This is a genomic window from Mycobacterium sp. ITM-2016-00316, from assembly GCF_002968335.2.
GTDB lineage: Bacteria > Actinomycetota > Actinomycetes > Mycobacteriales > Mycobacteriaceae > Mycobacterium.
The window spans coordinates 1,024,924-1,137,260 of sequence record NZ_CP134398.1 but is presented as its reverse complement, the minus strand read 5'-3'; the positions used below and the strand labels follow the sequence as shown (position 1 = coordinate 1,137,260).

Genomic DNA, 112,337 nt, shown 5'->3' with positions numbered 1-112,337 from the left:
AGTATCGTCCGTAAACGCGGCCGTGTCCACCCCAGAATGTCCATTTCCGCCCGGCGTGTGGCCGCGGTGAATCGCTTCTGGACGAATCCGATCAGATTCGCGGGATCAGCTCGCGCTGCGCAGATTCGACTCGGCGAGATCGAGCATGTCGCGCCAGAACCGCGACCGGTCCGAACGGATACCCGCTACTGCGGCCGCACGCCAGTGCTCGATATGGGGCCGGAAGGAACGATGCTCGTCGAGCAGATCCGCGGTGGCCGCGACCAGCTCGCCGTCGATGTGGTCGTCGACGCCCAGCGCGCGCCACACCCGCGACATCTTGCGCAGGTTTCGACGATGCTCGCGCAGCGCCGACAGCAGCCACCGCACCGAGGTCCGGGAGTCGTCATCGAGCCATTCGGCGTCGCAACAGCCGTTCAACAGGGCGCTCTGCGCCTTGACCGAATCGTCGATGGTGCGCAGCGAGTCCAGGATCTGCGCCCGCAGTTGCGGGTTGTCGACCGGGGCGACGGTCACCGGGGAGCCGACCGCAGCGGGATTCCGACGACGATGCGTGCGGCATTGTGACCCGCAACCCGAGCCACCGCAGCCGTCGCGGGGGCCTCGCTGAACAATCCGGCAACCGATTCCGGCAGCTTGGCATGCATGATGGCCACCCGGCCCGTGCGGTCGGCCCCGACACCGACCTCCAACGAGGACCTCTCCGCGGCGCGGCGCGCCAGGTCGACGGCAGACCGATCGCCGGTCGTCCGCTCCAGGACGTAGGGCACCCCCTCCTCCTCGATCCCGGCCAGCACCTCGACCTCGATGGCCGATTGCGCGGCGCTGATCACCAAGATGGCGGGCTTCTCAGGCTGACCACCCTCAAGCATCGACCGAGATCCTGTCCGGAGCCCCGTGGGTCGCGGCATACGCGGCGACCAGGCCCGAGGCGACCGCGTTTCGCGGCCCTTCGGTACCTCGCACGTTCCCTGTGCCACAGACGATTCCATAGGGAGCCACAGCATCCGCGATGAGGTCGGGAATCTCGAAATCCAGTGCACATCCCCCCAGCAGCACGACGAATCCGATCCGGCGCAGATCACCGTGCGGCGCGATACCGCGCAGCGCCCGCAGCGCGTTCACGACGAACACGCGCTCCTTGGCCGTGCGGCGCACCGCGCGGATCCGGTCCAGCGAATGCCGGGTCGGGATCGGATTCATCCCCGTTGCCGTCAGCGTCACCACGCGCGCAAACGCGTTGGGCGACAATGGCTTCTCGAAGAACTGAACGGTACCGTTCTCCAGCCTCACATGAAAGAAGCTCTCCGCCTTGCCGAGCGGGAACTGTTTGATTTCCTCGGCCAGTTCGAGGTTGTCCAGACCCAACTCGGCATCGATCAGTTTGGTCACCAGGTCTCCGGCACCGGCCAGATGCACCGCCTGGGTGGCGCCGTCGCTGTCGATCACCGCGGCGTCGGTGGAGCCGCCGCCCATGTCCAGCACGACGAGTGGCTTGTCGGTGCCCGGCGTGGTGAGCGCACCGAGCACCGCCATCTCGGCCTCCACCCCTCCCACCACCGCGGCGATCCGCCCGCAACCGGCGTCGGCGAGCGCGGCCGCCACCGCGTAGGCCACCGCCTGCATACCGCTCTCCTTGGTGCGCACCATGGCCGCCAGCGCGACGGCGTTCTCCAGGGCGACCTCGCCGGCCACACCACCGCGAACCTCCTGCGGCACCAGGGTGTCGATGGCCAGCAGGTCCTGGATGTGCACATCGGCCAACGCATGCTTGGACAGATCGGCCATGCTCTGGCGGACGTTGGAGATCATGCCGCCGGTGTTGGTCCCGGACTCCCCCAGCACATCGCGCAGTGGGCTGACCCTTTCCACCTCGGCCATGATCTCCGCTGCGCCACGCGAGACGTCGATGCTCCCGCGTTTGGCGGCACCGATGAACTCCAGGGACCCGGCCGGAATCGTCCGGTCCTCGACATCACCGGAGGGCGTGCGGATCACGACGGCCGAACGATTACCGGTCAACGCCCGCGCCACCGGGGAGACCACCCGGGTCTGATCGGGGTCGAGCTCGAAAATGGTCGCCAGGCCATAGGCATTGGACAAGGTACGAATCGACTGACCCGGTCCGGCCACCTCCACCGCCGCCAACATGCCCACCGGCACCGCGTCGACCCGCGACACCTCGTCGATGATCGGGATCGGACGGTTCAGCCGGTTGGCCACCAGCACCGCATCGTCGTTACCCAGAATCGCGGCGGTGACATCGACCCCGCGTTCCACCGCGGCGTTGAGGGTGCTCGCGGTGAGGTCGAAGTCGACACCCCGTGGTACCACCACGATCACGCGATCCCCGGGCTCCGTCTCGGGAAGGGCCCCGAAGTCGACGATGGTGCCGACGCCGAGCCCCCGGCCTCCCGGCGTGCGGGGATCGTGGCCGATCATGGTCGACTCGGTGATGATCGTCTCGGTGATGGTCTCCATCGCCAATCCACTGATCACCGGTGTTGCCTCGTTGAGCAGGATCACATCCAGGTCGGCCAGCCGGATCCCGGCGTCCTGGGCGGCGCGGGTCACCGCCGTGACCACACCGTCGACGTTCTTGACGGTGCCCTTGATCCCGGTCGTCCGGGTCAGGGCGACGCCGACGTAGCGCACCGACCCGTCCCGGTCGATGAGGGCGACGCTGGCCTCGGTCGTGGAGTTGCCGATATCGACCCCGACCACCGTCACACTCACCGATCGAACCCCTTTCCTTGTCCTGCTCGGAGATTGTCCGGCGCCAAGTTCAGACGGCGGCGGCAGAGAACCTGGCGACCACCTCGACGGGCTTGGCACCCTTGCGGATCTGTTCGGTCTCCTTGAGGTGCAACAGCGCCGCCTTGGCCTGCCACCGCGGCCGCGCCATCTGGTCATTCAGCGTCGGAACCGGCTCCGGGGACTCCCCTTTCGCGTACTGGGCGGCGTTGGCGCCGATATTGCGATAGGTCTCCAACGTCAGCAGCGGACACTGCGGAAACAGTTCCAGGCTCGACAGCCTCGGCAGGTCCCGCTGGTGGATCATCGAGGTGCCACGGGACAGGATCCCGATTCCGATACCCGACCCCGACAGCTTGGCCGCGGTGTGCGCCAACACCGCCAGGTCGGCACTGTGGGTGACTCGGATACAGCGAGCAGCGACCTCCTGCTCCTCGATGCCCGCCAAGATCTGACGCACCACCTCCGCGTGCGGGATGTCCACGATGGTCTGGCTGAAGAAGTCGGCGAAGGCCGGTGAGATGGCCAGCACCACCTCATCGCTGCGCGTGCCGCGCTGCGCCGGACCGATCTCCTCGAAGGTCAGCGTGCGCGGCGCGTCGTTCAATGTGGGCGACATGGTCATTCCACCTCCTGTTCCGGGTTCGATGCGCTGGTGACGTGGCGCAGCCGTTTCATCTCTTCCCAGCGCGCGCCCGACGGCCGGTAACCGGTGTTGGGCCCGTTGTAGTCATTGGCATCGTTGACCGCCGACAACGGCTCCAGATCACGGGTCATGATCGCCGATGTCTGCAAGAGGTCGCCCGAAACACGTTGCCGCAGAACGGTCAACAGGTTGGACGCGACATCGGAGAATCCGGTGGCCTCCAGCGCCTTGACCAGGTCGAGTCCGGTCACATTGCGGTCCATCACCTGCTGGGCGCCCTTGAGATCCTCCAGTACATCCCGCGGGATGCACTCCCGGCTCCCGTTGGCATAGACGGCCGCATCGATCTCGGCATCGCTGATGGGTGGCAGGTCGAGGTGCGCGAAGACTGCCTGCAGGGCCTTGGCCGCCCGGGTTCGTACCGCCAGGATCTCGGACTCCTTGACATGGCGCAGGCCGCCGTCGATCTGCAGATCCCGCTGGATCGTGTTGAAGTCGTCGAAATCGTCGCTGTCCACGTTGGACCCGGCGAACATGTTGTCGTAGTTGGGAACCGCGGAGTAGCCCGAACAGACGAAGTCGGTACCGGGCATCATCTGTGGCATCAACCGCGCGGTGCGCCGCATGGCCGAGTGGGAGAAGGACTGGTCGTTGCCGGAGGCACACTCCAGGTCCACCGCCGAAGCGATCAGGTTCTCCGCCGCCACCGCACGGATGCCTGCCGGCACCGCACCGGGTACACCGATGCACGAGATCGAGCCGTTCTGCAGGCCCTGCACACCGGCACCCTTGGCGATCAATATGCAACGAATCTCCAAGTACAGCATCGACTTACCTTGCGCATTGCCCATCTGCACCTCTGATCCGGTGCCCGAGGTGAAGCGCATCTTGATTCCGCGCGACGCGTAGGCAGACGCCAGGAACGCCTTGGAGTACGGGGTGTCGTCACCGTCGACGAACACCGGTTCGGTGCCGTACACCGAGATGGTCTCGGCGTAGCCGGTGATCCCGCGCATACCCAGATCGAGCTCGGTGGCCTCCTCCAGTGCGCACTGGGTCAGCGGTCCGCCGGTACCGACCTGGCTGCCGATCTGCTGGGCCATCGCCACCAACGGTGCGTAACGCACCACGCCCAATGTGGTCTCGACTTCCGCGAATCCACGGATCGATGCCTCGGCTGCCTCACAGACCACCTGCACCGGGTTGTCCCGTGCACTCGTGCAGTGTGCCTGGTTGGCCGGGGTGCGCCGGGCCCGCATCTTCTGCATCGCCATCATGATCTCGACGATGTTCATCGTCTTGGCCACCTCGAGCAGCTTGGCCGCGGTCAGCCCCTTGGTGACCGCAATGACCTGGGCCCGAGTCACCTTGGGATCCACCATCATTGTCGCGATCTCGGCGGCATCGATGGCCATCGATGCCACGGTGGTATCCACATCGATCGCCTTGTCCGCGATGAACTGGTCGATGAAGTCGAAGTCGGCGCGGGCGATACCGTCCATCTCTACGATGACACCGTTCTCGACGCGGACGCTCGGCGCCGGGTCGTATGCGCTGTCCATCGCGACCATGCCGACTTCCGGCCACTCCTCGACGAAACCGTCGAGGTTGACCGGACGATCCTCCAGCAACATCGTGCGATGTGAATGGCGGACACCGTCCTTGCCCATCGCAGGATTCTGCGGAACTGCCGATGCTGTCACTGGTCCGATCTCCTATTCGCCGGCCGCGAGCACATCGCGGCGTTCATAGACATCAGCCGCTTCCCGCACCAATTGCGCGAGATGTTCGGCCCGGTATTGAGTCGACAATTCGTCGGCGATGGCGTCCAATTCTGCTTTGGTGGACGCGTTGGGGCGCAGTGCGTTGTAGATCTCCAGGACACGTTCATCCGAGATCACGGTCATCTCCGCGGCGCGACGAAGGTTGGCCCCGATCTGGGTCCGGCCGGACTTCTCGGCGATCTGGGCCTGCAACCTGAGCGCCTCAGGGGTGATGCGCAGATCGGCCGCCTCCACGTCCCCGGCCATCACCGCATCCATGGTGATGGCGTCGATCGACTTTCCGGTCGGAGTGAACAGCAGGTCCCTGCGATGCACGCTCAGCGGGTAGTCCACCGCCGGGTCGAGATTCGGTTCCGTCATGCACTGCTCCAGAGATTCGGGGCGGGCACAGCCCGCCCGGGATGTCATCCGCGTGACGGGGCGCCGTCACGTGTTCACATTGTGGCGGTCGTCACGTTGCACCGAGGTTGCACGCTCCGCGGCGGCGTCACAGCACGTCGGCGCCGCCGAACGCGGTCACACACGCCCGCCGTGCACCACCTCAACCCCTCGGAACTGGCCGTTGATCGCCGATTCGGCTGCCGGTCGGGCAGGTTCACGGACGTCGATGTGGTCACCCGCAGCATCCGGTGCACCTAGCCGTCTGGCCAGTTTTCGGCCTGCCCCGCCGGAAAGGCAGGTAGTCCCGGCCGTGCCCGGTGACTACCGTCAGACGGTGATGAGCACCGCCACCGATGTCCTGGAGGAGCTGTCCCGCATGGGCGGCTACTTCGCGCTGCCCCCGGTTGCACCCGGTGCGATGCGGTACCCCCACCTGGCGACCCCGGAGGTGGTGACCCGGTTCGTCGAAGCCACCCGAACGGCCATCGCCACATCGGTACGGGTCCCCGTCGACACCGTCGAGGCCCGGGTGGCCGCGTCGTCGTTCCAACTCGGGGTGGCCGCCCGACTGCTGTCGCCGATGATCGCGGGAGCGCTGTGCCGTCAGGCGATCCCGGTGCTCACTCCGGACAAGGTGTTCTTCAGCGCCCAGAATCACGCGCCGGTGTTCTCCGTGGGAGATATCGGAATTCGGGCTGTGCGCGATACCGAATCCGCGGCACGCGGAATTGCGGCGTCATTACCGACATTGTTCGACCCGCTGAACCTGACCCTGCGGGGCGTTGCGGCGTTGTCCCCGCTGGTCAGCACCGGCAACTTGGCATCTGCAGCAAACGGCGCGGTGACCGTCCTGGCGCTGACGCACCCCGAGCACGAGCGCGCCGGGCGCGCACTGGTCGCGGCGCTGCTGGCCGACACGCCACTGACCGATGCGGGCCGGCTGGACCGCGACAACTTCACCAGGCACAGTTGCTGCCTCTTCTACAAAGTGCCCGGCGCGGGGCTCTGTGGCGACTGCGTGATCTCCCGGTAGCGCCGGTCACACCACCCCGCCCGGTGACTGGTCGGTCATATTGCAACCTCGGTGCAACGGTGCCGGAGCTACCATTCGCCCGCCATATGGCAGGACGGAGTCAACCATGAGTTTGTCACCAACCGGATACGCCCAGACGCCAACCTTCAGGCCTCGCCCCGAGATTGCCCGGATACCCCAAATTGACTACCAGCAGCCATTTTTGGGATATCCGTCCAGTCTCCGCACCACGATCGTCGCCAACGACGAACTTCTCCGCCACGGACTCGTGCACGTGGTCTCGCATATCGAGAGAATCCGGTTCGTCGGCGACCTGCGCTACGGCGAAGGGCTCGCCGAGCGCGTCCGGGAGCTGCGCCCGGAACTACTCGTGCTCGGAATGGACCGCACGTTGGTGTTGTCGGATTTGCTGGCGGAACTGGACGTCACGCCGCGGGTGGTCGTCGTGATGGACAGCCAAGACGAGGGGGCCAACACGTTGGACCTGCTGCGCGCCGGCGCCGACGCCCTGGTGGATCGGCGTTCGACGGCCACCGAATTGCGCACGACGTTCAATCGCGTCATCAACGGCCAATCCGCGCTCGACAGTCACAGCGTCAACGCCGTGATCGCCGAACTGCGATGTCCCCGTAAGGATTTTCGCGACGATCTCGTTGCGGTGCTCACCGCCCGCGAACGCGAGGTCCTCGACCTGCTCATCGAGGGCCTCGACAACCGGACGATCGCCGCCCAGTTGTTCGTCTCGGAAGCCACCGTCAAGTTTCACCTGCAGAACATCATGAAGAAGCTCGGAGTGCACAAACGCGCGGCGCTGATCTCGGTCGCGCTGCGCGGCCAGAGCCGGCAGATGCACCCGTGACGACGGTGCCCGCGACCGCACTGTATGACGTGATCCGCCGTCGGCGCGATGTCCGCGCGGAGTTCACCGGAGCGGCCGTCGACGACGCGGTGCTGACCCGGATACTGCAGGCCGCCCATACCGCGCCCAGCGTCGGAATGAGCCAGCCGTGGGACTTCGTGATCATCGAGAACCCACTGACCAAGGCGGCGTTCCACGCCCATGTGCTGGGTGAGCGGCAACGCTTCCACGACAGCCTGCCGCCCGAGCGAGCCGGGACGTTCGACCGGATCAAGATCGAGGGGATCCGCGAGTCCACCGTCAGCATCGTGGTCACCTACGATGACGCGCGCGGCGGGACCGCGGTGCTCGGCAGACATGCCAGCCCGGATGCCGGTCTGTACTCGGTGTGCCTGGCGATCGAGAACCTCTGGCTGGCCGCCACTGCCGAAGGACTCGGCGTCGGATGGGTGTCCTTCTTTCGCGAGGAGTACCTGCGTGGGCTCCTCGGCATCCCGGATCCCGTCCGGCCGATCGCGTGGCTGTGCCTCGGACCGGTGACCGCCCTACAGCAGATCCCCGACCTGGAACGGCATGGTTGGCAAGACCGCCGACCGCTGTCGAAGGTCGTCCACCGCGAGCTCTACGGAAGCAGGTCATGACCGCAGACCACGGAAAGCACCGAACGCACTCTCCCCCAAAGCCTGTCGATCTGCCACCGGCCGTTTCCGTCGATCTGGCAGTGCGCGGTCAGCGGGTCACCATTGCCGGTGCGACACCGCGAGCGATGGCCACCGCAGCGGCCATGCTCGATGCCGGTGCGATCGTGACGGTCATCAGCGAGCAACCCACCGCCTACCTGTGCGACCTGGCGGCCCGCGGGTTGGCCACCGTCGCCCACCGCGGAATTCAGTCCGGGGACTTCGACTCGGTCACCTTGGTTTTCGCTCTCACAGGTGACCACACGCAGAATCGCAGGATCGCCGAGGAAGCCCAGCGGCGCGCGGTGCTGTGTTCGGTGGACCCCGATCCGCCGAGTCCGAAGAATGGTCACCGCGCCGGTGGACGCGTCATCTTGGTCGGCGGCGGGCCCGGTGACCCGCGCCTGCTCACCATCGCCGGCCGCGACGCGATCGTGGGCGCAGATGTCGTCGTCACCGACCGTCTCGCCCCCGTCGGAGTGCTGCGCCGGCTGGCACCGTACGCCGACATCATCGATGTCTCCAAGATTCCCGGCGGCCGCCGCACCGAGCAGAGCGAGATCAACTGCGCCTTGATCTCTCGCGCCCAGGCCGGGCAGGTCGTGGTGCGGCTCAAGGGCGGTGACGGATTCGTGTTCGGCCGCGGCGGCGAGGAGCTGGACTGCTGCGTGCGGGCCGGTGTGCCCGTGGAGGTGATCCCCGGCGTCAGCTCCGCGATAGCGGCTCCGGCATCCGCGCTGATCCCGGTCACCCATCGGGGTCTCACCCAGGGATTCACCGTGGTGTCTGGCCACGTCCCACCCGGGCATCCGGAATGCACCATCGACTACGCGGCGCTGGCGCGCGCCAACACCACGCTGGTGTTGATGATGGCGGTCGCCAACCTCGCGGCCATCACCCGGACGCTCGTCGACGCCGGACTGCATCCGGACACCCCGGCCGCCGTCGTTGCGGACGGCAGCCTGTCCAGCCAACTCGAAATCCGCGGCACGGTAAGCACTATCGCCGGCCTGGCGCGAGACGCCGGTATCGGACCGCCGGCCACGACGGTGATCGGCGCGGTCGCGGGCTTCGTGCCCGGCACCTCCACACTCCGGCAGGCGCAACGATCGAGCGTCTGATGCGACTGCTCGGTTCGGCACGCACACCCGGGCGCCGGATCTGGGTGATCCGCCATGGCGAGTCCACCTGGAACGCAAGGGGCCTCATGCAGCGACAGATCGCTCACCCGCCGTTGACGGCAAAAGGTATCGAGCAGGCCTACGCCGCCGGCTTTTCCTTGCGGCACCGCGACATCGGCCAGATCGTGACCTCGGATGCGGTGCGGACCCGCCAGACCGCCGCGGCAATGGCCACCGTCCTGGAGGTACCGGTCATCGTCGACCCCCGGTTGCGCGAGCGCGACTGGCTCGCCACCCCCGGGCCCGCCCCGATCGGCTCCCGCACACCGCAAAGGCTCGAGGATCCCAGGCCGCGGGTGGCCGAGGCGCTCACCGCACTGGCCGGCCTCGGGGCTGACTCAGCCGTGGTGACGCACGGCGATATCGTGTGCGCGCTGCTGGATATGTTGGCCGCCCGTACCGCCGAGACCGCGCACTGGGGCGACGGCATGTCGGTTCCCAACGGCGCGGTGGTGCCGATGCCGATGGCGCACCTGCGGGGCGCTGGTGGAGGCTCTCAGCCCTGAACCGCGGCGACGACGCTCACCGGGACGCCCACCCAGTCCGCCGCCGCCCTCAGAGTGATCATGCGATATGGCTGCTGCCAAAGGATTTCGCTGTCAACCACGATCGCCGCCGGGACGCCACAGCACATCCCCTCCCGGATTCTCGACCCTGGCCAGAATGAAGAGCAGATCCGAGAGCCTGTTCAGATAGCGCAACGCGCACTCGTTGACCGGAGCGGACCCGGCCAGAATCCACCCGCTACGCTCGGCGCGCCGAGCCACCGTGCGGGCCTGATGCAGGTACGCCGACGCCGTGCTGCCTCCCGGCAGGATGAAGCTGGCGAGCTTGGGCAGGTCCGCATTGAATTCGTCGCACCACGATTCCAGGCGACTCACCTGCTCGTCGGTGACCCGCAGCGGAGGGTACTCCGGGTCGTCGACGATGGGGGTGCACAGATCCGCACCCACATCGAACAGATCGTTCTGGATGTGTTGCAGTACTGTGCGCGTGCGCTCGCTTGCGCCGCCGCAGGCGATGGCGACCCCGATGACGGCGTTCGTCTCGTCACAGTCGGCGTAGGCGCCGACACGCGCATCGGCCTTGGGCACTCGTGACATGTCGCCGAGCGCGGTGGTGCCGGCATCACCGGTTCTGGTGTAGATGCGTGTCAAATGCACTGCCATTGTCTGCAATCCACCCGTCTAGATGAGTGCGAGCGCCAAGCCGGCGGCGGCAGCGGAGCCGAGAAGCGGTCCGACGATCGGCACCCAGGCGTAACCCCACCCGGCGTCGGCTTTGCCCTTGATCGGCAGGATCGCGTAGGCCAGCCGGGGGCCCAGGTCGCGGGCCGGGTTGATCGCATAGCCGGTCGGGCCACCGAGACCGAATCCGATCGCCATGATCACGAAGGTCACCGCCCCGTACCCCAGGCCGCTGTTGATGTCCGGGTTGGTCATGATCCAGAAGATCAGCACGAACGTCGCGATGACCTCGGTGACGAGGTTCCACGGGATCCCACGGATGGCCGGGGAAGTGCAGAAGATGCCGCGGGTCCCGCTGTTGTCGTCGTTGTTGTCGTACTGGAGTTTGAAGGCGGCCCAACCGAGTACCGCGCCGATGAATCCACCGGACAGCTGCGCGGCCCAGTAGACCGGCACCGTCGACCATGCGATGTCACCCGACATGGCGACCGCGAGGGTGACCGCGGGATTGATGTGCGCACCGGAGGGGCTGGCAATGCTGGCCGCGGTGAACACCGCGAAGCCCCAGCCGAGCACGATGACCACCCAATCACCGCCACCACCGTGCGAGAACGAGTTCTTCAGCACGACGGCCGCGACCGCCCCGTTTCCGATGAGGCAGAGAATCGCCGTCCCGATGAACTCCCAGACGAAGATGTCGATGTTCGACACTGGCCGCGATCCTCCTGACGTGTGCACTGCACCGATACTGACAACTGAAGTCTGCGGCGCCGGCGGCCGATCTTGTGATCACTATTGCTGCGTCCCAACCGCTTTACTGTCCATTGGGCTGTGCTTTTGGCTAGGGTCCGGCGGCCACCCCGACGAATCGCCGCGACGCACGGCTTCGAGGCATTAACATCGCGCCTGCACTCGGGGCCACTGCAGACGTGGCCGAAGCACACGCCGCTGCATCCAGCCGAAAGGGTCCTCCATGACATCGCTCCCCCTGACCAAGGCGCAGGCCATCGTCGATGCCGCGATCGTCAAGGCCGGTGAGATCGGCCAGCCGATGAACATCGCCGTGGTCGACGACGGCGGGCATCTGGTGGCGTTCGCCCGAATGGACGGGGCGATCAAGGCCAGCATCGATATCTCGACACGCAAGGCGCGGACGTCGATCCTGATGAACGCACCCACGAGCGCATTGATGGGGCTGGTCCAGCCCGGCGCCGAACTCTATGGCCTAGAACAACTCTCCGGAGGGTTGGTCATCTTCGGCGGCGGACTGCTGCTGGAGCAGGACGGCGTGGTGGTCGGCGCCATCGGGGTCAGTGCAGGCAGCGTCGAGCAGGATATCGCGGTGGCCGAGGCGGGCGTCGCGGCGCTGTAGCCGGCACCCGCCCGGCTTTCATCGATGCAGCTGGGGCAACAACCGGCGCACCACCGCGGCCGACGATCCGGCGACCTGCTCGGCGAAGGCGGCGAAGTCCTGCAGTGCGTCGCTTCCGGCCAGATCGGACAGCGCCCGCACGATCAACCACGGCACCGAGAAACGCTCGCACACCTGCGCGACCGCACCACCTTCCATCTCGATGGCACGACCGCCGTGTTCGCGGTAGAGACGCTGCCTGGTCACCTCGCAGTGCAGGTACTGGTCCCCGGTGAGCACCAACCCGTACACCAGCCGTGCGGCCCCCGGTAATGCGAATCCGGAGAAGGTCAACCGCACGCGCTCCATCAACACCGGGTCCACCGAGTACCCGAGTTCTGCGGTGGGATTGATCGACTCGACATGGCCGGCCTGATACACCGACAGCCTCTCACCGGCGATCGTGCCCGCGTCGATCTGCACCACCCGGTCGGCGATCACGATGTCACCGATCGCCAGTCCCGGATCCAAGCCGCCCGCGACGCCGGAGAACAACACCGACGAGCAGCCGAAGCGGTCCACCAACAACGAGGTGACCAGCGCGGCGTTCACCTTTCCCATACCTGCTCCGACAAGCACCACCGGTACATCGTCGATCAGCCCGCAGGCGAACTCGGTGCCGGCGATCTGGACCCGGCGCTCGACGTCGAGCTGATCGAGAAGATGCGTCAGCTCTTGGGGTATCGCGCAGATGACACCGATCGGCACGTGTCAGGAAACGTCCACCCAGTCCAGCGTGCGCTGGACGGCCTTCTGCCAGCCGGCATAACCGGAGCTGCGCTGTTCCTCCGACCATTGCGGGCTCCAGCGCTGACCTTCCTGCCAGTTGGCACGCAGGTCGTCCGGGTTCGCCCAGAAGCCGACGGCCAGCCCGGCCGCATACGCCGCACCCAGCGCCGTGGTCTCGGCGACGACCGGCTTCACCACGTCCACGCCGATCACATCGGCCTGGATCTGCATACACAGGCTGTTCGCCGTGATACCGCCGTCGACCTTCAGAACCTCAAGGTGCACACCGGAATCGGCCTCCATCGCGTCCACCACGTCACGGCTCTGGTAGCAGATCGCCTCCAGCGTCGCCCGCGCCACGTGGGCATTGGTGTTGAAACGGCTCAACCCGACGATCGCGCCACGGGCATCCGAACGCCAGTACGGCGCGAACAGCCCGGAGAATGCGGGCACGAAGTAGACCCCGCCGTTGTCCTCGACCTGCTTGGCCAGCGACTCGCTCTGCGCGGCACCACTGATGATGCCCAGCTGATCTCGCAACCACTGCACCGCCGAGCCCGTCACCGCGATGGAACCCTCCAGCGCATACACCGGTTTCGCGTCCCCGAACTGGTAACACACCGTCGTCAACAGGCCGTTGGTGGACCGGACGATCTTCTCACCGGTGTTCAGCAGCAGGAAATTACCTGTGCCGTAAGTGTTCTTGGCTTCGCCCGCCTTCAGACACACCTGGCCCACCATCGCGGCCTGCTGATCACCCAGAATCCCCGTCACCGGGACCTCGCCGCCCATGGGGCCGGCGCTCAGCGTCACCCCGTAAGGCTCCGGTGAGGACGACGGCCGGATCTCCGGCAGCATCTGGCGCGGAATTCCGAAGAACGACAACAACTCATCGTCCCAGTCCAGGGTTTCCAGATTCATCAGCATGGTGCGGCTGGCATTGGTGACATCGGTGACGTGCACCCCGCCGCGTGTCCCGCCGGTCAGATTCCACACCACCCAGCTGTCGCTGTTGCCGAAGATCGCGTCACCGCTCTCCGCGGCTTCGCGCACCCCGGCGACGTTCTCCAGGATCCACTGGATCTTTCCGCCGGAGAAGTAGGTGGCGGGCGGCAGGCCGGCCTTGCGCCGGATCACATCACCGCGCCCGTCCCGGTCCAGCGCCGTGGCGATCCGGTCGGTGCGGGTGTCCTGCCAGACGATTGCGTTGTAGTACGGACGCCCGGTCTTGCGGTTCCACACCAGGGTGGTCTCACGCTGATTGGTGATTCCCAGCGCGGCAAGGTCTTCGGGCTGCAGGTTGGTGTTGTTCAGCACGGAGGTCAGCACCGAGGCGGTGCGTTCCCAGATCTCCACCGGGTTGTGCTCCACCCAGCCGGGCTGCGGCATGATCTGTTCGTGTTCGAGCTGGTGACGGCCCACTTCGGCACCGGCATGATCGAAGATCATGGCTCGGGTGCTGGTGGTGCCCTGGTCGATGGCTGCGACGAAATCGGGCAACGCTGCTCCTGACGTCGAAAGGGTGGTAGCGGGTGGGTTCTACGGTAGCTGGGCGGACCGCATCGATGTGGCATGCGCCGGGACCACCCGGGCCAGCGATACGAAACGCAAACCTTCTGATTCCTCGAGGCTGAAACCGGTACCGCGGCCGGGTTCCACATCGATCACCAATTGACTGTGCTCCCACACCGGCACCTGTGGGCCAGAGACCCACACCGGAACGCCGTATGGCTGGCGATCCGACACGACGTCGAGCATGCCGAGCAGGACATCGCTGTCCTCGATCGAGAATTCGCCGACGGGGTGACACATGAGCGTGGCGCTCACACCGAAGCCGCCGGACTGGCGAAACATCAACGCGCCGTTCCGGTTCTGAAGATGTACCACCAGCCCTGCAGCAGCCCGGGTGATCAACACCCGGGCTGCCGGGGAGTCCATCAGAGTCGCCCGCTCTTGGCGCACGCGCTCATCAGAAGAATCCCTGCGCGTTGTCGCTGTAGCTGACGAGCAGGTTCTTGGTCTGCTGGTAGTGATCCAGCATCATCTTGTGGTTCTCGCGTCCGATCCCGGACTGCTTGTACCCACCGAACGCGGCGTGCGCCGGATACTGGTGGTAGCAGTTCGTCCACACCCGGCCGGCCTTGATGTCACGCCCGGCGCGGTAGGCGGTGTTGCCGTTGCGCGACCACACCCCGGCACCCAGGCCGTACAGGGTGTCGTTGGCGATGCTGATGGCCTCGTCGTAGTCGGAGAACGAGGTCACCGCGACCACCGGACCGAAGATCTCCTCCTGGAACACCCGCATCTTGTTGTGGCCGGTGAAGATCGTCGGTGCGACGTAGAAGCCGCCGTTCAGATCGCCGCCGAGCTCTGCACGCTCACCGCCGGTGACCACCTGGGCGCCCTCGTTCTTGCCGATCTCGATGTAGGACAGGATCTTCTCCAACTGATCGTTGGAGGCCTGCGCGCCGATCATCGTCTCGGTGTCCAGCGGGTCGCCCTGGCGGACGGCCTTGGTGCGGATCGCGGCCATCGCCAGGAACTCGTCGTAGATATCGGCCTGCACCAGGCTGCGCGACGGGCAGGTGCACACCTCGCCCTGGTTGAGGGCGAACATGGTGAAGCCCTCGAGCGCCTTGTCCTGGTAGGCGTCGTTGGCGGCCAGCACATCGTTGAAGAAGATGTTCGGGCTCTTGCCACCGAGTTCCAGGGTCACCGGGATCAGGTTCTGCGAGGCGTACTGCATGATCAGCCGGCCGGTGGTGGTCTCACCGGTGAAGGCGATCTTGGCGATCCGGTTGCTGGAGGCCAGCGGCTTGCCGGCCTCGACGCCGAAGCCGTTGACCACGTTGAGCACGCCCGCGGGCAGCAGGTCGCCGATCAGCGACACCAGGTACAGGATCGAGGCCGGGGTCTGCTCGGCCGGTTTGAGCACCACCGCATTGCCCGCGGCCAGCGCCGGTGCCAGCTTCCACACCGCCATCAGGATCGGGAAGTTCCACGGGATGATCTGACCGACGACCCCGAGCGGCTCGTGGAAGTGGTAGGCGACGGTGTCCTCGTCGACCTCCGAGAGCGAACCCTCCTGCGCACGAATGCATCCGGCGAAGTACCGGAAGTGGTCGACGGCCAGCGGGATGTCGGCGTTCAGCGTTTCGCGGATCGGCTTGCCGTTGTCCCAGGACTCGGCGAGCGCAATGGACTCGAGGTTCTCCTCGATGCGGTCGGCGATCTTGTTCAGGATCAGCGCACGCTCGGCGGCCGAGGTCTTGCCCCAGGCCGGTGCGGCGGCGTGCGCGGCGTCCAGCGCCAGCTCGATATCGGACTCGTCGGATCGGGCGATCTCACAGAACACCTGCCCGGTGATCGGGGTGGGGTTCTCGAAGTAGCGACCGGCGGTCGGTGCGACCCACTGCCCGCCGATGAAGTTGTCATATCGCGCGTCGAACGACATCAGGGCGCCGTCGGCGCCCGGACGTGCATAAACAGTCATGGCTTCTCCTGCGTTGTGACACCGAGGTGTGTCGGTCGTCACTCAACTTAGGCGCGCAGGGGTTGCATCACGGTTGCAACGCGCACTTACGTCACCACGGCCTGCAGCACCTGCCCGCCGACGGCCTCCAGCCGGGTCAGGCCCGGCTCCTCGATCGGATAGTGCCCGCAGTTCTCCAGCAGTTCCACGCGCGTCGGGCCGGCGATCCGCTCGAGAAACCGCACGCTGAGTTCCGGGGGCGTCCAGGTGTCGGCCGCGGGCGCCACGAGGGTGACCGGTGCGCCGCGATAGCGCTCCGGCGGGGTGTGTTCGTAGTTCAGCCAGCTCGACAGGAAACCCAGCGGCACACTGACCCCGCCACCGCGCGGGTCGGAAGCGCACAGCCTCGACAGGCCCGGATCTCGGCTCATCGCCGACATGTCAGCGAGCAGGCGGATGGGCACGCGCACCGAGCCGAGCACCGACCCGGCGGCCCGCAGGATCGGCCCCGTGAGCGCACCCGCGATCTTGATCCGGGATACCGCCGCCAGCGCGGCCGGATCGGTCAGATCGAGCAGGCAGGTCGCCAGCACCGCATCGGCGGCACCGGTGCGATGCGCCGCCTCGTAGGCCATCATCCCGCCCATGCTCGCGCCGAACAGGATGATCGGCCGGTCGTCGCGGGCCCGTTCGGCGGCGATGATGTCGCACAGCAGGTCGATCCAATCGGCGTAGCGCACCCGGCCCGGGTCGGGTTCGTCCGTGTACCCGTACAGCGGCATATCCGGCGCCAGGATCTCCACGCCGATGCCGTCCCGGTTGCCGGCGACCAGACCGGCCAGTGGCCACAGGGCCCCGGAGTACCCGCCGCCGCCGTGCACCAGGATCCCGCGGGCTTTCGCCGTGTTCGGGTCACCGCCGCGCGCGATGTGCACCCGGCGCCCGCGCCAGTCCATCCAGGTCTGCCGTGGCGCGGCGATGCGGCCTCGACGGTCGGCGGGCAGGAACGCGGCATAGCGATCGATGTCCATGTATCGATCGTCGGCTGCCGCGGGGCGGCTGACAACTCGCTTACGACGGCACCGTCGACGCAGGTCAGTGGCACAAAGGCGGGTACTGCTCAGCTTTTGCGATCAGCCGAGTTCGGAATCGAGGCCGGCCAGGTGACCGCGGGCCCCGGCACGAGCGACCGGATCGGTTTCGGCGTGGTCGTGCAGCAGCGTCCACCCGCGCCGGTCATCGCGGCCGTCGGGCAGTTCCAGCCAGCGCCGCAGCAGGCCGAGATCCGCGCCGGCCAGGACCGCACCGCGCAGACTGGTCATCAGTTCGGTACGCAGCCGCCCGATCGCCGGGGACACCGACTGCGGGAGCAGCGCACCGGAGTACGCCGTGAGCGCGGCCGAGACGTCACCGGCCGCCAATGCATCGAGCACGTCGCCCATATCGCTGGTCACCGGACCGAGCAACCGGTACGGCCGCGACGCGATGTAGCTGTTCCCGATCACCCGGCGCAATCGGGACATCTCGGCGCGGATGGTCACCACGTCGAGGTCCTTGTCATCGAGCAGCATCGCCAGATGGTCGGCGCTCAGTCCCTCCGGGTGACGGATCAGCAGCACCAGGATGTCGGCATGCCTGCCGGTCAGCGTGGCGGAACCGGAGCCGGCCTGCCATTTCGGCCGGTCGGCACCGAGCACGGACAGCCGGGGAGCGGCGCTCGCCACAGGCTCCGGGCGGCTGGGCGCGGGGGTGGTCAGGCGCAGCAGCGCGAGCTGATTCTCCACCGCGACGGCGGTGGCCCGCACCAGCGCCAGGGTCTCCGGCGCGGCGACACGGGGTCCGCCGGTGAGGTCGATGGCGCCCAGCAGCGCCCCGGTGCTCGGGTCGTGCACGGGTACCGCGGTGCAGTTCCAGGGATGCACGATGCGGGAGTAATGCTCGGATCCGCGGATCTGCACCTCCCGGTCCAGAGCGAGGGCGGTGCCGGGCGCGTTCGTCCCCGCGATGTTCTCGCTCCAGTCGGTGCCGGGTACGAAGTTCATCGCCTCGGCCTTGCGGATGGCCAGCCGGTCGCCCTCGACCCAGAGCAGGGTGCCGTCGGCGGCGGTGATGGCGACGACGACGCCCGCATCCACGGCGTCTTCGACGAGCAGGCGACGGATGAGCGGCAGCGTCGGCGCCAGCGGATGGGTCTTGCGCAGTTCGTCGAGCGCGTTCACGGCCTCCGCCGTGCGGCCCATGCTGTCGGGGTCGACGCCGGTGGCCAGACTGCGCTGCCAACTCTCGGCGACGACCCTGCGCAGCGGCACCGAATCGAGATAGGACGCGTCGACCTCACCGGCGACGAAGAGGTCATGGACGGCGCGCACCTGCGCCGGCGGCACGCGGCCGCCGGTTGTCCTCAGATCGCCACCAAGCTCACACTCCCCGCGCACAGCCGAAGAGCCGACACCAGCGCATCACACCAGGATAGTTGACGGTTGACAGTCTGAATCGAATTCGACCTCCTGGGGGCGCTACGCCTTGACTGTGCGGTCCCGCCGGTCTCTCCCCCCGAAGCGGGACCGCACAGCGTCATGGGTGCCCGACGCCGGTCAGCGACCCCAGGCGCTGGCGGCGCGGCGGTCGGTCGCCGAGACATCGTCGGCCCCGTCGCGTACCGCGTTGCCCAGCCGGAACAGGATGTCGTTGAGGGCGGCAGCCGACTGGTTCCAGCGCAGCTGTTCGGTGCGGTAGGCCTCGGCGGCCTCGGCGGTCCAGGTCTGCTGCAGCGGCGCGATCTGTGCCCGCAACTCCTCCAGCGCCGCATTGAACCGGGCCGAGGTGCTGTGGATCTCCTGGCGCACCGTGTACTCGATCTCGTCGAAGTTGTACGTCAACATCATGTCCATGTGCCTGTCTCCTGGTGTCCGCAGCTCGTGTGTCTCTACAGCTGATTGCTGACGGCGCCGATACGGTGCGAGTGGCCGTCGGCGGCCTCGCGCAGCGTGCGTTCGTTGAGCAGAATGGTCTCCGCGATGCGCTCCAACGCGTGGTGCAGCGCCATCGACTCGGCATTCCAACGGTCCACGACCTCCCGGAAGCGGACAGCCGCCGCGCCACCCCACACCGACGCCGGCACACTGCACATGCGTCCGATGAAGGTGCCGAGCATCGCCCGGATCTCCTGATTGCGGGCATCGATCTGACCGGAGACCGAGTGCATCAGCTCCAGGTCGGTGTTGAGTGCGGGCATGGTGGTCCTCCCCCGGTGAATGACTTCCCTTGCGGAAATGCTGTTGTGAATAGGACGCAGCGGCGCCCGATTCGGTTCCGTGTGCTTCGAATTCATTTCACGGTGTCGCGTGTGCCGACCGGATGGCCTCATCGCAGTACTGCCGGATCTCGGCCCCGGAGGATGGCTGTTGGCATCCGATCGCGATCCGCACGTGTCCGTCGAGAAAGACCGCCCAGGCGATCTTCCGGTCCGTGCGCGTCTCGACATAGCTGAGCACGGCACGCCCACCCTGGTGGTCGTCGGCGCGCAATCCGGTGAACACCCCCGGCGGCTGCAGTGCCAGCGCAGCCTCCAGGACCTCGGCGGTGCGAGCCGTATCCGGCACGGCCACCGATTGCGTGAGCAGGATGGCGGCGGCTTCCTCGGTCGGCGAAAATGCTTGTACGCGTCGCGAACCCGCGCCGTCGGTGATCCGGCGGACCACCCATCCGGCAGGGATCTTCACCGTGACGCGGCCCTCGGTGAGCAGCGTCATGGGCCGCTCGGCGGGCTCGCCCGTCCGGGGCAGACCGACCAGCATCCCGACGGCCAGCAGCAGGCCCACCGACACCGCCCACCCCGACATGCGCCGGCGCGGCTCCGGCCCGCACAGTGGGCGTTCCCCGAACACGGCGACCACCGCGGCGTCGTCGACGATCTGCACATCGTGGCCGTGCAGCATCTCGGCGAGGGCGGCCGCGATTTCCGCCGCGCCGGCCACGCCCACCGGCGCGTCGATCACCACCGGTCCTGCTCCTAGGACGCCGTGCGCGACGGTTTCGGCGACCCGGGCCGTCGCACCCAGGCGTGGTGTCACCGCGATGGGCAGGGCCGGGCCACGGCAGATCACGAACTCCGGTGCGATCTCGACGACACTCGCGGCCGGTGATCGCAGCGTGTCGTGCCGGCGCAGGATGACCGGCTCCTCGCAGTGCTCACCCGCGGCGCGCCGGATGCGATTCACCCGGGCCTCGCTCCACCAGCCGGGACACACGAGCAGCAGTCCGTCGGCCGGTTCTCCGGCTGCCGCGGCGATGACCCGCGCCCACAGCTCGTCGAGGGCGACCGGCCGTTCACCGACGAGCACATGCTCGTCGTCGATGGCATCGATTGCCGCAGAGATGATTTCAGTCGGCACCGGGTTCGGACCGCTGACCGTGCCCGGTCCGATGACCAGTACCGTGGCGCTCACGGTTCGGGGGTCCACGCGATCTGCACCCGCTCGTCGGCGTGCCCCCTGCGAGTGAGCAGGGCCCGCCCCGGGGGCAGCGGTGTGGGCCGCGCGAGGCCGAGCAGGGCGCCCTCGTCCGCGCCCGCGCTCATCAGCAGCCCGGCGCAGCCGAGCTCACGCATGGTCGCGGGCACCGGGTTGAACATCGCCCGCGCCGCACCGCCGGCGCGGCGCGCGATGACCACGTGCAGTCCGATGTCACGGGCGTGCGGGAGGAACTCCAGCAGCGGTGCCAGTGGGTCCGTTCCGGCGCCCGAGATCAACTCGTAGTCGTCGACGATCACATACATTTCCGGACCCGACCACCACGACCGGTCGCGCAGTTGCTGCGGGGTGGCCGAGGCGCCGGGCAGCCGCCCACGCAGCTCATCGGTCAGCCCGGCGAGGTGTGTCTGCAGCATCCCGGTGGACATCAGGTAACCGGCCAGGTACCCGGTGTCCACCACACCGAGCTGTGTCCTGCGCACATCGACGAGATGGATCTGCACCTGTAGCGGCGTGCAGGTACGGGTCAGTTGGGTGCACACCGTCCGCAGCGCCGCGGTCTTACCGCAACCGCTGTCGCCCAGCACGATCAGATGAGCGGTCTCGGCGAAATCGACGGCCATGGGTCTCAATTCGGATTCTCCGATGCCGATGGTGACGTTCGTCGGACCCGCGTTGCGGGCGGGCACCGATTGGCGCTCCACCAGGGCGGGCAACAGCCGGACCGGGACCGCCGAGCGGCCGGCGTAACGCATGCGCAGCTCCTGCGCGATGGCCTCGATGGTGTCCGGTCGAGACTGCGCGATGACGCAGACCCGGCCCTCTCGGGTGAGTCCGGTACCCGGCGGACTGTCGATGAGATGGCGGGCAGCCTTGCGGTCCATCTCGGATTCCGCGGGCTCACCCAGGCGCAATTCGATCCGGGTGCCGAGTTGGTCCTTGAGCGCGGGCCGCAGCTCTGCCCAGCGGGAGGCCGTGACGACGACGTGGATTCCGTGGGCGAGACCCTGGGCGGCCATGGCGGTGATGGCCTCCACCAGGGCGTCGTCGCTCTCTCGGAGTGCACCCCACCCGTCCACCACCAGGAACACCTCGCCGTAACCATCGGGGGCCGCGGCACGACCGGCGTCCGCCCGGCGTCGGATCAGCGCCTGCAGCTGTGCCACGGTCCGCCGCACCAACTCGCCGTCGCCAGGCCCTGCGATGACGCCGGTGTGCGGAAGGTGCTGTAGCGCAGCCAATGTGCCGCCACCGAAGTCCAGGCAGTAGAACTGGACATCGGCGGGGCTGTGCGTGGCAGCCAGCGCCAGCAGCAGCGTGCACAACGAGGTGGACTTACCGGATCGCGTCGCACCCACCACCGCGACGTGCCCTCCGGCCCCGTTCAGATCTGCGGTGAGCAGGTCGCGACGCTGCGCGAAGGCGTTGTCCACCAGACCGATCGGCGCGGTCAGGCGGATGCCGTGGTGCCGGGTGAGCAGTTCTTCCACAGTCGGACACGCGGGCAGCGCGGGCAGCCACAGCGTGTGCGCCGGACTGCCCCGGCCGGCCAGCCGGTGCAGCGCGGTCTCCAGCACCGTTGCGCCGGCGTCGAGGGGCACCGCAGCCTGGCCGGCAGCGTCATCGGACGCTGCGGTGAACCGGCGTGGACGCAGGTTTGGTGCGGCCCGGGAATCATCCCGGCCGGACACATACGCCGTCCGCAACCGCACCAACCGGCCGTCGGTGGTCTTCAGATAGGCCGCACCCGGCGCGGCCGGCAGCTCGTAGGCGTCGGGCACTCCGAGAACCGCCCGGGATTCGCCGGCCGAGAACGTCTTCAGGCACACTCGGTAGGACAGGTGGGTCTCCAGGCCGCGCAGTCTGCCCTCATCGAGGCGCTGGCTGGCCAGCAACAGGTGCATCCCCAGTGACCTACCCAGCCGACCGATCGCCACGAACAGCTCGGCGAGCTCGGGGCGCTGGCTGAGCAACTCGGAGAACTCGTCGATGACGATGAACAGGGCGGGTAGCGCGGGCAGATCGGAGCGGGACGACCGCGCCCTGCGATACTCGGCGATGTTGGCGAGATTGCCTGCCGATCGCAGCACCTGCTGCCGGCGATTCATCTCACCGGAGAGCGCATCGTGCATCCTGCTGACCAGGTATGCCTCGTCGTCCAGATTGGTGATGACCGCCGACACGTGGACGAGCTTCTCGAAGCCGAGAAACGTCGCGCCGCCCTTGAAATCGATGAGGGCGAGATTGAGATCGTCGGGCGAATGCGCAGCCACCAAACCGAGGATCAGGGTGCGCAGGAACTCGGACTTTCCCGATCCGGTGGCCCCGACGCACAGCCCGTGCGGGCCCATCCCACCCTCGGCGGCCTCCTTGATGTCCAGGAGCACCGGTTCGCCCCGAGTATCCACGCCGTCACCGATACCGATGGGCACCCGCAGCCGGTCCGGATTTGCACGGGGACGCCACAGCACGGCCGGATCGAGATCCGCCGCGGCAGCGACGCCGATCAGATTCGTCCATGTCGTCCGGGCCGCTCGGGCATCCGGTCCGGTGCGCCACCGGGCCAGCCGGCGCGCACACATTTCCGCCTGAGCGGGCGACAGACCGTCCACGTGGTCGAGGCCGGCGAGTTCGATGACGGTGTCACCGCCTCCGTTGAGATCGAGCACCGTGACATCGGGGCCGGTCTGGGTCGGCATGCCCTCGTCCAGGATCGCCACGGCGCGGGTAGGCCCGCCCGCGCCCGCGCGCACCCGATGGTGTGGCAGCCATTTCAGCCAGTCCCACTGCGGACCAACGGGTCCCGTCACGCAAACATCCTCCGGGCTGTGCAATACCGCAAGTTGGCAGACGATGGCACGCACCAGGGCTCGCGCTGCGGCCGGCTCACCGTCGAAACCGATGTGTCCGGTGACGTCGAGCGTGACGGGCAGGTCCGGCACCACGGATCGGCCGGCGAGGAGTTCCTCCAGCGCGGCCGTGGTCACCGGGTCCGGTTCGGCAACCGGGTCGGCCGGGCCGGCGATCAGCGGCGTCACCAGCGGTCCGGCGCCCAGACCGACCCGGATCCGGCAGAAGTCCGGGTCAGCGGGCCTGCGCTCCCACATTCGCCGGCCGCCGGCCAGCGTCCACAGCACCGTGGGGTCGGGATGTCTCCAATGCGCCGAAACATGCTGTCGGCGTGCGGTTTCGCGGGTCACCGCCGCCACAGTGTCCAGGTAACGCAGGTAGTCCCGCCGACCGGCGTTCAATTCGGCTGTCCGCCCGCGCGCGGTGTGCGCCAGTGTGCCGAGCACCGAAAGCACCATCATGACCGGGAAGATCAGGTACATCGGGTTGCGCGGAGCCGCCCCACCCGGCCCGCTCGATGCGTTCAGGTACAGCACCACCATGCCGCCGACCGCGACGAGCATCAGCACCGGCAACAGGCGCGCCAACGGACTCGCGGGCTCCGCGGCGGGTACCTCCGGTGGTCGCCGCAGCGGCACCTCCGTGTCCGGCACGGGCGGAGCGGGCAGACGCTTCTCCCTCAGGAACTCCATTCCTGTTTCGACGCAGCGCGCGCCCCGCCGGTTCCCCCGAATTTTGATGCGCGGTGGATGCTCGGCGCCCGGCTACCGTGACATCGGGGAGTGTTCGGGGGGATGGGCGATGGATGATCCGTTGTGCCGGGTGTCGATTCAGGATGCCCGGCGGCCGCACGTGGTCGACCTCGTGCTGCCACGGCATGCCGAACTGGGCCTGCTGCTGCCCGATATCGTCGGCCTCGTCGCCGGCGACGAGGCGTCGGATGCCGCGCCGCAGGGTTGGCGACTGGACCGTCTGTGCGGTGGTCACTGTGATGAGTCGATGACCCTGCACGAGAGCGGAGTATCCGACGGCGACGTCATGGTGCTCTCTGTCGTCGGCGCCCCGGCACCCGGCCCGCTACCCGAAGATGCCTTCCGCACCGTGGCAGGGGGCGAGCCGGGTCCCGAATCCGGCCCCGCGGTCTGCGCCGGGTTCTGGACGTGCGCCGGTCTGGCCGCGGTGATCGTGCTCGGTTACTCGGGCATCCACGGTGGCGCGCCGATGGCGGCCGCGGGGACCGCCTCGATCAGCGCCGCGGTGTGCCTGATCGCCGCCTGGCGATGGGACGCCATGCGCTCGACCCTGCACGGTCTGTCGATTGGTTTCGTCTGCGTAGCAGGGTTTCTGGCGGTACCCGCTGGCGGCGGCGCGCCGGGGGTGACACTCGGCGCGGCCGCCGGCTGTGTCGCGACGCTGTGGTTGCTGCGCGCCGCGCGCGTCGATGTCTGGTTGCTCACCGCTGCGGCCACCGCGTCCGCGGCCGTGGCGGCGGTGGCAGCGTTCTCGCTCGTGGTGCCCGTGGACTTGGCGGCATCGGGTGCCGTGCTCGGCACGCTGGCCCTGGGATTACTCAGCGCGGCCGGCCGGATTGCGCTGGCGCTCAACGGTCTTCGTCCTCCCTTTCCCGGCGACGGTATCGGCGCCGCACCGGTGTCCGCCGCGGCCGCGGTCGGTGGCCGCGCAGTCTTCGCCGGGCTGGTCACCGGAGGCGCCGCGACGGCCGCGCTGGCCGCCGGCGCGATCGCCACCGGCTGCCTGCGCGCCGCCTCGTGGCTGCCCGGATTCGCGCTGGCCGCGGTGCTGGCGGCCCTGCTGCTGCTGCGGACCCGGTGCTACGCCGACCCGCGGTGCCGCACCGCCCTGGGGTGGTGCGGCCTCATCTGCGCCGCGACAGCGGTCGCGCTGGCGACGGTATCGGCACCGCGGTACGCAGGCCCGGCCGTGGTGCTGACCGTGGCGCTCGCGGGCTGGTGCCGGGCAGGCCGGGGCACGCGCGCGTCGTCATGGGCACGCGGCGGCGATGTGGCCGAATACATCCTGCTTGCCGGGGTGGTGCCGCTGGCATGTTGGGTCGCCGATGTGTACGAGTTGGTGCGATCGATGAGTGTCGGATGACCGGCCGGACTGCGCCGATGATCGCGACCGTGCTGCTGACGGTCGCGCCGGTCCTCGGTGCGATCCCTGCCGCCGCCGTCGGTCCGCCACCGATCGAGGATCGGTTGTTGCCGCCTGCCGGACCGGCCGCTTCGCGTTATCCCACAGAACAATTCGCGACCTGCGCCACCGCACCGGCGGTGGTGGCCGGCCCGCAACGGGACAGGCCCGAACTGCGCACCGCGTGGGTTCGCACCCGCGGCGCCGGGCAGCTGGTGGCGGTCATCGACACCGGCGTGGCGCGGCACCGGCTGCTACCGCATCTGGTGCCGGGTGGGGATTATGTCGCCGACGGTGACGGCACCGCAGACTGTGACGGCCACGGCACCATCGTCGCCGGGATCATCGGTGCGGCTCCCGACCCGGCCGGCGGGTTCAGCGGTATCGCCCCGGATGCCGCCATTCTGGCAATCCGGCAGTCCAGCATCAAATTCCGCGCCTCCGGGCACGCCGGCGGCGGGGACGGTGTCGGCGATGTCGAATCGCTCGCGGCGGCGGTGCGGGCCGCCGCCGACCAGGGTGCGACGGTCATCAACATCTCGTCGGTGGCCTGCCTCGCGGTCGCCGACGCGCTCGATGACCGCGCGTTGGGTGCGGCCCTGGCGTACGCGGTGGACACCCGCAACGTGGTGGTCGTTGCCGCGGCCGGCAATGTGGGCGGACAGGGCACGTGCCCGAAACAGAACCCACTGCCCGCTGCCGCCGGCGGGCCGGACTGGGATCGCGTCGAGGTGGTGGCCAGCCCCAGTTGGTATGACGACCATGTCCTGACGGTCGGGTCGGTGGATGCCGACGGGGCACCGTCGGACTTCACCTTGGCTGGTCCGTGGGTGGACGTCGCCGCCCCCGCCGAGGCCGTGATATCGCTGAACCCGACCGGGGAGGGTCTGGTGGACACCATGCCGGGATACGCTGAACCACAGCCGATTTCGGGAACCAGCTATGCGGCCCCGGTGGTATCGGGAGTTGCCGCGCTGCTCCGCGCGGTGGCCCCGAACCTGACCGCCCGGCAGGTGATGCACCGCATCGAGAGCACGGCGCGGCGTCCCGCATCGGGGTGGAATCCGTTGGTGGGCCACGGCGTGGTGGATGTGCTGGCAGCGATGCACGGTATCGCCGGTCCGGTACCGCCGAGCGCGGCGCGCCCCCTCGCGCGGCCGCCCGCCGTGGTCAGCGAGGCCGGGCCGCGACGGTTCGCCCTGTTCGGTGCCGCGGTGTGCGCGGTGCTTGCGGTGGCATCGGTGGCGCTGAGGTCACGACGGGGCGCTGATGCTGTCCCGCACGACGGTGGCACGGGCGACACCGAGTTCGGGTCCGCGCGGTAACAGCGCGAGCAGCGGCCACGGCGCGGCTCCCGGTGCCGGCGGCAGCCCGAGGGCTTCGGCCGCTTCGGCGTCACCGACACCGAAGGCCACGCCAGACCCGGTGACCAGGTACCGCGGGCCGGTCGACAGGCCTTCCCCGGTGACACCCGCCGCCCGGGTGTAGATACTGTGGCCGGCCGGCACCGCGACGGCGTCGATCCCGGGTCCGGCGCCATCGGCCTGGACCAGCTCGAGCGCGTGTTCGGGCTCCGGCCGGGTGCCCGGCGCCAACACGGCGGTGTCCACTGTCGGTGCGGACCGCCGCCACTGCCAACGTGTGCACAGCACACCACCGCGCTCCGCACCGGCGAGCACCGGATCGGCCAGATCGGTGACCGCCAAGGTGTCCAGCACCGGCACCGCGGTGATCCGGTCGGCCGGTACGTCGGGTATTTCGCCGGCACCGTGTGAGTCCGTGAAGCGGATCAGGTCGGCCGCCACCCGCCCCACCCGCTGCACTCCACCGGCAAGCACCACATAGTGGTCGGCGGCGTCACCGGCCCGCGGCACGCGCAGCACCTCCCCGACCCGGAAATCGGCGAGCCCGGCAGGTCCGGGACCTCCGGCACCGGGCACCCGGGGCGCCGCGATCGGCGCCGCCTCCGGGAGGGGATCCAGTAGTGCGGCCGAAACCCTCAGCGGGACAATATCGTCGAGACGCAGCGCCCGTATCGCTGCCCGGTCACGCAGGTCCACTGCGGCGCGCCGCCCGGCGTACAACACGAAGGTGCCCCGCGCGCGTTCCTGCGCCGCGGTGACCAGGACCGGCGGAGCGATCGGATACGGCGCGGGTGGGCCGATGATCATCGTCGTGCTCGAGTCGTCGCTGTCATCGCACACCGTCCAGGCCTGCTGTTCGTCCGCGAGTGCCGGCGCGAGATCGCCCGGCGCGCCCGGGATGCCCATCAGCGGACCGCGTTCGGCGGCTGCGATCATGGCCGCGCTCACCAGCCGAGGCGCCGCCGGGGTTCCGGCGATCAGCCGAGCGGACGCCAGGTTGGGCACCGGGTGCATGACGTCACCGACTCGTACGTACATCGCACCGGACTCCCGCACCATGACGACGGGATCGGTTCCCAGACTTCCGTGCGGCCGCAGCAGCGCCAGCACCGCACAGACCGCCACCACGATCGCGGCCAGCACCATGCCGGCGGCCAGCGCCATCGATTGGCTGCGGATCGGGTCGTCGAGCATCCGGATATCCCGGTACGCCAACGCGTATTCCATTCTGCGCGTCAGGAAGCGGTAACCGCTGACCTGAAGCCGTGTCACCGAACGCCGAACCATGTGCCCCCCGGCTTCGACCCTAACCGGCCTGCCGCACGGCTGTCCGCACCACTTTCCGGCGCGCTGCTACTCCTTGCCGCGCCGTTGCCGGTAGGCCGCCACGTGTTGCCGGTTGCCGCAGTTTCCGGTGTCGCAGAAGATCTTCGAGCGGTTTCGGGACACATCAAAGAGCACGGCGTCACAATCCGGGGCGGCGCACGTCTTGAGCCGGCGCAGTTCACCGCCGCGGATGAGGTCGGCCAGCGCCATCGCCATCTCGGCGCCCATCCTGCGCGCCAGCGGGTCGTGGATCGAGGCCAGATGCAGATGCCATTCCGGCATCTCGGCGTGCCGGGTCAGCCAGGGCGAGGCCTTGGTATCGGAGAGCAGCGCGTTCACCTGACCGACCGCGCGTTCCTCGTCGTCGGCGGCCGCCCAGAGCCGGCCGATGCGCTCCCGCAACCGGTGCACGTCGGCCAGTTCGGCGGCGTCCCGGTCCCGGCGCCCGGTCCAGCCGAACTCGGCCAGGTAGTCGTCCAGTCCGGCGATATCGCCGATCGTGTCGACGTTGCCGTCCGATGAACCGCGGTCGCTGTTGATCAGCACGCACGCGGCCCGCAGTGTGAGCTCCGTGTCATGAGTGAAAATCATTTGACGCATGACTCCCGTCACCGATATTGTCATGAGCAACATTCATTTTACTCATTACACCTTGGAGCGCCTCATGACGATGACCGACGCGCGGTCCACGCACCGGTTCCGGCTCGGCCTGATGTTCGCCATCACGTCCGCCTTCGCCTTCGGCCTCTCCGGTCCGCTGGCGAAATCGCTCATGGAGGCGGGCTGGACCCCGACCGCCGCGGTGACCGCACGACTGGCGGGCGGGGCGCTGGCCATGGCCGTGTTCGCCAGTCTCGCCAGGCCGGGGTGGGTCCGTGAGGCACTGGAGCATCACCGCACGATCATCGCGTACGGCGTGGTCCCCGTCGCGGGCGCCCAGTTCTGCTACTACAACGCCGTCTCCCATCTGTCGGTGGGCGTGGCACTGCTGCTCGAATACACCGCCCCGATCCTGGTGGTGGGCTGGCTGTGGGCACGGACCCGGCGCAGGCCGGGCAACCTCACCCTGGCCGGCGTCGCCATCGCGATCACCGGCATCACGCTGGTGCTCGACGTGTTCTCGGGCGCGCACATCAACTCGACCGGAGTGCTGTGGGGACTCGCCGCCGCGGTCTGCGCGGCCTGCTACTTCATGATGTCGGAGAAGGCCAGTTCCGACGGCACGGGGCTGAGTCCCATCACGCTGGCCGCGGCGGGTCTGATCGTCGGCGCCGTCGCCGTCGCCGCACTCGGCGTCTCCGGTGTGATGCCGATGCGCTTCAGCACCGAGAACGCCGCGGTGGCCGGCCTGACCCTGCCCTGGTTCGTCCCCGTCATCGCGCTCGCCGTCATCCCGACCGCCATCGCCTACACGCTGGGCATCATGGGTGTGGCCCGGCTGCGACCGCGGTTCGCCTCCCTGGTGGGCCTCTCGGAGGTGTTGTTCGCGGTGCTCGCCGCCTGGGCGCTGCTCGGTGAGGCGATCACCGTCACCCAGACCATCGGCGGCGCGGTGGTCCTGCTCGGCCTGGCACTGGCCCGTCAGGGCGACCGCACCGAACAGGTGGCACAGGCCAATTGGCCCGACGTCCCGCCCGTGCAACCGTCGGCCGGGCAACCGATTAGCCGTAGCTAACCTTTGAATGTGAAGATGTTGATCGTGAAGCTGCGCACGATGGCTGCCCGGTCGGCCGCATTGGGATCCGCCCTGGTATCCGCAATTGCCGTCCTGGCCGGTCCCGCACCGGTCGCGTCCGCCGAGCCCTGCTCCGATGTCGAACTGATCTTCGCGCGCGGTACCAGCGAGCCCCCCGGCATCGGCCGCGTCGGACAGGCACTCGCGGATTCGCTGCGTCCGCAACTCGGTGGCCGCACGCTGAGCACCTACGGGATCAACTATCCCGCCACCTACGACTTCTTCACCGCCGCCGACGGCGCCTATGACGCGACGGGGCGCATCTCCTACCTGGCACAGAAATGCCCGGGAACGCAGGTCGTGCTCGGCGGGTATTCGCAGGGCGCGGCCATCGTGTCGATGCTCGTCGGACTGCCGCCGGTCGGCGAGAAGATCGGCGAATTCGGTTCGGCGCCGCCATTGCCCGGCAACCTGGCCGGAAATGTCGCCGCGATGGCGGTCTTCGGCAACCCCGGCGCCAAGTTCAGCAACCCGGTGTCGGTGGCCCCACCGCCGTTCAGCGGCCGCGGTATCGACCTGTGCGCCGACGGTGATCCGATCTGCTCGCGCGGGCGCAACCCCTTCGCACACACCCACTACGAATCATCGGGATTCATCCCGCAGGCCGCCGGGTTCATCGCCGGTCGCGTCTGATCCGGGACTTGTTTAGCCCGCCTCCGCGTTATGCTTTGGCGTGGCCATTGATCTTGTTCGCCGTTGTTCCGTATTCCTCGCCGCCGCTGCCACCGCAGCAGGCGCGCTGATCCTGACGCCGGCGTCGCCGGCCCAGGCCGAGGGATGCCCCGACATCGAAGTCGTGTTCGCCCGCGGCACCAATGAGGATCCGGGCCTCGGCCGGATCGGGAATGCCTTCGTGAACTCGCTGCGCAACAAGGTGGGCGGACGCTCGGTGGGCACCTACGCGGTGAACTACCCGGCAAGCTTCGACTTCCTGGCCGCCGCCGGAGGCGCCAACGACGCCAGCGGCCACATCCAATGGATGATCAACAACTGCCCGAACACGCGAATGGTGCTGGGCGGCTACTCACAGGGTGCGGCCGTCATCGACGTCATCGCCGCGGTCCCGGTGCCCGGCATCGGGTTCAACGCCCCGTTGCCGCCGAACACCCCCGAGCACGTCGCCGCGCTCGCGGTGTTCGGCAACCCGTCGGCAAAGGTGGGACTGCCGCTGACGGTGAGCCCGGTCTGGGGCGGCAGGTCCATCGATCTGTGCAACTTCGGCGACCCCGTCTGCGGCCCCGGCGAGGACGTCGCCGCCCACCGCGCCTACGACGGTGGCCCTGCGGACCAGGCCGCGAGCTTCGCCGCCGGTCTGCTCTGAGCGCACCCCGGTACACTCCATCAGGTGTCCTTCCGAACCCTCCCAGCAAAGCGCCGCGCGCGTAAGTTCGCCGCCACCGTCGCCGCGGTAGCGGCCATCGCCGGCGGGTTCGTGGCCACGACGACGGCCGGGCCGGCCGCGCAGGTTCCCCGCGCCTCGGCCGAGCCGTGCGCACCCGTGGAGCTGATCTTCGCGCGTGGGCGCAACGAGGCCCCCGGCGTCGGCAGGCTCGGCAATGCGCTGGTGGCCGCGCTGAATGCCCGGCTGCCCCAGCCGGTCGGCGTGTACGGGGTGAACTACCGGGCCAACACCGAGATACCGCAGGGCGCCAACGACATCAGCAACCGCATCCAGTACATGGCGGGCGCCTGCCCGAACACCCGGCTGATCGTGGGCGGCTACTCGCTGGGCGCCGCATCGGCCGTCCTGGCGCTGTCGGCCACCCAGCCGGGCATGGGCTTCAACCGCCCGCTGCCGCCCGGGATGGACAGCCACGTGGCCGCCGTCGTGCTGGTCGGCAACTTCTCCAAGCAGCTCCCCGGCCACCAGATCGCCGGACAGTACCTCGACCGGACGATCGACGTCTGCAACGCCGAAGACCCGGTCTGTTCGGGCGGTCTGCCGAACGACCTCAACGATCTGCAGCGGGTCTGGGGTGACCACCTGCAGGACGGCTACATCAGTTCCGGGCTGATCGACCAGGCCGCCGACTTCGCCGCCGCCCGGGTGCGGTAGACGGCTCACTTCGCAACGCACACGTCAATTCCGGCCGCTACACTCGGTGCGGTGATCTTGACGCCGAGAGGTCCGGTCCGCCGCGTCACCGTGCTGGCGTCTGCAGTGCTCGTCGTGCTGGCCGCACTGACCGCACCCGCGCTCACTGCGCCCGCCCTGCTGCCGACCGCCGGGGCGGTGTCCTGCCCCGACGCCGAGCTGATCTTCGCGCGGGGGCGCATGGAATCCGCCGGTGCCGGTCCGATCGGCAACGCCCTCGTGAGCGCACTGCGCTCCAAGACGGGCAAGAACGTCGCACTGTATGCGGTGAAATACCCCGCGGACACCCAGATCGACATCGGCGCCAACGATATGAGCGCCCGGGCGCAGTACATGTCGGCCAACTGCCCGGACACCCGGCTCGTCCTGGGTGGCTACTCCCTCGGTGCGGCCGTCACCGATGTGGTGCTGGCCGTCCCGTTCGCTGCCTTCGGGTTCACCAAGCCGCTGCCACCGGGCATCGACCAGAAGGTCGCCGCGGTGGCGCTGTTCGGCAACGGGATCGCCTGGGTGGGCCCGCTCTCGAACTTCAGCCCGGTCTACCAGGAACGCACCATCGAGCTGTGCCACGGCGACGACCCGATCTGCAATCCGACCGATCCGGAGAACTGGGAGTCCTATTGGGCCGACCACCTGGCGCCGGCCTACATCAAGGCGGGCATGGTGAACCAGGCCGCCGATTTCGTCGCGCAGCGGCTCTGAGGCCGCCTCAGAGGGTGCGGAGATCGCGGGTCACGGTGATGCGCGCCGCCAGCTGATCATCGGCCGGATAGTCCACCCCCACCAGCGTCAACCCACGGGCCGGAGCCGCGGCGAAATCGCTGGAGCGCTTGGACGCACCGAGCAGCGACGCACACCACGCCGGCTCCCGGCGGCCCTCCCCCACGGCCAGCAGGGCACCCACCAATGACCGCACCATCGACCAGCAGAACGCGTCGGCGCTGACATGGGCGGTGATCAGGTCACCGTCGCGCGTCCAGTCCAGGCGTTGCATCTCGCGGATCGTGGTGGCACCCTCGCGGTGCTTACAGAAGGCGGCGAAGTCGTGCAGGCCGACCAGGTGGCGCGACGCGTCCGCCATGGCGGTCACGTCGAGCGGGCGTGGCCACGGCGTGACGAACCGGGCCTGCTGTGGGGTGGCGCCATACGGCGCCGTGGCGAGCCGGTATTCGTAATGCCTGCGCAGTGCGGAAAACCGCGCATCGAAACCCTCCGGGGCGCGCACGATGCCGAGCACCCGGACGTCCTCGGGCACGAACCGCGCCAGACGCCTTGTCAGCGGCAGGAATTCGGGCTCGCCCGCCGGACGTGCGGCGCGCGGGTACGCGTGTCGCAGCGCATCTTCGGGCACATCGACATGCACCACCTGGCCGCTGGCGTGCACACCGGCATCGGTGCGCCCGGCCGCCCGCAGGATCACCGGGGTGCGGAACACCGTCGACAGGGCACCCTCCAGGACACCGGCGACGGTGCGCTGCCCTTCCTGGGTGGCCCAGCCCGCGAAGTCGGTGCCGTCGTAGGCGACATCCAGCCGTAGACGAATCGGGGCTACCGTGGCGTCGGGAAAATGAGCAAGCCCGCCATCGGAGTCGATGGCGGGCTTGTCCATGGCATTGCTACTTGGCGTCGTCGGCCTTGTCCTCGGACTCAGCCTCGGTGGCCTCCTCGGCGACGGCCTCTTCGGCCGGAGCTTCGATGGTCTCCTCGGCAGCCTCGTCGGCCGTCGGGCCTTCGGCGGCCTCGGGCTCGACAGCGGCCTGCGGGGCGGCGGCAGCCGCGACCTTCTGCGATGCGTCCGCGCGGCGAGCGCGGTTGGCCTCAGAGGTCGCGGTCTTCTCCCGGACCAGTTCGATGACGGCCATCGGGGCGTTGTCGCCCTTGCGTGCCTCCACCTTGATGATCCGGGTGTAGCCACCCTCGCGATCGGCGAAGAAGGGACCGATCTCGGCGAACAGGGTGTGCACCACATCCTTGTCGCGGATCTTCTTCATCACCTCACGCCGGTTGTGCAGCGTGCCCTTCTTGGCGTGGGTGATCAGCTTCTCCGCGTACGGACGCAACGCCCGTGCTTTCGGCTCGGTCGTCTTGATGCGGCCGTGCTCGAAGAGCGAGGTGGCCAGGTTGGCCAGCAGCGCGGCCTGGTGCGAGGACGACCCGCCGAGGCGAGGACCCTTGGTGGGCTTGGGCATTGCGACTATCTCCTAATGTGGCCGATCCCCGTATCAGGTAGGACCGGGACGGTTCTGCTGGGTTTAGAGCTGTTCGGTTTCGGCGAAGTCCTGGTCGGTGTCCAGGTCATAGCCTGCGTCACCGGTCCAGGTGCCGGTGGCCACGTCGTAGCCGGCAACCTCGGACGGATCGAAGGTGGCCGGGCTGTCCTTGAGCGAGAGACCCAGCTGATGCAGCTTGATCTTGACCTCGTCGATGGACTTCTGGCCGAAGTTACGGATGTCGAGCAGATCGGACTCGGTGCGCGACACCAGCTCGCCGACGGTGTGCACGCCCTCGCGCTTGAGGCAGTTGTACGAGCGCACCGTCAGGTCGAGGTCGTCGATCGGCAGCGCGAAGCTGGCGATGTGGTCGGCCTCGGCCGGCGACGGCCCGATCTCGATGCCCTCGGCCTCGACGTTGAGTTCCCGTGCCAGACCGAAGAGTTCGACCAGGGTCTTGCCGGCCGACGCCAGCGCGTCACGCGGGGTGATCGAGTTCTTGGTCTCGACATCGAGGATCAGCTTGTCGAAGTCGGTGCGCTGCTCGACGCGGGTGGCCTCCACCTTGTAGGTCACCTTGAGCACGGGCGAGTAGATGGAATCGACCGGGATACGGCCGATCTCGGCGCCCGACGCCTTGTTCTGCACGGCGGGCACGTAGCCGCGGCCACGCTCGACGACCAGCTCGACCTTGAGCTTGCCCTTGTCGTTCAGGGCCGCGATGTGCAGATCCGGGTTGTGCACCGTCACACCGGCCGGCGGCACGATGTCACCGGCGGTGACCGCACCCGGGCCCTGCTTGCGCAGGTACATGGTGACCGGCTCGTCCTCTTCCGAGGACACGACCAGACCCTTGAGGTTCAGGATGATGTCGGTGACGTCTTCCTTCACACCGGGGACGGTGGTGAACTCGTGCAGCACACCATCGATGCGGATGCTGGTGACCGCCGCGCCCGGGATGGACGACAGCAGCGTGCGCCGCAGCGAGTTGCCGAGGGTGTAGCCGAAACCGGGCTCCAGCGGTTCGATGGTGAACCGGGACCGGTTGTCGGCCAACGTCTCTTCGGACAGTGTGGGTCGCTGTGAAATCAGCATGTTTCTCTATCTCCTTCTCGGCACCCGCTATTTGATGCCGTCTGGGCGTCCCAGGCCACCTGAGAATGGGCGGCGGCCCGGGACATCTAACCGTTTACTTCGAGTAGAACTCGACGATGAGCTGCTCGGTGAGCGGCACCTGGATCTGTGCCCGCTCGGGCAGCTGGTGAACCAGGATGCGCTGACGCTCGCCGACGACCTGCAGCCAACCCGGGATCGGGCGCTCGCCCGCGGCCTGGCGTGCAGCTTCGAACGGCAGGGTGTTGATCGACTTGTCCTTGACATCGATGATGTCGTACTGCGACACGCGGTAGCTGGGGATGTCGACCTTCACACCGTTGACGGTGAAGTGGCCGTGGCTGACCAGCTGGCGAGCCATCCGGCGGGTACGCGCCAGGCCGGCGCGGTACACGACGTTGTCCAGGCGGCTTTCCAGGATGCGCAGCAGGTTCTCGCCGGTCTTGCCCGAGAGGCGGTTGGCCTCTTCGTAGTAGCGGCGGAACTGCTTCTCCATGACGCCGTAGGTGAAGCGAGCCTTCTGCTTCTCCTGCAGCTGGGTGCGGTATTCGCTCTCCTTGATCCGCGCGCGGCCGTGCTGGCCGGGCGGGTAGGGGCGCTTTTCGAACGACTGATCGCCGCCGACGAGGTCGACGCCGAGGCGACGCGACTTGCGGGTCGCGGGGCCGGTATAACGAGCCATTGTCTAAATCCTCTTCCCTAGACCCGGCGCCGCTTGGGCGGACGGCAGCCATTGTGCGGCTGCGGAGTGACGTCGGAGATCGCGCCGACTTCGAGGCCTGCGGCCTGAAGCGAGCGGATCGCGGTCTCGCGGCCCGAACCCGGGCCCTTCACGAAAACATCGACCTTCTTGACGCCGTGTTCCTGCGCCTTGCGGGCAGCGTTCTCGGCGGCGAGCTGCGCGGCGAACGGGGTCGACTTACGCGAACCCTTGAAGCCGACGTGACCCGACGAGGCCCAGGCGATGACGTTGCCCTGGGGATCGGTGATCGAGACGATGGTGTTGTTGAAGGTGCTCTTGATGTGAGCAGCGCCGTGCGGGACGTTCTTCTTTTCCCTGCGGCGGGTCTTCTGACCCTTCTTGGCGGCGGTGCCGCCCTTCTTTGCCTGTGCCATCCGGGGTTACCTGGCCTTCTTCTTGCCGGCGATGGTGCGCTTCGGGCCCTTGCGGGTGCGCGCGTTGGTCTTGGTGCGCTGTCCACGCACGGGCAGGCCACGACGGTGGCGCAGTCCCTGGTAGCAACCGATCTCGATCTTGCGACGGATATCGGCCTGGACCTCGCGGCGCAGGTCACCCTCGACCTTGAGGTTGCCTTCGATGTATTCGCGCAGCTGGCTCACCTGATCGTCGGTGAGGTCCTTGGTGCGCAGGTCCCGGCTGATGCCGGTGCCTTCCAGGATTTCCTGGGAGCGGGTACGGCCGATGCCGTAGATATAGGTCAGCGCGATCTCCATGCGCTTGTCACGCGGGAGATCGACGCCCATGAGACGTGCCATCAGGCAGTGATTCCTTCTCTATGCGGAGGTCTGTTCCCAGTCCGTTCCCCGTCTTGGCGGGGCCCGGCCTCCGTGCCGGGCGTGTAGTGAGCGGCGAATCCGCTCACTGGTACTGGGAGGTCTGCATTCAGTTGTGGGTGGTTCTGCGTGCTTGGACTGGGACTAACCCTGCCGCTGCTTGTGCCGCGGATCCGAGCAGATCACCATGACCCGCCCATGCCGGCGGATCACCCTGCACTTGTCGCAGATCGGCTTGACGCTCGGGTTCACCTTCACGGCTTCGCGATCCTTCTAGGTCGGTTGCGGCAGACACCGGAGTGCCCACCACAGGTAGTGGTTGTTGCAGTTGAGGGGCGTGTTACTTGTACCGGTACACGATGCGGCCCCGGGACAGGTCGTAGGGCGAAAGCTCCACCACTACGCGGTCCTCGGGCAGGATGCGGATGTAGTGCTGCCGCATCTTGCCGCTGATGTGGGCCAGAACCTTGTGTCCGTTCTCCAGCTCAATGCGGAACATCGCATTGGGCAGAGGTTCGACGACACGGCCCTCGACCTCGATGGCACCGTCTTTCTTGGCCATACTGTGTTAGCGATCCTTGCCTTCGTTTTCGTATCTTGTGCACCCTCGGCTTGGCACGCCAGCAGCACCGACTGAGAACGTGGGCCGGATCACCGAAATCGTGAAGGTTCCAAGACAGGCACGCAAAGAGTCGGCGCGGAAGCCGCACCGTTGGTCCACGATACCCGCTGTCGGGGTATGCACCAAAATCGCGTGACCTGGGCCGGGCCGAGCCGGCGGACAGGAAGGGCCGCAGGTCCCGCTGAGCAGGGACCTGTGACTCTGACCCTGGCCCGCCCGCGCGCCGATAGTCGTAGGGGTGGCCCGCCTCAACACCCTCGATGCCGGTTTCCTGGACGCCGAGGACGCCGATCCCCACGTCAGCCTGGCGGTCGGGGCGGTATCCGTGCTGAACGGACCGATTCCCGACCACGACCAGCTGGTGGCTGCCATCAGTGACCGGATCTCCGCGATTCCTCGGCTGCGGCAAGTCCTACACAGGCAACCGCTCGACCTGCTGGCGCCGGAGTGGGTGGACGACCCGGCACCCGATATGGCGCACCATATCCGCCGCGCCGCGCTGCCACACCCGGGTGACGACGCAGCCCTGTTCCGGTTCACCGCGGAGGCGATGGAGCCCCGTCTCGACCGGGAACGACCGCTCTGGCAGTGCTGGATCATCGAGGGCCTCGCCGACGGCCGCTGGGCGTTGTTGATGAAGGTGCATCACTGCATCGGCGACGGCATCGCGACCATGCACATGCTCGCCGGGCTGAGCGACGGCGGTGAAGGCGAGACGTTCGTCAGCGCCATCCGCGCTGCCCACGCGGACACCCCCGTGGCGCCCGCACTGCCGGCGTTCACGCTCAATCCGCTCCGGTGGGCACGCAGCGCTTGGGACACTGCGTCGGCGGTGACCGCAGCAGCCGCACTGACCGTCGGCGGCACGGTGCAGATCATCGACAGTCTGCTGCGCGCCGGACCCAGATCCACGCTGAACGGACCCGTGACGACGATGCGGCGTTACAGCGCCGTCCAAGTACCCCTGGTCGATGTGGCATCGGTCAGCCAGGCGTTTGACGTCACCCTCAACGATGTCGCCCTGTCCGCCATCACCGACAGTTTCCGATCCGCGCTGAAGCGTCGCGGCGAGGTGCCCCATCACCGGGCGCTGCGCACTCTGGTACCCGTCTCGGTGCGATCGAGCGATGCCATGGACCAGGTCGACAACCGGGTTTCGGTCATGTTGCCCTACCTACCGGTTGACGAACCCGACCTGGTGGAACAGCTGCACACCGTGCACCGGCGGATGGCGCGAGCCAAATCCGGAGGTCAACGCCAGGCCGGCAGCTCCGCGGTGTCCGCGTTGAACCTGGTGCCGTTCGCCTTCGCGTCGCGGGCCATCCGAATGCTGACCGCTCTGCCGCAACGCGGCGTCGTCACGCTGGCGACCAACGTGCCCGGACCGCAGCGCCATCTTCAGGTGTTGGGGCGCGAAGTTGTTCGCATGCTTCCTGTTCCACCGGTGGCGCTGCGGCTTCGTGCCGCGGTGGCCATCCTGAGCTACGGCGAGGACCTGTTCTTCGGAATCACCACCGATTTCGATGCGTTTCCCGATGTCGAGGACCTCGCCGGCGGCATCGGCCGGGCCATCGCCCACCTCACCGCCGTTGCCCGGCACCCGCGCCCGGGCCGGCCCGCGTTGGCGCTGCTCGAATCCAGCACGACCGACGGATCAGGCGAAAACCGATCAGCACTGGAAGGAACACGATGATTGAGCCGGTCGAAGTCGAGAAGATCGTTGCCGGAGTGGCTGATTCGCCATCGTCGCGAGCCGCCGTCGAATGGGCGGCCAGGGAGGCCGAGCTCCGCGGTGTTCCCTTGGTCCTGCTCCACGCGAGCTCGTTACCCATCGGGGCCTGGCCCGTCGCACCGGTACCGGTGGGGTACCTGGAATGGCAGATGAAGGTCGGGCGAGAACTTCTCGATGACACCGCTCGCCTGGCGGAGCAGACCACCGGCGGCGCCGTCTCGGTGTCGACCGACCTGATCGTGGCCACTCCGACCGCGGCGCTGGTGGATGCCTCCCGTACGGCCGGCATGGTCGTCGTGGGATCGCGAGGCAAGGGCGCTCTTTCACGGCTGGTGTTGGGCAGCGTCAGCGCGGGCCTACTGCATCGCGCGCATTGCCCGGTCGTCGTGATCCCAGGGGAGGAACCCCCACCCATGGCCGACGCGCCGGTGCTACTCGGGTTCGACGGGTCGCCCTCCTCGCAGTCGGCGATCGCGCTGGCTTTCGACGAGGCGTCCCGACGCCGGGTGGGACTGGTCGCCATGCATGCATGGTGGTCTCCCGGCGCTTTCGAAATGCCCGGATTCGATTGGGAGACACTGCGTCCAGAGGTGAACCGGCAGATCCGGGAAATGCTCACGGCCTGGCAGCAGCGCTTCCCCGACGTACCCGTGGAACGCGTCGTGGTCGCCGACCAGCCCGCCGCACGGATCGTCGAGCATTCGAGCTCGTGTCAGTTGATCGTCGTGGGAAGTCACGGGCACGGCGCAGTGGGCAGCGCGCTGCTGGGGTCGGTGAGCAACGCGGTGGTTCAGGCGGCAACGGTGCCGGTGATCGTCGCGCGACAGTAGCGGCCGACGGCCGGCTCGCTCACCCCGTGCTGTGCGTCGAGCGACACACCGCCACGGGCACCGGCGAGTGATGCAGCATGTTCAGACTCGTCGACCCCAGGACCGTCGCCGCCAGCGGCGAACGCCCGCGGCTGCCGACGATCACCATCTGCGCGTCGGACAACTGTTGCAGCAGTGCACGGCGGGGGCCGAGAGCATCGACGAGGACATCGACGCTGACCTCCGGGTGCGCCCGGCGGTAGGGCTCGACGGCCCGATTCAAGGCATTCACCTGCTCCAATTCGACAGCTCCCCAGTCGATCAGGAAGGGAATCGAGACGTCACCGGCGGGCACCCGCATCGACCATGCGTGGACCGCCTGCACCGGAGCCCCGAGCGCGGCAGCCAGTTCGAAGGCCAGTTCCAGCGCGGCGTCGCTGGAGCCATCCACTCCGACCACGATGGGTTGTGTTGTCGGTCTGAGGATTTCCCCACGCCAGGCGATCACCGGGCAATCCGCATGGCTGCACAGGTCAAGTGTGAGCGATCCGACCAGCAGTGCCGCACCGGGTGATACGTCGTCGCAGCCCAGTACCAGCAGCCGGGCGTTCCGGCTGAGGGCCTGCAACGCATCCTCGACGGGCTCATCGAGGGCGACGGTGCTGATCTCGAGGTCCGGGTGGTCACGCCGGACCGCCTCTTCCGCGGTCTTGAGAATCATCGGCGCGGCCTCATGTTGGGCGCTGACACTGGCCGCGGCGACAGCGGCCATCGCATCACTGAATTGATGCCGGCCGTGGGACATCGCATGCACGATCTGTAGTGGGGTTCCCAGGTGATGAGCGAGCGCACCCGCCCAGCGGGCGGCGTGGTGCGCGACGATCGTGCCGTCCACGCCGACAATGATCGGCGCTGCGTGCTCATTCATGGTGTGACGGTCCTTCCGTGGTTCTCGACGGGCGGTTGACGGACTCCAGGAGGAGCCGTTGTTCGGCGGCGGCCACCACCCGGCGGGTGGCGACGGCGGCATCGGGGTTCACCGAGATGGATGAAATGCCCATTCGGACAAGCTGTTCGGCAAATGCCGGGTTCGCCGAGGGCGCTTGCCCACACAGCGAGGACGGCACACCGTGTCTGCGGGCCGTGGCGATGATGCTCCCGATGGCGTCCAGGACGGCGGCGTCGGACTCATCGAAGACCTCCGCGCAGATCTCCGAGTCGCGGTCCACCCCGAGCATCAGCTGGGTGAGGTCGTTGCTGCCGATCGACACACCGTCGATACCCATGGCGATATACGCCGGCAACCAGTGCACCACCGACGGCACCTCGGCCATGACCCACCGGTGCAGCCCACGTTGCCCACCGAGCCGGCTGGCGTCCACGAGTCCCAGGCACTCTTCGAGTTCCCACCGGGTTCGCACGAACGGGATCATCAGATGGACATTCGGGTACTGGTCGCGCACCTCGGCGAGTGCCGCCAGTTCCAGTGCGAACAGGGCGGGGTCCTTGATGTAGCGGTAGCACCCCCGATACCCGATCATCGGATTGTGTTCGACCGGTTCGTAGTCGGGTCCGCCGACGAGATCGCGAAACTCGTTGCTGCGGAAGTCGGTGGCCCGGTAGATGACCGGCCGTGGGTGGAACGCCGCGGCAATGCGGGTGATGGCGGTGACCATCGCCGCGATGATGGTGCGCTGTTCACCGCGCCCGATCAATGCCTGTGGATGCTGCCCACCGAGCGCATCGGTGAGCATGAGTTCGGCGCGCAGCAGCCCCACACCGTCGACATCGGTGGCCGCAACGGCCTCGACCTGATCCGGTAGCGCCATGTTCACGTAGATCCGGGTCGCAGTGACCGGCGCGGCGGGCCGCTCGATGATGCCGGAGCGAATCTCGCGCACCGGGACCGGTGCCGGTGTCGCCGCCGCGGTGTAGATCTGGCCTCGCGTGCCGTCCACGGTGACCATGGAGCCGGGCCGCAGGACGGTGGTGGCCGAGCGGGCACCCACCACGCAGGGGACCGCGAGTTCACGTGCGACGATCGCGGCGTGGCACGTCATGCCGCCGCTCTCGGTGACCAGTGCACCCGCTCTTCGGATTGTCGGCAGCCAGTCCGGGTTCGTCATCGGTGCCACCAGGATCTCGCCGTCGCGCAACTGATGTCCCTCGCGCGGATTCTGCAGCACCCGCACGCGGCCGGTCGCTATGCCCGGTGCAGCGGCCAATCCACGCAGCAGCAGCCCGGTGCCGGCCCGATCGGAGCCGGAATCCGGTGCCACCTCGACGCCGAGAGTGGTGATCGGCCTGGCCTGCACCAGCCATGAGGTACCGCCCTCGATGGCCCATTCGATGTCCTGGGGTTCTGCATAGTGACGCTCGACGGCCAGTGCCAGTTCGGTGAGACCGGCGAGGTCGGTGTCGGAGAGCACCCGCGCGGTGGCTTGCGCGGCAGCCAGTTCGACGATCGCGTCGCGACCGTCGGCGCCGCGCACGATCTTGAACGGTTTGGTCCCGATGTTGACGTCGATCACTCGCCCGGAAGCCTTGTCGATGACATAGGTATCCGGTTGGACCTTGCCCGACACCACCACCTCCCCCTGTCCGTACGCGGCTTCGACCACGATGTGGCTGCGGTCTCCGGTGCTGGGATCGGCGGTGAACGCGACGCCCGCGCGGTCCGCGGGGACCATCCGCTGAACCACCACGGCCATCGCCGGGTCGCCGGTGAACCCGCGGCTGGCCCGATAGGTGAGAACCCGCGGCGTGAACAGCGACGCCCAACAGGCCACCACGGCTCCCAGGAGTTCCGATTCACCGGTGATGTTGGTGATGGTGCGGTTCATGCCCGCGAACGACGCATCGCTGCCGTCTTCTCCCGCGGCGGAAGACCGCACGGCCACCACCGGATCCGCGCCGAGCTCACGGTAGGCCGCGAGTACTTCGGCCCGCAGATCGTCGGTCATCCCCGAAGACCGCACCAGGTGGCGCATGCGTGTGCAGAGTTCGTCGAGACGCGCAGTGTCCTCGACGTGTGCGAGCGCTTCGCGATGCAGCGCCGCGAGGTCCGAGTCGACGCCGCCGGACCGCATCGAGGCGCGGTAGGCGCCGCAAGACAGGGCGAAGCCGGGCGGGACCGGTAAGCCGGCCGCGATGAGCTCGCCCAGATTCGCGCCCTTACCCCCCACGCTGTCGGCGTCGGCCACCCGGATATCGGCAAGGCTGCGCAGCACCGGCGTGGCGATACTGGTCATTTCGGCACCGTCAGCAAGACCTTCAGTGCTCCCGTTTCGGCCGGCCGGCTGAAGACGTCGTAAGCGGCCTCGAAATCGTCGAAGGTGAAGCGGTGCGTGATCATCGCCGCGGTGTCCAGCCGGTTGCCGGCCACCAGATCTACCAGTGTCGGCGTGGAATAGGTATCGACCAGCCCGGTGGTGATGGTGAGATTCTTGATCCAGATGTCTTCCAGGTGCAGTGTCGCCGGCGCCCCGTGCACCCCGATATTGGCGACGTGGCCCCCGGCGCGGACCAGCCGAACGGCGTCCTCGAAGGTGCCCGGTGTGCCCACGGCCTCCATCACGCAGTCGGCACCGAGGCCGCCGGTCAACCCGTCGATCACCGCCCGCACCGACTCCGTGTCCGGATTGACCACCACATCGGCGCCGAACTTACGCGCGGCCTCCAGACGGGAGTCGGCCACGTCGATGGCCACGATGGTTCTCGGGCTGTACAGCCGGGCGGTGAGTATCGCTGCCAGGCCGATCGGTCCGGCACCGACGATGGCCACCACATCACCCGGCTGGACCGCACCGTTGAGCACGCCCACCTCGTAGGAGGTGGGCAGGATGTCGGCCAGCATGACCATCTGTTCATCGCTGACCCCGTCGGGCACCTTGTGTGTCGAGTTGTCGGCGAACGGAACCCGCACGTACTCCGCCTGCGTCCCGTCGATGAGGTGCCCGAGAATCCACCCGCCGCCCCCCAGGCACTGCCCGTACTGCGCCTTCCGGCAGTAGCGGCATCTTCCGCATGAGCTGATACAGGACACCAGCACGCGGTCCCCGATATCGAGGGTCTCGACCGCCGCGCCGACTGCGGTCACGGTGCCGACGGCCTCGTGACCGAGGACGCGACCCGGGGTTACCTCGGGCACATCACCTTTCAGGATGTGCAGATCGGTACCGCAGATCGTGACCGCGTCGACCCGGATGATGGCGTCACCGGGGTGCTGGAGCTGCGGGTCGGGCACCTCCTGCCACGATCGTTGTCCGGGTCCTTGGTAGACGAGAGCTTTCACAACAGGTCCCTTCTTTCTGGAGTTTGATATGCCGGCCGTGTCGATCAAATTCCGGTGCAACAGATTTGCCGGGCTTCGGCGGTGCTCTCATGCAGCGGGCGACCGGTGTCCACACGATGGGCACTCACCCAGTCGTCGAGGTCGGGCGTGAGCGGGGCGGCCATCTCCACCGTCGCATCGGAGGACGTGTCGACCCGGGTCGCGATACGCGCCTCGGCGTCGTCGAGGCTTGTCCTGCACACGAACTCGACGACCGGCACCGAAAGCTCACCGGCGATCGCATGTGCCGAACGGCGGTGCCGCGGGTCGCGCCAGGTCCCGTCCAGGATGACCGTCTGGCCACCGGCCAGTAGCCGTTGCGCTCGACGGCAGACCTCGTCATAGACGAGATCTACGTTCTCCGGGGTGTACAGGCCTGCTCGTAACGTACCGGCGGACCCACTGATTCGACCGCCCTGCTGCAACTCGCGCCGAGTGTCATCGGTCGAGATCACCTGTGCCCCGATGTCGGCGGCCAGTGATCGGGACAACGTCGATTTCCCCGTGCCGGGGCCGCCTCCGATGATGATCAGCTGAACCGCTGCCGTCCTGAGATGTTCGAGTGCGATGCAGAGGTGCCTGCGGGCATCGTCGCGAGCTTCGGCGCGCCCCTGCAGCACCCGGATGCAGTCGACTTTGGCGCGGACCACCGCGCGGTAGGAGATGTAGAAGTGGACCAGCGCCGGTGGGGCCTGATCGTCGGCCCGTCGCACGTACTGATCCAGGAAGTACGCGCCGAGGTCCTTGCGGCCCAGGAACTCCAGGTCCATCGCGAGGAACGCGGCGTCATCGACACCGTCGACATAGCGCAGGTGATCGTCGAACTCCAGGCAGTCCAGCAGCGCGGGGCCCTCCGACAGGCAGTAGATGTCGGCGGCCAACAGGTCACCATGGCCGTCGACGATCCGGCGCTCCTCGATGCGTCGCCCGAACAGAGCCCGTCTGCTGGAGACGAATGCGGTGAACAGCCGTTCCAGTTCGACGACCCGCTCGACGGGGAGGATATCGGGGGCGTAGCTGCGCAGTTCGGCCAGGTTCTCCCGCCAGCGGGCGGTGACCGCGTCGACCGTCGCACAGGTGTCGATGAGGTGATTGCGTTCGGCGGTCCGATGGAAACGGGCCAACAGGGTGGCGATCTGGTCCAGCTCGGTCTCGACAGATCGGCCATCGGTGACCAACGTCGCCAGGCAGCGTGAGTCCGGGTGGCGGCGCATCACGATGACCGGTTCGCCAGGGTCGTCGGACGATCCGACCAGGTGGGCCACGCCGAGATAACTCGCGGGTGCCAGGCGCCGATTCAGGCTCACCTCGCGCAGGCAGACACGTTCTCGGTCTTCGGGAGCGCTGAAGTCCAGGAAGTCGGTGACCACCGGCTTCTTCACCTTGTATGCGCGATCACCGGCGAGTACGACCAGACCGGTGTGGGTTTCCCGGATCTCGGCGGCACCGACCGACTCGAAGGTCTCCGCGAGTCGCTCGTGCGCTGCACTCATACTCACCATCGTCGTTTCCCGCCGAAGGTGCCGGACACGGCCGAGCGTCCCCGGCCGGGTAGCAATGGTCCTCGCTCTTCAGGGCACAAAGACCCTTCGGCAGTCGACACGCGGGCCGAAAGACGCTGATGCAGATCGCTGTTCGCGATGACGGCCGCCCCACCTGGACCGAGGTACACGAGATGGACCTTTGCCGCCATGGTGGTGACTTTCGGCTCCGCCGGCCCATGTGTCCGACTCCTTACCATGAGTCGCATATCCCATCAATCTGGGAGGCGGCCAACATGTCTGGTGCCAAGACCAAGGAGATCATCGTCGGGATCGACGGATCCGAACAAGCCGGGCGGGCGGCGCTGTGGGCGATCGACGAAGCGGTATCCCGCAATGCCACGCTGCGGCTGATCTACGTGCTCCGGACCGACCTGTCGGGCACGTTGACGGCCGCTGAGTACGTGCCCGCCGTCGCAACAGCAAAGCGCGCCCTCGGCGCCGCACGGGAACGCATCGCCGAACGCGACAGCGCGGTGACGGTCGTCACGACAATCGCCCAGGGCTCGCCGGCGGGAGTTCTGCTCGCCGAGTCCGGTGCTGCCGAGATGGTCTGCGTCGGATGGTCGGGCATGAATCGGATCACCGCGGCCCTGATGGGTTCGACGGCGACTTCGGTCGCCGCCGGGGCCACGTGTCCGGTGGCAATCGTGCGCAGCCCATCCGACGCCGCCACCGGCGAGCCCGCACCGAGGTGGGTCATCGTGCCGGTCGGCGCGAGCTCCCGTGACAACGGCTCGACGATCGCTGAAGCCGTTGCCGAGTCGCGACACCGGGGATGGCCGGTACTGGCGGTGTGGACCGACTCCGGAGACGACGAGAGCCGTGCGGACGCGGTGAACCAACTGACATCGCGCTGCAGGCAACGGTTCCCGGATGTGCACATCTACCCCGTGGCGACCAGCACCGGATTGGCGGAGTTCCTCGGTGCCGATCCGGAACTCGGCGGAGTGGTGATGGTCGATGGTGACAACGCCCCGGACGTGCCCTCAGCCGTCAACAAGATCGGTCACGCGACTCCCGCGGAGCTCGCTGTCGTCGTGGCGCATGCCGACTCCGGCAGGCCCACGACGCCGGCCGCCGTCCGGACTCCAGTGACCCACGGCCCCGGCGTCAACTCCTGACCTCGGACGCCGACTGCATCGGCACGGACTCGAAGAATCGCTCCACCTGCACACGGTCGAACACCGAGGTTCCCGGCGTCTGCAGCTTTGCGGTCGCGGCGGCCACGCCGTAGCGCACCGACCGGCCCAACGTCCAGCCGCGTACCAGACCGACGGTGAGACCGGCAACCATCGCGTCTCCGGCTCCGACACCACTGGCGGCCACCACCGGGATCGCCGGGAACCGGGCGCACTCCGACGGTGTCACCAGCAGCGAGCCCTGCGCGCCGAGGGAGACCAGAACGGCTGCTGCGACACCGTTGTCGATCAGCTCGCGGGCGGCGTGCGTCTGTTCCTGCTCGGTGTCCAGCGCCCGGCCACTGCACTCACGAAGCTCCCGCACACTCGGTTTCAGCAGAAACACCCCCGACGTGACGTGCATCAGCCCGCCCCCGGAGGTGTCCAGGATCAGCCGCACACCGGCGTGAGCACAGACGGTCGCGACGCGCTGATAGAAGTCCGGCGGCACACCGAGCGGCAAACTGCCACTGGCGACCACGAACCGAGCCGACGCGGCCTCGCGTTGCAGGATGTCGAGACAGCGGGCCTGCTCGCCGTCATCGACCGAGGGCCCGGGCAGCACGAACCGGAACTGCGTGCCCGAGCCACGGTCGTTGACGGTGAAACTCTCGCGCGTCGTGCCCTGGATACCGACGGGGCTGGAGTCGACACCGGAAGCCGTCACGAGGTCGACGAGCTGCGCGCCGGTGTGGCCGCCCGCGGTGAAGACCGCCGACACCGACGCCCCGAGCGCCCGCGCGAAGCGGGCCACGTTGACGCCCCGCCGCCGGCGTCGTATCTCTCGCCCCGGCAACGGACTTTCTCGGTGGGCACCACCTCGTCGGCATCGACGGTGATGTCGAGCGCCGGGTTCATCGTCACGGTGATGATCGACGACGGTGTCACGGTCCGCCAAACCCGCGGTGCGCGGTGCCAGTGCTGCGTTTCCGCGCAACGCGTTTCGTCATCCCAGCACTGGATCTTCGACGGGCAGAGCCGAGACTGAGGTGACACTGAACCGAAATCGTCTGCCCGTGACGTTTCGCGGCCGGATCCGGACGAAATGCGGCTTCTCCGAACCTGTCCAGGGAACCACCCCGGCCCGTTCGGCCTCGGCGATGTCCTCGTCGCTGCGTATCGAGCGCGCAACTCCCGCCACGATGACGCTCCAGCCCTCGCTCAGACCGTGCCCATCCGCTTCGAACAGGACATTGTTGTTGATCGCCGCACTGACCAGCTTGGTGCCCGGTGCCGTACGGAACACGATCGTCCGATCCTGCACGGCGTAGTTCACCGGGAAGATCGCCGGGTTGCCGTCGACGGTGGTCACCAACCGGCCAAGCGCTGCGCCCGCCAGCAGATTCCAGCACTCGGTCACGGACAGGATCGTCATCGAGTGGTCATCATCGGTCATGTGTCGACTGTAGGCAGCTCGCACCTTCCCCGTCTGAGGTACAAAGTCCCTTGTTCGACACACCAAGGACTCCTGAGCGGGCACCGACGCTGCCCTAACGTCAGATCAACCCGTTCACAGGAGTACCGAATGTCGCAATCATCAACTCGATTCGGGATACTCGTCGGCATCGACGGCTCCCCGGAATCACTGGCAGCGGTGCGCTGGGCGGCCCGTGCCGCGGCTCTGCGTCGCCGCCCCGTCACCCTGATGCACGTCGTTTCGCCGATCATTGTCAGCTGGTCGATAGAGGCTGTGCTGTCGGACTATCAAGGGTGGCAGGAAGACAACGCCGACAACGTCATCAAGCTCGCGAAGGAGACTCTGTGTGCTGCCGTGGACGGTTCGCCCGCACCGGAGGTCCTGGTCGAACGTCGGCACGACGGTGTGATGACGGAGCTCACCGAAGCCTCGGGCAGCGCCGATCTGATCGTGATCGGCAGTCGCGGACTAGGCCCGGTCGGTGGAGCCGTACTGGGCTCGGTGAGTCGCGGCCTGCTGCACCACGCTCGGTGTCCGCTGGTCGTGACCAAAGACGGCGTGGTCAGAAACACCGACCGTGATCTGCCGGTGTTGCTCGGAGTCGATGGTTCGCCGTCGTCGGAGGCGGCGATCGGGTTCGCCTTCGCCGAAGCGTCGCGCCGCGGAGTCGACCTTGTCGCGTTGCATGCCTGGAGCGACGACGCGCTGTTTCCGTTTCTGGGTATGGATTGGCACACGTTCGAAGACCAGGGCCACGAGATTCTCGGAGAACGGCTGGCCGGGTGGCAGGAGCAGTATCCGGACGTCACGGTCTACCGACGCATCGTGTGCGACAAGCCGGCTCGCTGGCTGATCGACGAGTCCAGGCATGCTCAGCTGGTGGTGGTCGGAAGCCGGGGCCGGGGCGGGATTTCCGGAATGTTGCTGGGTTCGGTCAGCACCGCCGTTGCCGAATCCGCGTCGGCGCCCGTGGCGGTGGTCCGCGCCTGAGCGGCCCGACCTACCCGGCGGGCGTGATCATCGCGAGGTCGCCGTCCAGGCGCCGGTAGAGCACGCCGGCACGCCCCGCTGCCGCGTCGATGTAGAACAGGAAGGGCAGATCCATCAGGTCCATGCGCTCCACCGCTGCCTCCTCACGCAGACAAGGCACCGGATGGCCGCTGATGCTGACCGGCAGCTGGAAGGGCGCCACCTGGTCGACGAGGTCGGGGGCCACCAGGGCGAGGCGCAGCCCCGTCGGTGCGCTGCGATACACGACAGCCGCTGCAGCACTGCCGATCTCGTTGAAGAGGTGGAAGTCATAGCCCAACATCTCCATTTCGACGACGGCTTCATCGACGGTGCACGGGGCCATGGCGTAACTTTTGTGCCTGCTGATCCGGGCCTCACCGGATATCGGCGGGCGCCGCGCGCCGGACTCCGCGGCGTGACGCCAGGGGGGCGCCGCATCTGGTCCGCGGTGCGGTTCCCACAGTTCACACACGTGCTCGAAGACGCCGCCGCATCAGCGCCTCCAGCTTGTCGATCGCTTCATGGGCGGTGGCGGCTTCAACCTGGGCGCGAACAGCACGTCCCCGCACTTGCATGTTGGCCTGAGCGATCACCGCATACGCATCGACATCGCGACGGCCCCGCGTCAGTCGCAGGCGCGCGTGGGTGATCGGGTGACGGGTGAATCGCCCCAGACCGCCGATCTTGATTCGCCCGTACTCCACGGCGCCCGGGAAGACTCCGTGAATCGTGATATCGAGGTCGAAGGCTGGTACCGCATCCACTCCGTTGGGCATGTCTCCCTTGGTACCCCCGCGGGGTTCGGTCGGTAAGGGCCCAAAGTCATCGGCTTCCCGCCGCCCACCCGGTGGTGGACGGCCGCTGGCCTTCCCCGGACGAACGACCCCGATGGAAGGGACTTCGGTCCCTAGCCGGCGACGGCGGACAGGTGCTCAGATGCCTGGTAACTCTCAGGGAGTCGGCGGCTCCCGCCTCGCACCACAGCAACCGCCGAACGGAGGTCATGGTGGGAAAGCAGCACCCCGCGCTGGCAGCGCTCTCGGCCGTGGCGGGCCTCACCGCGGTGTATGTCGCACACCTGCGGCCGTGGCTCTACACCTGGGGAGCGCGCGCCGACGAGGTTCGAGCCACGCTGCCGGGAGACGAACTGGTCCACGTGCCCGGCCCGCGAACCACCCGCGCGGTGAGCGTGCACGCTTCCAGCGCCGACATCTGGCCGTGGTTGGCCCAGATCGGTGAGGGACGGGGCGGGTTCTACAGCTACTCACTGCTGGAGCGCGCGGTCGGCGCCGACATTCACAACGCCGATGCCATCCACCCCGAATGGCAACACGTGCACGTCGGTGACACGATCTGGCTGGCCCGCCGTTATGGTCCGGCGGCCCGCCAGATGGTGGCCGCGGTGCAGCCTCACTCGCATCTGGTGCTGATGTCCGCTGCCGACTTCGAGCGTGTTCAACGCGGCCAAAAGGCCTCGGGGTCGTGGGCGTTCGTCCTCCGGCAGGAAATCGGCGCTACCCGATTGCTGGCACGCGGCAACGGCGGCGCGGCCGGCCACTTCTGGTTTGACATCCCGCATTTCGTGATGGAACAGAAGATGCTGCGCGGTATCGCGCGGCGAGCAAGCTCGGGCACCGGGTCGCTCACGCATATCCCTGCGCCGGGAGGGGCCATTGTTCCCTGAAGGCGGTGACCAAAGCCTCCGTCCGGCGGGCCGCGACGCGCTCTACGTTCGATTCGGGCCCGCACCATTGCGGTCCGTGGCACGCCGGATCGCCGATTCGAGGAGTTTGAGATGACGTCACACCGAGGGATCGTGGTGGGAGTCGACGGTTCGAAGGAGAGCGAATCAGCTGTCGATTGGGCCGCGCGGGAGGCTGCCCTGCACAAGGTCGGGCTCACCCTGGCACACGTCCTGCCCGACGATCGACTACGCACCTGGTACGAGATTTCCATCGCGGACCAGCTGGAACGGATCGCCACGCAGCACAGTCGAGAGATCCTGTCCAGGGCGACGGCGATCGCCGAGCAGGCTGCCGCCGCCTCAGGCCCGCTACCGATCACCGAACACCTCGTCGAGGGCAATGCCGTGTCGACGATGTCCGACCTGTCCAAGGGCGCGCAGCTGGTGGTGGTGGGCAGTCGGGGGCTCGGCCGCGTCGGTCGCGCTCTGCTCGGCTCGGTCAGCACCGGGCTGCTCCGGCACGCTCATTGCCCGGTCGCGGTGATTCACGCCACGGCGGATGCGCAGCTGCAGTCCGAGCGTTCCCCCATCGTGGTGGGTATCGACGGCTCACCCGCCTCGGAGACGGCGGTCGCGGTGGCCTTCGAGGAAGCTTCGCTGCGCGGGGTCGAACTGATCGCGGTGCACGCGTGGAGCGATCTGACGGTGTACGCGTACCCCAACGACGAGTGGATGACGCTACAGCCGCAAGCCGAAGAGATACTGGCCGAGCGGCTGGCCGGGTGGCAAGAGCGCTATCCCGATGTCGCGGTCCGACGGGTGGTGGTCCGTGACCATCCCGCCCACCAGCTGCTCGTGCACGCGGAGTCGGCGCAACTCGTGGTCGTCGGAAGCCACGGCCGCGGCGGGTTCGCCGGGATGTTGCTCGGATCGGTCGGGGCCGCGGTCGCACAGACAGCCCACACTCCCGTCATCGTTGCGCGCTCGTCCTGATCGGGGGATCTACTGCTGCGCTTCGGCGGCGGCTTTGATCGCGGCGAGCGTGGCGGGAATACCGCTGAGCGCCAACGCGGAGCGCTGAGCGATCTGCGCATCGGCGTCGTCACCGAACCGCTCGCGAAATCCGTCAAGGCCCTTGGGCAGGAATCGCCAGTACTGGGTGAGTCGCGATCCGGCATCCCGCGGCTCGATGCTGAAACCCCAGCGCACCCAGCCGTTGTTCACCTCCCACGCGAACTCGCGTCCGGGTTCGGCAACGACCACCTGGCTGCGCGTCTCCCAGGTTCTTTCGGGAAGGACATTACGGCCGGTGAACCACGCCCCCACCACGGCACCGGCGCCGGGTTCGTCCCACCAGCAGGCCTTGCACACCGGACTCCACTCCCCGATCCGGGTGACATCGGAGACCAGCGCGTAGACCGCAGCCGGGGCGAGCGCGATGGCAACGGAGTCGGAGAATTCGAGGACGGTCATTCTCGGAGTCTAAAAACCCCGGGACGGATGCCGCGTTCGCCCTCGGCGATGCCGCCCCCGAACGGGACATCCGGGCAGAATTTCGTCAGACCAGCGGCGCATACTGATAGGCAATGCCCGGATCTGAGAACCAACCCCGTTTACCCGCAATCCTGACGGTCGATGACGACCCGGCCGTCTCCCGTGCGGTGGCCCGCGACCTGCGCCGCCACTATGGCGAGCGCTACCGCATCATCCGTGCCGAATCCGGCGCCGACGCCTTGGAGGCCCTCAAGGAGCTGAAGTTGCGCGGCGACACCGTCGCCGTGTTCGTCGCGGACTACCGGATGCCGCAGATGAGCGGTATCGAATTCCTCGAGAAGGCGATGGAGTTCTTTCCGATGGCCCGCCGGGTGTTGCTCACGGCCTACGCCGACACCCACGCCGCGATCGACGCGATCAACGTCGTCGACCTCGACCACTATCTGCTCAAGCCGTGGGACCCGCCGGAGGAGAAGCTCTATCCCGTCATCGACGGACTGCTGAGGAGTGGCGCTCGGTCGGAGACCGTGGGATGCCGTACACCAAGGTCATCGGTCACCGGTACAACGACCGGTCCTGGGAGGTGCGCCAGTTCCTGGCCCGCAACGAGTACTCGTTCCGAAGCGTGAACGCAGACGAGCCCAAGGGCCAGCAACTGCTCCAGGCCGCCGGCCTCGATGACAGCGTCCTTCCGGTGGTCATCACCGAGAAGGGCCACACGATGGTCGCGCCCAGCGACGCGGAACTGGCCGCGCTGCTCGGGTTGTCCACCAGTCCGCAGCTGGACATGTACGACCTCGCGGTGATCGGCGGCGGCCCCGCCGGCCTGGCCGCCGCGGTATACGGCGCTTCCGAAGGCCTCAAGACCGTCCTCATCGAGAAGGCCACCACCGGTGGCCAGGCCGGCCGCAGCTCGAAGATCGAGAACTACCTCGGCTTCGAAAACGGCGTCGCGGGCGCCGTGCTGACGACGACCGCCCGGCGGCAGGCCGAGCGCTTCGGCGCCGAGGTCATCACGACGCAGGAGGCCGGCCGGCTCAAGACCGGGGGTATCGGTGCGGCCCACACCGTCCACCTCAACGATGACCAGACCATCGGCGCCCGCGCGGTGATCCTGGCCACCGGCGTCGACTACCGCCAGCTGGAGATCACCGGATGCTGGGAGAATCCCGACGCCCCCGGGGACAACTACATCGGCCGGGGTGTCTACTACGGCGCGTCCGTGGCCGACAACAACGAATGTGCGGGCGAGGATGTCTACATCGTCGGCGGCGCGAACTCGGCGGGCCAGGCCGCGATGTACATGTCGCAGACGGCCAAGTCGGTCACCATGCTGATCCGCGGCTCATCGCTGGAGGCCGGGATGTCGCAGTACCTCGTCGATCGCATCAACCGGACCGACAACATCAAGGTCAGGACGTGCACCGAGGTCGTCGACATCACCCCGGGCGACGGTTTCCTGTCCGGGCTGGTGCTCCTCGACAAGCGGACCGGCGAAACCGAACCCGTGGCGTGCAACCGGATGTGTTGTTTCATCGGGGCCACCCCCCGCACGGAATGGCTGGAGGAGGCGGGAATAGCCCGCGACGACAACGGCTTCATATTGTCGGGGCCGGATCTCCGCGACAAGGTCGGCTGGACGCTGGACCGGCCGCCGCATCACCTGGAGACGAGCGTCCCCGGCGTCTTCGTCGCCGGGGACGTGCGGTCGGAGTCCGCCAAGCGGGTGGCCGCCGCGGTCGGCGAGGGCTCGATGGCAGTGATGTTGGTGCACAGGTATCTGGCGGAAGCCTGAGAGGACGCGAACAATGGGCGCACAGAACGGTGAAGAGTGTGTGCGCGACGAGTTGCGCACACTGTTCCTCTTCGAGCATCTCTCCGATGAGCAGCTGGACATCCTCTGCGAAGCCGGCCACATCCAGTATTTCCCGGCGGGTCCGCTCGTGGTCGAGGGCGAATCGGCGACCTGCTTCTACGTGTTGATCGACGGTGAGCTGGTCATGTCGAAGCGCTCCGGCGGCGTCGACATCCAGACCAACCGCACCTCCCAGCGCGGCGTGTACTTCGGTGCGTGGTCGGCCTACATCCCCGGCGAGGAGCAGCTCTACCAGGCCTCGGTGCGGCTGGTCACCAGATCACGGGTGTTCGTGCTGCAGGCCGACACCTTCGCCGAGTTCATGCGCCAACAGTTCCCGATGGCGGTGCACCTGATGGAAGGCCAGCTGGTCGGCGGCCGGCGCCAGAGCCAGATCATCGGGCAGCGCGAGAAGTTGCTGGCGCTGGGCACCATCACGGCGGGCCTGACCCACCAGCTCAACAACCCGGCCGCCGCGACGGCGCGCGCCGTCTCGGATCTGCGCGAGACGGTCGGCAAGATGCGGCACAAGCTGTCGATGCTCGCGGACGGAAAATTCAGCCCCGAAGCGCTGCGGGTCCTGGTCCGCATCCAGGACGACGTGGCCGAGCAGGTCGCCAAGAACCGGGACGTCGAGCTCTCCGCGCTGGAGGCCTCGGACCGCGAGGACGCGATCGGCGACTGGCTGGAGGACCACGACATCATCGGCGCCTGGGATTACGCGCCGACATTCGTCGAGGCGGGCCTGGACACCGACTGGTTGGAAAAGGTCCTCACCTCCGTCGACGATGTCGACGCCACCGCGTCACTGCAAGGTGCCATCGGGTGGCTGAAATACACCATCGACAACGAGCTGCGGATGAACGAGATCGCCGAGGCCAGCAAGCGGACCTCGGCGCTGCTGGCCGGCGCCAAGCAGTACTCGCAGATGGACCGCGGCGCCTACGGCAGCGCCGACGTACACGAGCTGCTGCGCAGCACCATCATGATGTTCGGCGACAAGATCGGCGGGCCCGGCAAGGGCAGGCCGGTGTCCATCGTCAAGGACCTGGACAAGACACTGCCCGAATTGCAGTGCTACCCAGGCGATCTCAACCAGGTGTGGACCAACATCATCGACAACGCGATCCAGGCGATGCAGGGCCACGGCACGCTGACCATCCGCACCGCGCGGGAGAACGAGCAGATGATCCGGGTGGAGATCTGCGATGACGGCCCGGGAATCCCCGAGGATGTCATCGAACGCATCTTCACCCCGTTCTTCACCACCAAGCCCTTCGGTGAGGGCACCGGCCTCGGCCTCGACCTGGCCTGGCGGATCGTGGTGGAAAAGCACGGCGGCAACATCTCGGTGCAGAGCAAGCCCGGGGACACCCGGTTCGCCGTGTGCCTGCCGCTGGTGGCGCCCGCACCGGTCACGCCGACTCCGGGTGAACTCTCGGCCGCCGGCACCGAATAGTTGGCGATCAATCTGCGCGGATCGGAATGCGCACGGGTTCGACCGCGGTTGACCCGACCATGAGCAAACCAAACTTGGGCAGGTTCGGCGTATTCGGTCACTACAGCCAGTGGCAGCAGCTTTCGCGTGCGCAACTCCGCGATATCGAAGGCCTGGGCTACGGCGCGATCTGGGCCGGCGGCTCACCGCCTGCCGAGCTGGAATGGATCGAGCCGATCCTCGGCGCCACCGATTCCCTCCAGCTGGCCACCGGCATCGTCAACATCTGGACCGCGGCGGCCGCCCCGGTCGCCGAATCCTTCCACCGCATCGAGAAGGAGTACCCGGGCCGGTTCCTGCTCGGCATCGGCGTCGGCCACCCCGAGGCGCACACCGAGTACAAGAAGCCCTACGACGCGCTCGCCGATTACCTCGGCGAGCTGGCTCAGCACGGGGTGCCGAAGGACCGCATCGTGGTGGCCGCGCTCGGCCCGCAGGTACTCAAACTCGCGGCGCGGCGCAGCGCCGGCGCCCACCCGTACCTCACCACCCCCGAGCACACCCGTACAGCCCGCGAGCTCATCGGACCCGACGCCTTCCTCGCCCCGGAACACAAGGTGGTTCTCACGACCGACGCCGCCAAGGCACGCGCGGTGGGCCGCAACGCGCTGGAGATCTATCTGAACCTCGCCAACTACCTGAACAACTGGAAGCGGCTCGGCTTCACCGATGCCGATGTCGCCAAGCCCGGCAGCGACGCACTGGTCGACGCGGTCGTTGCCCACGGCACGGCCGACGCGATCGCCGCACGCCTGCACGAACATCTCGGCGCCGGCGCCGACCACGTTCCGGTTCAGGTGTTGACGGGTACTGACAAGCTGGTGCCTGCGCTCGCAGAACTGGCCGGCCCGCTCGGCCTGCAGTAACGAGACCCGGAACGAAGGACAACACATGACCGACGCTGTCACGCTCAAGCCCGACCTCGGCCGCTACGGCGTCTGGACGTTCGGTGTCCCCAAGCCCGAGCAGGCTGCCGAGATCGAAAAGCTCGGCTACGGCGCGCTGTGGATCGGCGGTTCGCCCAAGGGCGACCTGAACTATGTCGAGCCGCTGCTGGAGGCCACCGAAAATCTGCAGGTGGCCACCGGCATCGTCAACGTGTGGACGGCCGATGCCGAGGAGGTCGCGCAGGCCTACCACCGGGTGGAAAAGGCCTTCCCCGGCCGATTCCTGCTCGGGATCGGCATCGGTCACCCCGAGCACACCGAGGAGTACCGCAAACCCTATGACGTGCTCGTCGAGTATCTCGATGCGCTGGACGCCCAGAAGGTGCCGACCAGCCGACGGGTGATCGCCGCGCTCGGGCCCAAGGTGCTCAAGCTGGCGGCCGCCCGCAGCGCGGGCGCCCATCCGTACCTGACCACCCCCCAGCACACCGGCCAGGCCCACAATCTGATCGGCAACACCGTCTTCCTGGCCCCCGAGCACAAGGTGGTGCTCAACACCAATGCGGACGAGGCCCGGGAGGTCGGACGCGGCGCCGTCGACTTCTACCTGAACCTGAGCAACTACCTGAACAACTGGCGCCGGCTCGGCTTCACCGAGGACGACATCGCCAAGCCGGGCAGCGACCGGTTGATCGACGCGGTGGTGGCGCACGGCGACGCTGATGCCGTCGCGGCGCGACTGCACCAGCATCTGGAGGCCGGCGCAGATCATGTGGCCATTCAGGTACTGGGCGGTTGGGACAAGCTGATCCCGACGCTGACCGAACTGGCGGGTCCGCTGGGACTCAAGAAGTAGCCCGATAGGGTTTCACCCATGCGCCTGCTGGTCACCGGTGGCGCCGGGTTCATCGGCGCGAACTTCGTGCACCTGACGCTGCGCGAGAACCCGGACGCCGAGGTGACGGTGCTCGACGCGCTCACCTACGCCGGCAGCCGGGAATCGCTGGCACCGGCGGCCGACCGGATCCGGCTCGTCGAAGGTGACATCACCGACGGCGAGTTGGTCACCGGGCTGGTTGCCGAGACCGACGCGGTGGTGCACTTCGCGGCGGAGACCCACGTCGACAACGGCCTGGCCGACCCGACGCCGTTTCTGCACTCCAATGTCATCGGTACCTTCACGGTGCTCGAAGCGGTGCGCCGGCATGGCGTGCGGTTGCATCACGTGTCGACCGACGAGGTCTACGGCGATCTCGCACTCGACGATCCGGCGCGGTTCACCGAGTCCACGCCCTACAACCCGTCGAGCCCGTATTCGTCGACCAAGGCTTCGGCAGATCTGCTGGTGCGCGCCTGGGTGCGCTCGTACGGTGTGCGCGCCACGATCTCGAACTGCTCCAACAACTACGGCCCCTACCAGCACGTGGAGAAGTTCATCCCGCGCCAGATCACGAACCTGCTGACCGGGCGCAGGGCCAAGCTGTACGGCGGCGGGGCCAATGTGCGCGACTGGATCCACGTCGACGACCACAACGCGGCGGTGTGGCGGATCCTGCGCGACGGCGAGATCGGACGCACGTACCTGATCGGCGCCGACGGGGAACGCGACAATCTGTCGGTACTGCGCACGCTGCTGCGGCTACTCGACCGTGATCCCGACGACTTCGACCGGGTCACCGACCGCGCCGGCCATGACCTACGCTACGCAATCGACGCCTCAGCGCTGCGCGACGAGCTCGACTGGCGCCCGGAGCACACCGATTTCGAGGCCGGACTGGCCGCCACCGTCGACTGGTACCGCAACAACGAGTCCTGGTGGGGCCCTGTGAAAGCCGCCGTCGAAGCCCGGTACGCGGAGCGCGGCCAGTGACCGCCCGGGAACTGAGGGTTCCGGGCGCCTGGGAGATCACGCCGGCGCTGCATGCCGACGGGCGCGGCCTATTCTTCGAGTGGTTCACCGATCCCGCGTTCACCGCGATGACCGGGCATCACTTCGACATGGCCCAGGCCAACTGCTCGGTATCGGCGGCCGGCGTGCTGCGCGGTGTGCATTTCTCCGAGCTGCCGCCGAGTCAGGCCAAATACGTGACATGCGTGCGCGGTGCGGTGTACGACGTGGTGGTCGACCTGCGGGTCGGCTCCCCCACCTTCGGGCAGTGGGATGCCGTCCTGCTCGATGACCGCGAACGCAAGTCGGTCTACCTCTCCGAGGGGCTGGGCCACGCTTTCCTTGCACTGGAACACGATTCGACGGTGATGTACCTGTGCTCGGCGGGCTACGCACCGCAGCGTGAGCACACCATCCTGGCCACCTCCCTGGGCATCGACTGGCCCGAAGACCACCCACTGAACCTCTCCGAGCGCGATGCCGCCGCGCCCACGCTGGACGAGGTGCAGGCCGCCGGGTTACTGCCGTCGTGGGCGGACACCCAGGCTTTCGTCGAGCAGCTGCGCGCGCGCATCTGACCGGAAACCGGCCCGCTCAGGGTTCGATGGTGGTGTCGGCGTCGATCACCGACATCGCCTCCGTCAACGCAGGCGCATGTTCCGGCGTGCCCTGGGCGTCGAGTGCCAGCAGGTAGACCGCGTCCGCAGCCGGAATCACCGCCGTCTTGCGTGCGACGAACATCGCGGCGCCGTCCGCCTGGACGGTGCCGGCGATCTGAGCCGCCTCGAACCCGGCGAGTTCGGACGGGGTGCCTGCGTCCGGCCCTTCGAATCCGGGCTGCTTGCGCACCGCATTGGGAGCCAGTTCGAGGATCTTCGCCGCATCGACGTTGCCGGTCAGTCTGGCGACCCGAGCGATGATCGCCGGTGGATCGGCAACGGCGGGATCGTCCAGAACAATCGCGCCCCAGGCGTCCTCGGGGGTGTCCGCGCCGACATCGCGCCAGCCCGCCGGCATCGGCAGGTTGATGTCGGGTGCACCGGCATCGCCACGGACGACCGGCGTCTGGGTGATGCCGTTGTCACGCAGGTAGTCGGCAACCGTGTAATTCACGCTGGACGCCGTTGCCGTGGCGCTGGTCGCAGTATCCGGCGCGGCAGAGGACGTCGGCTCCGACGTCTGCGCCGACGCAGAGGATGATGACGACGCCGTGTCGCCAGAACCGCACCCGGTCAGTACCGCTCCCGTCAGCACAGCGGCGGCCACCAGAACCCGCCCGTTGATCGGCTTTGCCATATCGTCTCCCGTCGTCGTCGAATCGCGGCGCGACGGTAACCGGGAACGGTTGGAAAGTGATTGGAAGCGCGGTGGCCGGCTGTCTGAAATGATCGGCACGACTTGGTCGAGGGGGACGGATTGCTCGAGTACCGCCTATTCGGTCCCGTTGCCGCACTTTGGCACGGCGAACCGCTGGATCTCGGTGGGCTGCGCCAGCGGGCGGTGCTGACAGGATTGCTCGTCGACGCCGATCGGGTGGTGGACGTGGACACCATCGTCTACCGGGTCTGGGATGACGCACCTCCGCCCAAACCCCTCTCATCCTTGCGGTCCTACGTCGCCAACCTGCGCCGTGTCCTGGCCGTCGACGACAACCCGCGGCTGACCACGGCGGGCCGCGGGTACCGCCTGGTGCTGGGTGAGGACCGGTTGGACAGTGCCGAGTTCGAGCAGTTGGTGGAGGCGGGTCGCCGCCTGGCGAAGGACGGACGGCCCGATGCCGCCGAGGCCACCATGGCTCAGGCGGTCACGCTGTGGGGTGGGCAACCGCTGGCCGATGTCGCCGGCTTCTCCTACGCCGGGGTCGAGGTTCACCGACTCCAGGGGGTGCGGGCAGACGCCGATGACATCCGCTACGCATCCGCGTTGTTGCGCGGCGGCGCAGCAGAATTGGTGGATGGGCTGACCGCAGCTGTGGCGTCGAACCCGCTGCGCGAATCGCTGTGGGGTCACCTCATGGTGGCTCTGCACCGCTGCGGGAGGCGTGCCGAGGCACTGCGGCATTACGACCGGATCCGCGACCTGCTGGAGCAGGAACTGCGAGTGGCGCCCAGTGCAGCGCTACGCCGGATCGCGCAACAGATCCGCGACGATGTGCCCGGCGCCCAGGCCAGGACGCAGGCCGAGGCCAACCCGGCGACCCAAGCACAGGCACCGGTGGGCCGGCGGCGCGAGCTGGATGGACTGCAACGGGCCGTGGCGGACACCGCTGTCCGCGGTCACGGTGGCATGACCGTGCTGATCGGGGAAAGCGGCATCGGCAAGACCACCTTGGCTTCGGCCGCGGTGGATCTGGCCGCCCGCCTCGGCATGACCACGGCGTGGGCGGGGCACAACACCGAGATCGCCACCCCGGTGTTGTGGACCTGGACCCGGGTGCTGCGCTCCCTCGATGGTCTCACCGCGGACACCACGACCCTCGGTGACGATCAGGCGGTGATCGACACCGCCGAAGCGGTGTTGGCCACCGTGATCGCTCCGACTGTCATCGTGCTCGACGACCTTCACCGCGCCGATTCCATGACGTGCGCCGTGCTGGATGTCATCGCCACAGCCCTGCCGCGCCACCCGCTGCACGTGGTGATCACCTGGCAGCACCCCGGTCCGGACGGACCTTGGGAGGTCGAGGAGTTCCAGCGACTCTTCGCGCGCACCGACGTGACCACGTGGCACATCCGCGGCCTCGACGCCGATGCCGCAGGCGACCTCGTGCGCCGGCTCACCGGGACGATCCCGACAGTTCGATTCATCACCGCCTTGCTGGAGCGCACCGGCGGGAATCCGTTCTATATCCAGGAACTGGTCCGGTTTCTGCATGATGAGGACGCATTGGACGCAACCACCGACGACATTCCGCACGACCGCGTCCCCGCGGCCGTCCTCGGACTGGTCCGCCGGCGCACAGCCGCTCTGCCTGCCGACACCCGGTCCGCACTCGCCTCGGCGGCGATGATCGGAATCGCTTTCAGCACAGAACGACTGGGCGCGGTCAGCGAAATCGGGGGCGTGGCGGCAGCCCTGGAATCCGCGGTCGACGCGGGGATGCTGGTCGCACAGGACCACCGCCCGGGCTGGTACCGGTTCGCGCACGGCATCGTGCGCGACGCCGTGTCCGCCCAGACCGCGGGCACCGATAAGGCGCGCCGCCATGCACGCATCGCGGTGTCCTACGCGGCGGGCGCACAGACACCGGATGAGCTGACCGAGGCGGCCGATCATGCCTGGCGGGCCGGTGACCAACTGGAGGCTACCGTCGCGCTCGACGTCATCGAGGCCGCCATGCTCGGGAACTCCGGGCCCGGCGCCTACCGGGACAGTCTGCTGCTGGCCACCCGAGGCCTGGAGGTCTGCACCCGCCTGCCGGTCGGCGACGATCGCGCGGCGCGGGAGTCCACGCTGTGGCTGCACCGCGCCGCCGCGCACGCCGTACTCGACGGTCAGACATCGGACGCGGTCAACGAAGCCTTGCGGAGAGCGTTCGACATCGGCCACCGCACGGGGGACTTCACTGCGAGTGTGGCGCTACAGGCGCTGGCACGAGCAGGCGCCGGCCGATACCGGGAGTCCGCGGCCCTCGCCGACGGGCTCGTCGCCGCGTACCGCTCCACCGGCGATGCCGTCGCCGGATCTGCAGGGCATTACCTGCGTGCGCTGGCGGCTTTCATGGCCGGTGACCTCGACGCCTGCCTGGCCGAGACCTCGATGCTGTGCGAGCAGCTGCCGCCCCCGGATTGGCGCAGGGTCGGCGCGCTACTCGCGTTCGACGTCCGAGGCCATGCCCTGGCCGCGTGGGCACACGGCCTGGATGGTGACGAGAGCGCCGCGATGGCGTCGATCGACGCCGGCCGGGCACTCGGACGTGAGCGCAACGACACCTTCGGCACCGCAATCGTGGCCACCAGCGAGCTCCAATTGGCGCCCATGACCGGTGTGGTCGACGACGTCGGCGCGCGCGCCGCCGAACTGGCCGCCGAACTCGACGCATCAGGTCTGCAGCAACTCGGTGCGTCCGCGCACATCATCGGGCGGTGGGCACGCGCACTCGACGGCGACGAGGCGGACACCGTGGCCGATATGCGAGCGGCGCTGGCAGTCCATTGCCAGGACGGCACCCGCATCTTCCGCCCCCTGTACCTCGCGCTGATCTCCGATGCCGAACGCCTGCAGCGGAATCCGGCGACGGCGCACAAGACCCTGCAGTCCGCTCGGGTCGCGGCCAAGGCAACCGGTGAGCACGTCTGGACGCCACTGTTGGACCGACGAGCGGCGATGCACGCCTGAGGCCCGCGAGGTCGGTCGCGGGGCGGTCGACTTCTATCTGAACCTGAGCAACTACCTGAACAACTGGCGCCGGCTCGGCTTCACCGAGGACGACATCGCCAAGCCGGGCAGCGACCGGTTGATCGACGCGGTGGTGGCGCACGGCGATGCTGATGCCGTCGCGGCGCGACTGCACCAGCATCTGGAGGCCGGCGCAGATCATGTGGCCATTCAGGTACTGGGCGGTTGGGACAAGCTGATCCCGACGCTGACCGAACTGGCGGGTCCGCTGGGACTCAAGAAGTAGCCCGATAGGGTTTCACCCATGCGCCTGCTGGTCACCGGTGGCGCCGGGTTCATCGGCGCGAACTTCGTGCACCTGACGCTGCGCGAGAACCCGGACGCCGAGGTGACGGTGCTCGACGCGCTCACCTACGCCGGCAGCCGGGAATCGCTGGCACCGGCGGCCGACCGGATCCGGCTCGTCGAAGGTGACATCACCGACGGCGAGTTGGTCACCGGGCTGGTTGCCGAGACGGACGCGGTGGTGCACTTCGCGGCGGAGACCCACGTCGACAACGGCCTGGCCGACCCGACGCCGTTTCTGCACTCCAATGTCATCGGTACCTTCACCGTGCTCGAAGCGGTGCGCCGGCATGGCGTGCGGTTGCATCACGTGTCGACCGACGAGGTGGCTGGGCCACGCTTTCCTTGCCCTGGAACACGATTCGACGGTGATGTACCTGTGCTCGGCGGGCTACGCACCGCAGCGTGAGCACACCATCCTGGCCACCTCCCTGGGCATCGACTGGCCCGAAGACCACCCACTGAACCTCTCCGAGCGCGATGCCGCCGCGCCCACGCTGGACGAGGTGCAGGCCGCCGGGTTATTGCCGTCGTGGGCGGACACCCAGGCCTTCGTCGAGGATCTACGCACCAGAATGCGCTGACTGCCAACAGTTCTCAGGTGTTCTTGGCAACGAAACGGCGGAACAGCGGCCAGGCGACTGCCAGGTTGTACAACGCGCCGAAGACAAGATACGGCCACCAGGTGCCCTGCTCGCTGGCGACCCAGAACGCCTTGGCCGCCCAGTAGGGCGGCAGCACACCGAAAGCCAGGTTCCAGGCCGAGTCGATGAACCAGGGCAGGCACGGCAGACCGGCGATCAACATACCGAGCGCCCGCATCATCGCGATACCCTGAATCTTGTTGCCCGCCACCGCGACGATGAGCAGCAAGGTCACCACGGCGGACAATCCGGCGAGCATCCCGATCGGTATGAGCACCGGGATCAGGCCCGGTTCCAGAATCCCGCTCAACGACATCGTGGCCACCACGTAGACGGTGGTGACCAGCATGACCGTGGCCGCGCGGTACCCGAAGAACGTCGACAGCGACACCGGTGCCACCCGCAGCGCTGTCAGCGTACCGGCGTCCATCTCCTCGAGCACCAGGAACGCTGCCATTCCGCCGGCGATGATGATGCTGGTGAGCAGCAGAAACCCCGTCAGAATCAACGGGTAGTACGGCACCAGGTCGAACTGCCGGCGGGCGGCCAGCATATCGGTGAACATCGGTGTGAGCACCGCAACGCATGTTGTCCAGATGACCGGGGCGAGCACCAGCATGACCAGCAGCGGATCGCGGTAGGTGCCGCGAAGGTCGTTGCGGCCGAAGGCCGCCAGCGCACGAGCGGAGGGGACCGTCACAGCACGCCCGCCCTTTCCGTCACGTAGTGGTCGAACAACGTGTGGGCGGCACGCCACAGCACGACCATGCACAGCACGGGATAGGCCACCGCATAGAGCAGCTGCCAGCCGGTCAGATCCACCTGATCGAACGCAGCACCCAGCAGCAGCATCGGCCCCTGCATCGGGAACACGTAGAGCACCGGGTTCGGCCACAAGCCCGAATAGTGGATGACCGGCGGCACCAGCATGACCGCCAACGGGATGGTGGCGGCCAGGAACCAGTCGGTGACCGCGGCGAAGGGCAGCGAGGTGATGAACCCGACGATCAGCATCAGCAGGGTGCCGAGCAGCACACCGGAGACCAACGGCACCGGCCGATAGGCGAGCCCGTCTGCGGCGGTCACCACGATCACCGCGACCAGTAGTGAAATCGCACTCAGTACAGCGAGTTTGGCGCTCAGATACTCCCAGAACCGCAGCGGCGTCGACAGGAGTGCGCCCAGGGTGCGCTCGTGCTTGTCGAAGAACACCGAACCACCGATGAAGAAGAAGCCGATGATCGCGATATCGCCGGCCAGCACGTAGGGCTCGGCGACCGGACGCAGATCGTGGGGCATCGGGAGCAGCACGGCGAGCCAGATGAGCCCGGAGAACACACCCGCGTGCAGGAACTTCTGCCGGTACTGCAGCATCAGTTCGAGTCGAGTCGCGGTCAGCAGGCGGGTCATGTCAGCCGCCTTCCGGTCACCTCGACGAAGACGTCGTCGAGGCTGGCTTCCCGGCTGTGGATGGTTTCGATGTGGTGATCACGCAGCACGGCTTGGAATTCCGGGTCGTCCGCCAGGCCGTCCAGTCCGAATTCGGCGGATTCGAGCGCCCCGCCCGATCGATACTGCACCCGTATCCGACGTTGACTGCGCGCGATTTTCAGCTCGGCCGGGGTGTCGAGTGCCACGATCTGTCCATCGACCACGAACGCGACGCGGTCGCACAGTTCGTCGGCCGTCGACATGTGGTGGGTGGTGAGAAATATCGTCGCACCGCGTGCCTTCAGCCCCAGGATGATGTCCTTGACCTTGCGCGCGTTGACCGGGTCCAGCCCGGAGGTCGGCTCGTCGAGGAACAGCAGTTCGGGATTGTTGATCAGCGATCGGGCGAAGGTCAGCCGCATCTGCATGCCCTTGGAGTACTTGCCCACCCGGACCTTGGCCGCGTCGGCCAGATCCACGGAGTCGAGCAGTTCCATCGGGTCGGCAGTGGGTCCGTCATACAAGGATGCGAAGAACTGGAGGTTTTCCAGGCCGGTGAGCTTCTGATAGTGGTTGGGCAGCTCGAAGGAGACGCCCACCCGCTGGTAGTAGTCCGGGCCCCAGTCGAGCGGCTCCCGGCCGAACACCGTGGCACTGCCGCCGTGGCCGCGGAGCAGGCCGATCAACAGCTTCTGGGTGGTCGACTTCCCGGCGCCGCTGGGGCCGAGGAACCCGAATATCTCGCCCTGCCCGACGGCGAAATCCATTCCACGGATGGCGGGTTCGGCGGCCTTGGGATAGCTGAACGTCAGATCCTGGACGCGGATGACCTCCGGCGTGGCAGCCGGAGCGGACGGAGACGGCACGGGGGACACGGTCACCCTTCGGTCGGGCGTGCCGCCGGACACCGGCGGAACGCAGCTGGATACCATCTCCGACCAGACTTCCCGGAACACCGCGGATCAATATACTGAACTTTCAGTAATTATTGAAGCTTTCTGTACGGGGAAGGTTTTCGGGTGTCCATCTCGCCAGAACGGCAGCACGCCGCCGAACAACTCGCGCTGGTGCTGTCCAGCCACGGCCTGCAGCGCATGACGGCGCGGGTGCTCGCAACGCTGTTGTTCACCGAGCGCGCCAGCATGACCATGGGCGAGCTCGCCGATGACCTGCAGGCGAGTGCGGGTTCGATCTCGGGCGCACTCAAGATGCTCACCTCTGTCGGCCTTGCCGAACGAGTTCCGGCACCGGCCAGCAGGCGCGACCACTTCAGGCTGCGCGATGATGCCTGGGCCGTCCTGTTCACCAACCAGAACGAGACCCTTTCGGCCATGCAGGCCGCGGCCGACGCCGGCATCGCGGCCACCGAGGGCGACAGTGCGGCCCGTGAGCGGCTGAGTCAGATGCGCGACTTCTACGCCTTTCTGATGGCGGAGATCCCGGCCCTACTGGACCGGTGGCATCAGGAACGGCAGGCCTAGTCTCGATCCCCCCGACTCGGCAGCAGCCCGACTTGGCGGTAGACCTGCCGCAGGTACCGCCGCATCTCGGTGGCATCGGGTGGATTCGGTTGCAGCACACGGTAGGTGATCGCACCCACCATCATGTCGATGGTGACGTCGACGTCGGTGTCGGCGGCCACGGTGCCTTCCTGACGGGCCCGCTCCAACAGCCGCGCGGCCAGTTGGCGACGCGGCAGGATATAGCGCTCCCAGTAGCGGGCCATCAACTCCGGGTGACTGACCGCCGAGCCGAACACCCTGGCCACCAGGGCGCGGTACTCAGCGGTGGCTGCCATGGCAGCCGCACCGTCGATCGCCGCCTCCACCAACGCATACGGCGACTGTGTCTCGATGGCATCCGGTGCCACCCACCCGACCTCCTCGGCCACCAGGGTCTCCATGGCCGCAGCGATCACCTCTTCCTTACTCGACCAGCGGCGATAGATCGTCGGCTTGCCGACGCCCGCCCGCTTGGCGATCTGTTCCATGCTGGTCCCCTCGACACCCTTTTCGATGAACAGCGCCAGGGCGGCCCGCAGGATGGCCAGATCGGTTGCGGCATCACGCGGTCGCCCCCGGCCCGCCGGCCGATTCATCGGACGGTACCGGTCTCCAGAGCCGAAGCGAGCCAGCGGTTCAGGTCGGCCTCCTCGCCGGGACTACCCCGCCACGCCAGGTGCCCGTCCGGGCGGATGAGCATCAACTCCGCACCGTCGTGACCGAGGCAGCCGACGAAATCGCCGAGCCTGCGCAGCGCAGCGGTGGCGTCCACTCCGAGCGTGCTGCCGGATGGACGCAACAATGCCCACCGGCCGCCGAGCTCGCGGTGCAACCGTGCGGGGGTGCCGTCGGCCAGCGTGCAGGCAAGGTCGGCGACCCGGTCCCCCGGGCGCGGCCTGGGTCCACGCCCGCCGAGCGGTCCCTTGCGATAACTCACCCACAGTTGTGACGCGGTGAAGGTCGTCCAGCGCTGCACGGCACCGATGCTGAAGACGCGCGGCGCCACCCGATCCCGCAGGAAGCGCCCGACCGGGTTGCTCGCGATGTTGACCCTGGTCACCGCGCTGGTACCCCGCAACACCCCCTCGGCCAAGGGGCGCCGTTCGGCCTCGTATGTGTCGAGCAGCGCCTCGGCGGCCAACCCGCGCACCACCAACGCGAGTTTGAATGCCAGATTCTCGGCATCCCCGATCCCGGTGAGCATCCCCTGCCCACCGAACGGCGAATGGGCATGGGCTGCATCACCGGCGATCAGGATCCGGCCGCGCCGGTAGGTTTCGGCCAGCCTGCGGTGCACGGTGAACACCGACAGCCATTGCGGATCACCGACCCGAACATCGAGCCCGGTGCGCTCGGGAAGCACCGTTCGAATCCGCTCGAGAATCTCACCGTCGGTGGGCTTTTGGCCCTGGCCCGGGTCATAGGCGAAGACCCGCCAGAGATCGTCGCCGCCGTGGGGGTCGGGCATCGGCATCACACCGATCACACCATCGGGGTGTATCCACCCGGACGTACCTCCCCTGTCGATGTCCCAATCCAGATGCACGTCCGCCAGCAGGAAGCGTTCGGTCAGCTTCACCCCGGGAAACCCGATCCCGGCCAATTGCCTTGTGCTACTGGAGGTGCCGTCGCACCCGACGACCCAGCGGGCCCGGACCGTCTCGCCGCCATCGAGTTCCGCCAGCGCGCAGCCGGGTTCCTGCTGCAGACCGACCAGGGCCTTGCCCCACTCCGGTATGAGACCGAGTGCGGCCAACCGGTCTCGCAACGCACCCTCGACCCTGGCTTGCGACACCACCATCGGCGGTGCGGCGGTGCCCAGACCCGGGTCGCCGAACTCCAGCGTCATCAGCGGATGTCCACCCAGATAGCTGGTGATCCGCATGGCGCGCAACGACTCTTCGGGAAGAGTTCCGAGGCCGCCGATGCGGCCAAGCACCTCCGAACCGCGGGCGTGCAGGAAGTTCGCCCGCGATGTCGTGGCCGGACCGGCTGCGCGATCGACGATCCGCACCGACAATCCGTGCAGGCGCAGCGCACACGCCAGTGTCAGACCGGTGGGCCCGGCTCCCACCACCAGCACGTCGATGTCGATATCGGGGTCAGCCATTCGATTATCTTAACGGCACCGTATCGTAAATAAAAGAGGCCCCGTGTTGACCCTTGCCAAACTCCGGGCCTAATTACTAGGATATGCAAGTATCTCGGCCGTGCGCCGGGCCCTGAATTCTGCTCACCCCTTTGGACGGATGTCATGACCACACAGATTCCGCACTTCATCAACGGCGAGCGCAGCACCCTCGCATCCACCCGCACCGCCGATGTGCTCAACCCCAGCACCGGCGAGGTCCAGGCCCAGGTGCTGCTGGCCTCGACCGCCGATGTACAGACCGCCGTCGCCAACGCGGTCGAGGCCCAGAAGGTGTGGGCCGCCTACAACCCGCAGCGCCGCGCCCGCGTCTTCATGCGCTTCGTCGACCTGGTCAACCAGAACGCCGATGAGCTGGCCCAGCTGCTGTCCATCGAGCACGGCAAGACTGTCGCGGACTCCCTGGGCGACATCCAGCGCGGTATCGAGGTCATCGAATTCGCGATCGGCATCCCCCACCTGCTCAAGGGCGAATTCACCGAGGGCGCGGGCACCGGTATCGACGTGTACTCGATCCGCCAGCCGCTCGGCGTCGTCGCCGGTATCACCCCGTTCAACTTCCCGGCCATGATCCCGCTGTGGAAGGCCGGCCCCGCCCTGGCATGCGGCAACGCGTTCATCCTCAAACCCTCCGAGCGCGACCCCTCGGTCCCGCTGCGCCTGGCCGAACTGTTCATCGAGGCCGGGCTGCCCCCGGGCGTCTTCCAGGTGGTCCAGGGCGACAAGGAAGCCGTCGACGCCATCCTCACCCACCCCGACATCCAGGCCGTCGGCTTCGTCGGGTCCTCCGATATCGCGCAGTACATCTACTCCACCGCCGCCGCGCACGGCAAACGTTCACAGTGCTTCGGCGGCGCCAAGAACCACATGATCGTGCTGCCCGACGCCGACCTCGATCAGGCCGTCGACGCCCTGATCGGCGCCGGCTACGGCAGCGCCGGTGAGCGCTGCATGGCCATCAGTGTCGCGGTGCCCGTCGGCGAGGAAACCGCAAACCGCTTGCGCGCCAAGCTCGTCGAGCGCGTCAACCAACTGCGCGTCGGGCACAGCCTGGACCCCAAGGCCGATTACGGGCCCCTGGTCACCGGCGCTGCGCTGGAGCGGGTCCGCGACTACATCGGCCAGGGTGTGGACGCCGGCGCCGAAATCGTGATCGACGGCCGCGAACGCGCCACCGACGAACTCACCTTCGATGACCAGGACCTGTCGAAGGGCTACTTCATCGGGCCCACCCTGTTCGACCACGTCACCACCGACATGTCCATCTACACCGACGAGATCTTCGGACCCGTGCTGTGCATCGTGCGCGCCGAGGACTACGAAGCCGCACTCGAACTGCCCACCAAACACGAATACGGCAACGGCGTGGCGATCTTCACCCGCGACGGCGACGCCGCCCGCGACTTCGTCTCCCGGGTGCAGGTCGGCATGGTCGGGGTCAACGTGCCGATCCCGGTTCCGGTGGCCTACCACACCTTCGGCGGCTGGAAGCGGTCCGGTTTCGGCGACCTCAACCAGCACGGACCCGCCTCGATCCAGTTCTACACCAAGGTCAAGACCGTCACCGAGCGCTGGCCCTCCGGCATCAAGGATGGCGCCGAATTCGTCATCCCCACCATGAAGTAGGTGCCGGTGTTCGAGTTGGATGACGACGAGCGCGTCATCACCGAGACGGCGGCCGCCTTCGCCGAGAAACGCATCGCGCCGTTCGCGCTGGAATGGGATGAGTCCCATCACTTCCCGACCGATGTGCTGCGGGCGGCCGCCGAACTGGGCATGGCGGGGATCTACTGTGCCGAGGACGCCGGCGGCAGCGGGTTACGCCGCCTGGACGCGGTGCGCATCTTCACCGCGCTCGCCGCCGCCGACCCCACGATCGCCGCGTTCCTGTCCATCCACAACATGTGTGCCTGGATGGTGGACAGCTTCGGCACCGACGAGCAGCGCAAGACGCTGGTGCCCAAGCTCGCGTCCATGGAGTCCATCGCCAGCTACTGCCTCACCGAGCCAGGAGCGGGATCGGACGCGGCGGCGTTGCGCACCAGGGCCGTTCGGGACGGTGACCACTACGTCCTGGATGGGGTGAAGCAGTTCATCTCCGGGGCGGGTGTCTCGGACCTGTATGTGGTGATGGCCCGCACCGGCGCCGACGGACCCCGCGGCATCTCGGCGTTCGTCGTCGAGAAGAACACCCCCGGTGTCAGTTTCGGCGTCGATGAACAGAAGATGGGATGGAACGCCCAGCCCACCGCTCAGGTCGTTTTCGAGGGCGCCCGGGTGCCGGCTGAGGCGCTGTTGGGCGGCACCGAGGGCACCGGGTTCGGGATCGCGATGAACGGGCTGAACGGCGGCCGCATCAATATCGCGGCGTGCTCGCTGGGTGGCGCGCAGACCGCCTACGACAAGACGGTGGCCTATCTGGCCGACCGGCAGGCGTTCGGCGGAGCACTGCTCGATGAGCCGACCATCCGCTTTACGCTCGCCGATATGGCCACCGGCCTGGAGACCTCGCGGAACATGTTGTGGCGGGCGGCATCCGCCCTCGACAGCAACCACCCTGACAAGGTGGCCCTGTGCGCGATGGCCAAGCGCTACGTCACCGATACCTGTTACGAGGTCGCCGACCAGGCCCTGCAGCTGCACGGCGGCTACGGCTACCTCAAGGAATACGGCTTGGAGAAAATCGTCCGGGATCTGCGGGTACACCGCATCCTTGAGGGGACCAACGAGATCATGCGCGTGGTCATCGGCCGGGCGGAATCCGCCCGCGCCCGGGCCGCCGGCTAACGAGAGGTAAGGCAGAAGATGAGCACCGTTGCTTTTCTGGGACTGGGAAACATGGGCGGCCCGATGGCGGCCAACCTGCTGGCGGCCGGACATGCCGTGCAGGGCTTCGATCCCGTCACCGCGGCCAAGGATGCCGCAAAGGCCAACGGCGCCAGCGTTTTCGACAGCGGCGCCGAGGCCGTTGCCGGGGCCGACATCGTGATCACCATGTTGCCCAACGGGGCGCTGGTGAAGAACTGCTACGTGGACATCCTGCCCAAGGCCGCCGCGGGCGCCCTGTTCATCGACAGCTCCACCATCTCCGTCGATGACGCGCGGGAAGTGCACACGCTGGCCGCCGACCACGGTTTCGCCCAGCTCGATGCGCCGGTGTCCGGTGGCGTCAAGGGCGCGGTGGCCGGCACGCTGGCGTTCATGGTCGGCGGGGACGCCGAGGCAGTCGAGCGCGGTCGCCCCGTACTGGAGGCCATGGCGGGCAAGATCATTCACTGCGGCGACTCCGGCGCCGGCCAGGCGGCCAAGGTATGCAACAACATGGTGCTCGCGGTCCAGCAGATCGCCGTCGGGGAGGCATTCGTGCTCGCCGAGAAGCTGGGACTGGACAAGCAGGCCTTGTTCGACGTGATCACCGGCGCCACCGGTAACTGCTGGTCGGTTCACACGAATTGCCCGGTGCCCGGGCCCGTTCCCACCTCACCGGCCAACCACGATTTCAAGCCGGGCTTCGCGACGGCGCTGATGAACAAGGACCTCGGCCTGGCGATGGACGCCGTCACCTCGACCGGCTCCGCGGCGCCGCTGGGCAGCCACGCCGCCGAGATCTACGCCAATTTTGCCCGCGACCACGCCGACAAGGACTTCAGCGCGGTCATCGAGTACATCCGCAACGGCTAGGCCGCCGACGGGCTGTGCTGATCCCACCACCGGGCGTGCAGGCGGCGACAGTTGGCCAGCCGCAACGCCTCCCCGGTGCCGTTGTACCCGGCACGCACCGCTGCGGCCGCCCGTCCTCGCCCGGCGTCGGCGTCGATGAGCACGGTGGCCACACCGGCCGCGTTCGCGCCGCGCAACGCGGCGGGTGAGCCGGCCACCGCCAGCGCATCATGGGGCGCGACCCCGAGTTCGGCGAGCGCATGAGCGAACAGATTCGGTCCGCTCACGTCGTCGGCGGTCACGACGGATTCGACGAGACCCTCACCGACCAGCTGACGCACCAGCGGCTCGGCCCAGCTGCGCCGGCCGGTGGTGACGACGCTGACCGGGATGTGCGCCACGAAGGCGTCCATCACCAGGTCCACCAGGCCCGGGCGCGGCGTCAGCCCGGCGTCCAGGATCATCTCCTCGAACATCATGTCCTTGGCCGCGCAGATTTCGTCGACGAGCACCTTGACCAGCACATCGCATTCCGTGCCGACGCACCGTTTGCGCAGTTCGGCGGCGACCCGCTGACGTTCGTCGGGCAGCGCCATCAGCCGCTGATAGCGCCCGACGCTCCACTGCAGGTCCAGCCCCAGCGAGGCGAATGCGGCGTTGTAGACCACGCGATGGCCGTCGAGGTCCAGATCGGACAAGGCGTCGAGGTCGAAGACCACCGCATGCAGCGGGTAGGCGGCCGGGTCGTCGGGCTCGTCGCCATGCCACCAGAACTGACCGGACGCGGGCCATGCTTTTGCCTCATGCGTGGACATGCCCCCACAGTGGCCCACGTCACATACCCGCCGCGTCCCCCATAAGGGGGATTGGGCAGGCCAAGTTGGGAAGAAGTGCGGGTCGCCACCCTTAAGGTGTTGCCATGGCGCCCTCCAGCCCGCTGCGCCTTGTGCTGGTCGATGACCACGAGATGGTCATCGAGGGCCTCAAGGCCATGCTGACCACCTTCGGCGACCGGGTCCAGGTGGTCGGTCAGGCCATCGGCGCCGAGCAGGCTGTCCTCGTCGTGCAGGAGCTGCAACCCGACATCGTGTTGTGCGACGTCCGCATGCAGGGCTCCAGCGGCCTGGATCTGTGCGTCACGCTGCGCGAGCGGGACCCGGACCGCAAGGTCGTGATGCTGTCGGTCTACGACGACGAGCAGTACCTGTTCCAGGCGCTGCGGGTCGGGGCGTCGGGTTATCTGCTCAAGAGCATCAGCAGCGACGAACTGGTGCGCCAGCTGGAGTTCGCACACCGGGGGCAGACCGCGATCGACCCGACCATGGCCGCCCGCGCCGCCGACACCGCGGCCCGCCTGCAGCGCGACGAGTTCTGGCCCGGCGTCCGGCAGGGTCTGACGCAGCGCGAGAGCGAGATCCTGTCCTACGTGGTCAGCGGGCTGTCGAACCGCGGGATCGCCAACAAGCTGGTGATCGGCGACGAAACCGTCAAAACCCACCTGAGCTCCATTTACCGCAAGCTCGGCGTGAGCGACCGCACGGGTGCCGTCGCCACTGCGCTGCGCGAGGGGATATATCAATGACCCACGCCGAGAAGCCGCCCGGTCGCAACGTGCTGACCTCCGACCGCGAGCTGGCACTGTTGCGCGAGTTGATCCAGGCGACCTCCAGCGGGCCGGGCGTGGAGCCCCTGGCCGCGGCCGCCGCCCGGATGATCACCGATGCGACCGCGACAGACGTCTGCTTCGTGCATGTCCTCGACGACACCGACCGTTCGCTGACCCTCACCGGAGCGACCCCGCCCTTCGACAGCGAGGTCGGCAAGATCCGGTTGCCGCTGGGCAGTGGGATCTCCGGCTGGGTGGCCAGCAACCGGCAGCCGGTGGTGATCAGCCACGACAAGGAGTCCGACCCGCGCTATCTGCCGTTCGAGTCGCTGCGCGGCTCGGATTTCACCTCGATGGTGTCGGTGCCGATGGAGACCGACCCGGGCGGACTGGTCGGGGTGCTCAACGTGCACACCGTGCACCGGCGCGAGTTCACCGCGCGTGACGTCGAACTGCTGCTGGTGATCGGACGGTTGATCGCCGGTGCGCTGCATCAGGCCCGGCTGCACCGCCAGCTCGTGGCCCGTGAACGGGCCCACGAGAACTTCGTCGAGCAGGTCATCCAGGCCCAGGAACTGGAACGGCGGCGACTGGCCGGCGATATCCACGACGGTATCTCCCAGCGCCTCGTGACGCTGTCCTACTGGCTGGACGCGGCCGCCCGGGCGGTGGCCGACGAGGCGGGTGCACCCTCGAACGTGGCAGCCGATCACCTCGCCAAGGCCCGCGAACTGGTGGACCTGACGCTGCAGGAGGCCCGCGCCGCGATCGGTGGATTGCGTCCGCCGGTGCTCGACGATCTCGGGTTGGCCGGCGGACTTGCCAGTCTGGCCCGTTCGATACCGCAACCCGCCATCGACGTCGACCTCGCACAGGACCGGCTACCCGATCACATCGAACTGGCGCTGTACCGGATCGCCCAGGAATGCCTGCAGAACGTGGTCAAGCACGCCCACGCCACCCGCGCGAAGCTGACCTACAGCGTGAAAGACGACCTGGCACGGCTCGAAATCGTCGACGACGGAGTCGGATTCGATACGTTCGAGCATCCGCTGGGCAGCGACGAGATGGGCGGCTACGGGTTGCTGTCGATGGCCGAACGCGCCGAGATCGTGGGTGGCAGGCTGCACATCCGGTCCCGGCCGGACGTGGGCACCACCGTCACCGCCACCATCCCGCTGCCGTCGGCGTAGCCGCCTCAGAAATCGCCGGCGTGACGGCGCAGCGTCTCGATCGAGGTCGCCAGCGACCTGGACTCGTCGGTGGAGATACCGATATCGGCGAAGACATCCTTGTTGAGCGTCTCGGTCGCGTCCTCGACGGTGGAGCGGCCCAGTTCGGTCAGCCGCACCAGGGTGGTGCGCCCGTCTGTCGGGTGTGGCAGACGCTCCACCAGCCCGTCGCTCTCCAACCGCCGGATGGCGTGCGTGACGCTGGTGACGTGAACCTGCAGGCGGTCAGAGGCTTTGGTGATGGGCAGCTCGCCGTTGCGACTGAAAGCCAGCAGCCGCAGCAGTTCGAACCGGGAGAAACTGAGGTCGTAGGGCCGCAGCGCGGTCTCGACCCGGGCCAGCAGGATCTGATGGGCCCGCATCACCGAGGTCACCGCCACCATGCCGTCGGCGACCTCACCCCAGCCGGCCCGTTCCCAGTTCGCGCGCGCCAGCGTGATCGGGTCACGTTTGCCGGGAGGTGAGGGCATGACCTTTCTTACCGTACCGGCGGGGCTTTTCCCGTATCGAGGCGCCGACGGATCTCGCGGACCTCACAGATTCCGCTCCAGCAGCACCGTGCCATCGTCGGCGGAAACCAGTTGCACAGAGGCGATTCCGCTTTGCGGCAGCGCGACGTTGCCGCTGGGCAGCGCGGTGGCGCCGGACAGGCCGAGCCAGGTCGCGACCTGGGTCCGGCTGCCGTCGTGTCCCACGACGACCATTCCGAGATTCTGCGCCGCACCGTCGCGTTGACCCCAGTCCCCGTAGCTGCACGCCATGTCGATGCGAGTGCCCCAGCTGTAGCTGGACAGCGCGATACTCGCATTGATCGGCGTCTCGTTGACCTTGTCCATCGCCAGCATCGCGACGGCCGGTGAACCCTGTTGCAGTCCCACGGTTTCCGGCGCGATGACCACGACCAGACCGACGGCGAGCAGTGCTGCCGCCACACCCACCGCGACGGTGGTCAGCCACCGGGACCTGCGGCGGCGGGCTCGCACCCGGTCCAGCACATGCTCGCGCAGCTCCGGACGCAACGGCGGGTCGGGCAGCCGGTTGTCGAGCGCCGCCACCTCGTCGAGGTCCACCATCGCCAGCAGCGCCGGCATCCCGGTCAGCTCGGCGACCGCGTCGCGGCAGCGTGCACACGTCTGCAGGTGTGCCTCGAAGTCTCGGCGCTCGCCGGGAGTCAGCGCGCCGAGCACGTAACTGGCGTCCCAGGTGAGGTACGGGTCGCCCGCGGCGGTCTGGGTGAATTCGGTCATCGGGTCACCCCCATTTCCTGCAGGTTCAGTCTCAGCGCGCGCACCGCGTAATGCAGCCGGGATTTCACCGTCCCTTCGGCGATGCCGAGGTCGGCGGCGATCTGCGCGGTACTCCAGCCTTGGTAGTAGGCCCGCCGGATGACCGCGCGGTGGTCCTCGGAGAGTTCGCTCAACGCGGTGCTGATCAACAGTCGGTCCAACGCGGTGTCCACTTCGTCGGGGCCGGCAGCGGCGGTGTTTCCGGCGACCGTTTCGACATCGGGCGTCCCTGCCTCGTTGCGGAACCGCGCACTGCGCCGTTCGTCGATGACGAGATTACGCGCCACGGTGTACAGCCAGGCCCGAGCGGGCCGATCCGGGTCGGCGCTGACTTCGGGATGGCGCCAGGCCCGCAACAGCGTCTCCTGCACCACGTCCTCCGCCCTGCCGGCATCGCCGGTCAGGCGCAGGGCGTAGCGCCACAGCGCTGCTGCGTGCTCGTCGTACAAGACCCGCATCATCGCGGCCTCCGGATCGTCCACTCCCAACCTCCGTCTCTGATACGACGTGGGTGGCCGCCGAGTTCAACCTAACGCCGGTACCTGGGAGATTGCCCACGGTCGACACCGCTTGACCCTCCTCCTGCGGGAGGCCCGACGCTGGACGCGGCCCGGCGCCCGCCGGCCGCTGGACGTAGACAACCGATATGCAATATATTGCATTTATCCCATCTACCCGGAGACGATCCATGACCATCCGTACCGCCCTCATCACCGTGACCGCCGCACTGTCCGTGACAGCCCTGAGCGCGGGTTGCACCGGCGCAGCAGCGCAGCCACCCGCCCCGGCCGACCGGCCCACCGTGGTGCTCGTGCACGGGGCTTTCGCCGACTCCTCCAGCTGGAATGGCGTCATCGAACAGCTCCAGGCCGACGGCTACCCGGTCATCGCGGCGGCCAATCCGCTGCGCGGCCTCGCCGCCGACGCCGCATATGTGCGCAGCGTCGTCGACAGTGTGGCCGGCCCGGTGGTCCTCGCCGGCCATTCCTACGGCGGTTCGGTGATCAGCGAAGCCGCGGACGCCAGCCCCAATGTCAAGGCCCTGGTGTACGTGGCGAGCTTCATCCTCGAGGTGGGCGAGAGCACCGGGCAGTTGGCCGCCAAGTTCCCCGGAGCCGAGCTCGGGCCCGCGCTGCACGCGGTGCCCTATCCCCTGCCCGAGGGCGGCATCGCCGATGAGCTCTACATCAAGCAGGACGAGTTCGCCGCGGTGTTCGCCGCCGACGTGCCCGCCGACGTCGCCACGCTGATGGCAGCCACCCAACGGCCCATCACTGCAGCCGCGCTGGAAGACCCCGCGACCAAGGCCGCCTGGAAGACCATCCCGTCCTGGAACATGGTCACCACCAAGGACCTTGCCATCCCCGCCGACTCCATGCGGTACATGGGCGAACGCGCCACATCGCACACCGTCGAGGTCGACGCCTCCCACGCCGTCACCGTCTCCCAGCCCGGCGCCGTCGCCGACCTGATCAGCCAGGCCGCGGGCGCCACCCGGTCCTGATGCGAAAAACCCTGGTACACAACACCGACAACAGAGGAGACACCATCATGCTGGGCGCATCGGAGACCGGCACCACGGCAAGGGAATACGACTACGTCGTCGTCGGAGCCGGCTCGGCAGGCTGCGTGGTGGCCACCAGACTTGCCGAAGATCCAGATGTCGAGGTGCTACTCCTGGAATCCGGCCCGGTGGACTCGCACCCGGCGATTGCCGAACCGCCGGCCTGGCCGACGCTGTGGGGCAGCGATGTCGACCACGGATATCGCACGGTTGCACAGGCGGGCACCGATGGACATTCCCACGGCTGGCCGCGCGGGCGAACCCTCGGCGGTAGCAGTGCCATCAACGCCATGGTGTATCTGCGCGGGCACCCCGACGATTTCCGCAGATGGTCCGAATCAGGTTGCCCGGGATGGGATTACGAGTCTGTTCTGCCCTACTTCCGGCGAATGGAATCCACCCGCGGACGGGACCCGCGCTACCGCGGTTCGGATGGGCCGATGCGGCCCGCTCCGGCGGCCGAGGCGGCCAACGCCCTGTCGCAGGTGTTCCTCGACGGTGCCTCGGAGGCTGGCTTCCCACTGACCGACGACTTCAACGGCGCCCACCCCGAGGGCGCCGGCTGGCACGATCTGTCGATCTCCGATGGCGCCCGGCAGAGCACCGCCGCCGCCTACCTGCACCCGGCGCGGGCCGGCCGGCCGAACCTCGACATTGCGACCGAGTCACGCGCACTCAGGCTCCTCTTCGACGGAAGCCACTGTATCGGTGTCGAATTCGATCGGGCGGGCGAGTTGGTGACCGTCCATGCCCGGGCCGAGGTGGTCCTGAGCGCGGGGACGGTGGACAGCCCTCGACTGCTGCTGTTGTCCGGCGTCGGCCCGGCCGGTGAACTCGAAGCCGCCGGGGTTCCCGTGCTCCACGACCTGCCCGGTGTGGGTCGCAACCTGCACGACCATCCGCTGTGCGGCATCGTCTACGAGGCCTTGCAGCCGATCCCCGCCGGGCGTACCAATCTGGCCGAGGCATCGATGCTCTGGCGCAGCAGCGCAGCACTTTCCGGCCCGGATATGCAGATGATGTTCATCCACGTTCCCCTGCACCCGCCGCATCTCTGCGCACCCCCGAACAGCTTCACCATCGGGTTCACGACCGTGCCCGAGGCCCGCGGCTCCATACGGCTGGCGGGACCAGATCCGGCGCTGGCTCCGTTGATCGACCCGAACTATCTCGGGGCGGAGTCCGATATGCGGCGGATGATCCATGGGTTGACGGTGGCGCGCGACATTGCTGCCACCCGGGCGTTCGCGCCGTGGCGGGGCCGCGAGGTGCTGCCCGGGCCCGACGTCACCGACGAGGCGGCGCTACGCGCGTTCATCGCACGCGCGACCAGTACCTACTTCCACCCGGTCGGCAGTTGTGCGATGGGCACCGGTCCCGACGCGGTCGTCGACCCCCAGCTCCGCGTGTACGGCCTGACCGGCCTGCGGGTGGCCGATGCGTCGGTGATTCCCAGGATCGTGTCGGTCAACACCAACGCGGCCACCATCATGATCGGCGAGAAGGCCGCCGACCTGATCCGGCCCGACCGGGGTCTGGCCGGCGTTGCAGGAGTCGGTGTCCATCAGCACGCAAACTAAGATCGTCTGCATGCCGGTACCGGGTGAGCAGGGCAAACACAAGCGGTCGCTGCTGCGCGAGCAGGCCTACCTGTCACTGCGGGACGCCATCGTCAACGGCACGTTGGCTCCCGGGGAGAAACTGCGCGACCCGGAACTGGAGAAGTGGCTCGGCATCAGTCGCACACCGATCCGGGAGGCCATGGCCCGCCTGGAGACGGCCGGCCTGGTGCACACCATGCCCGGACGGTCCACCGTCGTGTCGACGATCGAACGCAAGGCCGTGCTCGACGCGCAGGCCGTCGCCGCGGCCATGCATGCGCTCGCCGTCCGCACCGCGGTCCCGCTGATGGGCACCGGTGAGTATGCCGCCATGGCGGAGGCCAACAAGGAGTTCGCGGACGCGCTCACTGCGGGCGACGCCGCGGCGGCCCTGCGGGCGGACGACCGGTTTCACCACGTCGCCGTGGAGGCGAGTGAGAACCAGGCCATCGCGGTGGCGCTGGAGTCGGTGACTCCGGTACTCAGGCGGCTGGAATACCAGCGCTTTTCGTCGTTGTCCGGGCGCCAGTCGATCGCGCAACACGAACGGATCATCGAACTGTGCCGCCACGGCGATGCCGATGCGGCAGCGGCCGCGACGCAACAGAACTGGGAGACCCTCACCCTCCTGGCCAGTGACCAGGATGTGCACTGAACCTGCCGGGTCAGAGCGTCAGGATGCGCGGGCCGTCCGCGGTGACGGCCACGGTGTGCTCCCAATGCGCGGCACGTGAACCGTCGGTGGTCACCACGGTCCAGTCGTCGTCGAGCACCTTGGTGTTCGCCGTACCCAGTGTCAGCATCGGCTCGATCGCCAGCACCGATCCGACCTCGAGGTACGGGCCCTTACCGGGCGCGCCCTCATTGGGCAGGAACGGGTCCATGTGCATTTCGCGCCCGATGCCGTGCCCGCCGTAGCCGGCGACGATGCCGTATTTCCGATCGTCGCGCGCCTCGGCGGCGTGCGTGCCGACCTCGATGGCGTGGGACACGTCGGTCAACCGGTTGCCGGGCACCATCGCGGCAATACCCGCCTCCATGGACGCCCTGGTGGCCTCGGACAGCAGTTCGTCGGCCGGGATGAGTGCCCCGATGCCGAACGTCACGGCGGAATCGCCGTGCCAGTCGTCGAGGATGGCCCCGCAGTCGATCGACACCAGGTCACCGGCCACGAGTTTCTCGGCATCCGAGGGGATGCCGTGCACGACGCGGTCGTTGACCGATGCGCAGACGGTGGCCGGGAACCCGTGATAGCCGAGGAACGACGGCACACCGCCGCCGTCGCGGATCACCGATTCGGCGATCCGGTCCAGTTCACCGGTGGACACGCCGGGGGCGGCGGCCTCCCGGACGGCTTTGAGCGCCGCGGCCACCAGCGCGCCCGCGGCGGCCATCGCGTCGAGTTCGCCGGGGCTGCGCTGTGGAACGACCTTGCGACGCAGGCCGGGCACGTTGATCATGATTGGCCGATCAAGGGGTGCTCCTGATTACTGGCCGAGCGCCTGCAACGCCCGGGCGAACACCTCGTCCAGGGTGCCGACGGCCTCGACAGTCTTCAGTTCGTCTGCGTAGTAGTCCAGCAGCGGTGCGGTCTCGGCGTTGTAGACCGCCATCCGGTTGCGGATGACCTCTTCGGTGTCGTCGGCGCGGCCGCGACCCTTGAGACGCTCGAGCAACTCGTCCTCGGACACCCGGAACTCGAGCACCGCGTCCAGCTTCAGGCCGCGCTTGGCCAGCATCTCCTTGAGCGCCTCGGCCTGCTCGACCGAGCGCGGGTATCCGTCGAGGATGAACCCGGCGGCCGCGTCGTCGTGGTCGATCCGGTCGTCGACGAGTGCGTTGGTGAGTGTGGCGGGCACCAGGTCACCGGCGTCCAGGTACTTCTTGGCTTCCACACCGAGCGGGGTGCCGGCGCCGATGTTGTGGCGGAACAGGTCGCCGGTGGAGATCTGCGGGATGCCCAGCTGGGCGGCGAGCTTCTCCGCCTGGGTTCCTTTTCCGGCACCGGGAGGTCCGAGCAATACGATTCTCACTTCAGGAAACCTCTCTCACTTCAAGAAACCTTCGTAGTTGCGCTGCATGAGCTGGCTCTCGATCTGCTTCACGGTATCCAACCCCACGCCGATCATGATCAGCACCGCAACGCCGCCGAAGGGCAGGTTCTGCAGGGTAGCGCCGCCACTGCCGGCCTGCAGAACGACGTTCGGGAGCACCGCGATCACGCCGAGGTAGATCGAGCCCGGCAGGGTGATGCGGCTCAGCACGAAACGCAGATAGTCAGCGGTGGGCTTGCCCGGCCGGATACCCGGGATGAAGCCGCCGAACTTCTTCATCTCGTCGGCCCGTTCCTCCGGGTTGAACGTGATGGAGACGTAGAAGTACGTGAAGAAGATGATCAGGCCGAAGTAGAAGGCGATATGGACCGGTGCCGTCGGGTTGGACAGGTGGTTGGCCACGAACGAGCTCCACCACCCGGTGCCCGGGTTCTCGCGACCGCTGTCGATGAGCTGGGTGACCAGCTGCGGGATGTAGATCAGCGAGGACGCGAAGATCACCGGGATGACGCCGGCCTGGTTGACCTTGAGCGGCAGGTAGGTCGAGGTGCCGCCGTACATGCGCCGGCCCACCATGCGCTTGGCGTACTGCACCGGGATGCGGCGCTGGCCCTGCTCGACGAACACCACGCCGACCAGGACGGCCAGCGCGCCGATGCAGACGAAGGTGAACACCATGCCGCCGCGGGCATCCAGGATGGCCTTGCCCTCGGCCGGGATGCGGGCCGCGATACCCGCGAAGATCAGCAGCGACATGCCGTTGCCGACGCCGCGCTCGGTGACCAGCTCGCCCATCCACATCACCAGGGCGGCGCCGGCGGTCATGACCAGCACGATGATGACCAGGCCGAAGATCGACGAGTCCTCGATGATGTCCAGGCTGCAACCCTGCATCAGGCCACCGTTGGCGGCCAGCGCCACGATGCTGGTGGCCTGCAGGATCGCCAGCGCGATCGACAGGTACCGGGTGTACTGGGTCATCTTGGCCTGGCCGGCCTGACCCTCCTTCTTGAGCTGCTCGAAGCGCGGGATGACCACGGTCAGCAGCTGCACGATGATGCTGGCGGTGATGTAGGGCATGACGCCGACCGCGAACACCGACAGCTGCAGCAGCGCGCCACCGGAGAACAGGTTGATCAGCGAGTAGATCTGCGCCGAGTCACCGCCGCTGACCTGCTCGATGCACTGCTGCACGTTCGGGTAGTTGACGCCCGGCGACGGAATGGTCGCGCCGACGCGGTACAGAATTACCAACCCGAGGGTGAACAGGATCTTGCGCCTGAGGTCGGCAGTCCGCATCGACGAGATGAAAGCCGAAAGCACTCTTCCTCCTGCGCAGCCGACTTCAATCGCGCGGCGTGCAATGGGGCTGGAAAATCCAGCGTCTGGTTAAAGTCTCATGCGCTCTAGCTGCAGGTTCACCGCCTGCATAGTCGCGCGTCAAACAGTCTACGAGAGTAACAGCTGCGCCCCGCACCGCCCTTGTCCACGGCGCGAGCGCGATCGCGAGGTCAAACAGAATTGAAGCGTACAGTCGGTGGTGTTCATTAAATCAGCTAATTAAATTGTGTGGAGGAGAGATCGCCATGGCACGCACCGACGGAGACAGCTGGGACCTGGCGTCCAGCGTGGGCGCCACCGCGACGATGGTCGCTGCGGCCCGCGCGATGGCGAGCGCCGCCCCCGACCCCGTGATCAACGATCAGTTCGCCGCTCCTCTGGTGCGCGCGGTGGGCGTCGACTTCTTCACCAAGCTCGTCGACGGCGAGCTCACCGATGCCGATCTGGGCGACGATCCGCAGCTGAACATCGCGCGCTTCGCCAATGGGATGGCCGCGCGCACCCGGTTCTTCGACGACTTCTTCGCCGCCGCCGGTGCGGCAGGCGTGCGGCAGGCGGTCATCCTGGCCGCCGGCCTGGACTCGCGCGCCTACCGGCTGGCCTGGCCCGCCGGCACCGTGGTGTACGAGATCGACCAGCCCGAGGTGATCGCCTTCAAATCCCGGACACTCGCCGAGCTGGGCGCCCAGCCCACCGCGGTCCGCCGCGCCGTCGCGGCCGACCTGCGCGACGACTGGGTGTCGGCACTGCGGTCGGCAGGCTTCGATCCCGCAGCACCGACCGCCTGGATCGCCGAGGGACTGTTCGGCTACCTGCCACCCGAGGCGCAGGACCGGCTGCTCAGCCTGATCACCGAGAACAGCGCGCCCGGCAGCCGGGTCGCCGCCGAGGCGGTACCCGCCACCATGGACGTCGACCCGGAGGCGGTCCGGGAACGGATGCAGACGGTGACCGAGAAGTGGTCCTCGCACGGGTTCGATCTGGACTTCAGCGAGCTGATCTATCTCGGTGATCGCACGGAAGCGACGACGCACCTCACCGACCTCGGCTGGCAGACCTCGGCGATCCCGACCAACGGCCTGCTGGCGCAGTACGGACTGCCCCTCATCGAAGAAGATCAACAGTTCGGGCAGGCGTCCTACCTCACCGCGGTCAAGTGATGGCACGGTCCGAGGGCGACAGCTGGGACCTGGCCTCCAGCGTGGGCGCCACCGCCACGTCGGTGGCCGCCTCCCGGGCGCTGGCCAGCCGTGGGCCCGACCCGCTGATCGACGACCCCTACGCTGCGACGCTCGTCGAGGCCGTCGGCGTCCCGCACTTCATCCGCATGGCCAACGGGGAGTTCGACGACAGCCACGATCCGCTCTTCGGACGGGACCAGATGCGCGCGCACATCGCGGTGCGCACCCGGTTTTTCGACGACTTCTTTGCCGCCGCGGCAGCGGCAGGCGCACGTCAAGCGGTCATCCTCGCCTCCGGGCTCGACACCCGCGCCTACCGCCTGGGCTGGCCCGACGGGACCGTCGTGTTCGAGATCGACCAACCGGAAGTCATCGAGTTCAAGACCCGGGTGCTCGCCGACACCGGCGCCATGCCCGGTGCGGACCGCCGCACCGTCGGCATCGACCTGCGCGAGGACTGGCCGGCCGCGCTGCGGGGCGCCGGTTTCGATCCGTCGGCACCGACGGCATGGATCGCCGAAGGGCTGCTGATCTATCTGCCCCCGGACGCGCAGGACCGGCTGTTGGACAACATCACTGCTCTCAGCGCCCCCGGCAGCGCACTGGCCACCGAGCACATGGACGCCAAGGCCCTCACCGGGGACTGGGCCAAGGAGCTCAGCGCGCGCGGCCGCCGGTACGGCAGCGATATCGATCTGAACGAGTTGTTCTACAGCGGCCCGCGCACCCCCGCCGGCGATCACCTGAGCGCAGCCGGCTGGCAGGTGACGGTGCTGCCCAACGACAAGGCCTACGCCGCCCAGGGATTCGAGCGACCCAACGACGAACTGGCGGCGATGGTGGGAGACTCCGGCTATCTGACGGCCAACAAGTGAGGTATGGCAATGGCACGCTCCGAGGGTGACAGCTGGGACCTGGCCTCCAGTGTCGGTGCGACGGCGACGATGGTGGCGGCGGGTCGGGCCATCGCCACCAACGCCGAGCACCCGCTGTTCGACGATCCGTTCGCCGCGCCGCTGGTGCGCGCGGTGGGCATCGAGGCCTTCACCATGATGGTCGACGGAACCATCGACATCGCGGCCATCGCTCCCGAGGGCGCGGCGCAGGTCAAGTCCAATATCGACGAGATGGCGGTGCGGACGAAGTTTTTCGACGACTACTTCGTCAGCGCAGGCGAATCCGGGGTCCGTCAGGCCGTCATCCTGGCCGCCGGGCTCGATGCCCGCGCCTACCGGTTGCCGTGGGCGGACGGCACGGTCGTCTACGAAGTGGACCAGCCCGAGGTCGTCGAATTCAAGACCCGGACACTGGCAGACCTCGGCGCCTCCCCCACCGCCGAACGCAGGACTGTGCCGATCGATCTGCGCGAGGATTGGCCGGCGGCCATGCGCGCAGCGGGCCTGGACCCCGACCGGCCGACGGCGTGGTGTGCGGAGGGCCTGCTGATCTACCTGCCGCAGGAGGCACAGGACCGGCTGTTCGACAACATCCACGAACTCAGCGCACCCGGCAGCACCGTGGCCACCGAATTCGTGCCCGGTATGCGCGATTTCGACCCGGAGAAGGCGCGCGCCGCGGCCGACACCTTCGCCCGGCTGGGGCTTGAGATGGATATGCCATCGCTGATCTATCACGGTGAGCGCACCTCTGCCGCGGACTATCTGAGCGCGAAGGGCTGGCGGATGAGCGGCGTTCCCCGCACCGAACTGTTCGCCAGATACGGCCTACCCACACCGGAGTTCGGTGACCGGGATGTGCTCGGCGAGATCGTCTACATCAGCGGCACTTTGCCGTAGCCGAGTGTCGCGGCCGGTCAGTCCCGGACCGCCGCCAAGGCCTCGTCCAGTTCGGCGAACAACCCCACGATATCGGCGATGCCGATGAGCTTGAGTGGGCGGCTGGTCGCCGGACCGTCGGCCACGATCACCAAGCGCACCTCGGGTGCGAGGTTGGCGTGGGCGGCCACCAGCACGCCCATCCCCGACGAGGCCAGGAATTCCACCGCACCCAGATCCACCACGATCGCCGCGGGCGTGGCGGACGCGGCGGTGGCGATGGCCTCCTCCAATTTCGGCGCGGTCAGGGCATCGACCGTTCCGCTGACCACAACCACGGCGACACCGTCGATTCGGCGTTCTTCGATGGTGCAGCCGGACGGTTGGCTGGTCATGCTCACCTGCTCCTTCATGTCTTTGTCGATCACTGTCGGGAAACCTCCAGTCCGTTCGTGCGCCGCGCCAGCGTCAGCAGCTGCTCGTAGTCGTCGGCCGTGCGATCGCTGCTCAGTCGGACCCGCGCCGAGAGGCCGACGCGTTCCCGGTCCGTCCGCACCACGGCGTCCAGGGCCGCAGCAAGGCGGGCGGATTCACCATCACCGGCCGTCACCAGGACACCCCCGGGCAGCATCACCACCTCGGCCAGCCCACCACGGCGCAGGCCCACCACCGGCGTCCCACACATCTGGGATTCCGCGGCCACCAGACAGAACGGCTCCTCCCACCGCGGTGTCACCAACGTTGCCGCGCTCTGGCCGTAGAACTCGGCGAGATCGCCGTCGCGCAGCGCGCCGACATATTCGACCCGCGGCCCGAGGGCCGGCCGGATCACGTCCTCGAACCACCCGATGTCACCGACCGGTCCGGCCAGCCGCAGCCGCCGGCCGTAGCGGGCCGCCGCTTCGATGGCGATATCGGCGCCCTTCTCCGGGGTGAGGCGCCCGGCCCAGGCCAGGTCGTCACCACCGGGCCCCATCGGGAATCCGGCGGGGTCGACACCGTTGTGAATCACCCGGACGTCGCGCAGCGTCGCCCACTGTCGGCGCAGCGCCGCGCTGACCGCCACCAGATGCGACGCCGGGCCCGCCAGCCGCGCACCGATCTCCATCCAGGGGAACGGAGGGGTGTGCAGTGTCGTGACCATCGGCACCCGCAGTGTGGAGCTCAGCGCCAGCGGCAGCTGATGCAGACTCTGATTGAGGACGGCGTCGATATCGTTGCGGTGCAGAAGATCCCGCATCACCGACAGATAGGCCACCTGATCGCTGAGGAAATGCGGCTCGGGCATGTTCGGGTCGCCCGACACGACCGCCGAGAGCTGCGGGGTATCCGGCATGACGTGCAGGTCATCGGCGAGCGCCGGGATGGTGCCGGCGCGGGCCCACAATTCGACATGGTGACCACGTTCGCGCAGCCCGCGAATGAGGATCGCGGTGAAGCGTTCCTGTCCCCCTGCATAGGGTTCGGCCACCGGGTGACGTGCCGGCCCGATCACGGCGACCCTCATCGGTTCGCCTCGGCGTCCAGGCCCGCGATGTACGTACCGAACCCGCCGTTCACCCGTGACTCGGTGTGGGCCGGCACCACGACCTCGACATGGCGGATCGTCATGATGCGCCGCGGTATTCACGGTAGACCGAGACGGGTTCGCCCCATACCTCGACCATCAGGTCGACATCGACGTAACGGGCACGCAGCGGGAGATCCAACAGCGCCGCGGCCTGTGCATGCACGGTGGCGCCATCGAGCGGGATGTCGGTCGTCGGCCCTCGCCAGTGCGCCAGCACGATCTCTCCGCGGGCGGTGAGCCGCCTGCGGACGGCGCGCAGCGTGGCGATCAGGTCGGGACCGTCCAGGAAGTAGCCGATCTCGGAAAGGATGATGGCATCAAATGTTTCGTCGGGCAGATCGTCGGGCGCGGCCCCGCAGATCCACCGCACCGCGTCGGTCCTGTTCCGGGCGACCGCCAGCGCGCGTTCGCTCGCATCGATCGCCACCACGGTGTCGGCCCGGCCCGTCAGTTGTTCGGCGAGCTGCCCGGTGGCGCAGCCGACCTCCAGGATCCGCTGGTAGCGTTCGCGTCCCAGGCAGGCCAGCACCAACTCGAGTCGGCGCCGCTCATAGGCGAAGTCATCGAGGTGCCACGGATCGTCCTCACCGGCCGCCATCATCGCGTCGAACGGTTCGGCGACGGCAGCCCGCGCCGGCCCACCACCCACGGCGGCACGGACCCGATCCGCGAGATCCGCCGCGGCGGGCATCAAGACGGTTTCGAATACCCGATGGGCGCGGCTGCGCACCGACGAGCCGACGATCGGCAGGCCGTCATCGGAGTACAGCTGGCTGAGGTAGCAGCCGATCGCCGATCTCTTGGCATCCAGGCCCTTCAGCGAGGGCGCCAGGGTCCGAACTCGCGACCAGTCCATGTCTTTCGGTGTCGCCCAGTGCCACAACCAGATCGGATAGTTGATCAGCACCGCGGATCGCCGACGGACCGCCGACTCGGCTGCCCGCGCGACGGCGTCATGGTCGGAATGCCCATCACATTCCACCGGCGCGAACACCACGGTGCGCTCATCGATCAGTTCGGCCAGTCGCCAGATCAGTTCGTCCTCGCGCGAATCCAGGCCACCGTCGGGCAGATCCCACCACAACGCCGAGATCCGGTCACCGAGTGCCGCGGTGGCTTTGTCGCCTTCGATGCGCCGCGGTGTCGATCCGGGGCCGGCACCGCCGTGCGTGACGAAGACGATGGTGATGTCGGTGTTTCGGGCACTCAGGTCAGACAGCGTTGCCCCGAGCGAGAGTGTCTCGTCATCGGGATGGGGGGCCACCACCACGATGCGCGGGCACCGCGCGACAATCGCGTCCAGGTCCAGCCTGGGCACTCCGTTCCATCCGGAGTCGAGCAACCAGGTCGCTTCGTCGGTACCGGCCTCCCGGTGTGTGCAGGGACGAGGGTCATCCATGACGTCGCTCCGCGGCCGCGAGGGCGAGCTCGCCCAGATAGGCCAGATCACGGTCTCGGTGATGCTGCCGTAGGTACACACCCAGATCACCCATCCGTCTCGCGTACTCCTCCTCGCTCACCAGTGGGCCCGGGCCGAGCACGTGACCCGCGCTGCGCAAGGTCTTTTGGCTCACCCTGGCGACCGCGGCCCGTCCCCGTTGCGCGAGCAGCATGGGGTCATCGTGACGGCCATCTATGGAGGCCGCCACCACGTCGACGGGTCCGTCAGCCGGCAGCCGTGACCGCGGTTCCTGGTCGATGAGCATCTGCACACTGAGCAGTCAACGCCTGATCGGCCCACCGAACTACACCCTTTGGGGTGTGATCACGGCGCTCAGGGGTGTAGTCGGGACACGTCGGGCCGGAAGTCATGTTCCATCCCCCAGGCCACCGCCTGCGCGCGCCGGGTGACGCCGAGCTTGCGATAGGTGGAACGCACCACGGACTTGACCGTGTTGATGGACAGATAGCAGCGTTCGGCGATCTCGCTGTTCGTCTGGCCCTGGGTGATCAGCGCGAGGACCTCAGCTTCCCGGGCAGACAGGCCCGCGTCCCGGCCGGGCCACTCCATCGGCATCGACATGCTGCCGTCGCCGCGTTCCACCACCGTCTCGCCGGCATGGATACGCTCCAGGCAGTCGACCAACGTGTCGACCGGCAGCGATTTGGCCAGATAGCCGCTCACTCCGCCGGCCAGGGAGCGGTCGATCAGCAGCTGGTCGATGTTCCACGAGTACACCGCAACCCGCCCGATATGGGGCTGGCCGACCAGGTCACTGACATCGGTGCGGTCCCCCTGGGCGGCGGCAAAGGTGTCCCAGATCGCGATGTCGACCGGACTCTGCACATCGGTCCTGGAATCGAGTTCGACGATGCGGAGCCGGTCGCGGTAGGGCGCCAACAATGCGGCCAGCCCCGCGACGATGAGTTCGTAGTCGTTTACGATGGCCAGGCTCACGGGCGAACCGCGCATGGAGCCCGCCTTCCGTTCGACCTGCACCGACCCGCCCACGATAGACGCACCCGTCACCGCGGGGAGCGATGCACCGACATCAGAACCTGAAGTCTCCCAGCCATAGTGCGTGAGCACCGCTGACCGAGCGCTCCACCTGCTCGAACACGCTCGCGACCGAGCTGCCCAGCAGCGCACCGACGGCCTGCGGCAGCGACGCTGCCGCGGGCTGCGAGGAGGCCTTGGGTCGCAGCACGTCCAGCATGGACGAACCCGGGTAGTTGACGATCCGCACCTCGGTATCCGGCGCGTAGCCGGCGCGCACCTTGGCGCGGCCGATCGCGGTGCGCAATCCGCCGAGTTCGTCGACCAGACCACGTTCCTTGGCATCAGAGCCCGTCCACACCCGGCCACGCGCGACCTCTTCGACCGCGGCCACCGTGAGGTGGCGCCCGTCGGCGACCCGTTCCACAAAATCGGCGTAGAACAGATCGGCCTCGGCCTCCACGTGCGCCTGCTGTTCGTCGGTGAAGCGCTCGTTGCTGGACCAGGCATCGGCATTTGCGTTGGTGCGCACCGAATCCGCGCCGACACCGAGCTTGTCCTTGAGTTGGCGGGACACCAGCTTTCCGGTCACCACGCCGATCGATCCGGTGATGGTTCCCGCGTTGGCGATGATCTCGTCGGCGGCCATCGACACGTAATACCCGCCGGATGCCGCCACCGCGCCCATCGAGGCAATCACCGGTTTGCCGGCCTCGGTGGCCCGAACCACCTCGCGCCAAATGGTTTCCGATCCGGTGACCGACCCGCCCGGGCTGTTGACCCGAAGGACGATGGCCGCCACATCGTCGTCGGCGACGGCTTCCCGCAGCGCCGCCGCGATGGTGTCACCGCCGGCGTTGGAGTTCCCGAACGGCAGCATCTGCGGGCCGCCACGCCCGCTGACGATCGGCCCGTCCAGGGTGACCACGGCGATCCCGGGTTTTGACTTGCGGCCCGGCATCGACGACGCGGGCTTGAACGCATTCGCCTTCGCGTACCGCGACAGGAACAGTCGCGGCGGGGCATCCTCGCCGTCGGCAGCCGCCGGGGCGCCGGTGAGTTCGGCGATCCGGGCGTAGGCCTCGTCGCGGAAACCGATGCGATCGACCAACTTTGCCGACACCGCGGCATCGCGCAGCAGCGGCGCCTGGTCGGCCAGTGCGTCCACCTCGGCGGCATCGAGGTGACGGGATTCGGCCACCGCGGCCAGCACCTGTGTGTGCAGGCTGCCGATCAACGCGGTGTCAGCCTCCCGGTGTGCGTCGGTGTAGCTGTCCTGCGTGAAAAGGTTTGCCGCCGACTTGTATTCGCCGCGCGCCACGAACTGCGCCTCGATACCGGCCTTGTCCAGGGCACCGCGCAAGAACAGCGCACTGGTGGCGAATCCGATCAGCCCGACCGTGCCCGACGGCTGCATCCAGACCTCGCGGAATGCCGAGGCCAGGTAGTAGGACAGTGTGCCCGGGTAGGTTTCCGCCCAGGCCAGGGTGGGCTTAACCGTGCCGAAGGCGGCGATGGCGTCGCGCAGTTCCTGCACCGGGCCGGGGGCGGCGGCCGGCAGCTGGATCCTGGCGATCAGCCCGGCGACCCGGTCGTCTTCGGCGGCACGGTGCAGCGCATCGACAGCCTGGCGCAGCGTCAACGGCCGGCCGCCGAGCGATATGAGCGCGAAGGGGTCGAACCCGAGCGATTCCGGTGGTGCGGACTGCAGATCGAGTTCGAGCACACAGCCGTCGGGCACACCATTGTGGCGGGCCGTGTCGACCTTGCGCACCAGTGACTTCAGGTCGTCGGGACCGGGCAGGCTGGGGAGGAATCCGAACATCTTCCGAGCCTACCGGCGCCGCGGCGGCGGGCCCTTTCGCCGATCGAGAAACCCCTGCGACCGATCGCCGACACCTACGTGGTTTCAGCCGGGGTAGGGCCGGGCGCCGTTGGCTGAAGTGGTGTAGCTGAGCCGGCGCTGAGCCATACCTGGTGTCAGTGTTCAGAACCATCCGGGCACCGAGACTGAACTCGTGTAGATACCTGGCCAACTCACGGCACCGCGCATGTCCCGACAACGCGAAAGGCCCCTGCCGGAGCAGGGGCCTTCGCGGTCAGAGACTTCTACAGTTCGGTGGCCGAACCGCCGGCGGCCGTGATGGCCTCCCGCGCGGTGGCACTGAACTTGTTGGCGGTGATATCGACCTTGACGGTCAGCTTGCCGTCGCCGAGGACCTTCACCAGGCTCTTCTTGCGAACCAGGCCCTTGTCCACCAGCTCGGCGACACCGATGGTGCCACCCTCCGGGAATGCCTTGGTGATATCGCCGATGTTGACGACCTCGTAGGCCACCCGGAAGCGGTTCGTGAAGCCCTTGAGCTTCGGGAGCCGCATGTGGATCGGCATCTGGCCACCCTCGAAGGTCGAGGGGACGTTCTTACGTGCCTTGGTGCCCTTGGTGCCGCGACCCGCGGTCTTACCCTTGGAGCCCTCGCCACGTCCGACGCGGGTCTTCTTCGTCTTCGACCCGGGGGCGGGCTTCAGGTCGTGAAGCTTGATGACACTCATGATTCCTAGACCTCCTCGACCGTGATGAGGTGATGCACGGTCTTGATCAGACCACGGGTCTGAGCGTTGTCCTCACGGACCACGGACTGGCGGATCTTCCGCAGCCCCAGCGTGCGCAGGCTCTCGCGCTGCTTCCAGCGTGCGCCGATGGTCCCGCGCACCTGGGTGATCTTGAGCTCTGCCATGACTATGCCGACCCCTCACGCGCGGCACTGGCGGCCAGCGCCTCGCTTTCGCGCCGGGCCTTGAGCATGCCGGCCGGCGCCACATCCTCGATGGCGAGCCCACGTCGGGCCGCCACCTCTTCGGGCCGCTGGATCATCTTGAGCGCGGCGACGGTGGCATGCACCACGTTGATCGCATTATCGCTACCCAGCGACTTGGCCAGGACATCGTGCACCCCAGCGCATTCGAGCACGGCGCGGCAGGCACCGCCGGCGATGACACCGGTACCGGGGCTGGCCGGACGCAGCATCACGACACCGGCCGCAGCCTCACCCTGAACCGGGTGCACGATGGTGCTACCGATCAGCGGCACGCGGAAGAAGTTCTTGCGAGCCTCCTCGACGCCCTTGGCGATGGCGGCCGGAACTTCCTTGGCCTTGCCGTAGCCGACGCCGACCATGCCGTTGCCGTCACCGACGATGACCAGAGCGGTGAAGCTGAAACGCCGACCACCCTTGACCACCTTGGAGACGCGGTTGATGGTGACGACGCGCTCGATGTAGTTGCTCTTCTCACCGCGGTCGTCGCCGCGGCCACGGCCGCCACGATCGTCACGGCCTCGGCCGCCGCGATCTCCGCGGCCGCCGCGATTGTCCTGCGCCGAACCGGCGCCAGCCTGGTCGGCCATCATGCAGTCCTCTCGTTGTCAGTCATCAGAATTTCAGCCCGCCTTCGCGCGCGGCATCGGCCAGCGCGGCGATCCGGCCGCCGTAGGTGTAGCCGCCACGGTCGAACACGACCGTCTCGACACCAGCGGCCTTGGCGCGCTCGGCGATCAGCTGACCGACCCGCACGCTCTGTGCCTTCTTGTCGCCGTCGACGGCACGCACATCGGGCTCGATGGACGAGGCCGCGGCCACGGTGACGCCGGCGAGATCGTCGATGAGCTGGACGTGGATATGCCGAGACGACCGGTTGACCATCAGACGCGGAGCGTCGGCCGTGCCGGAGACCTTCTTGCGCAACCGGGCGTGACGACGGATCCGCGCGACCCGACGGGTCTCGGAGATGTTCTGGCCCACCGGCTTGTGCTTGGTGCCGGCGGCTGCATCAGTTTTCGTGGAAGCCATGGTTACTTACCTGTCTTTCCGACCTTGCGGCGGATCTGCTCACCCTCGTACCGCACGCCCTTGCCCTTGTACGGGTCGGGGCGGCGCAGGCGGCGGATGACCGCAGCGATCTGGCCGACCTTCTGCTTGTCGATGCCCGTGATCGAGAACTTCGTGGGTGTCTCGACCGCGAACGTGATGCCCTCGGGCGCTTCGATGAGGACCGGGTGGCTGTAGCCGAGCGCGAACTCCAGGTTTGCACCCTTGAGCGCGACGCGGTAACCGACGCCGAAGATCTCCATCTTGGTGGTGTAGCCCTCGGTGACACCGGTGACCAGGTTGGCCACCAAGGTGCGTGACAGCCCGTGCAGCGAGCGGCTACGCCGCTCGTCGTCGGGACGGCTCACCACGATGGCGCCTTCGTCGTTGCGCGAGACCACGATCGGCTCGGCGACATCCAGGGTCAGGGTGCCTTTGGGTCCCTTGACCGACACGTTCTGGCCATCGATGGCCACATCGACCCCGGCAGGAACCAGGACCGGCTGCTTTCCAATACGCGACATGTTTTTCGTTCCCCTACCAGACGTAGGCGAGGACTTCGCCGCCCACGCCTTGTCGAGTTGCCTGGCGATCGGTGAGCAGACCGGAGGACGTGGAGATGATCGCCACGCCCAGGCCGCCGAGCACCCGAGGCAGATTGGTGGACTTTGCGTAGACCCGCAGACCGGGCTTGCTCACCCGGCGCAGGCCGGCGATGCTGCGCTCACGGCTGGGGCCGTACTTCAGCTGCACCACAAGGGCTTTGCCTACGCGGGCATCCTCGGTGCGGTAATCGGAGATGTAGCCCTCTTTCTTGAGGATCTCGGCGATGTTCGCCTTGATCTTCGAGTGGGGCAGGGTCACCTCATCGTGGTACGCCGAGTTGGCGTTACGCAGACGCGTCAAGAAGTCTGCGATGGGATCGGTCATCGTCATGACAGCCGGTTCACCTTCCTTGCGGCGGTTCCCATTCGGTCAATCGACACTCTGGGCCTTCCGAAATTTGAATTCGAATGAATGCTGGTTACCAGCTGGACTTCTGGACACCGGGCAGTTCGCCCGCGTGCGCCATTTCGCGCAAGCAGATCCGGCACAGGCCGAACTTGCGGAACACCGCGTGCGGACGGCCGCACCGGTTGCACCGGGTGTAACCGCGCACCTTGAACTTCGGCTTCTTGTTGGCCTTGTTGACCAGAGCCTTCTTTGCCATGCTCAGTTCTCCTTGAACGGAAAGCCGAGGGCCCGCAGCAGCACTCGTCCTTCGTCGTCGTTGGTCGCCGTGGTGACGACGGTGATGTCCATGCCGCGGGGGCGATCGATGGAATCCACGTCGATCTCGTGGAACACCGACTGCTCGGAGAGCCCGAAGGTGTAGTTACCGCTGCCGTCGAACTGCTTGGGGCTCAGACCACGGAAGTCGCGGATACGAGGAAGCGCGATCGAGACCAGGCGGTCCAGGAACTCCCACATGCGGTCGCCGCGCAGCGTCACGCGGGCGCCGATCGGCATGCCCTCGCGAAGCTTGAACTGGGCGATGGACTTGCGCGCCTTGCGGATCTCGGGCTTCTGGCCGGTGATCAGGGCGAGGTCGTTGACCGCTCCGTTGATCAGCTTCGCGTCACGGGCGGCGTCACCGACACCCATGTTCACGACGACCTTCACCACGCCCGGGATCTGCATCACGTTGGCGTAGTTGAACTCTTTGTTGAGCGCGTCCTTGATTTCCTCGCGGTAGCGCTGCTTCAGCCGCGGCTGCACCTTGGCGGCGTTCTCTACTGTGGTCATTCTCAGATGTCCTTGCCGTTGCGCTTGGAGACCCGGACCTTCTTGCCCGACTCCTCGTCGACGCGGTAGCCGATGCGGGTGGGGTTGCCGTCGGAGTCGATGACCATCACGTTGGAGACGTGGATGGCAGCCTCCTGCGTGACGATGCCGCCGGAGGAGGCGCCGCGCTCGTTCTGCGACTGCGCGGTGTGCTTCTTGATCCGGTTGACGCCCTCGACGAGGACCTTCTCGCGGGTCGGGTAGGCCTCGATGACCTTGCCCTTGGCGCCCTTGTCCTTACCGGAGATCACGAGCACGGTGTCACCCTTGTGCACCTTCATTTACAGCACCTCCGGGGCGAGCGAAACGATCTTCATGAACTTCTTCTCACGCAGCTCGCGGCCCACCGGGCCGAAGATGCGGGTGCCGCGCGGATCGTTGTCCGCCTTGATGATGACGGCGGCGTTCTCGTCGAATCGGATGTAGCTGCCGTCTGCGCGACGACGTTCCTTCACGGTGCGCACGATCACGGCCTTGACGACGTCGCCCTTCTTGACGTTGCCGCCGGGGATGGCGTCCTTGACGGTCGCCACGATGATGTCGCCGATGCCGGCATAACGTCGCGCCGAGCCGCCGAGAACTCGGATGCACAAGATTTCCTTGGCACCCGTGTTGTCGGCCACCTTCACGCGCGATTCCTGCTGAATCACTCGATCTCCTGACCTGGTTATGTGTGCACGGCAGATACCGACCTGACGTGCGCGGTCTTTGTTGCCCCGAGAGCACGCAGGGTTTTCTCACATGAGAGAACCGAGGTCTGCCCCAGGCAACCCCTAGAGTCTAGGGGACGACCTGCGCAGAGCCAAATTGCTCACCGACACCACACAAAACGTACGTGGCCTGCTAGGAAAGGCCGATCCGCTCGCACGCCGCTGCGGCCGCCAACACGGTGGCGTCAGCGTGCCTGCGGCCGACGATCTGCAGACCCATGGGCGCACCGCCCACGAAGGCCGCCGGAACGGAGATCGCCGGCTGGCCGGTGAGGTTGAACGGATAGGTGAGGGCCAACGCGCCCCAATGGTCCACCGGGCGACCGTCGATCTCGGTGGGCATGGGCCCTTCGGCCGCGAAGCAAGGCACCGTGGCGGCCGGCGTGAGCAGCAGGTCGAACGTCTGGAACGCCGCCGCCATATCCGCCACCAGCCGGGCCCGCGCCTCGTGCGCGTCGAGCAGCGTCGTGGCGTCCAGGTCGGCGGCGGCCTCGAAGTAGCGACGCACCGCCGGATGCACGTCGCCGAAACTCGCCGGCGAGCCGACCTGGGCATAGACGTCCGGCGCCGACAGCGTGCGAAACGCGGTACTGCACGCGGGGTCGAGGCGCACCGCAGCGGCACTCACCCGCCGTGCGCCGAGGGCCTCGATGAATTTCTCGGCGGCCGATTCGGCTGCTGCGGCCACCTCGGGATCACACGGGGCGTCACCGAACGTCGCCGTGAATGCCACTCGCAGAGAACTCACATCCGTTGCGTACAAGCCTTTTTCGAAGGAACCCGCGGGCGCCGGCAGGGAGGCCCGATCACGATGATCGATGCCGCAGATGCTGTCGAGCAGTCGCGCGGTGTCGGCAACGGTTCGGGTGAGCACCCCGTAGTGGTCGTTGTCGGCGACTCCCCGGTGCCGTGGCCCTCGTGGAACCAACCCATAGGTCGCTTTGAAGCCCACGAGTCCGCAGTACGACGCCGGAATGCGCAATGAGCCGGCACCGTCGGTGCCGGTGGCCACGGGCACCATGCCGGACGCGACCGCGGCGGCCGACCCGCCACTGGACCCGCCCGGTGTCAGGTCGGTGTTCCAGGGGTTGCGGGTGGTGCCGTGCAGTACCGACGCGGTGTAGGACGCCCGGCCGAACTCCGGTGAGGCGGTGACCCCGATCGGCACCGCACCCGCAGCGACCGCACGGGACACCAGGGTGCAGGTGTGGTCGGCGATCCGGCCCGCATGCAGCGTGCTGCCCATCGCGAACGGCCAGCCTTCCACCGGTTGCAGCTCCTTGACCCCCATCGGCACGCCGGCCAGCGGACCCGGATCGCCGCCGCGAGCCACCACCCGGTCGACCTGGCGGGCCCAATCCAGGGCCCGGTCGCCGTCGACGTGGATGAAGGCGTTGAGCGCACCATTGGTCTCCTCGACGACCGCCAAGGCCTGGGCCACGGTGTCTTGTGCGCTCGCCTGACCCGAACGGACCAGTTCTGCCGTATCGATCACGGTTGCCCCATGGCGGGTGTTCATCCCTGCGATTCTCACAGCAGCAGTACCGCCGCCACCGAAGTGGCCACCACCAGGCCACACATCACCGGGACGAAGAGTCGACGGGCCAGATCCATCACCGATACCCCGGTCAGGCTCGCCACCACGATCAGCGATGACCAGATCACCAGGGTGCCCCCGCCGGTCCAGCTGGCACCGTTCTGCGCGATCGCCGCCAGGGTGGCGACATCAGCGCCCGAGCTCTCACCCAGCGAGGCTGCCAGCGACCCGGTGAACGGCAACCCGGGCCAGCCGCTGCCGTCGAGGCCGATCACCATGCCGATCAGCAGCATCGCGAAGGCCGCGAACACCGGCACCTCCGGAATATAGGGTTCCACCGACGCCACGGCATCCAGCAGGAAGGCCGGCGCGGGCATCTCCGGGTCCAGGCCCAGGATGGCGCCGGAATAGTCCGAAAGTCCGATGTAGACGAAACCCGCGACCGGGATGACCATGCCCATGGAGCGGAACGAGAACGTGATGCCGTCGGTGAAATGCTGACCGACATCACCAAGCCAGGTTCGTCGGCTCACCAGCACGGCGATGGTCACCAGCGCCAGGGCCGCGGCTCCACCGACCAGGGGCGCCCCCAACCCGTCATCGATATCGGGCACCCAGGGAGTGAACCGGCCCAGCAGCATGAAGGCCAGCAGGGCGGCGAACAACGTGGGCACCCCGATCGCGATGAGGCGCGCCTTCGTCGACGGCGTGGCATTCTCGCCGTCGAGTGCGTCGGCCCCGGAGCCCGTGGGGCTCAGCGTGGCCGCGCGGGCCCGGCCACCGGACGTGTCGGCACCGCCTGCGCCGGCGCTGCTCGCGGAAGGCTCAGAACCGGCGGACGCCTCTGCGACGGGCAGTGTCACCGCGGCGGCTGCCACCGGGTCGAGCATCTTCAGACGCACGTCGCGCACGTAGGCGATGGACAGCGCCACCACGCCGGCGATCAGCGCGATGATGGTCGCCCGCACCGCGATGACACTCGCGGAGACGTCGGCCCCCTCGGCGGACAGCGCAGGGGCCACCCCCATGACCAGATCCGAACTGAGCGCCATCCCCTGCCCGGCGATGGCGATCGCCAGGGCCGCCCCGAAGGGCGGCAGTCCCACTCTGACCGCCGCAGGCAGCAGGATCGCGGCGATCAACGGCAACACGGGGGTCGGCCAGAACGACACCGACAGGAGAAAGGTCACGACGGCCAGGACCACGTACGAGATGTGGCCATTTCGAAAGAGCCCACGCAGGGGCCGGATCATCACCGAGTCCGCACCGGCATCGCGCACCGCTCCGAGCATGGCGGTCACCAGCGCGATGATGATGAAGATGGGCAGCAGCTCGCGGGTACCGATGATCGCGGCGTTGAACACCGCTCCGAGTCCGGAGGTGAGGGTGCCGGAGAACGCCAGTCCCGTCAGAAAGGTCGCGATCATCGCCGGGGCGATGACGTTCTTTTTGGCGATGACCGTGACGATCAGGACGACGAGGCCGAGCAGGTACACCCAGTGCGCAATGGACACTGACGTCACCATCCAATCGGGACTGCGGTCGCCGGGTGGAGCAGAGAAGGTAGCGGCCGGGGGTGGGTTCTACATGGGGCTGAACGGTTCGCATGTGCCTTGGCTGATGTGTATGGCAAGTGTCGAGAGTTTGTCCCATGAACAAACTTTCGACAATGCCGACTCCGCACACATCGGCCCGTCGGCGACTGTGCACTGTGTCCCGCGCCACCGCGTCCTCACAGCGCTGCTGCCACCAATTGCACCTCGACAGGCGCGCCGGAAGGCAGTGCACACACCCCGATCGCGCTGCGCGCCGGCAGGGCGTCTGCCCCGAGTTCCGCAGCGATCGCTGCGGACGCACCGTCGGCAACGCCCGATGCCGCGGTGAAATCCGATGTGCACGCCACATACACGGTCATGTGCAAGCACCGCATCCCCGCCGCATCCGGAGGAAGTACCGACCGCACCGCGGCCAGTGCATTGGTGGCCGCCAGCATCGCCGCGGCGCGCGCCGTGGCCAGGTCGACCTGTCGGCCGACGATACCGGTGACTGTGAGTGCCCCGTTGCGGCGTGGCGTCATCCCGGCGCTGAAGATGAGCCCGGCGTGCAGCGTCGCGAGGACGTAATCACCCTGCGGCGCAGGGGCTTCGGTTCGCTCATTCGACACCGAGCGCCACTCCCTCCTGGCGGGGGTCGGCGGCACCGGTCAGCACACCCCGGTCGTCGACGGAGATCAACTGGGCGCTCCCGCCGGCACCGAGGTCAGGTTGCACGACGATGCGGTGCCCGAGAGCGGCAAGTTCGTCGCGCACGGCGCCGGGCAGGCTCGGCTCCACACGCAGTTCGTCGGGTGCGCCGATGACGTCGGCGTCCGAACCCGGGAACACCGTGAATCGCGATGCCGCCACCGCCTCGGCGGCATCGCGGCCGTAGTCCAGGACGTGGGAGATCAGCTGCATGTTCCACTGCACCTGCCCGTCACCACCCGGGGTGTTGCCGACGTGGCGCAGCGCCCCGCGCTCGTCGGTGACGATCCAGGCGTTGAGCGTGTGCAGTGGCTTGCGGCGTGGTGTGACCTCGTTGGGGTGTCCGGGCAGCAGGTAGGCGCCCCGGCCCAGCCGGTTGTTGAGCACCACTCCGGTGCCGGGCACGCTGAACTTCGCGCCGAAGGTGAACGCCAGCGAGTGGATGAAGCTCACCGCGCGGCCGTCGGCGTCCACCGCCACCGTCGAGGTGGTGTCCCCCGCCGCGACCGCCATGGGGCCGCGGACTTCGATGCGACCGTCGAGATCGCGGCGTTGCGCGTCCAGGCGTTCGGCGGTCAGGATGTAGTCGGCACCTTCGCGACGATTATCACTGCCGCACAACGCAAATCGGTCCGCAAACGACAGTCGGGCGGCTCGGGCCAGCCGGTCGATGGCGGCCGCCGACAGCCATTCGGACGCGCCGAGGGCGCCGTCGCACAGGGCCGCCTGCTGCAGCACCATCCACCCGGGCGTCGGCAGCGGCGTCTGGTGCAGCACCGCGCCGGCGTAGCGACCGGTGAGCGCGGGCTCGGGAGTCACCTGCGCCCCCGCGGCCCATTCGTCGCCGCTGAACGGTGCGCCGCCGGCCTGCAGCGCCGCCACGGCACGTTCGGCGAACTCGCCGGTGTAGAAACCGCCGGGGTTGTGTGCCAACATCCGGATGGTGGCCGCCAGCGCAGGATGCGGGAGCCTGCGCCCGACCGCCGGCGGAACGCCTTGGGGCGCATAGATCTCGGCGAGTCCGGGGTCGGCCGCGACCGCCGCTGCCGCCACGCCGACATCGCCCGCGGTGCGCGCCGAGCACGGCAGCCCGTTCTCGGCGATGCGGGCGGTGGGTTCCCACAGTTCGGACAGCGACCTGGTGGCGCCGCCGCCATGCAGTGCCAGCAGCGCGGCTGGTGCACCGGGCACCGCCACGGCCAGCGGCCCGTCCATCGGTATCGCGCCGAGGCCTTGGGCGGCATAGAAATCCGGGGTCCCACCATCGGGCCCGAAGCCCGATCCGTTGACGGTCCACACCCGCCCGTCGGGTTCGCGCACCACGGCAAAGGCGTCGCCGCCGATCCCGCACTGCCCGGGCAGGGTCAGCCAGGTCAGTCCGGCCATCGCCAGCGTGGCGTCGATGGCGTTGCCACCGTCGGCCAGCACCCGCGCACCGGCCAGGCTGGCCGCCGGATGACTGCTGCTGACCATGCCGCCCGCCGACAGCGCCGGTGGGCGTTGCGACGCGCTCATCAGGCGCCCCGGCGGGCCCGGCGGGTCGGGCCCGCGGGCACCTCGCCGGGCTCCACGCCGACGAAGATCTCACCGTCACGTTCCTGACACGGGAAGGTCTTGATGGGTTCGGTGGCCGGCGGGCTGATCGGCTCACCGGTCTCCAGGTCGAACGCGCTGCCGTGGCAGGAACAGCCGATGCCGTCGTCGCGGAGCTTGCCCGAGGACAGCAGGCAGTCCAGGTGCGTGCAGTAGTTGGAGGTGGCGTAGGCCTTGCCGTTGAGTCGCGCCACGGCAAACTCGTGATCGCCGGAGTAGAACCGCCGGACGATACCCTCGGGCACCTGCCCTGATCGTGCTACCCGAACGAAATCCATTGTTGTTCTCCGTGTTTCTGTGTGGGCTGTCAGGCGTCGAGGTAGACGGTCTTCTCGGCCAGGTAGAACTCCATCATCGAAGCCCCGGCCTGTTCCTTGAACGTGGCGGTCGACGATGACTTGTATCCGCCGAACGGCGCGTTCATCGCCATCCCGGTCGTCGGCTGGTTGATCTTGACCAGACCGGTCCGCGACTCGCGGGCGAACCGCTGGGCGGTGGCCAGGCTCGAGGTGACGATCGCCGCCGACAGTCCGAACTCGGTGGCATTGGCCAGCTCGATCCCCTCGTTCAGCGAGCCCGCCCGCTGGAAGGCCAGCAGCGGACCGAACACCTCCTCGGTGACGATGCGCATCGTGGGTTCGGTATCGGTGAACACGGCGGGCCGCACGAAATGGCCGCCTGGGCTTGCCGCCACGTCCTCGGTGGTACCGCCGCACCGCAACCGGGCGCCCTCGGCGACCCCGACCGCCACATAGTGCGCGAACTTGTCGAGTTGCTGCGCGCTGGCCAGCGCGCCCATGTCCACACCGTCACCGGCGCCCGGGCCGACCACCAGGGCCTCGGTGCGCCGGATGACCCGCTCGACCAGTTCGTCGTGCACCGCATCGGTGGCGATCACCCGACTGGTGCCGGTGCACGCCTGACCGGACAACCCGAAGGCGCCCTTGACGATCAGCGCCGCCGCGCGGTCCAGGTCGGCGTCGTCGGCGACGAGCACCGGATTCTTGCCGCCCATTTCCAGCTGGACCCGCCGGTGCGGCCCGACCCGGGCGTGGATGGCGCGGCCCACCTCGGTGGAACCGGTGAAAGTCACGGCCGCGATCCGCTCGTCGGCGGCCACCGCGGCACCGGCCACCCCGTCGCCCTGGACGAGCGCGATCACCGAGGGCGGCAACCCGCCGGCCAGCAGCGCCTCGACGAGGCGTTGCCCCATCAGTGGGGTGATTTCGGAGGGCTTGAACAGCACCGGGTTTCCGACCGCCAGCGCCGGCCCGAGCTTGCGGGAGGGAATGTTGAGCGGGAAGTTCCACGGGGTGATCGCACCGACGACACCCACCGGTTCACGCAGCGTGTACAGCAGGGTGTCGCCGGCCGCGGGCAGCGTCACTCCCCCGCCACGGGTCGCCTCGGCGGCGTAGAACCGCAGATTCGCCGGTGTGCGGCTGACCTCCATGGTCGCCTCGGCGAGGGTCTTGCCTTCTTCGCGGACCAACTCCGCGATCAGTTCGGGACCGCGCTTCTGCAGTTCGGCGGCAGCCGATTCCAGGATCGCCGCGCGGCGCTCGGGCGCGGTCGCCGCCCATTCCGGTGCGGACTTCGTCAACCCGTCCACGGCGTTGGCGACGTCGGCGGGCCCCGAGGCGGGGAAGGTTCCGATGAGGTCGGTCGGGTCGGCCGGGTTGGTCCGGGAGAAGGTGTCGCCGGACAAGGCGGGCACCCAGGCCCCGCCGATGAAGTTTCCTCCGGTGGTCATTGCTGTACCTGCGATTCTTCGTCGATGTCTGCGTAGGCGAGATCCCACAGATCGGTGTCCTCATCGCACAGGGCGGCAATGTCGACCTCTCGGCCCAGCAGCTCCCGCACGGCCATGATGTCCTCGCCGCGGTCGATGGTGAAGGCGCCCCGCACGGTGGCGCCTTCCAGGTAGAAGCCGGTGAAGTCCAGCGCACCCAGATCACCGCGGATCACCGGTTCTCCGGTTGCCGCACCGACGAATTGGAGGTTGCGTCCGTGCTGATCCGACCAGAACCACGGCGCGTCATCCGAGGGTGCGTCGCGGCCCAGCATCGCGTTGGACACCGCGACGCCCTGCCTGCTGGCATTGTCGAAGTGCTCCAGACGAACGTGACGGCCCGCCCGCTCGGAGTATCGGCGCGCCACGTCTCCGGCGGCGTAGATGTTCGGGATGGTGCTGCGCCCCAGGGCGTCCACCACGATCCCGTCCTCGCTACGCAGCCCGGAAGCCTCGGCGGCGGCGGTGTTCGGCGTGATGCCGATGCCGATCACGACGGCGTCGGCCTCGAACGGTGCTGCGGTGCCGGTGATGTCGACGAGCACACCGTCGGCGGTGGTCCGGATGCCGGCCAACCGGACTCCGGTGCGCAGATCCACGCCGTTGTCACGGTGCAGCTGGCTGACGGCCTGCCCCATCTGCGCTCCGAGGATGGGGGCCAGCGGCACCGGAACCGATTCGAACACGGTGACCGCCACCCCCGCGGCGGCCGCGGTGGCCGCGATCTCCAGGCCGATGAATCCCGCGCCGATGATGGCCAGCCGCCGACCGGGGGCCAGTACCGGGGCCAGCCGCAGGGCATCGTCGAGGGTGCGCAGGTAGTGCACGAGATCGGGTCGCGGGCCGGGCACGGGCAGCGTTCGCGGTGAGCCACCGGTGGCAAAAAGCACTGCGTCGGCGCCGATCTCGGAACCGTTGTCCAGCGCAACGGTCCGCGCGACCGGATCCACCCGCAGCACGCCGGTTCCGGTGACGATCTCCACATCGTTGTCGGCGATCCAGCTGGGACGCAGAATCCAGAGGGCGGCCTCGCTGTCGGCACCTGCCAGGAATTCCTTGGACAGCGGCGGACGCTGATAGGGCGCATGGGGTTCGTCCCCGATGAGCATGATGCGGCCGTCGAACCCCTGCCTGCGCAGGTTGCGGGCGGCCACGGCGGCGGCCTGGCCGGCGCCGACGGTGACGATGGTGCGCGGTGTCATGTCCGCGCCTCCTCTTCGGTGCGGGCCGGCACACGGCTTTCCGGCGCGAGGTTGACATAGATGGTGCCGTCGTCGTCGACACGCACCGGGTAGGTGGGCTGGCACAGATCCTGATCGGCCTCGTAGCCGGTCTCCAGATCGAACTGCCACTGGTGGCCCGGACAGATCACCTTGCCGTGCAGCAGCGTCCCCTTGAACAGCGAACGATCCTGGTGCACACAGAGATCGGCGAAGGCATATACCCGCCCGTCGGTCTGGAACAGGGCGATGGCGGTGCCGTCGATCTCGACCCGCAGCTTGCGGCGTCTGCCCAGTTCTCGTGCGGTGGCGACCGCGGTCCACTCCATGATTCTCCTGTCCGATTTCGGCGCGCCCACGCTCGCGCAGCGGTTGTGGGCGCGCCGAAGTCACTCAGACGCCGGCGGTCTCCAGCTCGGGTGCGACATAGGTGTCATACAGCCCCTTGGTGTAGGAGAACCGCATCTCGGCTCCCCAGCGCACCATCTGCAGGCAACGCTGCTGCAACGCCACGGTGTCGGCGTGGTCCAACACGATCTGGTAGCCGCGTTCGCCGTGCACCACATCGGAGGTGATGTGCAGATCGAAGAACTCGATCTCGTCCTCGGTGAACTTGTAGACCTCGCGCAGGGGCACGATCTGCTTGGTGTAGATGCTGGGCACCTGCGACTCCAGACCCACCACCAGTGCGGCGGTGGCCACCACGAAGTGCTCGCGCTGTGACACCGCGTAGCACCAGGACTGCAGACCGCGGGTGATGGCATTCATGTTGTTCGGGTCCTCGATGCGTTCCTTGGTGGTCCCGCAGGCCTCGCCGAACTTGATCAGCAGGTCGGTGTGCCGGATGTCGGCGAGCTCTTCCTCGTACATGTTCTGCAGCGTGAAATCCTTCGCGCCGGTGAACTCGTCGGGGGTGTTGGCGTAGATGTTGGCCAGGTAGTCGGCGAACGGCCCGACGTAGTGGAAGTGGTTCTCGGCCCAGCGGGCGAAGTGATGGCGCTCCAGCTGCCCCTCAGCCCACGCCTTGGAGAACGATGCGTTCTTGGCCTCACGACCCTTGATGGCATTCTCCAGTTCGGCGCGGAACTCGTCACGGCCCAGTAGTTCAGTCATGGATCAGATTCCTTCGATCAGTTGATGTCGCGAAACGATGAGCAACAGAGGATGTTTCGCATTTGATGGGGGCTGCGAGACGACGCGGCGTTGCGAAGTCGCCTCTGCACCAGCGACGTTAGCCAGCAGACCGGCGTTGCGACATGGACAACATCACCCCGGATACCCGCGGCGACGAGGCATGGTGCACACCTGCTCAGTGACTGCCGACCGCTGCGGTCAGGGCCTCGAACTCGGCCAGAATCGCCGCACCGACCGCCTTGTCCTGAGCGCCGTTGCCGCCACTGATCCCGACGCCGCCGATGACCTGGCCGTTGAAGACGAGCGGGAATCCGCCGACGAAGACCGCGAACTTGCCCGGCAGCATGTGGCTGATCCCGAAGGCCTCGTTGCCCGGCAGCGCCGGCCCGTCGGGCGCCTCGTTGAACAGGTGGGTGGCGCGCTCGTGGCCTGCGGCGGTGAACGCCTTGGCGATGGAGATGTCGACGCCGGTCAGCCGGGCACCCGGAAGGCGGTGCAGGGCAAGAACATTACCGCCGTCATCGCAGATGCACAGCGTCTGCTTGACGCCGATCTCCTCGGCCTTGGCCCGGCCGGCGGCGAGCAGCGGCAGGGCATCGTCGAGGGTGATCCGGTAGATCTGGTGCATATCTGCTGACCTCCTGAGAATTGCGGGGTTCGTGCGGGGCGGCAATCCCGCCCCGGGCTGTTCGCCTGGTGAATGTCTACCGGGGCAAGCGGACGCCCGCCTTGGTCACAATGTCCGCTTTATCGGCCGCATCATGGTCAAACTGCACATAGGCTGTGGGCACTCGACAGTGTGATCGTGGTGGTTCGATCCGCCACCGCATCGACGTACGCGCCGCACAGAGCAGGTGAGCACATGGCAGCAGAGCACCCGCACGGTGACCGGATGACGGTCGCCGGACTGCTCGACGAATCCCTCATGTCGGGTGCCCGGGTGATCGCCGGTCAGGACCATACCGGTCGCGAATTACATTGGGTGCTGCCACTTTCCGAGGTGTTGTCCCGCCATGAACCGCTGGACGGCGTCGCGGTCTACGCCCGCCCGGAGGCATTGCTGGGCACCGCGGGCGCACTGGCCGCGCTCGCCGCGCGCGGTGCCACCACCCTGGTCGTCGACGGTGCGGTCCCCGCCGATTTCCCGGCGACACTGCCCGCCGGGCTGGTGGTGATCGAGATGGCGTTCCCGGTCGGGTTCACCGCACTGAACCGGTTGCTGGCGGAGCGGGCACTGAGCCAGGAAGTGCACGTGATGCGGTATGCCACGCACGTACACGCGTCCTTGGCGGGGCTCTTCCACCGCGGGGCCGGGCTGCAGATACTGATCCGCGAGGTGTCCAACCTGGCCCGCAACCCGGCGGTGGCACTGGATGCCCGCGGCCAGATCGTGGCCCACAACGGCTTGGCCGCCGAGGCGGCGGCAGTGCTCACCGAGGTCATCGTCCCGAAGCTGACCGTCGACCTACCGGCCGGCGCCAGGCTCCCGGGTCATCACGACACCCGCGTCGAGCATCTCGCGGACCCACACGGCAACGCCTGGACCGCCATCTCCACGGCCATCCGGCTCGGCAAGGCGTTCGAGGGCTGGGTGCTCGTCCTGGTGCCGAATTCCGAACCCGGTGCCCACGATCTGGCGCGGCACATCGTCGTCACCGAACAGGCGACCGCCATCATCGGTTCGGAGATGTTGCGGCAGCACAGCGTCGACGAGGCCGAGGAACGCGCCCGCGGTGATTTCGTGCAGGCCCTGGTGCACGGACATTTCTCCAGCGAGCACGACATGCGTGCGCGGGCCGAGTACCACGATGTCGACATCGACTCGCAGTTCGGTGTTTTCGTCGCGCCGGGCGCGATTCCCCATGGGGTGGACAACCCCGCGGCGAGCATGGTCCGGCTGGCCCGGTACGCCGCCAATGTGGCACCGGATCCCGCCGTCCGCTCCTACGTCACCGTGCTGGGTGACGTCCTGGTGGTGGTCCGCTCACTCTGTGGCGGCGACGACACCGCACGGCACGGCGAGATGGTGCACTACGCCGAGGCCATGGCGGGCGAACTGGAGAACCGCCGCGGTGCCGCAGTCGCGGTGTCCTACAGCAGGCCGGCCAGTGGTGCCCAAGCCGTCTCGGCGAGCTACCGCGAGGCCCGCATCGCCCTGGGCATCGCGCGCAGGCTCGGCCTCACCGGCGCGGTGTCCTATCAGGATCTGCGGAGTTTCACCGTGCTCGCCGAGATCGCCGAGACCGAACAGAGCAAGTCACTGGTCAACGACATCCTCGGACCCCTGCGCGGCACTCCCGATCTGCGCGACTTCCTGACCGGATACCTGGCCAACGGCGGGAACGTCAACGCCACCGCCCGGGTGCTCAATGTGCACCGCAACACCATGCTGACCAAGTTGGATCGGGTGTCGCGGGCGATCGGTCTCGATATCCGGTTGCCCGACAACCAGTTCACCGTCTGGCTGGCGATCCGGCTGGACCTGCTCAGTGAGGTACACGCCGCCGTCGACCGGGAGGCCAGCTTCCGCTGAGGGGCGGCGCCGCTACCGAACGGGTGTCGGATCGGGCCCGATGAACGAGCCCAGCAGACCGAGCACCGCAACGCCGGAGACCATCGCAAACGCGAGCGTGAAGCCGAGGGTGCCGCCGAAGCCCAGCGCGATCGCGACCCACGCGGCGCCCATCGCCGAGCCGCCGAACCGCACCAGGTTGAACAACCCGAGCCCGGTGCCCTGCGCCCCGGCGGGCGAGCGGGTGGCACCGGTGGCCGCCGGCGTCTGCACGAAGGCCGTACCGATCCCGATCAGGACCAGAATCGCCACGAAAACGGCCAATCCCCGCTCTTCTCGACGAGATCCCCGCCGACGGCTGCCGCCAGCATCCCCTGACCGACGATCAGCAGCGACAACCCGGTGCGCAGCACCCGGCGGGCCCCGATCCGATCCAGGTAGCGACCGACCAGCGGGCCCAGGATCACCATCGACGCCGGGATCGCCAGCAGCACCACGCCGGCCAGCGACCCGGTCCGGCCGCCGCCGACGAGGTAGAGCGGCACCGCCAGCAGCGTGGCCCCGAGGCTGAACATGAATGCGAACGCGCCCAGGGTGCTGCGCACGAACCGGGCCTCCGCCACCAACCGCACATCGACGAACGGTTCGGGCACCCGCAGGCAGTGCCAGACGAAGAAGACCAGGATGGCCACGGCCACCGTCACCGAGATGGCGACGACCGCCGACAGACCTTGCTGTGGGACGAGTGCGATGCCGAGGATCAGCAGTCCCGACCCGAACGTCAGTGCGGTGGCGCCGATCGTGTCGAACCGCATCGCGGTGCCGGGATGGCGCGGGATGTGCAGCAGGGTGCCGATCAGACCGGCCAGCGCGACCGGCACCAGCGGCACGAACACCCAGCGCCACCCCCAGCCGTCGGCGATGAACCCACCCATGGTGGGGCCGATGGCCTGACCGATGCCGTTCACCGAGGCCCACAGACCCACCGCTCTGCCCCGGCGTTCCCCGGCGAACAGCCAGGTCAGCAGGCCGAGAACGGCAGGCCCGAGGGCGGAGGCGGCCGCGCCGCCCAGACAGCGCCACAGAATCAGCAGTTCCAGCGAGGGCGCGGTCGCCGCACCGACGGCGCACACCGCGGTGGCGATCATCGATGTGCAGTACATCCGGCGTCTGCCGAACCGGTCACCGATCCAGCCGACGAGCGGCATCGTGGCGGTGAATGTCATCAGGAAGCCGACCACCACGAATACCCCGCTGCTCAGCGGCGCACCGAATTCGGCGAGGATGGCCGGCATCGGCACGTTCACCACGTTGTTGCTCACCGTGCCGACCAGGGTCCCGGAGAGCAGCGCGGCGAGCGCCAGGGGCGTGCCGGCGCCGTCGGGGACCGCCGGGCCCGCGGGGGCGCGGCTGTCTGTGTCAGTCATGGCGGGGACTTCCGTGGCCGATGTGCGGTGGTGTCTGCGCGGGCTGCAATCACACCCGCACAGCCACTGTCTCACCCCGGCCGCGGCGAAGGCGCCGCCCGTGTGGGCCAAGGCGCACAGACCAGGCGGTGGCAATCGGTCATTGTGCACAGCCCGCGCGGGCGCCCGCATCGTGACAACGCGCACGCCGGCGCGGATTTTAACGTTTGCGAAACACCGCGACATCAGGATGACAAGGTCGGAACACGTTGCACAGGGCCGTGCGCACAGCGTTGTGCACAGTGTGCGTTGACCCGTTCGGGCAACGGGCCGAGCATTCCCCCATCAGACTGCACAGCCCACGAGCAGTTGTGAGTGAAAAGACCCGTCGATGGATATACAACTCAGCGCGGCCCACTGGATCTATCTGGCCGGAATCGTCGTCATCCTCATCACGATGGCGTTGCGCAAGAACATCGTGGTGCCCGCGGTTGTCGCGACATTGCTTACCGCGTGGGTGTTTTCAGGCAGCATCGTGACCGGCCTCTCGTCGATCTTCAATGCCAGCCTGGTCGCCGCCCAGGAGCTGTTCAACATCTTCCTGATCATCGCCTTCATCACCGCGATGCTGGGTGCCCTGCGTGAGATGGGCGCCGACAAACTGATGGTGGCCCCGTTCCGGCGGGTGATGCGCGCCGGCACCAGCAGCTTCATCACCCTCGCGATCGTCACGTACGTGATCTCGCTGTTCTTCTGGCCCACGCCCGCCGTCCCGCTGGTCGGCGCGGTGCTCATCCCGGTGGCCATCCGTGCCGGCCTGAGCCCGTTGTCGGTGGGCATGGTGATCGCCATCGCCGGGCAGGGCATGGCCCTGTCCTCGGACTACATCATCAAGGTCGCGCCCGGCATCTCGGCGACCTCGGCCGGGGTCGACGCCGACAGCGTGGCCGACAAGGCGCTGGTCCTTTCGCTCATCACCGGTATCGCCGCGCTGCTCATCACCTACGTCATGCAACGCCGGACGTGGCAGAAACCGTCACCGGATCTGCTGGTCGCCTGGGAGAACAAGGCCGACAAGTTCGGCGTGCCCGAAGGCGGCACGAGCGACGGTGCCGGCGGCACCGCAGCGGCCCCGCACGGATCGGATCCGCGGACGCCGGTGCCGGCCGGATCCGGAGGCACCTCAGCCACCGCGACGCTGGCACCCACCGACACGTTGACCGAGCCGGTGCTACCGAAATCATTGGCCGCCAAAATATTCGCCGCGTTGGTGCCCACCGCCTACCTGGCGTTCATCGTCTATCTGTTGCTGGGCAAGTTCACCGCGCTGGTACCGCCGCTGCAGGGCGGTGACGCGGCGGGCATCGTCGGCGGCATCGCGGCGATCCTGCTGTTCGCGGCCTGTCTGACCAACGACAAACGCGACTTCCTGGAGAGCTCGTCCACACACATCATCGACGGCCTGGTCTTCGCCTTCAAGGCCATGGGCGTCGTGTTGCCCATCGCCGGGTTCTTCTTCATCGGCAGCGGTGACTTCTCGGCCCGGGTGCTCGGGATGGGTGCCGACGCCACCGGGCCGGCCTTCCTCTTCGATCTGATCAGCGCCGCCATGGCCCACGTGACACCGAGTCCGTTCATCCTCGGTTTCGGCGTGCTCTTCGTGGGCATCGTTGCCGGACTTGATGGTTCGGGGTTCAGCGGCCTGCCCCTCACGGGTTCGCTGGCCGGTGCGCTCGGGCCCGCCGCCAACATGGATCCCGCCACCCTGGCCGCCATCGGTCAGATGGGCAATATCTGGTCCGGCGGCGGCACCCTGGTGGCGTGGTCGTCACTGATCGCCGTCGCGGGCTTCGCCCGGATTCCGGTGCTCACCCTGGCCCG

Annotated in this window: 112 protein-coding genes and 7 pseudogenes (1 of these 119 running past the window's edge); 43 read left to right on the top strand and 76 right to left on the bottom strand. The window is 67.9% G+C overall.

Annotated features, from left to right (window positions below):
• Nucleotides 1-105: 105 nt before the first annotated feature.
• Genes C6A86_RS05475 through C6A86_RS05450 form a run of 6 tightly spaced genes read right to left on the bottom strand, consistent with a single transcriptional unit; the run spans nt 106 to nt 5,544 of the window.
• On the bottom strand, nt 106-516 hold the full coding sequence (locus tag C6A86_RS05475; protein ID WP_105362417.1) for a hypothetical protein: 411 nt from the start codon (nt 514-516) through the stop codon (nt 106-108).
• Nucleotides 513-872 carry a glycerol dehydratase reactivase beta/small subunit family protein gene (locus C6A86_RS05470; RefSeq protein WP_105362416.1) on the bottom strand — a complete coding sequence of 120 codons (360 nt, stop codon included), beginning with the start codon at nt 870-872 and terminating at the stop codon, nt 513-515. The genes C6A86_RS05475 and C6A86_RS05470 overlap by 4 nt, the downstream gene beginning before the upstream one ends.
• Nucleotides 865-2,736 (bottom strand): diol dehydratase reactivase subunit alpha, encoded by a 1,872-nt coding sequence (locus C6A86_RS05465; RefSeq protein WP_105362415.1) that lies wholly within the window; start codon nt 2,734-2,736, stop codon nt 865-867. The genes C6A86_RS05470 and C6A86_RS05465 overlap by 8 nt, the downstream gene beginning before the upstream one ends.
• Before the next feature lie 49 nt (nt 2,737-2,785).
• Entirely contained in the window at nt 2,786-3,373 is a 588-nt protein-coding gene (locus C6A86_RS05460) for a propanediol/glycerol family dehydratase medium subunit (RefSeq protein WP_304466004.1), read from the bottom strand.
• Between the two features lie 2 nt (nt 3,374-3,375).
• Nucleotides 3,376-5,103 carry a propanediol/glycerol family dehydratase large subunit gene (locus C6A86_RS05455; protein ID WP_311101048.1) on the bottom strand — a complete coding sequence of 576 codons (1,728 nt, stop codon included), beginning with the start codon at nt 5,101-5,103 and terminating at the stop codon, nt 3,376-3,378.
• Nucleotides 5,104-5,115: 12 nt separating this feature from the next.
• On the bottom strand, nt 5,116-5,544 hold the full coding sequence (locus C6A86_RS05450) for a diol dehydratase small subunit (protein WP_264057275.1): 429 nt from the start codon (nt 5,542-5,544) through the stop codon (nt 5,116-5,118).
• 358 nt (nt 5,545-5,902) lie between these two features.
• Between C6A86_RS05450 and C6A86_RS05445 the strand changes: the two genes are divergently transcribed.
• The 5 genes from C6A86_RS05445 (at nt 5,903) to C6A86_RS05425 (ending at nt 9,824) form a co-directional block, all read left to right on the top strand.
• A complete protein-coding gene (locus C6A86_RS05445) occupies nt 5,903-6,598 on the top strand; it encodes a (2Fe-2S)-binding protein (RefSeq protein ID WP_158263298.1) in 696 nt (231 codons plus the stop codon).
• 202 nt (nt 6,599-6,800) lie between these two features.
• Nucleotides 6,801-7,457, top strand: a complete 657-nt coding sequence (locus C6A86_RS05440) for a response regulator transcription factor (protein ID WP_105364764.1) — start codon at nt 6,801-6,803, stop codon at nt 7,455-7,457.
• Nucleotides 7,454-8,098: a 5,6-dimethylbenzimidazole synthase gene (gene bluB, locus C6A86_RS05435; RefSeq protein WP_199196306.1), complete on the top strand. Its 645-nt coding sequence runs from the start codon at nt 7,454-7,456 to the stop codon at nt 8,096-8,098. The genes C6A86_RS05440 and bluB overlap by 4 nt, the downstream gene beginning before the upstream one ends.
• A 125-nt stretch (nt 8,099-8,223) precedes the next feature.
• Nucleotides 8,224-9,258, top strand: a complete 1,035-nt coding sequence (gene cobA, locus C6A86_RS05430; protein WP_233213125.1) for a uroporphyrinogen-III C-methyltransferase — start codon at nt 8,224-8,226, stop codon at nt 9,256-9,258.
• Nucleotides 9,258-9,824 (top strand): histidine phosphatase family protein, encoded by a 567-nt coding sequence (locus C6A86_RS05425; protein WP_105364766.1) that lies wholly within the window; start codon nt 9,258-9,260, stop codon nt 9,822-9,824. The genes cobA and C6A86_RS05425 overlap by 1 nt, the downstream gene beginning before the upstream one ends.
• A 93-nt stretch (nt 9,825-9,917) precedes the next feature.
• Here the strand turns inward: C6A86_RS05425 and C6A86_RS05420 are convergent, their stop codons facing one another.
• Both C6A86_RS05420 and C6A86_RS05415 read right to left on the bottom strand, forming a co-directional pair.
• Nucleotides 9,918-10,487, bottom strand: a complete 570-nt coding sequence (locus C6A86_RS05420; protein WP_105364767.1) for a cob(I)yrinic acid a,c-diamide adenosyltransferase — start codon at nt 10,485-10,487, stop codon at nt 9,918-9,920.
• Between the two features lie 18 nt (nt 10,488-10,505).
• Entirely contained in the window at nt 10,506-11,216 is a 711-nt protein-coding gene (locus C6A86_RS05415; RefSeq protein ID WP_105364768.1) for an MIP/aquaporin family protein, read from the bottom strand.
• Nucleotides 11,217-11,478: 262 nt separating this feature from the next.
• Here C6A86_RS05415 and C6A86_RS05410 point away from each other — a divergent pair, with 262 nt between their 5' ends.
• Nucleotides 11,479-11,877 (top strand): heme-binding protein, encoded by a 399-nt coding sequence (locus C6A86_RS05410; protein WP_105364769.1) that lies wholly within the window; start codon nt 11,479-11,481, stop codon nt 11,875-11,877.
• Nucleotides 11,878-11,895: 18 nt separating this feature from the next.
• Here C6A86_RS05410 and C6A86_RS05405 read toward each other — a convergent pair whose 3' ends face one another.
• The 10 genes from C6A86_RS05405 to eccCa form a co-directional block, all read right to left on the bottom strand.
• On the bottom strand, nt 11,896-12,624 hold the full coding sequence (locus tag C6A86_RS05405) for a 5'-methylthioadenosine/adenosylhomocysteine nucleosidase (protein ID WP_105364770.1): 729 nt from the start codon (nt 12,622-12,624) through the stop codon (nt 11,896-11,898).
• A gap of 3 nt (nt 12,625-12,627) precedes the next feature.
• Nucleotides 12,628-14,094, bottom strand: coding sequence for a glycerol kinase GlpK (gene glpK, locus C6A86_RS05400; protein WP_233213128.1), 1,467 nt, complete (start codon nt 14,092-14,094; stop codon nt 12,628-12,630).
• Nucleotides 14,095-14,184: 90 nt separating this feature from the next.
• Entirely contained in the window at nt 14,185-14,583 is a 399-nt protein-coding gene (locus C6A86_RS05395) for a DUF779 domain-containing protein (protein WP_105364772.1), read from the bottom strand.
• A 31-nt stretch (nt 14,584-14,614) separates the two neighbouring features.
• Complete coding sequence (adh, locus tag C6A86_RS05390; RefSeq protein WP_105364773.1) at nt 14,615-16,138, bottom strand: aldehyde dehydrogenase; 1,524 nt, start codon at nt 16,136-16,138, stop codon at nt 14,615-14,617.
• 86 nt (nt 16,139-16,224) lie between these two features.
• Nucleotides 16,225-17,148, bottom strand: a complete 924-nt coding sequence (locus C6A86_RS05385) for an alpha/beta hydrolase (protein ID WP_105364774.1) — start codon at nt 17,146-17,148, stop codon at nt 16,225-16,227.
• A 102-nt stretch (nt 17,149-17,250) separates the two neighbouring features.
• A complete protein-coding gene (locus C6A86_RS05380; protein ID WP_311101047.1) occupies nt 17,251-18,501 on the bottom strand; it encodes a GAF domain-containing protein in 1,251 nt (416 codons plus the stop codon).
• A 210-nt stretch (nt 18,502-18,711) separates the two neighbouring features.
• The gene (locus tag C6A86_RS05375) at nt 18,712-19,008 is read right to left on the bottom strand and encodes a WXG100 family type VII secretion target (RefSeq protein ID WP_105364775.1); all 297 of its coding nucleotides are present in this window, start codon (nt 19,006-19,008) and stop codon (nt 18,712-18,714) included.
• Nucleotides 19,009-19,043: 35 nt separating this feature from the next.
• Nucleotides 19,044-19,352 carry a WXG100 family type VII secretion target gene (locus C6A86_RS05370; protein ID WP_105364776.1) on the bottom strand — a complete coding sequence of 103 codons (309 nt, stop codon included), beginning with the start codon at nt 19,350-19,352 and terminating at the stop codon, nt 19,044-19,046.
• Between the two features lie 97 nt (nt 19,353-19,449).
• The gene (locus C6A86_RS05365) at nt 19,450-20,565 is read right to left on the bottom strand and encodes a type VII secretion-associated protein (RefSeq protein ID WP_105364777.1); all 1,116 of its coding nucleotides are present in this window, start codon (nt 20,563-20,565) and stop codon (nt 19,450-19,452) included.
• Nucleotides 20,562-24,131 (bottom strand): type VII secretion protein EccCa, encoded by a 3,570-nt coding sequence (eccCa, locus tag C6A86_RS05360; RefSeq protein WP_105364778.1) that lies wholly within the window; start codon nt 24,129-24,131, stop codon nt 20,562-20,564. The genes C6A86_RS05365 and eccCa overlap by 4 nt, the downstream gene beginning before the upstream one ends.
• Before the next feature lie 109 nt (nt 24,132-24,240).
• Between eccCa and eccD the strand changes: the two genes are divergently transcribed.
• Nucleotides 24,241-25,554, top strand: a complete 1,314-nt coding sequence (eccD, locus tag C6A86_RS05355) for a type VII secretion integral membrane protein EccD (RefSeq protein ID WP_158263299.1) — start codon at nt 24,241-24,243, stop codon at nt 25,552-25,554.
• A complete protein-coding gene (gene mycP, locus C6A86_RS05350) occupies nt 25,551-26,918 on the top strand; it encodes a type VII secretion-associated serine protease mycosin (RefSeq protein ID WP_105364780.1) in 1,368 nt (455 codons plus the stop codon). The genes eccD and mycP overlap by 4 nt, the downstream gene beginning before the upstream one ends.
• On the opposite strand, the gene eccB is transcribed toward mycP, so the two are convergent.
• Both eccB and C6A86_RS05340 read right to left on the bottom strand, forming a co-directional pair.
• Complete coding sequence (gene eccB, locus C6A86_RS05345) at nt 26,847-28,229, bottom strand: type VII secretion protein EccB (protein WP_233213126.1); 1,383 nt, start codon at nt 28,227-28,229, stop codon at nt 26,847-26,849. The genes mycP and eccB overlap by 72 nt on opposite strands.
• Before the next feature lie 81 nt (nt 28,230-28,310).
• Nucleotides 28,311-28,874: an ABATE domain-containing protein gene (locus C6A86_RS05340; RefSeq protein ID WP_105364782.1), complete on the bottom strand. Its 564-nt coding sequence runs from the start codon at nt 28,872-28,874 to the stop codon at nt 28,311-28,313.
• A gap of 73 nt (nt 28,875-28,947) precedes the next feature.
• Between C6A86_RS05340 and C6A86_RS05335 the strand changes: the two genes are divergently transcribed.
• From C6A86_RS05335 to C6A86_RS05315, 5 genes are read left to right on the top strand one after another with little or no spacing between them, the layout of a single operon-like run.
• The gene (locus C6A86_RS05335; RefSeq protein ID WP_105364794.1) at nt 28,948-29,958 is read left to right on the top strand and encodes a DMT family transporter; all 1,011 of its coding nucleotides are present in this window, start codon (nt 28,948-28,950) and stop codon (nt 29,956-29,958) included.
• A 15-nt stretch (nt 29,959-29,973) separates the two neighbouring features.
• Nucleotides 29,974-30,651 carry a cutinase family protein gene (locus C6A86_RS05330; RefSeq protein ID WP_105364795.1) on the top strand — a complete coding sequence of 226 codons (678 nt, stop codon included), beginning with the start codon at nt 29,974-29,976 and terminating at the stop codon, nt 30,649-30,651.
• A gap of 40 nt (nt 30,652-30,691) precedes the next feature.
• Nucleotides 30,692-31,339 carry a cutinase family protein gene (locus C6A86_RS05325; RefSeq protein WP_105364783.1) on the top strand — a complete coding sequence of 216 codons (648 nt, stop codon included), beginning with the start codon at nt 30,692-30,694 and terminating at the stop codon, nt 31,337-31,339.
• A 24-nt stretch (nt 31,340-31,363) separates the two neighbouring features.
• Nucleotides 31,364-32,074 carry a cutinase family protein gene (locus C6A86_RS05320; RefSeq protein ID WP_105364784.1) on the top strand — a complete coding sequence of 237 codons (711 nt, stop codon included), beginning with the start codon at nt 31,364-31,366 and terminating at the stop codon, nt 32,072-32,074.
• 51 nt (nt 32,075-32,125) lie between these two features.
• Nucleotides 32,126-32,815 (top strand): cutinase family protein, encoded by a 690-nt coding sequence (locus C6A86_RS05315; RefSeq protein WP_105364785.1) that lies wholly within the window; start codon nt 32,126-32,128, stop codon nt 32,813-32,815.
• A gap of 7 nt (nt 32,816-32,822) precedes the next feature.
• On the opposite strand, the gene truA is transcribed toward C6A86_RS05315, so the two are convergent.
• The 8 genes from truA to infA form a co-directional block, all read right to left on the bottom strand.
• Nucleotides 32,823-33,722 (bottom strand): tRNA pseudouridine(38-40) synthase TruA, encoded by a 900-nt coding sequence (truA, locus tag C6A86_RS05310; protein ID WP_105364786.1) that lies wholly within the window; start codon nt 33,720-33,722, stop codon nt 32,823-32,825.
• 7 nt (nt 33,723-33,729) lie between these two features.
• The gene (rplQ, locus tag C6A86_RS05305) at nt 33,730-34,302 is read right to left on the bottom strand and encodes a 50S ribosomal protein L17 (RefSeq protein WP_105364787.1); all 573 of its coding nucleotides are present in this window, start codon (nt 34,300-34,302) and stop codon (nt 33,730-33,732) included.
• 63 nt (nt 34,303-34,365) lie between these two features.
• Nucleotides 34,366-35,418, bottom strand: a complete 1,053-nt coding sequence (locus tag C6A86_RS05300) for a DNA-directed RNA polymerase subunit alpha (RefSeq protein ID WP_311101045.1) — start codon at nt 35,416-35,418, stop codon at nt 34,366-34,368.
• Nucleotides 35,419-35,512: 94 nt separating this feature from the next.
• On the bottom strand, nt 35,513-36,118 hold the full coding sequence (gene rpsD / locus C6A86_RS05295; RefSeq protein ID WP_057167086.1) for a 30S ribosomal protein S4: 606 nt from the start codon (nt 36,116-36,118) through the stop codon (nt 35,513-35,515).
• Between the two features lie 17 nt (nt 36,119-36,135).
• A complete protein-coding gene (gene rpsK / locus C6A86_RS05290; protein ID WP_019512358.1) occupies nt 36,136-36,552 on the bottom strand; it encodes a 30S ribosomal protein S11 in 417 nt (138 codons plus the stop codon).
• 6 nt (nt 36,553-36,558) lie between these two features.
• The gene (gene rpsM, locus C6A86_RS05285) at nt 36,559-36,933 is read right to left on the bottom strand and encodes a 30S ribosomal protein S13 (protein ID WP_057167085.1); all 375 of its coding nucleotides are present in this window, start codon (nt 36,931-36,933) and stop codon (nt 36,559-36,561) included.
• A gap of 162 nt (nt 36,934-37,095) precedes the next feature.
• Entirely contained in the window at nt 37,096-37,209 is a 114-nt protein-coding gene (gene rpmJ, locus C6A86_RS05280) for a 50S ribosomal protein L36 (protein WP_003879483.1), read from the bottom strand.
• Between the two features lie 82 nt (nt 37,210-37,291).
• Complete coding sequence (gene infA / locus C6A86_RS05275; protein WP_003418601.1) at nt 37,292-37,513, bottom strand: translation initiation factor IF-1; 222 nt, start codon at nt 37,511-37,513, stop codon at nt 37,292-37,294.
• Between the two features lie 298 nt (nt 37,514-37,811).
• Between infA and C6A86_RS05270 the strand changes: the two genes are divergently transcribed.
• Both C6A86_RS05270 and C6A86_RS05265 read left to right on the top strand, forming a co-directional pair.
• Entirely contained in the window at nt 37,812-39,266 is a 1,455-nt protein-coding gene (locus tag C6A86_RS05270; RefSeq protein ID WP_105364789.1) for a wax ester/triacylglycerol synthase family O-acyltransferase, read from the top strand.
• Nucleotides 39,263-40,135, top strand: coding sequence for a universal stress protein (locus tag C6A86_RS05265; protein ID WP_105364790.1), 873 nt, complete (start codon nt 39,263-39,265; stop codon nt 40,133-40,135). Before C6A86_RS05270 ends, C6A86_RS05265 begins: the two co-directional genes overlap by 4 nt.
• Nucleotides 40,136-40,154: 19 nt before the next feature.
• Here the strand turns inward: C6A86_RS05265 and C6A86_RS05260 are convergent, their stop codons facing one another.
• The 4 genes from C6A86_RS05260 to C6A86_RS05245 are packed head-to-tail and all read right to left on the bottom strand — an operon-like array spanning nt 40,155 to nt 45,940.
• Nucleotides 40,155-41,042, bottom strand: a complete 888-nt coding sequence (locus C6A86_RS05260; RefSeq protein ID WP_311101044.1) for a universal stress protein — start codon at nt 41,040-41,042, stop codon at nt 40,155-40,157.
• Nucleotides 41,035-43,365: a phosphoenolpyruvate synthase gene (gene ppsA, locus C6A86_RS05255; protein WP_105362801.1), complete on the bottom strand. Its 2,331-nt coding sequence runs from the start codon at nt 43,363-43,365 to the stop codon at nt 41,035-41,037. Before ppsA ends, C6A86_RS05260 begins: the two co-directional genes overlap by 8 nt.
• Complete coding sequence (locus C6A86_RS05250) at nt 43,362-44,408, bottom strand: zinc-dependent alcohol dehydrogenase family protein (protein ID WP_105362802.1); 1,047 nt, start codon at nt 44,406-44,408, stop codon at nt 43,362-43,364. The genes ppsA and C6A86_RS05250 overlap by 4 nt, the downstream gene beginning before the upstream one ends.
• A gap of 44 nt (nt 44,409-44,452) precedes the next feature.
• Nucleotides 44,453-45,940 (bottom strand): AAA family ATPase, encoded by a 1,488-nt coding sequence (locus C6A86_RS05245; protein ID WP_199196145.1) that lies wholly within the window; start codon nt 45,938-45,940, stop codon nt 44,453-44,455.
• A 284-nt stretch (nt 45,941-46,224) separates the two neighbouring features.
• Here C6A86_RS05245 and C6A86_RS05240 point away from each other — a divergent pair, with 284 nt between their 5' ends.
• On the top strand, nt 46,225-47,112 hold the full coding sequence (locus tag C6A86_RS05240) for a universal stress protein (RefSeq protein WP_158263253.1): 888 nt from the start codon (nt 46,225-46,227) through the stop codon (nt 47,110-47,112).
• Here C6A86_RS05240 and C6A86_RS05235 read toward each other — a convergent pair.
• Both C6A86_RS05235 and C6A86_RS05230 read right to left on the bottom strand, forming a co-directional pair.
• Nucleotides 47,102-48,027 (bottom strand): annotated as a pseudogene (locus C6A86_RS05235) (1-phosphofructokinase family hexose kinase). The gene C6A86_RS05240 and the pseudogene C6A86_RS05235 sit on opposite strands and share 11 nt — an antisense overlap.
• An 88-nt stretch (nt 48,028-48,115) precedes the next feature.
• Nucleotides 48,116-48,565, bottom strand: coding sequence for a pyridoxamine 5'-phosphate oxidase family protein (locus tag C6A86_RS05230; protein WP_105362805.1), 450 nt, complete (start codon nt 48,563-48,565; stop codon nt 48,116-48,118).
• A 129-nt stretch (nt 48,566-48,694) separates the two neighbouring features.
• Between C6A86_RS05230 and C6A86_RS05225 the strand changes: the two genes are divergently transcribed.
• Nucleotides 48,695-49,576, top strand: a complete 882-nt coding sequence (locus C6A86_RS05225) for a universal stress protein (protein WP_105362806.1) — start codon at nt 48,695-48,697, stop codon at nt 49,574-49,576.
• 10 nt (nt 49,577-49,586) lie between these two features.
• On the opposite strand, the pseudogene C6A86_RS05220 reads toward C6A86_RS05225, so the two are convergent.
• Nucleotides 49,587-50,373: pseudogene (locus C6A86_RS05220) on the bottom strand (sigma 54 modulation/S30EA ribosomal C-terminal domain-containing protein).
• Nucleotides 50,374-50,603: 230 nt separating this feature from the next.
• Between C6A86_RS05220 and C6A86_RS05215 the strand changes: the two are divergent.
• Entirely contained in the window at nt 50,604-51,281 is a 678-nt protein-coding gene (locus C6A86_RS05215) for a hypothetical protein (RefSeq protein WP_105362813.1), read from the top strand.
• 111 nt (nt 51,282-51,392) lie between these two features.
• A complete protein-coding gene (locus C6A86_RS05210; RefSeq protein WP_105362808.1) occupies nt 51,393-52,274 on the top strand; it encodes a universal stress protein in 882 nt (293 codons plus the stop codon).
• A 9-nt stretch (nt 52,275-52,283) separates the two neighbouring features.
• On the opposite strand, the gene C6A86_RS05205 is transcribed toward C6A86_RS05210, so the two are convergent.
• Nucleotides 52,284-52,754, bottom strand: coding sequence for an SRPBCC family protein (locus tag C6A86_RS05205; protein ID WP_105362809.1), 471 nt, complete (start codon nt 52,752-52,754; stop codon nt 52,284-52,286).
• A gap of 113 nt (nt 52,755-52,867) precedes the next feature.
• Between C6A86_RS05205 and C6A86_RS05200 the strand changes: the two are divergent.
• From C6A86_RS05200 to C6A86_RS05175, 6 genes and pseudogenes are all read left to right on the top strand, one after another.
• Nucleotides 52,868-54,570 (top strand): annotated as a pseudogene (locus tag C6A86_RS05200) (FAD-dependent oxidoreductase).
• Nucleotides 54,571-54,583: 13 nt separating this feature from the next.
• Nucleotides 54,584-56,089, top strand: a complete 1,506-nt coding sequence (locus tag C6A86_RS05195; RefSeq protein ID WP_105362811.1) for an ATP-binding protein — start codon at nt 54,584-54,586, stop codon at nt 56,087-56,089.
• Between the two features lie 59 nt (nt 56,090-56,148).
• Nucleotides 56,149-56,994 carry an LLM class F420-dependent oxidoreductase gene (locus tag C6A86_RS05190; protein WP_105362814.1) on the top strand — a complete coding sequence of 282 codons (846 nt, stop codon included), beginning with the start codon at nt 56,149-56,151 and terminating at the stop codon, nt 56,992-56,994.
• Between the two features lie 25 nt (nt 56,995-57,019).
• Complete coding sequence (locus C6A86_RS05185; RefSeq protein ID WP_311101043.1) at nt 57,020-57,871, top strand: LLM class F420-dependent oxidoreductase; 852 nt, start codon at nt 57,020-57,022, stop codon at nt 57,869-57,871.
• An 18-nt stretch (nt 57,872-57,889) separates the two neighbouring features.
• Complete coding sequence (gene rfbB / locus C6A86_RS05180; protein WP_311101042.1) at nt 57,890-58,885, top strand: dTDP-glucose 4,6-dehydratase; 996 nt, start codon at nt 57,890-57,892, stop codon at nt 58,883-58,885.
• Nucleotides 58,882-59,481: a dTDP-4-dehydrorhamnose 3,5-epimerase family protein gene (locus C6A86_RS05175; protein ID WP_105361424.1), complete on the top strand. Its 600-nt coding sequence runs from the start codon at nt 58,882-58,884 to the stop codon at nt 59,479-59,481. Before rfbB ends, C6A86_RS05175 begins: the two co-directional genes overlap by 4 nt.
• Nucleotides 59,482-59,497: 16 nt before the next feature.
• Here C6A86_RS05175 and C6A86_RS05170 read toward each other — a convergent pair whose 3' ends face one another.
• A complete protein-coding gene (locus tag C6A86_RS05170; protein WP_105361423.1) occupies nt 59,498-60,199 on the bottom strand; it encodes an LpqN/LpqT family lipoprotein in 702 nt (233 codons plus the stop codon).
• Nucleotides 60,200-60,319: 120 nt separating this feature from the next.
• On the opposite strand from C6A86_RS05170, the gene C6A86_RS05165 reads away from it, so the two are divergent.
• The 4 genes and pseudogenes from C6A86_RS05165 to C6A86_RS05150 form a co-directional block, all read left to right on the top strand.
• Entirely contained in the window at nt 60,320-63,241 is a 2,922-nt protein-coding gene (locus C6A86_RS05165) for a BTAD domain-containing putative transcriptional regulator (RefSeq protein WP_158263222.1), read from the top strand.
• 1 nt (nt 63,242) lies between these two features.
• Nucleotides 63,243-63,527, top strand: a pseudogene (locus C6A86_RS05160) (LLM class F420-dependent oxidoreductase); the annotation flags it as partial.
• 18 nt (nt 63,528-63,545) lie between these two features.
• Nucleotides 63,546-63,920, top strand: a pseudogene (locus C6A86_RS05155) (GDP-mannose 4,6-dehydratase); the annotation flags it as partial.
• Nucleotides 63,916-64,170, top strand: a pseudogene (locus tag C6A86_RS05150) (dTDP-4-dehydrorhamnose 3,5-epimerase family protein); the annotation flags it as partial. The pseudogenes C6A86_RS05155 and C6A86_RS05150, both read left to right, overlap by 5 nt.
• Before the next feature lie 13 nt (nt 64,171-64,183).
• Here C6A86_RS05150 and C6A86_RS05145 read toward each other — a convergent pair.
• From C6A86_RS05145 to C6A86_RS05135, 3 genes are read right to left on the bottom strand one after another with little or no spacing between them, the layout of a single operon-like run.
• Nucleotides 64,184-64,930: a fluoroquinolone transporter permease gene (locus C6A86_RS05145; RefSeq protein ID WP_105361512.1), complete on the bottom strand. Its 747-nt coding sequence runs from the start codon at nt 64,928-64,930 to the stop codon at nt 64,184-64,186.
• Nucleotides 64,927-65,640 (bottom strand): fluoroquinolone transporter permease, encoded by a 714-nt coding sequence (locus tag C6A86_RS05140; protein ID WP_105361513.1) that lies wholly within the window; start codon nt 65,638-65,640, stop codon nt 64,927-64,929. Before C6A86_RS05140 ends, C6A86_RS05145 begins: the two co-directional genes overlap by 4 nt.
• Nucleotides 65,637-66,527, bottom strand: a complete 891-nt coding sequence (locus C6A86_RS05135; RefSeq protein ID WP_233212832.1) for an ABC transporter ATP-binding protein — start codon at nt 66,525-66,527, stop codon at nt 65,637-65,639. Before C6A86_RS05135 ends, C6A86_RS05140 begins: the two co-directional genes overlap by 4 nt.
• A gap of 228 nt (nt 66,528-66,755) precedes the next feature.
• Here C6A86_RS05135 and C6A86_RS05130 point away from each other — a divergent pair, with 228 nt between their 5' ends.
• Entirely contained in the window at nt 66,756-67,142 is a 387-nt protein-coding gene (locus C6A86_RS05130; RefSeq protein WP_105361516.1) for a MarR family transcriptional regulator, read from the top strand.
• On the opposite strand, the gene C6A86_RS05125 is transcribed toward C6A86_RS05130, so the two are convergent.
• Both C6A86_RS05125 and C6A86_RS05120 read right to left on the bottom strand, forming a co-directional pair.
• Nucleotides 67,139-67,759 (bottom strand): TetR/AcrR family transcriptional regulator, encoded by a 621-nt coding sequence (locus C6A86_RS05125; RefSeq protein WP_105361514.1) that lies wholly within the window; start codon nt 67,757-67,759, stop codon nt 67,139-67,141. The genes C6A86_RS05130 and C6A86_RS05125 overlap by 4 nt on opposite strands.
• Complete coding sequence (locus tag C6A86_RS05120) at nt 67,756-69,273, bottom strand: FAD-dependent oxidoreductase (RefSeq protein WP_311101041.1); 1,518 nt, start codon at nt 69,271-69,273, stop codon at nt 67,756-67,758. Before C6A86_RS05120 ends, C6A86_RS05125 begins: the two co-directional genes overlap by 4 nt.
• Before the next feature lie 144 nt (nt 69,274-69,417).
• Here C6A86_RS05120 and C6A86_RS05115 point away from each other — a divergent pair, with 144 nt between their 5' ends.
• From C6A86_RS05115 to mmsB, 3 genes are read left to right on the top strand one after another with little or no spacing between them, the layout of a single operon-like run.
• Entirely contained in the window at nt 69,418-70,938 is a 1,521-nt protein-coding gene (locus C6A86_RS05115) for a CoA-acylating methylmalonate-semialdehyde dehydrogenase (RefSeq protein WP_105362506.1), read from the top strand.
• A 6-nt stretch (nt 70,939-70,944) separates the two neighbouring features.
• Entirely contained in the window at nt 70,945-72,099 is a 1,155-nt protein-coding gene (locus tag C6A86_RS05110; RefSeq protein WP_199196123.1) for an acyl-CoA dehydrogenase family protein, read from the top strand.
• A gap of 18 nt (nt 72,100-72,117) precedes the next feature.
• Nucleotides 72,118-72,993: a 3-hydroxyisobutyrate dehydrogenase gene (mmsB, locus tag C6A86_RS05105; protein WP_105362508.1), complete on the top strand. Its 876-nt coding sequence runs from the start codon at nt 72,118-72,120 to the stop codon at nt 72,991-72,993.
• Here the strand turns inward: mmsB and C6A86_RS05100 are convergent.
• Nucleotides 72,990-73,787: an HAD family phosphatase gene (locus C6A86_RS05100; RefSeq protein WP_105362509.1), complete on the bottom strand. Its 798-nt coding sequence runs from the start codon at nt 73,785-73,787 to the stop codon at nt 72,990-72,992. The genes mmsB and C6A86_RS05100 overlap by 4 nt on opposite strands.
• Nucleotides 73,788-73,891: 104 nt before the next feature.
• On the opposite strand from C6A86_RS05100, the gene C6A86_RS05095 reads away from it, so the two are divergent.
• Nucleotides 73,892-74,554, top strand: a complete 663-nt coding sequence (locus tag C6A86_RS05095) for a response regulator transcription factor (RefSeq protein ID WP_105362510.1) — start codon at nt 73,892-73,894, stop codon at nt 74,552-74,554.
• Nucleotides 74,551-75,771: a GAF domain-containing sensor histidine kinase gene (locus tag C6A86_RS05090; RefSeq protein ID WP_105362511.1), complete on the top strand. Its 1,221-nt coding sequence runs from the start codon at nt 74,551-74,553 to the stop codon at nt 75,769-75,771. The genes C6A86_RS05095 and C6A86_RS05090 overlap by 4 nt, the downstream gene beginning before the upstream one ends.
• A gap of 5 nt (nt 75,772-75,776) precedes the next feature.
• Here the strand turns inward: C6A86_RS05090 and C6A86_RS05085 are convergent, their stop codons facing one another.
• From C6A86_RS05085 to C6A86_RS05075, 3 genes are all read right to left on the bottom strand, one after another.
• A complete protein-coding gene (locus C6A86_RS05085; RefSeq protein ID WP_105362512.1) occupies nt 75,777-76,280 on the bottom strand; it encodes a MarR family transcriptional regulator in 504 nt (167 codons plus the stop codon).
• A 63-nt stretch (nt 76,281-76,343) separates the two neighbouring features.
• Nucleotides 76,344-77,057 carry an anti-sigma factor gene (locus C6A86_RS05080; RefSeq protein ID WP_105362513.1) on the bottom strand — a complete coding sequence of 238 codons (714 nt, stop codon included), beginning with the start codon at nt 77,055-77,057 and terminating at the stop codon, nt 76,344-76,346.
• Nucleotides 77,054-77,578 carry a sigma-70 family RNA polymerase sigma factor gene (locus tag C6A86_RS05075; protein ID WP_105362514.1) on the bottom strand — a complete coding sequence of 175 codons (525 nt, stop codon included), beginning with the start codon at nt 77,576-77,578 and terminating at the stop codon, nt 77,054-77,056. Before C6A86_RS05075 ends, C6A86_RS05080 begins: the two co-directional genes overlap by 4 nt.
• Nucleotides 77,579-77,784: 206 nt before the next feature.
• Here C6A86_RS05075 and C6A86_RS05070 point away from each other — a divergent pair, with 206 nt between their 5' ends.
• The 3 genes from C6A86_RS05070 to C6A86_RS05060 are packed head-to-tail and all read left to right on the top strand — an operon-like array spanning nt 77,785 to nt 80,916.
• Entirely contained in the window at nt 77,785-78,600 is an 816-nt protein-coding gene (locus tag C6A86_RS05070) for an alpha/beta fold hydrolase (RefSeq protein ID WP_105362515.1), read from the top strand.
• The gene (locus C6A86_RS05065) at nt 78,600-80,240 is read left to right on the top strand and encodes a GMC family oxidoreductase (protein ID WP_233212931.1); all 1,641 of its coding nucleotides are present in this window, start codon (nt 78,600-78,602) and stop codon (nt 80,238-80,240) included. Before C6A86_RS05070 ends, C6A86_RS05065 begins: the two co-directional genes overlap by 1 nt.
• A 10-nt stretch (nt 80,241-80,250) precedes the next feature.
• On the top strand, nt 80,251-80,916 hold the full coding sequence (locus tag C6A86_RS05060) for a GntR family transcriptional regulator (protein ID WP_105362516.1): 666 nt from the start codon (nt 80,251-80,253) through the stop codon (nt 80,914-80,916).
• Between the two features lie 10 nt (nt 80,917-80,926).
• Here the strand turns inward: C6A86_RS05060 and map are convergent, their stop codons facing one another.
• The 3 genes from map to secY are packed head-to-tail and all read right to left on the bottom strand — an operon-like array spanning nt 80,927 to nt 83,638.
• Nucleotides 80,927-81,721: a type I methionyl aminopeptidase gene (gene map, locus C6A86_RS05055; protein WP_105362517.1), complete on the bottom strand. Its 795-nt coding sequence runs from the start codon at nt 81,719-81,721 to the stop codon at nt 80,927-80,929.
• Between the two features lie 27 nt (nt 81,722-81,748).
• Nucleotides 81,749-82,294, bottom strand: a complete 546-nt coding sequence (locus tag C6A86_RS05050; protein ID WP_105362518.1) for an adenylate kinase — start codon at nt 82,292-82,294, stop codon at nt 81,749-81,751.
• Nucleotides 82,295-82,309: 15 nt separating this feature from the next.
• Nucleotides 82,310-83,638 (bottom strand): preprotein translocase subunit SecY, encoded by a 1,329-nt coding sequence (gene secY / locus C6A86_RS05045; protein ID WP_311101040.1) that lies wholly within the window; start codon nt 83,636-83,638, stop codon nt 82,310-82,312.
• A gap of 263 nt (nt 83,639-83,901) precedes the next feature.
• Between secY and C6A86_RS05040 the strand changes: the two genes are divergently transcribed.
• From C6A86_RS05040 to C6A86_RS05030, 3 genes are read left to right on the top strand one after another with little or no spacing between them, the layout of a single operon-like run.
• Nucleotides 83,902-84,816, top strand: a complete 915-nt coding sequence (locus C6A86_RS05040; protein WP_105364657.1) for an SAM-dependent methyltransferase — start codon at nt 83,902-83,904, stop codon at nt 84,814-84,816.
• Entirely contained in the window at nt 84,816-85,712 is an 897-nt protein-coding gene (locus C6A86_RS05035) for an SAM-dependent methyltransferase (RefSeq protein WP_105364656.1), read from the top strand. Before C6A86_RS05040 ends, C6A86_RS05035 begins: the two co-directional genes overlap by 1 nt.
• Nucleotides 85,713-85,721: 9 nt before the next feature.
• Complete coding sequence (locus tag C6A86_RS05030; RefSeq protein WP_105364655.1) at nt 85,722-86,633, top strand: class I SAM-dependent methyltransferase; 912 nt, start codon at nt 85,722-85,724, stop codon at nt 86,631-86,633.
• Between the two features lie 17 nt (nt 86,634-86,650).
• Here C6A86_RS05030 and C6A86_RS05025 read toward each other — a convergent pair whose 3' ends face one another.
• The 26 genes from C6A86_RS05025 to C6A86_RS04900 form a co-directional block, all read right to left on the bottom strand.
• A complete protein-coding gene (locus tag C6A86_RS05025; RefSeq protein WP_105364662.1) occupies nt 86,651-87,007 on the bottom strand; it encodes an STAS domain-containing protein in 357 nt (118 codons plus the stop codon).
• Nucleotides 87,008-87,036: 29 nt separating this feature from the next.
• A complete protein-coding gene (locus tag C6A86_RS05020; RefSeq protein ID WP_105364654.1) occupies nt 87,037-88,119 on the bottom strand; it encodes a glycosyltransferase in 1,083 nt (360 codons plus the stop codon).
• A 100-nt stretch (nt 88,120-88,219) separates the two neighbouring features.
• Complete coding sequence (locus C6A86_RS05015) at nt 88,220-89,581, bottom strand: PIG-L family deacetylase (RefSeq protein ID WP_105364653.1); 1,362 nt, start codon at nt 89,579-89,581, stop codon at nt 88,220-88,222.
• The gene (locus tag C6A86_RS05010) at nt 89,574-89,888 is read right to left on the bottom strand and encodes a hypothetical protein (protein ID WP_105364652.1); all 315 of its coding nucleotides are present in this window, start codon (nt 89,886-89,888) and stop codon (nt 89,574-89,576) included. Before C6A86_RS05010 ends, C6A86_RS05015 begins: the two co-directional genes overlap by 8 nt.
• A 68-nt stretch (nt 89,889-89,956) precedes the next feature.
• On the bottom strand, nt 89,957-90,580 hold the full coding sequence (locus C6A86_RS05005; protein ID WP_233213111.1) for a response regulator transcription factor: 624 nt from the start codon (nt 90,578-90,580) through the stop codon (nt 89,957-89,959).
• Nucleotides 90,581-90,674: 94 nt separating this feature from the next.
• Entirely contained in the window at nt 90,675-92,444 is a 1,770-nt protein-coding gene (sppA, locus tag C6A86_RS05000; protein WP_105364651.1) for a signal peptide peptidase SppA, read from the bottom strand.
• A gap of 284 nt (nt 92,445-92,728) precedes the next feature.
• Complete coding sequence (gene rplO, locus C6A86_RS04995) at nt 92,729-93,172, bottom strand: 50S ribosomal protein L15 (protein ID WP_105364650.1); 444 nt, start codon at nt 93,170-93,172, stop codon at nt 92,729-92,731.
• 5 nt (nt 93,173-93,177) lie between these two features.
• The gene (gene rpmD / locus C6A86_RS04990) at nt 93,178-93,357 is read right to left on the bottom strand and encodes a 50S ribosomal protein L30 (protein ID WP_057167049.1); all 180 of its coding nucleotides are present in this window, start codon (nt 93,355-93,357) and stop codon (nt 93,178-93,180) included.
• 2 nt (nt 93,358-93,359) lie between these two features.
• Nucleotides 93,360-94,025, bottom strand: coding sequence for a 30S ribosomal protein S5 (gene rpsE / locus C6A86_RS04985; protein ID WP_105364660.1), 666 nt, complete (start codon nt 94,023-94,025; stop codon nt 93,360-93,362).
• Nucleotides 94,026-94,050: 25 nt separating this feature from the next.
• Nucleotides 94,051-94,467, bottom strand: coding sequence for a 50S ribosomal protein L18 (rplR, locus tag C6A86_RS04980; RefSeq protein ID WP_105364649.1), 417 nt, complete (start codon nt 94,465-94,467; stop codon nt 94,051-94,053).
• Between the two features lie 2 nt (nt 94,468-94,469).
• Nucleotides 94,470-95,009, bottom strand: a complete 540-nt coding sequence (gene rplF, locus C6A86_RS04975; protein WP_105364648.1) for a 50S ribosomal protein L6 — start codon at nt 95,007-95,009, stop codon at nt 94,470-94,472.
• Between the two features lie 13 nt (nt 95,010-95,022).
• On the bottom strand, nt 95,023-95,421 hold the full coding sequence (gene rpsH / locus C6A86_RS04970) for a 30S ribosomal protein S8 (RefSeq protein ID WP_068000379.1): 399 nt from the start codon (nt 95,419-95,421) through the stop codon (nt 95,023-95,025).
• 88 nt (nt 95,422-95,509) lie between these two features.
• On the bottom strand, nt 95,510-95,695 hold the full coding sequence (locus C6A86_RS04965; protein ID WP_011778599.1) for a type Z 30S ribosomal protein S14: 186 nt from the start codon (nt 95,693-95,695) through the stop codon (nt 95,510-95,512).
• Between the two features lie 2 nt (nt 95,696-95,697).
• On the bottom strand, nt 95,698-96,270 hold the full coding sequence (gene rplE, locus C6A86_RS04960; protein ID WP_057167044.1) for a 50S ribosomal protein L5: 573 nt from the start codon (nt 96,268-96,270) through the stop codon (nt 95,698-95,700).
• Nucleotides 96,271-96,272: 2 nt separating this feature from the next.
• A complete protein-coding gene (rplX, locus tag C6A86_RS04955) occupies nt 96,273-96,590 on the bottom strand; it encodes a 50S ribosomal protein L24 (protein WP_105364647.1) in 318 nt (105 codons plus the stop codon).
• Nucleotides 96,591-96,959 carry a 50S ribosomal protein L14 gene (gene rplN, locus C6A86_RS04950; RefSeq protein ID WP_105364646.1) on the bottom strand — a complete coding sequence of 123 codons (369 nt, stop codon included), beginning with the start codon at nt 96,957-96,959 and terminating at the stop codon, nt 96,591-96,593. It abuts the gene before it with no gap.
• A gap of 193 nt (nt 96,960-97,152) precedes the next feature.
• Complete coding sequence (locus tag C6A86_RS04945; RefSeq protein WP_158263295.1) at nt 97,153-98,514, bottom strand: amidase; 1,362 nt, start codon at nt 98,512-98,514, stop codon at nt 97,153-97,155.
• A 35-nt stretch (nt 98,515-98,549) separates the two neighbouring features.
• Nucleotides 98,550-100,070 carry a permease gene (locus tag C6A86_RS04940; RefSeq protein WP_233213110.1) on the bottom strand — a complete coding sequence of 507 codons (1,521 nt, stop codon included), beginning with the start codon at nt 100,068-100,070 and terminating at the stop codon, nt 98,550-98,552.
• 218 nt (nt 100,071-100,288) lie between these two features.
• Nucleotides 100,289-100,720 carry a RidA family protein gene (locus C6A86_RS04935; protein ID WP_105364643.1) on the bottom strand — a complete coding sequence of 144 codons (432 nt, stop codon included), beginning with the start codon at nt 100,718-100,720 and terminating at the stop codon, nt 100,289-100,291.
• The gene (locus C6A86_RS04930; RefSeq protein ID WP_105364642.1) at nt 100,710-102,314 is read right to left on the bottom strand and encodes a gamma-glutamyltransferase family protein; all 1,605 of its coding nucleotides are present in this window, start codon (nt 102,312-102,314) and stop codon (nt 100,710-100,712) included. Before C6A86_RS04930 ends, C6A86_RS04935 begins: the two co-directional genes overlap by 11 nt.
• A complete protein-coding gene (locus C6A86_RS04925) occupies nt 102,314-102,670 on the bottom strand; it encodes a non-heme iron oxygenase ferredoxin subunit (protein WP_105364641.1) in 357 nt (118 codons plus the stop codon). Before C6A86_RS04925 ends, C6A86_RS04930 begins: the two co-directional genes overlap by 1 nt.
• A gap of 29 nt (nt 102,671-102,699) precedes the next feature.
• The gene (locus C6A86_RS04920) at nt 102,700-104,145 is read right to left on the bottom strand and encodes an aldehyde dehydrogenase family protein (protein ID WP_105364640.1); all 1,446 of its coding nucleotides are present in this window, start codon (nt 104,143-104,145) and stop codon (nt 102,700-102,702) included.
• Entirely contained in the window at nt 104,142-105,386 is a 1,245-nt protein-coding gene (locus C6A86_RS04915) for an NAD(P)/FAD-dependent oxidoreductase (RefSeq protein ID WP_105364639.1), read from the bottom strand. The genes C6A86_RS04920 and C6A86_RS04915 overlap by 4 nt, the downstream gene beginning before the upstream one ends.
• Nucleotides 105,383-105,733 carry a Rieske 2Fe-2S domain-containing protein gene (locus C6A86_RS04910; RefSeq protein ID WP_105364638.1) on the bottom strand — a complete coding sequence of 117 codons (351 nt, stop codon included), beginning with the start codon at nt 105,731-105,733 and terminating at the stop codon, nt 105,383-105,385. Before C6A86_RS04910 ends, C6A86_RS04915 begins: the two co-directional genes overlap by 4 nt.
• A 64-nt stretch (nt 105,734-105,797) precedes the next feature.
• Complete coding sequence (locus C6A86_RS04905; RefSeq protein WP_105364637.1) at nt 105,798-106,517, bottom strand: TenA family transcriptional regulator; 720 nt, start codon at nt 106,515-106,517, stop codon at nt 105,798-105,800.
• 196 nt (nt 106,518-106,713) lie between these two features.
• Nucleotides 106,714-107,166 carry a heme-binding protein gene (locus tag C6A86_RS04900; protein ID WP_105364636.1) on the bottom strand — a complete coding sequence of 151 codons (453 nt, stop codon included), beginning with the start codon at nt 107,164-107,166 and terminating at the stop codon, nt 106,714-106,716.
• Nucleotides 107,167-107,400: 234 nt separating this feature from the next.
• Here C6A86_RS04900 and C6A86_RS04895 point away from each other — a divergent pair, with 234 nt between their 5' ends.
• Nucleotides 107,401-109,071, top strand: a complete 1,671-nt coding sequence (locus tag C6A86_RS04895) for a CdaR family transcriptional regulator (RefSeq protein ID WP_233213109.1) — start codon at nt 107,401-107,403, stop codon at nt 109,069-109,071.
• A gap of 12 nt (nt 109,072-109,083) precedes the next feature.
• Here the strand turns inward: C6A86_RS04895 and C6A86_RS04890 are convergent.
• A pseudogene (locus tag C6A86_RS04890) lies at nt 109,084-110,477 on the bottom strand (MFS transporter).
• Nucleotides 110,478-110,847: 370 nt separating this feature from the next.
• Here C6A86_RS04890 and C6A86_RS04885 point away from each other — a divergent pair.
• Nucleotides 110,848-112,337 carry the 5' portion of a hypothetical protein gene (locus C6A86_RS04885; protein WP_105364634.1) on the top strand. The gene runs 67 nt beyond the window's last position, so only the first 1,490 of its 1,557 coding nucleotides appear in the window; the start codon lies at nt 110,848-110,850; its stop codon lies beyond the right edge, outside the window.

What these genes read in the sequence shown, in the direction of transcription:
- C6A86_RS05470 (WP_105362416.1), bottom strand. Translation starts at nt 872, where the DNA reads ATGCTTGAGGGTGGTCAGCCTGAGAAGCCCGCCATCTTGGTGATCAGC.
- C6A86_RS05460 (WP_304466004.1), bottom strand. Translation starts at nt 3,373, where the DNA reads ATGTCGCCCACATTGAACGACGCGCCGCGCACGCTGACCTTCGAGGAG.
- C6A86_RS05450 (WP_264057275.1), bottom strand. Translation starts at nt 5,544, where the DNA reads ATGACGGAACCGAATCTCGACCCGGCGGTGGACTACCCGCTGAGCGTG.
- C6A86_RS05445 (WP_158263298.1), top strand. Translation starts at nt 5,903, where the DNA reads ATGAGCACCGCCACCGATGTCCTGGAGGAGCTGTCCCGCATGGGCGGC.
- cobA (WP_233213125.1), top strand. Translation starts at nt 8,224, where the DNA reads ATGGCCACCGCAGCGGCCATGCTCGATGCCGGTGCGATCGTGACGGTC.
- C6A86_RS05425 (WP_105364766.1), top strand. Translation starts at nt 9,258, where the DNA reads ATGCGACTGCTCGGTTCGGCACGCACACCCGGGCGCCGGATCTGGGTG.
- C6A86_RS05420 (WP_105364767.1), bottom strand. Translation starts at nt 10,487, where the DNA reads ATGGCAGTGCATTTGACACGCATCTACACCAGAACCGGTGATGCCGGC.
- C6A86_RS05410 (WP_105364769.1), top strand. Translation starts at nt 11,479, where the DNA reads ATGACATCGCTCCCCCTGACCAAGGCGCAGGCCATCGTCGATGCCGCG.
- glpK (WP_233213128.1), bottom strand. Translation starts at nt 14,094, where the DNA reads ATGATCTTCGATCATGCCGGTGCCGAAGTGGGCCGTCACCAGCTCGAA.
- C6A86_RS05395 (WP_105364772.1), bottom strand. Translation starts at nt 14,583, where the DNA reads ATGGACTCCCCGGCAGCCCGGGTGTTGATCACCCGGGCTGCTGCAGGG.
- adh (WP_105364773.1), bottom strand. Translation starts at nt 16,138, where the DNA reads ATGACTGTTTATGCACGTCCGGGCGCCGACGGCGCCCTGATGTCGTTC.
- C6A86_RS05385 (WP_105364774.1), bottom strand. Translation starts at nt 17,148, where the DNA reads ATGGACATCGATCGCTATGCCGCGTTCCTGCCCGCCGACCGTCGAGGC.
- C6A86_RS05375 (WP_105364775.1), bottom strand. Translation starts at nt 19,008, where the DNA reads ATGGACATGATGTTGACGTACAACTTCGACGAGATCGAGTACACGGTG.
- C6A86_RS05370 (WP_105364776.1), bottom strand. Translation starts at nt 19,352, where the DNA reads ATGCCCGCACTCAACACCGACCTGGAGCTGATGCACTCGGTCTCCGGT.
- eccCa (WP_105364778.1), bottom strand. Translation starts at nt 24,131, where the DNA reads ATGGAGTTCCTGAGGGAGAAGCGTCTGCCCGCTCCGCCCGTGCCGGAC.
- eccD (WP_158263299.1), top strand. Translation starts at nt 24,241, where the DNA reads ATGGATGATCCGTTGTGCCGGGTGTCGATTCAGGATGCCCGGCGGCCG.
- mycP (WP_105364780.1), top strand. Translation starts at nt 25,551, where the DNA reads ATGACCGGCCGGACTGCGCCGATGATCGCGACCGTGCTGCTGACGGTC.
- C6A86_RS05340 (WP_105364782.1), bottom strand. Translation starts at nt 28,874, where the DNA reads ATGATTTTCACTCATGACACGGAGCTCACACTGCGGGCCGCGTGCGTG.
- C6A86_RS05335 (WP_105364794.1), top strand. Translation starts at nt 28,948, where the DNA reads ATGACGATGACCGACGCGCGGTCCACGCACCGGTTCCGGCTCGGCCTG.
- C6A86_RS05330 (WP_105364795.1), top strand. Translation starts at nt 29,974, where the DNA reads ATGTTGATCGTGAAGCTGCGCACGATGGCTGCCCGGTCGGCCGCATTG.
- truA (WP_105364786.1), bottom strand. Translation starts at nt 33,722, where the DNA reads ATGGACAAGCCCGCCATCGACTCCGATGGCGGGCTTGCTCATTTTCCC.
- rplQ (WP_105364787.1), bottom strand. Translation starts at nt 34,302, where the DNA reads ATGCCCAAGCCCACCAAGGGTCCTCGCCTCGGCGGGTCGTCCTCGCAC.
- C6A86_RS05300 (WP_311101045.1), bottom strand. Translation starts at nt 35,418, where the DNA reads ATGCTGATTTCACAGCGACCCACACTGTCCGAAGAGACGTTGGCCGAC.
- rpsD (WP_057167086.1), bottom strand. Translation starts at nt 36,118, where the DNA reads ATGGCTCGTTATACCGGCCCCGCGACCCGCAAGTCGCGTCGCCTCGGC.
- rpsK (WP_019512358.1), bottom strand. Translation starts at nt 36,552, where the DNA reads ATGGCACAGGCAAAGAAGGGCGGCACCGCCGCCAAGAAGGGTCAGAAG.
- rpsM (WP_057167085.1), bottom strand. Translation starts at nt 36,933, where the DNA reads ATGGCACGTCTCATGGGCGTCGATCTCCCGCGTGACAAGCGCATGGAG.
- infA (WP_003418601.1), bottom strand. Translation starts at nt 37,513, where the DNA reads ATGGCCAAGAAAGACGGTGCCATCGAGGTCGAGGGCCGTGTCGTCGAA.
- C6A86_RS05265 (WP_105364790.1), top strand. Translation starts at nt 39,263, where the DNA reads ATGATTGAGCCGGTCGAAGTCGAGAAGATCGTTGCCGGAGTGGCTGAT.
- C6A86_RS05260 (WP_311101044.1), bottom strand. Translation starts at nt 41,042, where the DNA reads ATGAATGAGCACGCAGCGCCGATCATTGTCGGCGTGGACGGCACGATC.
- ppsA (WP_105362801.1), bottom strand. Translation starts at nt 43,365, where the DNA reads ATGACCAGTATCGCCACGCCGGTGCTGCGCAGCCTTGCCGATATCCGG.
- C6A86_RS05245 (WP_199196145.1), bottom strand. Translation starts at nt 45,940, where the DNA reads ATGAGTGCAGCGCACGAGCGACTCGCGGAGACCTTCGAGTCGGTCGGT.
- C6A86_RS05240 (WP_158263253.1), top strand. Translation starts at nt 46,225, where the DNA reads ATGTCTGGTGCCAAGACCAAGGAGATCATCGTCGGGATCGACGGATCC.
- C6A86_RS05230 (WP_105362805.1), bottom strand. Translation starts at nt 48,565, where the DNA reads ATGACCGATGATGACCACTCGATGACGATCCTGTCCGTGACCGAGTGC.
- C6A86_RS05225 (WP_105362806.1), top strand. Translation starts at nt 48,695, where the DNA reads ATGTCGCAATCATCAACTCGATTCGGGATACTCGTCGGCATCGACGGC.
- C6A86_RS05210 (WP_105362808.1), top strand. Translation starts at nt 51,393, where the DNA reads ATGACGTCACACCGAGGGATCGTGGTGGGAGTCGACGGTTCGAAGGAG.
- C6A86_RS05205 (WP_105362809.1), bottom strand. Translation starts at nt 52,754, where the DNA reads ATGACCGTCCTCGAATTCTCCGACTCCGTTGCCATCGCGCTCGCCCCG.
- C6A86_RS05195 (WP_105362811.1), top strand. Translation starts at nt 54,584, where the DNA reads ATGGGCGCACAGAACGGTGAAGAGTGTGTGCGCGACGAGTTGCGCACA.
- C6A86_RS05190 (WP_105362814.1), top strand. Translation starts at nt 56,149, where the DNA reads ATGAGCAAACCAAACTTGGGCAGGTTCGGCGTATTCGGTCACTACAGC.
- C6A86_RS05185 (WP_311101043.1), top strand. Translation starts at nt 57,020, where the DNA reads ATGACCGACGCTGTCACGCTCAAGCCCGACCTCGGCCGCTACGGCGTC.
- rfbB (WP_311101042.1), top strand. Translation starts at nt 57,890, where the DNA reads ATGCGCCTGCTGGTCACCGGTGGCGCCGGGTTCATCGGCGCGAACTTC.
- C6A86_RS05170 (WP_105361423.1), bottom strand. Translation starts at nt 60,199, where the DNA reads ATGGCAAAGCCGATCAACGGGCGGGTTCTGGTGGCCGCCGCTGTGCTG.
- C6A86_RS05140 (WP_105361513.1), bottom strand. Translation starts at nt 65,640, where the DNA reads ATGACCCGCCTGCTGACCGCGACTCGACTCGAACTGATGCTGCAGTAC.
- C6A86_RS05130 (WP_105361516.1), top strand. Translation starts at nt 66,756, where the DNA reads ATGACGGCGCGGGTGCTCGCAACGCTGTTGTTCACCGAGCGCGCCAGC.
- C6A86_RS05125 (WP_105361514.1), bottom strand. Translation starts at nt 67,759, where the DNA reads ATGAATCGGCCGGCGGGCCGGGGGCGACCGCGTGATGCCGCAACCGAT.
- C6A86_RS05120 (WP_311101041.1), bottom strand. Translation starts at nt 69,273, where the DNA reads ATGGCTGACCCCGATATCGACATCGACGTGCTGGTGGTGGGAGCCGGG.
- C6A86_RS05115 (WP_105362506.1), top strand. Translation starts at nt 69,418, where the DNA reads ATGACCACACAGATTCCGCACTTCATCAACGGCGAGCGCAGCACCCTC.
- mmsB (WP_105362508.1), top strand. Translation starts at nt 72,118, where the DNA reads ATGAGCACCGTTGCTTTTCTGGGACTGGGAAACATGGGCGGCCCGATG.
- C6A86_RS05100 (WP_105362509.1), bottom strand. Translation starts at nt 73,787, where the DNA reads ATGTCCACGCATGAGGCAAAAGCATGGCCCGCGTCCGGTCAGTTCTGG.
- C6A86_RS05095 (WP_105362510.1), top strand. Translation starts at nt 73,892, where the DNA reads ATGGCGCCCTCCAGCCCGCTGCGCCTTGTGCTGGTCGATGACCACGAG.
- C6A86_RS05090 (WP_105362511.1), top strand. Translation starts at nt 74,551, where the DNA reads ATGACCCACGCCGAGAAGCCGCCCGGTCGCAACGTGCTGACCTCCGAC.
- C6A86_RS05085 (WP_105362512.1), bottom strand. Translation starts at nt 76,280, where the DNA reads ATGCCCTCACCTCCCGGCAAACGTGACCCGATCACGCTGGCGCGCGCG.
- C6A86_RS05080 (WP_105362513.1), bottom strand. Translation starts at nt 77,057, where the DNA reads ATGACCGAATTCACCCAGACCGCCGCGGGCGACCCGTACCTCACCTGG.
- C6A86_RS05070 (WP_105362515.1), top strand. Translation starts at nt 77,785, where the DNA reads ATGACCATCCGTACCGCCCTCATCACCGTGACCGCCGCACTGTCCGTG.
- C6A86_RS05065 (WP_233212931.1), top strand. Translation starts at nt 78,600, where the DNA reads ATGCGAAAAACCCTGGTACACAACACCGACAACAGAGGAGACACCATC.
- C6A86_RS05060 (WP_105362516.1), top strand. Translation starts at nt 80,251, where the DNA reads ATGCCGGTACCGGGTGAGCAGGGCAAACACAAGCGGTCGCTGCTGCGC.
- map (WP_105362517.1), bottom strand. Translation starts at nt 81,721, where the DNA reads ATGATCAACGTGCCCGGCCTGCGTCGCAAGGTCGTTCCACAGCGCAGC.
- C6A86_RS05040 (WP_105364657.1), top strand. Translation starts at nt 83,902, where the DNA reads ATGGCACGCACCGACGGAGACAGCTGGGACCTGGCGTCCAGCGTGGGC.
- C6A86_RS05035 (WP_105364656.1), top strand. Translation starts at nt 84,816, where the DNA reads ATGGCACGGTCCGAGGGCGACAGCTGGGACCTGGCCTCCAGCGTGGGC.
- C6A86_RS05030 (WP_105364655.1), top strand. Translation starts at nt 85,722, where the DNA reads ATGGCACGCTCCGAGGGTGACAGCTGGGACCTGGCCTCCAGTGTCGGT.
- C6A86_RS05025 (WP_105364662.1), bottom strand. Translation starts at nt 87,007, where the DNA reads ATGACCAGCCAACCGTCCGGCTGCACCATCGAAGAACGCCGAATCGAC.
- C6A86_RS05020 (WP_105364654.1), bottom strand. Translation starts at nt 88,119, where the DNA reads ATGAGGGTCGCCGTGATCGGGCCGGCACGTCACCCGGTGGCCGAACCC.
- C6A86_RS05015 (WP_105364653.1), bottom strand. Translation starts at nt 89,581, where the DNA reads ATGGATGACCCTCGTCCCTGCACACACCGGGAGGCCGGTACCGACGAA.
- C6A86_RS05010 (WP_105364652.1), bottom strand. Translation starts at nt 89,888, where the DNA reads ATGCTCATCGACCAGGAACCGCGGTCACGGCTGCCGGCTGACGGACCC.
- sppA (WP_105364651.1), bottom strand. Translation starts at nt 92,444, where the DNA reads ATGTTCGGATTCCTCCCCAGCCTGCCCGGTCCCGACGACCTGAAGTCA.
- rplO (WP_105364650.1), bottom strand. Translation starts at nt 93,172, where the DNA reads ATGAGTGTCATCAAGCTTCACGACCTGAAGCCCGCCCCCGGGTCGAAG.
- rpmD (WP_057167049.1), bottom strand. Translation starts at nt 93,357, where the DNA reads ATGGCAGAGCTCAAGATCACCCAGGTGCGCGGGACCATCGGCGCACGC.
- rpsE (WP_105364660.1), bottom strand. Translation starts at nt 94,025, where the DNA reads ATGGCCGACCAGGCTGGCGCCGGTTCGGCGCAGGACAATCGCGGCGGC.
- rplR (WP_105364649.1), bottom strand. Translation starts at nt 94,467, where the DNA reads ATGGCTTCCACGAAAACTGATGCAGCCGCCGGCACCAAGCACAAGCCG.
- rplF (WP_105364648.1), bottom strand. Translation starts at nt 95,009, where the DNA reads ATGTCGCGTATTGGAAAGCAGCCGGTCCTGGTTCCTGCCGGGGTCGAT.
- rpsH (WP_068000379.1), bottom strand. Translation starts at nt 95,421, where the DNA reads ATGACGATGACCGATCCCATCGCAGACTTCTTGACGCGTCTGCGTAAC.
- C6A86_RS04965 (WP_011778599.1), bottom strand. Translation starts at nt 95,695, where the DNA reads ATGGCAAAGAAGGCTCTGGTCAACAAGGCCAACAAGAAGCCGAAGTTC.
- rplE (WP_057167044.1), bottom strand. Translation starts at nt 96,270, where the DNA reads ATGACCACAGTAGAGAACGCCGCCAAGGTGCAGCCGCGGCTGAAGCAG.
- rplX (WP_105364647.1), bottom strand. Translation starts at nt 96,590, where the DNA reads ATGAAGGTGCACAAGGGTGACACCGTGCTCGTGATCTCCGGTAAGGAC.
- C6A86_RS04930 (WP_105364642.1), bottom strand. Translation starts at nt 102,314, where the DNA reads ATGAGCGCGTCGCAACGCCCACCGGCGCTGTCGGCGGGCGGCATGGTC.
- C6A86_RS04925 (WP_105364641.1), bottom strand. Translation starts at nt 102,670, where the DNA reads ATGGATTTCGTTCGGGTAGCACGATCAGGGCAGGTGCCCGAGGGTATC.
- C6A86_RS04920 (WP_105364640.1), bottom strand. Translation starts at nt 104,145, where the DNA reads ATGACCACCGGAGGAAACTTCATCGGCGGGGCCTGGGTGCCCGCCTTG.
- C6A86_RS04915 (WP_105364639.1), bottom strand. Translation starts at nt 105,386, where the DNA reads ATGACACCGCGCACCATCGTCACCGTCGGCGCCGGCCAGGCCGCCGCC.
- C6A86_RS04910 (WP_105364638.1), bottom strand. Translation starts at nt 105,733, where the DNA reads ATGGAGTGGACCGCGGTCGCCACCGCACGAGAACTGGGCAGACGCCGC.
- C6A86_RS04905 (WP_105364637.1), bottom strand. Translation starts at nt 106,517, where the DNA reads ATGACTGAACTACTGGGCCGTGACGAGTTCCGCGCCGAACTGGAGAAT.
- C6A86_RS04900 (WP_105364636.1), bottom strand. Translation starts at nt 107,166, where the DNA reads ATGCACCAGATCTACCGGATCACCCTCGACGATGCCCTGCCGCTGCTC.
- C6A86_RS04895 (WP_233213109.1), top strand. Translation starts at nt 107,401, where the DNA reads ATGGCAGCAGAGCACCCGCACGGTGACCGGATGACGGTCGCCGGACTG.